Genomic DNA, 92,877 nt, shown 5'->3' on the forward strand with positions numbered 1-92,877 from the left:
GGCGTGATCGCTGTCACCCCCCAGCAGCGTGTTGTCCAAGTCGAATAAAGCCAGGCGCATTGCGGTTACTCGCTGAAAAGTCGATAAAAAAGGCGTTCAGAATACGGTCTTTTCACAAGAGTGCACATAAGGTAAAGAGCCTCGTTGCTGCTTTCCCAGGCTTTGTGGAACAATGCGGCGACATGCGTTTGCGAGGTTGTTGCCGTGATCGACCCCGATGGTTTCCGCCCTAATGTCGGGATTATTCTGACGAATGATGCCGGCCAGGTGCTATGGGCTCGCCGTATCAATCAAGATGCCTGGCAGTTTCCTCAAGGGGGTATCAACCCCGACGAAACCCCGGAAGACGCCTTGTACCGCGAGCTGAACGAAGAAGTAGGGTTGGAGCGCGAAGATGTGCAAATTCTCGCCTGCACCCGGGGCTGGTTGCGCTATCGTTTGCCGCAACGTCTGGTCAGGACCCACAGCCAACCGCTGTGCATCGGCCAGAAACAGAAATGGTTTCTCCTGCGCCTGATCTCCAACGAGCAGCGGGTGCGGATGGATTTGACCGGTAAACCGGAGTTCGATGGCTGGCGCTGGGTCAGTTATTGGTATCCGTTGGGCCAGGTGGTGACATTCAAGCGCGAGGTCTATCGACGCGCCCTCAAAGAGCTTGCCCCGCGCCTTTTAGCGCGCGACTGACGACGGAGTTCGACCCCGAGCCATGCTCAATACGCTGCGCAAGATCGTCCAGGAAGTTAACTCCGCCAAGGATCTCAAGGCGGCGTTGGGGATTATTGTATTGCGCGTCAAAGAGGCCATGGGCAGCCAGGTCTGCTCGGTCTATCTGCTGGACCCCGAGACCAACCGCTTTGTCCTGATGGCCACCGAGGGCTTGAACAAGCGCTCCATTGGCAAAGTCAGCATGGCCCCCAATGAAGGTCTGGTCGGCCTGGTCGGCACGCGCGAAGAACCGCTGAACCTGGAAAACGCCGCCGATCACCCGCGATATCGCTACTTCGCCGAAACCGGTGAAGAGCGCTACGCCTCCTTCCTGGGTGCGCCGATCATTCACCACCGCCGGGTTGTCGGCGTATTGGTGATCCAGCAAAAGGAGCGTCGCCAGTTCGACGAAGGCGAAGAGGCCTTCCTGGTGACCATGAGCGCGCAGTTGGCCGGGGTTATTGCTCACGCTGAAGCCACCGGTTCGATTCGCGGCCTGGGTCGCGAGGGCAAGGGCATCCAGGAAGCCAAGTTCATCGGCGTGCCGGGCTCGCCGGGTGCCGCGGTCGGTACGGCGGTGGTCATGTTGCCGCCGGCGGATCTGGATGTGGTGCCGGACAAGGCCGTCAAAGACATCGACGCTGAAATCAAACTGTTCAAGACCGCCCTGGAAGGCGTGCGCGCCGACATGCGCAATCTGTCGAACAAGCTGGCCACCCAGTTGCGCCCGGAAGAGCGCGCGCTGTTCGACGTGTACCAGATGATGCTCGACGACGCGTCCCTGGGGAACGAAGTCAAAACCGTGATCAAGACCGGCCAATGGGCCCAGGGCGCGCTGCGCCAGGTGGTCACCGATCACGTCAACCGTTTTGAAATGATGGACGATGCCTACCTGCGTGAGCGGGCCTCGGATGTGCGCGACCTGGGTCGCCGCCTGCTGGCCTACCTGCAGGAAGATCGCACCACCAACATGGTCTTCCCCGACAACACCATCCTGGTCAGTGAAGAGCTGACCGCCACGCAGCTCGGCGAAGTGCCGGAAGGCAAGCTGGTGGGCCTGGTGTCGGTATTGGGTTCGGGCAACTCCCACGTCGCGATCCTGGCCCGGGCCATGGGCATTCCGACCGTGATGGGCCTGGTGGACCTGCCGTATGCCAAGGTCGACGGCATTGAAATGATCGTCGATGGCCATCGCGGCGAGGTCTACACCAACCCCAGTGACGTGCTGCGCAAGCAGTTCGCCGAAGTGGTGGAAGAAGAGAAACAATTGGCGCTGGGCCTCGACTCGTTGCGCGAGCTGCCCTGCGTCACCCTCGACGGCCACCGCGTGCCGTTGCTGGTGAACACCGGCCTGCTCGCCGACGTGGCCCGCGCGCAACAACGCGGTGCCGAAGGGGTCGGGCTGTACCGCACTGAAGTGCCGTTCATGATCAACCAGCGTTTCCCGAGTGAGAAGGAGCAGTTGGCGATCTATCGCGAGCAACTGTCCGCCTTCCACCCGTTGCCGGTGACCATGCGCAGCCTGGACATCGGCGGCGACAAGTCACTGTCGTATTTCCCCATCAAGGAAGACAACCCCTTCCTCGGCTGGCGCGGCATCCGTGTCACCCTCGACCACCCTGAAATTTTCCTCGTGCAGACCCGCGCCATGCTCAAGGCCAGCGAAGGCTTGAACAACCTGCGCATCCTGTTGCCGATGATCTCCGGCACCCATGAACTGGAAGAAGCACTGCACCTGATTCACCGCGCCTGGGGTGAAGTGCGCGATGAAGGTTCCGACGTGCCGATGCCGCCGATTGGCGTGATGATTGAAATCCCGGCGGCGGTGTACCAGGCCAAGGAACTGGCGCGCCAGGTGGACTTCCTATCGGTCGGTTCCAACGACTTGACCCAATACCTGCTGGCGGTGGACCGGAACAACCCACGGGTTGCCGACCTCTACGACTACCTGCACCCGGCGGTGCTGCAAGCCTTGCAACATGTGGTGCGCGACGCCCATGCCGAAGGCAAGCCGGTGAGCATTTGCGGTGAAATGGCCGGCGATCCGGCGGCAGCAGTGCTGTTGATGGCGATGGGCTTCGACAGTTTGTCGATGAACGCCACCAACTTGCCCAAGGTGAAGTGGATGCTGCGCCAGGTGGAATTGAGCATGGCCAAGGATTTGCTGGCCGAACTGATGACCATCGACAACCCGCAAGTGATCCACAGCTCGCTGCAATTGGCCCTGAAGAAACTCGGGCTGACGCGGATGATCAACCCGGCGTCGGCGAAAACCCTCTAACACCGAAGTACAACCATCGCCGGCAAGCCGGGCTCCTACAGGGGATCGCATTCCAATGTAGGAGCCGGCTTGTCGAGTCGTGGCACCACGGCGATGGCGCCGTCAAATGCTCAGCTCTACCTCGCCCAACCGCCCACCATGGGGCCCAAAACTGCGTTCCACCATCCGCCGCGTACCGTCGGCATTCACGATCAACGCCGTACTCGCCCGCGTCCCATAACTTGGGCTGGCAATAAACACGCTCGACAACAGGCTCTCGGTCGCCAGCCCCACCCCGGTGTCCGGCAGCTCCGCAAATGGCGCGGTCTGCGGGTCACTCAAAATCCCCAGCAGCGCCTCAGGTTGCGGATCCCACAGCACCGCGCTCAACGCCGCCTTGGCCTTGAGCAACTTGGGCCACGGCGTATCCAGCCCGGCATTGGACAACCCATACACGCCCGCCTGCAATGGCGTCGGCTCGGTGTGGTTGGCGTTGTAGTGCCACAACTCATCCCGCGTGCCCACCAGCAGGTTAAACCCGGCGTATTCAATCGATCGGCCGTTAACGTCGGCTAAATACTGTTCAACCGGCAGCGAACCGTTGAGAAAGCGCGCCACCAGCTCCCCGCGGGACTTGCGTGCCGGCGGCTGGTGCGGGTTGCGGATATTGGTCAGGGCGGCAAAGCGCCCGTCGGCATTGACCCCTAGCCAGGTGCCGCCTGCTTCCTGATCGCGACCGGCGTAGACGTCGGGCGCATCCGGCCATTGGGCCAGGGGCAGGCTGGGGCGGGCGTAAAACTCATCACGGTTGGCCGCGACGATCAGCGGCTGGGCGTGGCCCGGCCGCCAGGCGAAAACGATCAGGCACATCAGGCGAGTCCCTTGGTTTTTTTGCCACTCTACCCACAGATCCGGCGGGTATCCATCGCCATTCAGTGGAGCCCGGGGGGCGCCTTCCGTTACCATGCCGCACTTATTTCTGGATGCTCCCATGGAATTTCTGCTCTATCTGCTGTTGGGCGCTTGTGCGGGCGTGCTGGCCGGGCTGTTCGGCGTGGGCGGCGGGATCATCATTGTGCCGGTGCTGGTGTTCAGCTTCACCTTGCAGGGCTTCGACCCCTCGGTACTGACGCACTTGGCGGTCGGCACCTCCCTGGCGACCATCATCTTCACCTCGATCAATGCCGTGCGTGAGCATCATCGGCGAGGGGCGGTGCGTTGGCCGATCTTCGCCTGGATGACCCTGGGCATTCTGATCGGTGCCGGTTTTGGCGCGCTGACGGCAGAGGCGATTTCCGGTCCGCACTTGCAGAAGATCATCGGCGTGTTTGCCTTGCTGGTGGCCCTGCAGATGACCCTGGACCTCAAGCCCAAGGCCAGCCGCGGCATTCCCGGCAAGGCCAGCCTGACCCTGGCTGGCAGTGTGATTGGTTGGGCTTCGGCGATTTTCGGCATTGGCGGCGGCTCGCTGACGGTGCCGTTCCTGACCTGGCGCAGCCTGCCGATGCAGCAAGCGGTGGCCACCTCGTCGGCCTGCGGCTTGCCGATCGCCGTGGCCAGCGCGGTAAGTTTCATGATTCTGGGCTGGCATGATCCGCTGCTTCCAGCCCATAGTCTGGGCTTTGTGTATTTGCCGGCGCTGCTGGGGATCGCCCTGACCAGCATGGTCTTCGCCCGTTTCGGTGCGCGCCTGGCCCACCAGTTGTCGCCGCGCTTGCTCAAACGCCTGTTCGCCGCGCTGCTGTTTTGTGTGGGGTTGAGCTTCCTGCTCTGACAGGTCGCGCAATCCTGGCTTAATCCTGGCGTGTCACGTTCGCGCCCGGAATGTCGAGTTTCACTCTAACGAGGAGTCGCAATGCTGCCTTACCCGCAGATCGATCCGGTGGCACTGGCCATCGGTCCGCTGAAAATCCACTGGTACGGTCTGATGTACCTGATCGGCATTGGCGGCGCCTGGCTGCTGGCCTCCCGCCGCCTGGCCCGCTTCGATCCGACCTGGAGCAAGGAAAAACTCTCCGACATGGTGTTCTGGATGGCCATGGGGGTGATTCTCGGCGGACGCCTGGGTTACGTGCTGTTCTACGACCTGAGCGCCTACCTGGCCAACCCGTTGCTGATTTTTGAAGTGTGGAAGGGCGGCATGTCGTTCCATGGCGGCTTTATCGGGGTGATGCTGGCGGCCTGGTGGTTCGGCAAGCGCAACAACAAGTCGTTCTTCGAACTGATGGACTTCGTCGCGCCCATGGTGCCGATCGGCCTTGGTGCCGGGCGCATCGGCAACTTCATCAACGCCGAGCTTTGGGGCAAACCCACCGACCTGCCGTGGGCCATGGTCTTCCCGCCGTTCAGCGACCCCGATCAACTGGCCCGGCACCCGTCCCAGCTGTATCAGTTCGCCCTCGAAGGGGTGGCGCTGTTCCTGATCCTCTGGCTGTTCTCGCGCAAGCCGCGGCCGCTGATGGCGGTGTCCGGCATGTTTGCGCTGTTCTACGGGATCTTCCGGTTTATCGTCGAATTCGTCCGTGTGCCGGATGCCCAGTTGGGCTACCTGGCCTGGAACTGGCTGACCATGGGCCAGGTGCTTTGCCTGCCGATGATCATCGGCGGCCTGGCCCTGATCTGGCTGGCGTATCACCGTGCTCCGGCGGCCAACAAAGGCCCCGCGCTTTAAATTCGAATACCGGGGCGCGAGCCCCGGGTTCAAGGATGCAGGTAACTCATGAAGCAATATCTCGAGCTGGTCGCCCACGTCATCAACAACGGCACCAAGCAGGCCAACCGCACCGGGGTCAACACCATCAGCTTCCCAGGGGCGATGTTGCGCTACGACCTCCAGCAAGGCTTTCCGGCCATCACCACCCGCAAGATGGCGTTCAAATCGGCCATCGGCGAGATGTGCGGGTTTCTTCGTGGCGTCAATAACGCGGCCGAGTTCCGGGCGCTGGGCTGCAAGGTCTGGGACCAGAACGCCAACGAAAACGCCCAGTGGCTGGCCAACCCGTTCCGCCAGGGCGACGACGACCTGGGCGAAATCTATGGTGTGCAATGGCGCAAATGGCCGGCGTACAAACAGATTCCCCTGAGCAACCCGGCAGCCATCGAGCAGACCCTGGGCCAGGGTTACCGGCAGATCGCCCAGGGTGAAGAGAACGGCCAGGCCTATGTGGTGCTGTACAAGGCCATCGACCAGGTGCGCCAGTGCATCGACACCATCATCAAGGACCCAGGTAGCCGGCGGATTCTGTTCCACGGCTGGAACTGCGCGCAGTTGGATGAAATGGCCTTGCCGCCGTGCCACTTGCTGTATCAGTTCCACCCCAATGTCGAGACCCGGGAAATCTCCCTGACCCTCTACATCCGCTCCAATGACCTGGGCCTGGGCACGCCGTTCAACCTCACCGAAGGCGCCGCGCTGCTGAGCCTGATCGGCCGCCTGACCGGCTACACGCCGCGCTGGTTCACCTATTTCATCGGTGATGCCCACGTCTATGAAAACCACCTGGACATGCTCAACGAGCAGCTCACCCGTGAGCCGTTCCCCATGCCCAAGCTGGTGATTTCCGAGCGTGTGCCGGAGTTTGCCAAGACCGGTGTGTACCAGCCTGAATGGCTGGAGATGGTGGAGCCGAGTGACTTCTCCCTCGAGGGCTACCAACACCACGCGCCAATGACCGCGCCGATGGCGGTTTAAGCGTTCGACCTGCTGTACCCAGGGGCCTCGCGGCTGATACCGCGCGGCCCCTTGTCGATTCAAGCCGTTGCCTTTGTCCGGGGCGCATTCCGCGCATGGCCCTGCCTGGGGGCGGCTACTCTCCTTGCAGTGGCCCTGGAAACCCGGGCTGTTGCCCTTCTGATACCGAATGCGAGCCCCTGAATGGAAGAACTCAACCGCAGCCTGTTCCTGGCGATCAATGCCAGCGCCGAGGCGTCGCTGCCTATGCGCGAGCTGGCGATCTTCTTCGCCCAATGGATGGTGTTCTGCGTGCCGCTGTTGCTGGCGGTGCTCTGGATCTTCGGCGAGCAGCGCCAACGCCGGGTCGTGCTGTTGGCGGGCGTGAGCATTGCCTTGGCCCTGGCCTGCAACCTGGTGATTCGCGAACTGTGGTTCCACCCGCGGCCCTTCATGCTGGGCCTGGGGCAGAATTTCCTTGCCCATGCACCCGGGGCGTCCTTCCCCAGTGACCATGCCAGTGGCCTGTTCGCCATGGCCTTTGCCTTGATCCTGGCGTCCCTGCGCAAGACCGGGCTGGTGATGCTCGGCCTGGCACTGCTGGTAAGTTGGGCACGGGTCTACCTGGGTGTGCATTTCCCCCTCGACATCCTCGGCGGCTGCCTGGTGGGGCTGCTCAGTGCCTGGCTGGTACGCCAGGGGCTGGCCTGGCGGCAATTGGACCTGCGGTTACTGGCGCTGCTGGAAGGGGTTTACCTGCGCTTGCTCGCCGTGGGCCGTCGCAACGCCTGATCCGGGGCGCGGGCTCAATGCCCGTGGCTGCGGCCGACATGGGAGTGCTCGGCCTCGCTGGGCGCGACCGAACCACTGACCTCCAGGCGCTGCAAAATCCCGCACTGATCCAGGTCCGGCCCTTCGCCACAGCGTTGGCGCAGGTCCAGTAGCTGTTCCTGCAAGGCCAGCAGGCCGTCGATCCGCGCCTTGACGTGGTGGATGTGCTCGTCGATCAGTGCGTTGACGCTCTGGCACTGGCCTTGGGGGCTGTCCCGCAGGTTCAGCAGGCTGCGGATCTCCTCCAGGGTCATGTCCAGGCTGCGGCAGTTGCGGATAAAGGTCAGGCGCTCGGTGTGGGCCTGGGTGTAGAGACGGTAGTTGCCTTCGCTGCGAGCCGGCTCCGGCAGTAAGCCTTCGCGTTCGTAGTAACGAATGGTTTCCACCGGGCAGTCGGTGAGTTTCGCCAGCTCGCCAATCTTCATTGCGGCAATCTCCAAAAAGGGTGCTTGACCCTAAAGTGGCTACAGGGTGTTCACTTAGCCACAGGCACCTTTTCGGACGCAAGCCCATGAGCGACTCCCTGCACAGTCACCCCAAATCCTGCTGTGATCACGATCAGCCAGCACCGGCCAAACTCCAGCCGGTCAAGGCCCACGACCATTCCGCCCACGGCGATGCCTGTTGTTCCGGCAGCGCCGCGCCAGCCTTGGTCCAATTGACCGAAGCACCGAGCGCCGATGCGCGGCTGAGCCGTTTTCGCATCGAGGCCATGGATTGCCCCACCGAGCAGACCCTGATCCAGAACAAACTGGGCAAGCTGGCCGGGGTGCAACAGCTGGAATTCAACCTGATCAACCGGGTGCTGGGCGTGACCCACAACCTGGCCTCCAGCGCGCCGATCGTCGACGCAATCAAAACCCTGGGCATGCACGCCGAGCCGTTGGAAGCCGGCGCCGAACCGGCGACCCCGGCACCGGTGAAGAAACCCTGGTGGCCCCTGGCGTTGTCCGGGGTCGCGGCCCTGGCGGCCGAAGTGATCCACTTCACCAACGCCGCGCCCGATTGGGCGGTGGCCCTGGTGGCCTTGGTGTCGATCCTCAGCGGCGGCCTGGGCACCTATAAAAAGGGCTGGATCGCCTTGAAGAACCGCAACCTGAACATCAATGCCCTGATGAGCATCGCCGTGACCGGCGCCGTGCTGATCGGCCAGTGGCCGGAAGCGGCCATGGTGATGTTCCTGTTCACCGTGGCCGAGTTGATCGAGGCCAAGTCCCTGGATCGGGCGCGCAACGCCATCAGCGGCTTGATGCAGATGACCCCGGAACAGGTCACGGTGCAGCAGGCGGATGGCAATTGGGCTGAACGTGAAGCCAACAGCGTCGAACTCGGTGCCCTGGTGCGTGCCCGCCCGGGTGAGCGCATCGGCCTGGATGGCGAGGTGGTCGCCGGCAGCTCCACCATCGATCAGGCACCTATTACTGGCGAGAGCCTGCCGGTGGAGAAGGGCGTGGGCGACAAAGTGTTCGCCGGCACCATCAACCAGGCCGGTTCCCTGGAATACCGGGTCACTGCGGCGGCCAACAACTCGACCCTGGCGCGCATCATCCACGCCGTGGAGCAGGCCCAGGGCGCACGGGCGCCGACCCAAAGGTTTGTCGATCGCTTCTCGACGATCTACACCCCGGCGGTGTTTATCTTCGCCCTGGCGGTGGCCTTGGTTCCGCCGCTGTTCATGGCCGGCGCCTGGTTCGACTGGATCTACCGTGCCCTGGTGCTGTTGGTGGTGGCGTGCCCTTGCGCGCTGGTGATTTCCACCCCGGTGACCATCGTCAGCGGCCTGGCCGCAGCGGCGCGCAAAGGCATCCTGATCAAGGGCGGTGTGTACCTGGAGGGCGGCTACAAGCTCGACTACCTGGCCCTCGACAAGACCGGCACCCTGACCCACGGCAAGCCGGTACAGACCGACTTCCTGTCCCTGGATCCGATCACTGAAAACACCGCGCCGGCGATTGCCGCAAGCCTGGCGGGGCGTTCCGATCACCCGGTGTCACTGGCCATTGCCCGCGCGGCTGTGGATAAGCAACTGACCCAGCACCCTGTGGATAACTTTGCGGCCCTGGCCGGTCGTGGCGTGCGGGGCGAGATCAACGGCCAGGTCTATCACCTGGGCAACCATCGCCTGGTGGAAGAGTTGGGCCTGTGTTCGCCGGCCCTGGAAGAGCAGCTCTTCGCCTTGGAGAAACAGGGCAAGACCGTGGTCCTGCTGCTCGACAGCTCCGGACCGCTGGCGCTGTTTGCCGTGGCAGACACGGTCAAGGCGTCCAGCCGCGAGGCGATCCAGCAGTTGCATGAGCTGGGCATCAAGACCCTGATGCTCACCGGCGACAACCCGCACACCGCCGAGGCCATCGCTGCCCAGGTGGGCATCGACCAGGCCCGGGGCGACCTGTTGCCCACCGACAAGCTGCAGGCCATCGAAGCGCTGTACGCCCAGGGCCACCGGGTGGGCATGGTCGGCGACGGCATCAACGACGCTCCGGCCCTGGCTCGGGCCGAGATCGGTTTTGCCATGGCCGCAGCGGGCACCGATACCGCCATCGAAACCGCCGATGTAGCCCTGATGGACGATGATCTGCGCAAAATCCCTGCGTTTATCCGCCTGTCACGCCAGACGTCGAGGGTGCTCAAGCAAAATATCGCCCTGGCCCTGGTGATCAAGGCGATCTTTCTTGGGGTAACCTTCGCCGGTCTCGCCACCATGTGGATGGCGGTGTTTGCCGACATGGGCGTGAGCCTGTTGGTGGTGTTCAACGGCCTGCGCCTGCTGCGCAAATAAGCCATCGTAGCTGCAAGCGGTAGACGACTGAGGGGAGAACCAGAGTGATGAACTCACACGCACCGGCTTCAGCTTGCGGCTTGTTGCTGAAAGCTTGCAGCTGCGACAAGCCGCCGTGCTGAGTGCCGAGCTGAAAGCTTTTTACATGGTCGCCCGCCTCGGCAGCATTACCCTGGCGGCGAAAAAGCTCGGCCTTAGCCAACCGACGGTCACCACCCAGATTCGCCATCTGGAAAGCCGCTATTCGGTTGAGCTGTTCTTCCGTGGCGGCCGTCGGCTTAGCCTCAGCGACGAAGGCGCGCGCCTGCTGCCGATGGTCAAGGGCCTGTTGCAGCAGGAAGCTGACATCGAGTTTTTCCTGCGTAACAGCGGGCAGGTGCAAGGCACATTGCGCATCGCCGCCACGGCGCCGTATTACATTCTCGACCTGGTGAAGGCCTTCCGTGAGCGCCTGCCCCAGGTCGAGGTGTCAGTGGAAATCGGCAATTCCCAGCAGGTGCTCGAAGCCCTGGAAGACTACCGGGTGGACGTCGCTGCCTCATCCCAGTTCCTCGAAGACTCGCGGCTGGTTCGGCGGACCTTGGGCACCGATCCCCTGGTGCTGGCGGTGCACCGCAACCACCCTTTGGCCAGCCTCAGCCACGTGCCGCTCAGCGCCCTGGCCGGGCACACCTTGCTGATGCGCGAACCGGGCTCCACCACCCGCAGCCTGACCGAAGCCTTGCTCAACAATGCCCAAGTGAACCTGGGCCCATTGCTGGAGATTGGCAGTCGGGAGTCGATCCGCGAGGCGGTGCTGCGCAATATCGGCATCAGCCTGATTGCCCGCCAGGAAGTGCCCCACGACCCGCAACTGCGGGTGCTGACCATCGAGAACGCGCCACAGATCGCCGAGTACCTGTACTGCCTCAAGGAGCGCAAGCAGGCGCGCCTGCCGGCGGCGTTCCTGGGCCTGGCCCAAGAGATGGCCGGCTGCTGAATGCCTTGTCGGCGTCGGTGCAGCGCTCGCTCAACCCAAATTCACCAATACCACTATCGGCAGCTTTTGCCTGATTGCCACGAGACCTACGCATTCGCTCCCTAGGATGGCCTGCATCTGCTTGATGAGGTCCGTCCATGAACCACTCCACTGCAACTGCCCTGAGCAACCCCGCGCGCCGATGAAAGTGCGGGGTGTCCAGAAGCGTTTTGGCGCCTTCACCGCCCTGGATAACGTGTCCCTGGACGTCGCGGCCGGCGAGCTGGTGTGCCTGCTGGGCCCGTCCGGCTGCGGCAAGACCACACTGCTGCGTTGCATCGCCGGCCTGGAGCGCCAGGATCAGGGCGAGTTGTACCTGGGGGATCGGGACGTTTCGCTGCTGGCACCGCAAGCCCGGGACTACGGGATTCTGTTCCAGTCCTACGCGCTGTTTCCCAACCTCACGGTGGAAGCCAACATCGCCTACGGCCTGGCCGGCAGCGGTCGTGAGCAAGTGCGCCAGCGCGTGGCGCAGATGCTGGAACTGGTGGGCCTGACTGGCAGCGAAAAGAAATACCCCAGCCAGCTTTCCGGCGGTCAGCAGCAGCGCGTAGCCCTGGCTCGCGCCCTGGCCCCGGCACCCTCACTGCTGTTGCTCGATGAGCCGATGTCGGCCCTGGATGCTCGGGTCCGCGAGCACCTGTGCACCGAGTTGCGCCAACTGCAACGGCGCTTGGGGATCACCACGTTGATGGTCACCCACAATCAGGACGAAGCCATGCTGATGGCCGACCGCATCGCCGTGATGAACAACGGCAAGGTCGAGCAGTACGCCACGCCCCAGGAGATCTACGACCGTCCCGCCACGCCCTTCGTCGCCGAGTTTGTCGGCCAGGGCAACTGGCTGCCTTTCAGCCGCAACAGTGACAGCCATGCCCAGGTAGGCGGGATGAATGTGCGCCTTGCCGAGAATTCGGCCAGGGCCGCTTCGGGTCGCCTGTTCTGCCGCCCGGAAGCCATCAGCGTGAACCCGCCGGTGCACGAGGAGAACCTGTTCCCGGCCAAGGTCCGCGACATCACCTTCCTCGGCAATCGCTGCCGCATGAGCTTCGAACTCGACCAATTGCCGGGGCACCCGTTGTTGGCCGAGCTGGCGCCGGAAGCCATGCCGCGCCTGGGTGGCCAGGCCATCTGGGTCGCCTTGCCGCCCCGCAGTCTCCAGGTGTTTGTCTGAGATGGCCGCTGAAATGACCCTGCCGCTGCCCGCCAAACGGGCGCGCCAGGCTTCCCGTGCCGAGTTCGGCGACCGGCTGTTCGTGGTCGGCGGCAAGTGGCTGTGGCTGTTGCTGCTGGGGATCGCCGTGCTGCTGCCGCTGCTGGCGATCTTCTGGCGTGGCTTCAGCGCCGAAGCCGGGCAGGGCGGTGGCTGGCTGGCGGCCCGTGAACTGGTGGCCAGCGCCAACTTCCACTGGTTGCTGGGCAACAGCCTGAAAGTTTCCCTGAGCGTGGCCGCCATCGTGGTGCCCCTGGCGTATCTGTTCGCCTACGCCCTGCAACGCACGCTGATTCCCGGAAAGAGCCTGTGGCGCGGCCTGTCGCTGCTGCCGCTGATGGCCCCGTCGATGCTGCCGGGCATTGCCCTGGTCTACCTGTTCGGCAACCAAGGGATGCTGCGTGGCCTGTTCACCGAGAACATCTACGGCTTCTGGGGCATCGTCCTTGGCGAAGTCATCTACACCTTTCCCCACGCCTTGATGATCCTGCTCTCGGCCCTGTCCCTGGCGGATGCGCGGCTGTTCGATGCGGCGTCGAGCATGGGCGCCAGCCCCGCCAAGGCGTTTCGCAGCATCACCTGGCCTGCCACCCGGCAAGCGGTGTTCGCCGCCTTCTGCCTGGTGTTCACCCTGACCATCACCGACTTCGGTGTGCCCGTGGTGGTGGGCGGTGATTATCAGGTCCTGGCCCTGGAAGCCTACAAGGCTGTGGTGGGCCAGCAGCAGTTCGGGCGCGGGGCCTTGATCGGCATGGTGCTGTTGCTGCCGGCGCTGTTCAGCTTCGGTGTCGATGCCTGGCTGCGCCGCCGTCACGGCGATTCCATGAGCGGCCGTGCCCAGGTATTCAAACCGGCAGCCTCGCGGCGACGCGACGCTTGCTACCTGGCCATCGTGCTGCTGATCTGCGCGGCCTTGTTGCTGGTGTTCGGCATGGCGGTGTATTCCTCCCTGGTGAAATTCTGGCCGTACAACCTGTCGCTGTCGCTGAACCACTACCAGTTCAACGACACCGCCGGTGGCGGCTGGCTGGCTTATCGCAACAGCCTGACCATGGCCTTGTGCACCGCGCTGATCGGCAGCGTGCTGATCTTCACGGGCGCCTACTTGATGGAGAAAACCTCCGGCCAGCGCGGCCTGAACCTGGCGCTGCGCATGCTCAGCTTCGTGCCCATGGCCGTGCCCGGTCTGGTGCTGGGCCTGGGCTACGTTTTCTTCTTCAACCTCAACGGCAACCCGCTGCATGTGTTCTACGGCAGCATGGCCCTGCTGGTGGTGTGCACCATCGCCCACTACCTGACCACCGCGCAGATGACCGCCACCACCGCCCTGCGCCAGCTGGATGCCGAGTTCGAGGCCGCCGCGCTGTCCCTCAAGGCGCCGCTGTATCGGCACTACCTGCGGGTCACCCTGCCGATTTGCCTGCCGGCGCTGCTGGACATTGTGCGTTACCTGTTCGTCTCGGCCATGACCACGGTGTCGGCGGCGATCTTCCTCTACAGCCCGGACACCATCCTTGCCGCCGTCGCCGTGCTGAACATGGACGACGCCGGCAACGTCGGCGGCGCCGCGGCGATGTCGACCTTGATCCTGTTCACCTCCGCCGGCGTCTCGCTGCTCCTGGCCTGGGCCTCCCGCGGGCTGCTGCGCCGCTCCCAGGCCTGGCGCCAGACCGCACCGGGCCACTGATGCCTTGCTCACTCACCCTCTGATCCGCACTCACTAAGGAACCGCACCATGTTCAAGCCCCTGGCTCTTGCCGCTGCCGTCCTCTCTGCTGTCAGCCTGAACGCCTTTGCTGCGAAAACCGAGCTGACGGTCTACACCGCCCTCGAAGCCGAACAATTGAAGTCCTACAAGCAGGCCTTCGAAAAGGCCAACCCGGACGTGGAGATCAAGTGGGTGCGTGATTCCACCGGGATCATCACCGCCAAGCTGCTGGCGGAAAAAGCCCGGCCACAGGCGGACGCGGTCTGGGGCCTGGCGGCTTCCAGCCTGGCGATCCTTGACCAGCAGGGCATGCTGCAAAGCTACGCGCCCAAGGACCTGGGCAAGATCGGCGGCAACTACCGCGATGCCGCCAACCCGCCGGCCTGGGTCGGCATGGACGTCTGGGCCGCGACCATCTGCTTCAACACCGTGGAGGCCGAAAAGCAGGGCCTGACCAAACCGGTGAGCTGGCAGGACCTGACCAAGCCCGAGTACAAGGGCAAGATCGTCATGCCTAACCCGGCGTCCTCGGGCACTGGCTTCCTTGATGTCAGCGCCTGGCTGCAGACCTTCGGCGAGAAACAGGGCTGGCAGTACATGGATGACCTGCACCAGAACATCGGCCAGTACGTCCACTCCGGTTCCAAGCCGTGCAAGCTGGCCGCCGCCGGTGAGTTCCCGATTGGTATTTCCTTTGAGTACCCGGCCGTGCAGCTCAAGCGCCAGGGTGCGCCGCTGGACATCGTCCTGCCGAAGGAAGGCCTGGGCTGGGAAATCGAAGCCACGGCGGTGATCAAGGGCACCCCCCATGAAGAGGCGGCGAAGAAGCTCGCCGACTTCTCTGCCAGCCCCGAAGCCATGGAGCTGTACAAGGAAAACTTCGCCGTGCTGGCCCAGCCCGGCATCGCCAAGCCGCAGACCGAACTGCCGGCGGACTACGAGCAGCGCCTGATCAAGAACGACTTTGCCTGGGCCTCGAAGAACCGCGACGAGATCCTCGCTGAATGGCGCAAGCGCTATGACGGCAAGTCGGAAAAGGTCGCCAAGCAGTAACCGATCAATCGCCTTCGCCGGCAAGCCGGCGAAGGCGCTTCCCCTCCAGGACACCCCTCATGACCCATCACAGCGATCTACTGATCGTCGGCGCCGGCATCCTCGGTCTGTCCCACGCCTATGCAGCCGCCAAGCGCGGTTTGCGGGTGCGGGTTTTCGAGCGCAGCGCCACGCCCCTGGGCGCCTCGGTGCGCAACTTCGGCCAGGCCCTGGTCACCGGCCAACCGCCGGGCATCATGCTGGAGCTGGCCCGCGCCAGCCGGGAGATCTGGGCCGACTGGCAACAGCTGGCGGGCCTGCCACTCAAGCGCAACGGTTCCTACCTGTTCGCCCGCAGTGAAGCCGAAGAGCATTTGCTGGAAGCCTTCTGTGCCGGACGTGCCCGCGAGCATGGCTATCGGGTTGAACTGCTTCAGGGCGCGGCCTTGAACGATCTGTATGGCGGCCAGTTCCGCCATCACCGCGCGGCACTCCACGGCTTGGACGACCAGCAGTTGTATTCCCGGGAAGCCATCCCGGCGTTGATCGACTACCTGCGGCGCGACCTGGGTGTGGCGTTTCACTTCTCGACCTTGGTGCGGGACATCGAGCCGGGGCAACTGCACAGCACCGCTGGGAGCTTCCGCGCGCCGCGCATTGTGCTGTGTTCGGGGCACGATTATCAGACCCTGCTGGCCGAGCAGATCGCCGCCTTGCAACCGCAGATCTGTCGCTTGCAGATGCTGCGCGCCCGGCCTCAGGCCAACCTGAACCTGCAACACGCGTTGCTCACCGGCTTGAGCTGCGTGCATTACGGGGCCTTTGCCGATTTGCCGGAAGCGGCGGCGGTGCAGGCGCAGATCCTCACTGAGGCGCCCCACTTGCACGAACACGGCATCCACCTGCTGATCAGCCCGACCCCTTATGGCGATTTGATCATCGGTGATTCCCACGATTACGGCAGGGATCCATCGCCGTTCAACGCCGAACAGGTGGATAACTGGTTGATCGAGCTGGCCGAACACACCCTGGGCTGCAAGGTCCAGGTGGTGGAGCGCTGGCAGGGTGTTTATGGCGCGCGCGGCCCGCGCCGTTCTCGTTCCTGGAGGCGGCGCCCGGGGTGCATGCGGCGCTGATGCACACCGGGGTGGGCATGAGCGTTGGCCCGGCGATGGCCGAGCGCAATATCGCCCGGGTGCTGGGGGAGGCGTGATGAACCGACAGCAACAGGTGATTGCCGAGGTGTTCGGCCTGTACGAGCGCTTTGGCGATTACGACTACATCGGCGAGCCGGTGTCGCAGATCGAGCACATGTCCCAGGCGGCGCAACTGGCCATCGCCGAAGGGTATGACGACGAAGTGGTGCTGGCCGCGTTCTTCCACGATATCGGGCACATCTGCCAGCAGGATGCCGAGAACATGGACGGTTTTGGCGTGGTCAGCCATGAGCGCCTGGGGGCGGATTATCTGCGCCGTGCCGGGTTCGGCGAGCGGCTGGTGCGGCTGGTGGAATACCACGTCCAGGCCAAGCGCTACCTGACCTTCAAAGACCCTGGCTACTACCAGCGCTTGAGCGAGGCCAGCCGACGGACCCTGGCGTACCAGGGCGGGGTGATGAGCGCAGCAGAGGCGGCTGCGTTCGAGCTAGATCCCTTGTGTGCGGTGAGCCTGCGCATGCGCCACTGGGACGAGCAGGCCAAGGACATGTGGGTGCCAGTGATGGACTTGCAGATCCTCAAGGACAAGGCCTTGGCTGTATTGGCTTGAGGGCCCTTACGGACCTTGTAGGAGCCGGCTTGCCGGCGAAGGCGATCTACGCCTCCACCACCAGGGTTTCAGCCAGCGCCTCGATCTGCTCCTGGCGCTCGGCCTGGCTCAGGCGCGCTTGGGGATTGAGGGATGACCACTGGGGATGGGCCCGGGCCTTGTTCAGGGCGTCGGGCAGTTTGCCCTCGCGCCAGCTTTTATCCTCGGGCGTGGCCAGTTGGATGTGTTCCATCGCCGCGTGCCCGCGCAGGTCCAGGGCCTGAACCAGTTGGCGTTGGCGCAGGGCCAAGAGGCGCAGCACGCTGTCATCCACGGTCAGCTCGCGCTGGCCCTTGAGCTTGCCCAGCAGGCGGCTGCCATAACTGCGGGCGGTTTGTAGCGCGCCGCCGGCAATGGCCCCGGCCAGGGCAGCGGCGCCCAGGGTCAGGCCGCCCACCAGCAAGTCCACGCCGGCTCCGGCTGCCGCGCCTGCGGCAATCCCACTGCCCACGCGCACCCCCAGTTGCTTGAGGGTTTCGGGGTTGAACAGGTCATCGCCCCAGCGCCCGTCCAGCAGCGGCAAGTCACGGGCTGCCGCATCCTCGGGGCGGAAGGCGTACAGCTTGAGCAGGGCCTCGACGCAGCGCTGTTCGCGTTGGCGAATGGTCTGGCGCAACTCGCTGATGGCGGCTTGTTCCAGGGCAGCATCGCTGACCACGCTGCGGCGGCAGGCGGCGCAGTCCACCAGCAGTTCGGCGATCAGCCGCGCGGCGCTGTGCCGGCGAGCCTGGCGCTGGGCTTGTTGATCGTCGATCAGCCGTTGCAGTTGCGGGCGGGCGCTTTCCAACAGCAGGGCCAGGCTTTCATACAGGCGCCGTTCACCGTCTTCCGGCGGCGCCACACTGTCGAACCGCACCAGGGCATGCAGGCCCAGGCGAGCCAGGGCTTCGCGCCAATCCGGCTCGCGGTGCTGGTCGCTGCTGACGAAGTTGAGCACCGGCAGCAAGGGTTTGCCGCAGCTGGCCAGCACTTGCAGCTCATCGCGGTACTTGGCTAGCACCGGCTCCCGGGCGTCGATCACGTAAAGGCCGGCATCGGAGGCCAGCAACTGGCGCAGGACCTTGGCTTCCTGTTCGAAGCGCTGCCGGGCTTCGCTGCCGTCGAGAAATCGCGCCAGCCGTGCCGGGCCATCCAGGCGTTCGCCGGGGCGATCCAGGCGTTCCAGGTAGTCCAGCAGGGCAATGGCGTCTTCCAGCCCGGGCGTGTCATACAGCTCCAGCAGGGCCTGGCCCTCCACCGACAAGCGCGCGCCTTCCACGTGTCGGGTGGTGCTCGGGCGATGGGAGACTTCGCCAAAGCCCACGTCCCGGGTCAGGGTGCGCAGCAGCGAGGTCTTGCCGACATTGGTGTGGCCGACCACCGCCAGTTTCAGCGGGGTGTTGCGGGCATCAGTCATGACCGGTCTCCAGCCAGTTGAGGGGGGCACAGTCGGCGAATGGCAGTTCCAGTTGTTGCAGGGCGGCGTGCCAATCCCCCAGGCGCTGGGCATCCAGGGCCTGGCCGGGGGGCGCTTGCAGCAGCCAGATACGGGTGGCGCTGGCATTGCGCGCCAGCTCCGCGATCAGCGCCAGGCTGCCGCGATCCGGCGAGCGTCGGGGGTCACAAGCGATGACCAGGCGGGCCGGAGGGAAGCGGTTCATCTGTTCCAGCAGCGTGAGCCGCGACTCGCGGCTGTCGAGGATTCCGGCGTCGCTCACGCCCGGCGGTAGGCTGGGTGGCCAGGGGTGTTGATCGTCCAGTTCGATGGCGACCAGCAAGGCCCCGGTGCTGTCCTCTCGGCCGGTGCCCGTGGCGATTTGCGGCAGCTGTTGCGGCGCGGCGTCGTTCACACCCAGGCGTTCACTGCTGGGCATCAGGCGTTCGCGCAACTGGCTGTAGCCTGGCAGCTTGAGGTCCAGTTGCAGGCGGGCCAGCCCGTGCTTCCAGCGCCAGCGGCAGAACAGCATCAGCACCAGGCGTGGCAGCACGCCGTAGATCAGCACCAGCACCACCAGCCAGATGGCCCAGGACTGGCGGATCAGCTCGGTGTTGTAGACGTCCCGGGTGCTGGCCTGGATGGTCGCCACGCTGGGGGCGCCGAGGCCTAGGCCCCGGGGCAGGGTGCTGAGGACGTTGGTAATGGCAACGAAGGCATCGGCGCCCAGCAGGGTGCTTTCCCAGACAAAGCTGTAGCGGTGGGTGGTCAGCAGCAACAGCAGCATGACCACGGCGCTGGACAGGGCCAGGCACCACAGGCCGTTGACCAGGGTGCCGAGGGCCCAGCGGTTGAGTTTGCGCCGTTGCAGCAACAGCAGCAGGGCCGGCGGCAATTGCGCGGCCTTGGCGTCGCGGGAGAACTTCTCGCTGAGCCACAGCCACAGGCGACCCAGGCTGGCGCCATGTTCACCGGCGAACAGCAGGCCCAGCAGCCAGCCCAGCAACAGGATCAGGTTGATGCCCAGCAAGCTGCCCAGGGCCCAGAACACATTCACCGGCTGCTGGGTATTGCCCAGGGCACTGAAGGCCAGGCCGGCGCCACTGAGCACGGCCAACACTGCCAAGACCAGCAAGGCCAGGCGCGCGCCTTGCAGCCAGTGCAGCAGGGCACTGTGCAGGCCGTCGCGCTGGGCCAGCCACAGGGCGCGGTGTTGGATGCGCGTGGCCAGGTCGCCGCCCTGGCTGCGGGCCAGGCGGTTGGCTTCCTGATCGTCCAGTGGCCCGGCGTGTTCTTCCCGCAGGCGCACGGTTTCGGTCAGCCACAGTCGTTGCAGGGGAGTCAGTGCAGTCACGCGTTATTCCATCGCTCAAAGGTGCGCTGAGCATAACTGCTGCAGCGGCGGTCGGGTGAAGTTGCCAGGCCCCGGCCCTCTGGTATCCTCGCCGGCATGAAAAAAACTCTCCCCCTCAGTCTGATCGCGGCCCTCGGTGAAAACCGCGTGATCGGCATCGACAACAGCATGCCCTGGCACTTGCCGGGGGATTTCAAATACTTCAAGGCCACCACCCTCGGCAAGCCGATCATCATGGGTCGCAAGACCTGGGATTCCCTCGGTCGCCCATTGCCGGGGCGCTTGAACATCGTGGTCAGTCGTCAGACCGATCTGGTGCTCGAAGGTGCCGAGGTTTTTCCGTCCTTGGAGGCCGCCGTCGAGCGCGCCGAAGCCTGGGCCCTGGAGCAGGGCGTGGAGGAACTGATGTTGATCGGCGGCGCCCAGTTATATGCCCAGGGCCTGGAGCAGGCGGATCGCCTGTACCTGACGCGGGTAGCACTGAGCCCGGAAGGGGATGCCTGGTTTCCAGCGTTCGATCTGGACCAATGGCAATTGGTGTCGGACGTACCGAATCCGTCGGAAGGGGACAAACCGGCGTACAGCTTTGAGGTGTGGGAGAGGAGCTGAAAGACACAAGCCGTAAGCCGTAAGCGGCAAGTAGAAGCTGACGGGCTCGTTCTTGCAGCTTGTGGCTTACAGCTTGCTGCTGTTTTTTTACGCCTGCTTCAACTCCGAATGCTCATCGGCGTCCAGCAGCGCTTTGTCGGTTTGCTGCATCACCTGGCTGGTGATGGCGCCGGCGGTTATCGAGCCGCTGACGTTCAGCGCGGTGCGGCCCATGTCGATCAGGGGCTCCACGGAAATCAGCAAGGCCACCAGAGACACCGGCAAGCCCATGGCCGGCAGCACGATCAGCGCGGCAAAGGTCGCGCCCCCGCCCACACCGGCCACACCGGCCGAACTCAAGGTCACAATCGCCACCAGGGTGGCAATCCACAGCGGGTCCAGGGGGTTGATGCCCACCGTGGGCGCCACCATCACCGCGAGCATCGCCGGGTACAGGCCGGCACAGCCGTTCTGGCCAATGGTCGCGCCGAACGAGGCGGCGAAGCTGGCGATGGACGATGGGATGCCCAGGCGCTGGGTCTGGGCTTCGATGCTCAGCGGGATGGTCGCGGCGCTGGAGCGGCTGGTGAAGGCGAAGGTCAGCACCGGCCAGATCTTGCGGAAAAAGCGCAGCGGGTTGATCCCCGCCAGGGCCACCAGCAGGCCGTGGACCACGAACATCAGGCCCAGGCCCAGGTACGACACCAGCACAAAACTGCCGAGCTTGATGATGTCCTGCAGGTTCGAACCGGCCACCACCTTGGTCATCAGCGCCAGCACGCCATAGGGCGTGAGCTTCATCACCAGGCGCACCAGGCGGGTGACCCAAGCTTGCAGGGTGTCGATGGCATTGAGCACTTTCTGGCCTTTGTCGGCATCGTCCTTGAGCAACTGCAAGGCGGCGACCCCGAGGAAGGCGGCGAAGATCACCACGCTGATGATCGAGGTGGGCTTGGCCCGGGCCAGGTCGGCAAAGGGGTTCTGCGGAATGAACGACAGCAGCAGCTGCGGCACGTTGAGGTCGGCGACCTTGCCCGCGTAGTCACTCTGGATCACTTGCAGGCGGGCCATTTCCTGGGTCCCCGCCACCAGCCCTTCGGCGGTCAGGCCGAACAGGTTGGTCAGGCTGATGCCCACCAGCGCCGCGATGGCGGTGGTGAACAGCAGGGTGCCGATGGTCAGGAAGCTGATTTTGCCCAGGGACGAGGCGTTGTGCAGGCGCGCCACGGCGCTGAGGATCGAGGCGAACACCAGCGGGATGACGATCATTTGCAGCAACTGAACGTAACCGTTGCCCACCAGGTCGAACCAGCCGATGGAGGCTTTGAGCACCGGGTTGCCAGCGCCGTAGATGGCGTGCAACGCCGCGCCGAAGAGCACCCCGAGCACCAGGGCCAAGAGCACTTTTTTGGCCAGGCTCCAGGAGCTGTGGCGGGTTTGTGCCAGGCCCAGCAACAGGGCGAGGAACACCAGCAGATTGAGGATCAGCGGCAGATTCATTGAGGCTCCGATAAGAGGTGTGCCCATCGCGTGTGCCCGCGAGGGCGAACCGGAAACTCTAACAGCTTGATATATAAAGAATTAATAACGAGATTGAATAGCCCCTGTCGTTTTTGGAATAAGCCGTTGACGCCCAGGCACATGCGGTTGGCGCTCAGGGGAAACAGGCGGTCGTGTGCAGACGAGGACTGTCACACGGATTTGTTAGCGTCGAACGCTTTCACTCAGGGAGAAAATATCGATGAAACGTACTCCGAAATTCCTGGCGGTTGCACTCTGCCTGGGCCTCGCCGGCCAGGCCTTTGCCACCGAGTTGAAACACTGGCCGCAGGAGCAGGCCAAGCAGTTGGACGCGATGATCGCGGCCAATGCCAACAAGGGTAACTACGCGGTGTTCGACATGGACAACACCAGTTACCGCTACGACCTCGAAGAGTCCTTGCTGCCCTTTATGGAGAACAAGGGCCTGATCACCCGGGAAACCCTCGACCCGTCCCTCAAGCTGATGCCCTTCAAGGACACCGCCGAGCACAAGGAGAGCCTGTTCAGCTACTACTACCGCCTGTGTGAAGTCGACGACATGGTCTGCTACCCCTGGGTCGCCCAGGTGTTCTCGGGCTTCACCCTCAAGGAACTCAAGGGCTATGTCGACGAGTTGATGGCGTCGGGCAAGCCGGTGTCGAGCACCTACTACGACGGCGACGTGGTCAAGACCATCGAGGTCAACCCGCCCAAGGTCTTCACCGGCCAGACCGAGCTGTACAACAAGCTGATGGAGAACGGCATCGAGGTCTATGTGATGACCGCCGCCTCCGAAGAGCTGGTGCGCATGGTCGCCTCCGATCCCAAGTACGGTTACAACGTCAAACCGCAGAACGTGATCGGCGTGACCACCCTGCTCAAGGACCGCAAGACCGGCGAGCTGACCACCGCGCGCAAGCAGATCAGCAACGGCAAGTATGACGAGAAGGCCAACCTCGGCCTGGAACTGACCCCTTACCTGTGGACCCCGGCGACCTGGATGGCCGGCAAGCACGCGGCGATCCTGACTTACATCGACGAGTGGAAAAAACCGGTGCTGGTGGGCGGCGACACCCCGACCAGCGACGGTTACATGCTGTTCCACGATGTGGACGTGGCCAAGGGCGGCATTCACCTGTGGATCAACCGCAAGGACAAGTACATGACCCAGCTCAACGGCATGATGGCCAAGCACGCCGCTGCCCAGGCCAAGGAAGGGCTGCCCGTCACCGCCGACAAGAACTGGGTCATCGTCAAACCTGAAGACATCCAGTAACCACCCCGGCCCACCCATGTAGAAGCCGGCTTGCCGGCGATAAGGCCCTCGTATTTGGCGCTGCCCTCGGGGGCGCCATCGCTGGCAAGCCAGCTCCTACAGGGGGGAGAATGTTTCAACTTGTGACAGATAAAGGCCCTCTGCCATAATCGCCGCCGCTTAACGCCGCGGCTTGTTCCTTGCGTGCTGGGCTCCCTTCCGACTGCGCGTAATGGAATACGTTGTGAGCTACCTCTCGATCGAATTCGGCCTCTGCTTCATCCTGTTCTTTGTCCTGTATTGGAGCCTGTGCTGGAGTCTGCGTTTGCAGAACCTGCTGTTGCTGGCGGCCAGTTACGGCATCCTCGCCAGTTTCAGCCTGGACTTCCTCTACATCCTGCTGGGCTACAGCGCCCTGGTGTACGGGCTTGGCCACCTGGCTCGGTGTTACCCCGGACGCACTTTCGTCAACGGCTTGATCCTGCTGCTGGTGCTCGGTTGCTTCTACCTGTTCAAGTACCAGGACTTCTTTACCAGCAGCGTGCAGGCCGGCCTGGCCCAGTTCGGGCTTGAAGTGTCACTGCCGTTGCTGGAAGTGCTGCTGCCGGTGGGACTGTCGTTCTACACCTTCCATTCGGTCAGCTACCTGGTGTCGATCAACCGGGGCGAGATGCAACCCGGCTCACCCCTGGACCTGGCCCTGTACCTGGCGTTCTTCCCCAGCCTGATCGCCGGCCCGGTGAACCGCGCCAGCCACATGCTGCCGCAGATTCGTCCGCCGCAACTGCGTGAGGTGTTGGAACCCCAACGCGCCCTGGGCTTGATCGCCCTGGCGGTGGTGAAGCTGTTTTTCCTCAGTTCCTGGCTGGCCAACGAATGGGTCGACCCGGTGTTCGACAGCCCGGTGAGCTTCAGCGCCGAACAGATCCTGCGCAGCGTCTACGGCTATTCGTTCCTGATCTACTTCAACTTCAGCGGCTACACCGACCTGGTGACTGGCATTGCCCTGTTGCTGGGCTTTCGCCTGCCGCAGAACTTCAACTACCCCTACGCCGCGCGCAACCTCAAAGAATTCTGGGGGCGCTGGCACATCAGCCTGTCGACCTTTATCCGCGACTACGTCTACATCCCCCTGGGGGGCAATCGCCGTGGCGTATGGCGTGGCAACCTGAACATGCTGCTGGCCATGCTGATTTCCGGGCTGTGGCACGGCGCCAGCGCCAACTTCATTATCTGGGGCGCGCTGCACGGTGTCGGGTTGGCGCTCTACAAACTCTGCAGTTCCTGGTTGCCGGAGCGCTCGAGTGGCCTGGTCGGCGACCTGTTGGCGCGCCTGCTGACTTTCCACTACGTGGCCTTGGCCTGGATCTTCTTCCGCTGCGCCACCTTCAGCGACGCCCTGGACATGTTCGCCGGCCTGGGCGGCCTGTCCCTGGCCGGGCTGGCCCGTGACGGTGCGGTGTTGTTGGGCTGCCTGCTGTTCGTGGCCTTCTACCCCCTTGTCGTGGCGCTGCTGCGCCGGGTGTTCGAGGCCAGTACCCGCCTGCCGTGGCTGCTGTATCCGCTGCCGGTGGGGCTGTTTATAGGTTTGGTCATTTTTGCTTCACCGTCGGGCGTGCCGGGGTTTATCTATGCCAGTTTCTAAGCGTTCTTCCTTGCTGCGCCGCCACACCGGCGCCGCCAAAGTGCTGTACGCCATCCTGGTCATCAGCCTGATGCTGTTCTGGTTCAACCAGAACTCCATTCGCCTGTACTGCCAGCAGAAGTATCACGACGGCTGTGACATCCCGGCGCTGTCGCAAAACCCCGAGTGGCGCCTGGGGGCCCAACTCAACCAGCAGTTGGAGGAGGCCCGCGTGGCCTTCTTCGGCCGTTTCGACGTGAACCTGATGGCCCAGGCGCAGGCCGCGTCCGAGGATGAACCCCTGGCGCCGTTGCCGAGCCTGGCGGTCGAGCCTGAGCCGCAGCCCGAGCCGCAGCATGAAGCTGGCCATCAAGCCGCGCATCAAGCGACACACGAGCCGACACACGAGACCGTGCCGGTCGCCCATGGGCTGCCTGCGCCGGACGTCGAAGCGCCGGCGCCGGCCACCGTTGTGGAGACCTCGCACCCGGCACCTCCGGCCCTGCCGCTGGTGGTCACCCTGGCGGAAGGTGATGAAGTGTTTTTTGTCGGCGACTCGCTGATGCAGGGCGTGGCGCCACACATGGCCAACACCCTGCGCAAACGCTACAACGTGAAAAGCACCAACCTCAGCCGGCAGAGCACCGGGCTGGCCTACCCCAACTTCTTCAACTGGCCCAAGACGGTCGAGAGCACCTTGGCGGCCAACCCGAAGATCCGCCTGATGGTGATTTTCCTGGGCCCCAACGACCCTTGGGACATGCCCGATGGCAAAGGCAAGCCGTTCTTGCGCTTCAAACACCCGGACTGGGAAGTGGCCTACCGGCAACGCATCGACTCGATCCTCGACGTTGCCCGTGACCGCGGCGTGCAGGTGATCTGGGTCGGCCCGCCGAACATGGAAAAAGCCAAGCTGTCGGCGGCTATGGCGTACTTGAATGAGCTCTATAAAAGCCAGATCGAGCTTTACCACCAGCACTTTGTCTCGGCCAACCGGATCCTGGGCTATGAAAACGACACGTTTTCCTATTACCTGACCGCCAACGGCCAGAAGAAGGTCAAGACCCGCGTTGACGACGGCATCCATTTCACCCCCACGGGGCAGAAGTTGATCGCCGAGGGGGTGCTGTCCCTGATCCAATTTCCCACCCCACAATTGACGGAGCACTGACATGGGCCGACTGCAGGGCGTCGCGCTGTTGCTGAGCATTACTTTGCTGTGCAGCTGCAGCCCGACTGCCGAAGTCCAGGCGACGCCGGCCACGCTCCAGGGCAAGGCAGGAGCGAGTGCGAAGAAACCTCAACCGGTGCTGGGCAGTGACCCCAACCTCGCGGGCCTGGCGCGCAAACTCAAGACCTCTGACCGCACGCCTATCAGCATTGTCCAGTTGGGCGATTCGCACACGGCGGCCGATCTGTTCAGCGGCGAAATGCGCCGGTTGCTGCAAGCCCAATACGGTGATGGCGGCATCGGTTTCATTGCCGCAACACCGGTGCCCGGTACGCGCTATGAGCGGGTGATCCTCAACGTTGCCAAGCGCCAATGGTCGCTGGTGTCGGCGCGCAATCAACAAAGCAACCAGTTCCCCCTGGGCGGCTACCTGTCATTGCCGATGACCCCGGGCGCCCGGGTCAACATCGCCGAACGCCAGCCCAGCACCCAGCAATATCGGATCTCCGCGCTGTACTCGGCCACCAGCAACAGCAGCCTGAATGCCCGGGACAACCGCAACAAGGCCAGCCGCATGCTCGCCGCGACCGGTGGGCAATGGCGCTTCAGCCCGCCGTTCAACAACCTGACATTGCCGGCAGACTTCAGCGTCGGCAGTGACCAGGGGCTGGCCCTGGGCGGTTGGAACATCCTCGCCCAGAAGAGCGCCGGGGTGATTTATTCGTCCCTGGGCATCAACGGCGCCCGACTGGACGTGCAAGACAAGTGGCAGCCGGGCTGGATGGACAGTCTCAAGGCACTGCGCCCGGACATGGTGGTGCTGGCCTATGGCACCAACGAGGCCTTTGATGACGACCTGGACCTGGCCCTGTACCGCAGCCAGTTGCAGGACAAGGTCAACCTGCTGCGCCAGAACCTGCCCAAGGCGGTGATTGTGCTGGTGGGCCCGCCGGACTCGATCAAGCGCCGCGGCGCCGGCAGCTGCGCCGCCGCTCAGCCCCAGCCGTTGCGCCAGGTGATTCAGATCCAGAAGGACATGGCCCAGCGCAACCGCACACTGTTCTGGGACTGGCAGGCCTTTATGGGCGGTGATTGCTCCATCCGCCAATGGCAGGCCAGCGAGCTGGCGCGCAATGACCTGGTGCACCTGAGCGCCGAGGGTTACCGCAAAAGCGCCGACGGTTTGTACCGCTACCTGCGCGGACAACTGGGCGAACGCATGCCCTAAGCCTTGTGGGCGCTGGCTTGCCAACGATTGGCGCTCGGCTTGAGGGTTTATCGCCGGCAAGCCGGCTCCTACGCAGGGGTGTGTTCAGGTGATGGTTGCTGAAAAAAAATGCCCCGCACTTGGCGGGGCATTTTCATTTCCGGGCGGGGGCGATCACAGGCCGTCGAGCATGGCCTTGTTGCGCACGGCGCCCTTGTCGGCGCTGGTGGCCAGCAGGGCGTAGGCCTTCAACGCGGTCGTCACTTTACGTGGACGCTTCTCGACCGGTTTCCAGCCTTTCTTGTCCTGCTCGATCCGGCGTGCGGCCAGCTCTTCGTCGCTGATCAACAGGTTGATCGAGCGGTTCGGAATGTCGATCAGTACCTTGTCGCCGTCCTGCACCAGGCCGATGGCACCGCCAGCAGCGGCTTCTGGAGACGCGTGGCCGATGGACAGGCCCGAGGTGCCGCCAGAGAAACGGCCGTCGGTCAGCAGGGCACAGGCTTTGCCCAGCCCCTTGGACTTCAGGTACGACGTCGGGTACAGCATTTCCTGCATGCCCGGGCCGCCTTTCGGGCCTTCGTAACGGATGATCACGATGTCGCCGGCCTTCACTTCGTCGGCGAGGATGCCGCGCACGGCGCTGTCCTGGCTTTCGAAGATCTTGGCGTTGCCTTCGAACACGTGGATCGACTCGTCGACGCCAGCGGTTTTCACCACGCAGCCGTCCAGGGCAATGTTGCCGTAGAGCACGGCCAGGCCGCCTTCTTTGGAGTAGGCGTGTTCGACGCTGCGGATGCAGCCGTTTTCACGGTCGTCGTCCAGGGTTTCCCAACGGGTCGACTGGCTGAATGCGGTCTGGGTCGGGATGCCTGCCGGGCCAGCCTTGAAGAAGTGATGCACGGCTTCGTCGGTGGTCTGGGTGATGTCCCACTTGGCGATGCCTTCGGCCATGGAGGTGCTGTGCACGGTCGGCAGGTCGGTGTGCAGCAGGCCGCCGCGGGCCAGGGAACCGAGGATGCTGAAGATGCCGCCGGCGCGGTGCACGTCTTCCATGTGGTACTTCTGGATGTTCGGCGCGACTTTGCACAGTTGCGGCACGTGGCGCGAAAGACGGTCGATGTCGCGCAGGTCGAAATCGATCTCGGCTTCCTGGGCGGCGGCCAGCAAGTGCAGGATGGTGTTGGTGGAACCGCCCATGGCGATGTCCAGGGTCATGGCGTTTTCGAACGCCTTGAAGTTGGCGATGTTGCGCGGCAACACCGACACATCGTTGTCGCCGTAGTAGCGCTTGCACAGCTCGACAATGGTGCGCCCGGCCTGCAGGAACAGCTGCTCGCGGTCGCTGTGGGTGGCCAGGGTCGAACCGTTGCCCGGCAGGGCGAGCCCCAAGGCTTCCACCAGGCAGTTCATCGAGTTGGCGGTGAACATGCCGGAGCACGAACCGCACGTCGGGCAGGCGCTGCGCTCGTACTCGGCAACCTTCTCGTCAGAAGCGCTGGAGTCGGCGGCGATCACCATGGCGTCCACCAGGTCGAGTCCGTGGGACGCGAGCTTGGTCTTGCCGGCTTCCATTGGGCCGCCAGAAACGAAGATCACCGGGATGTTCAGGCGCAGGGCGGCCATCAGCATGCCAGGGGTGATCTTGTCGCAGTTGGAGATGCAGACGATGGCGTCGGCGCAGTGGGCGTTGACCATGTACTCGACGGAGTCGGCGATGATCTCGCGGCTCGGCAGCGAATACAGCATGCCGTCGTGGCCCATGGCGATGCCGTCGTCCACGGCGATGGTGTTGAATTCCTTGGCCACGCCACCGGCCCGTTCGATTTCCCGGGCGACCAGTTGGCCCAGGTCTTTCAGGTGCACGTGGCCCGGTACGAACTGGGTGAAGGAGTTGGCAATGGCGATGATCGGCTTCTTGAAGTCGTCATCTTTCATCCCCGTGGCGCGCCACAGTGCGCGGGCGCCGGCCATGTTGCGGCCGTGGGTGGATGTTTTCGAGCGGTAATCAGGCATGGAGCACTCCGGGCGGCTAATCAGGGAACAAATGGGGAGTGAGCTTCTATTGACCTTGGGAACACTCAGAAATGGCCGTGTGTCCGAAAGCTGCCGATGACGCCGCGGGATCGCCGCGCGCCTCAGCCTGAGCTCATAAACCCGCCGGGGGATGAATGGCGATGAATCCGGCGATTCTACACCGCTGGCGTCAGGAAGGAACGTTGTGGCCGCTCTGCGGTTTGCGATCGCCTGCTGCCGGGTGGTGGGACGCTGGGTTAGACTGCGCGCCCCCCGATCACACTCCAATGGAACTGGAATGTCTGCGACGCTTCGAACCTTGAGATTTTACCTGGCCATGGGGCTGACCCAGGGCTTGCTTTTGATGGCTGTCTGGCTCTCCAACACCCTGTCCGGCGGGGTCATGGCCGCGAGCAGCGCGGGGCTGTTGATGGGTGGCTGCCTGCTGCAACTGCTGCCGGAGCGTCGCGGCCATGGGCGGACCTGGTTGGCGGCGGGGGGCTTGGCCCTGGTGGTGGCAGGCCTGGTCCTGGCGTGTCGCGGGTTGCCGTTGACCTTACCGGTGCTCAACAGCGTGGCGGCTGGCCTGGTCCTGCTGACCCTGATCAGTGCGGCCGTGTTGCCCGGGCTGGCGCACTTCTGGCGGCGTTTTTTGGGGCTCGGGCTATGGGTGGCACTGGCCTTGCCATTGCCCTGGCTCGCCCAGGCCCTGTTCAAAGCCTGGACCCGCAGCCATTACCGCGACCCGTTCAAGGGCGGTTGGGAGGGGCTGGTGTTCTTTGCCGGGCCAACCCTGGCGTTCTCCCTGGGCCTGTTCCTGATCGGCCTGTGCGGTGCTGCGGTGTTACGGCGTCACACTATGGCGGCGAGCCACTAGTGCTGCCTGTCTTCACAAAAGGATTTGCAATGCCCGTGCTGAATCGCTCCCTGTTGTTCTATATCGCCATCGCTCTGGTCCAGGGGGCGCTGCTGAGCGTCAGTCTGTCCTTGCGCCGGATCGAATTCTATACCTTCGTCGGCACGCTGGCGGTGGTGGCCGGGATCAACCTGCAACTGCTCGGCAATGACGTGCGCCAGCGTGGCACCTGGGTTCTGGTCGTTGGCTTGAGCCTGTTGCTGGCCGGGCTGTCCGGTTGGGTAATGATCCACGATGCCTACGGCTGGATGGGGAGCCTCTGGCCGTTCATGTGGCTGGTGCTGACCTACATCGGCACCGCGTTTATCCTCAGTTGGCCGACTCGCGAGGGCCATCGCCCGCGTTATCAAGATCTGTTCCGACATGCCTGGAACAATGCGTTCATCGTGCTCCTGGCGCTGCTGGTGACCCTGGCTTTCAGCCTGCTGCTGTGGTTGTGCGGGCGTCTGTTCAGCATTCTTGGCGTGCCCCAGCTGGGCGATCTGTTTACCTCGTCGTACTTCCTCTGTTTCAGCCTGCCCCTGTTTTTCTCCCTGGGCATGCGCATGGGCCGTGAAAACGAAAAGGTCATTGGCCTGCTGCGGGGCATCCTGCTGACGGTGTGCCGTTATTTGTTGCCGCTCAGCGCGCTGATCACCGTGATTTTCAGCCTGGCGTTGGTGTTCAGTGGCCTGCAGCCGATCTGGGCCACGGGCTATTCGACGCCAATCCTGCTGGTGCTGGTGGGTTCGGTGCTGCTGTTGCTCAATGGTGTGTTCCAGGACGGTCGGCAAGCCCTGCCTTATCCGCGCCCGTTGTTGCGCCTGGTTGAACTGAGCCTGCTGTGCCTGCCGTTGCTGGCGGGGTTGGCGACTTACTCCAGCTGGTTGCGCGTCGAGCAATATGGCTTGTCCCCGCAACGATTCCTGGGCGTGCTGCTGACGCTGGTGGTGGGCGCCTATGCCTTGGCGGCCGCCTGGGCGGTGGTGTTGCGCTCCCAGCCCTGGCTCAACAGCCTGCGCATCAGTAACCCGTTGTTGGCGGTGCTTTGCTGTGCCCTGTTGCTGGCGCTGAATACGCCGCTGCTCAATCCCCTGCGGCTGAGCGCCGAGGATCAAGTTGGGCGCCTGCGGTCGGGCGCCCTCAAGCCGGAAGCCTTCGATGTCCGGGCCTTGCGGTTTGACCTGGGCAAGCCCGGCGAGCAGGCGTTCGAGGCCTTGCGGGCCGATCTGGAACAGGAGCGCATCCTGGACGCCGATGGGCGTGAGGCCTTGCGCAGGCGGATCGGCGTTGAGGCCCAGAGTTATAAGGAGCAATACACCGAGGAGCAAGCACGGCGGCGGCAATTGCCCCTGGAGTGGCTGGGGCCCAAGCCGCCAGGCAGCGAGCAGTTTGTCGAACTCAGCCTGGAATCCGGTTCCCCGTGCGAGACCCATGGCTGTGCCCTGTGGGCGGTGGACCTGGACTTGGACGGGCAAGCCGAAGTGGTTGCCCTGGCCCTTGAGGTAACCGCCGACACCGAGAGTTCGTCGCGCATTTATGCCCGGCGCGAGGATGGCCTCTGGGTGGAAAACGGCGAGCTGCTTTGGGGCCAGATGCGCGGCGTCATGGACGTGAAGGTGCTGATCGAAGACATTCGCAAAGGCCGGGTCAAGGTGACCCAGCCGCGTTATCAGCAATTGCAGTCCAGCGACATGTTGCTCACGCCGTTGCTGCGCGAGTAATGGATTGAGGCCGCCACACTGGCGGTCGATGGTTTAAGCACCTGGCTCCCCTTGCGTGGGGCCGGTGCTGGTCGACCACGGGCCATTGGCCCTAGACTTCGTGCCCTCGCACGCTCCCACAAAAGGATTTGCAATGCCTGCGCCGAACCACTCGCTGTTGTTTTACCTGGTCATCGCCCTGGTCCAGGGCCTGTTGTTTGTCAGTGGCCAGATGCATGACGTGCCTGCACTGGCCTTTGCCTGCTGCACCTTGGCCGTGGTGGGCGGGGTCAACTTGCAACTGCTTGGCCGGGCCGCCTGGCAACGGGGCACCTGGTGCCTGGTCATCGCCTTGAGCCTGCTGATGGCCGGGTTCAGCCTGTCGTTGTATGCGACAGAAAACTACAGCTGGTTATGGGCTCGCTGGCACCTGGCATCGGTGGTGCTGCTGTACATCGGCACGGCCTTTATTCTCAGCTGGCCGACCCGCGAAGGCCTGTGCCCGCGTTACCAGGACCTGTTCCGGCACGCCTGGAACAACGCTTTTATCGTGTTGCTGGCCAGCCTGGTGACTTTGGCCTTCTTCCTGTTGCTGTGGTTGTGCGGCAAGTTGTTCTCGATCCTGGGCATGCCCCAACTGAGCCAACTGTTCGCCTCGCGCTACTTTCTGTCATTCAGCGTTCCGCTGTTCTTCTCCCTGGGCATGCGCATGGGCCTGGAGAACGAAAAGGTCATCGGTCTGCTGCGGGGCATCCTGTTGACGGTGTGCCGTTACCTGTTGCCGCTCAGCGCGCTGATTGCCGTGATCTTCACCCTGGCCCTGGTGTTCAGTGGCCTGCAGCCGATCTGGGACACCGGGTATTCCACGGCCATCCTGCTGTGCCTGGTGGCCGCCAACCTGTTTCTGCTCAACGGTGTGTTCCAGGACGGAGAGCAGGATGCGGGTTACGCCCGGCTGCTGAAGCTCCTGGTCAACGCCAGTCTGTTCTGCCAACCCTTGCTGGTCCTGCTGGGCGGCTATTCGACGTGGTTGCGTATTGATCAATACGGCCTGACGCCCCAGCGTTTCCTGGCCATGCTCCTGGTGACCCTGGCCCTGGTGCACAGCCTGGCGGCATTGTGGGCGGTGCTGGCCCGGCAGCCGGTCTGGCTGGGCAGCCTGCGGCGCAGCAACCCGTGGATTGCGGTGCTCAGCTTTGTGGTGCTGATCCTGGTGTTCACGCCGCTGCTGAACCCGCTGGCGTTCAGTGCTCGCAATCAGGTCGAGCGTGTGGTGAATGGCCTGACGCCGGTGGAGGAGTTCGATGTCCGGCTGCTGCGCTACCACCTGGGCCAGCCGGGCGAGGAGCAGTTCGAGGCGTTGCTCAAGCGTGTGCAGGAGGGGCAGGTGCTTGATGAGGCTGGCCGCCAGCGCCTGGCGGAACGGATGCAGGAGGCAACGACCCAGCGTTGGGCGCAGGAAGAAGAAAAGCCCAAAGTCGAATGGTTGAGCCCGGAGCCGGAGGGCAGTGGGCAGATTCTCCAGTCCCAGGGCGCCGACAATCAGTGCGGCCGGCGCGGTTGTGTGGCCTGGGCGGTGGACCTGGACAGCGACGGTCATGACGAAGTCTTGCTGATTTCCAGGAACCGGTGGGCGTCCTCTGCGGCGCTGTTTGTGCAGCAAAAGCCCGGTGTGTGGCAGGAAACGGGCAGGCTGGAAGGCCTGCAGGATACGCCGCTGCTGATCGAACAGATCCGTCGCGGCAAGGCCACCCTGGTGACGCCGCGCTACAAAGTCCCGAAAGTGGACGGGGTGGAGTTGAACCTGAGGCTCTACAACCTGCGCGACTGAGCAGGCGAGCAAAAAAATCCCGGCACATGGCCGGGATTTTTGCATCAGGGCTGCACTCAGCTGTTAGGCAGCAGGCGGCAGGTGATGCTCTTGATATAGCGGGTTTCCTGGATGGCCGGGTGCACCGGGTGATCCGGGCCTTGGCCGCCGCGTTCCAGCATCTGGATATTGCGGTCCAGGTGACGGGCGCTGGTCAGCAGGATGTTCTGCAGGTCGTCTTCCGGCAAATGCATGGAGCACGAAGCGCTGACCAGGATGCCGTCCTTGCTCAGCAGGCGCATGGCTTGCTCGTTCAGGCGGCGGTAGGCGCCTTCGCCGTTCTTCATGTCCTTCTTGCGTTTGATGAAGGCGGGCGGGTCGGCGACGATCACGTCGAAACGCTCTTCGCTGGCCTTGAGTTCTTTCAGGGCTTCGAACACGTCGCCTTCGATGCAGGTCATCTTCTCGGCCACGCCGTTCAGCGCCGCGTTGCGCTCGACGCCGTCGAGGGCGAAGGCGGATGCGTCGACGCAGAACACTTCACTGGCGCCAAACGCCGCCGCTTGCACGCCCCAGCCGCCAATGTAGCTGTACAGGTCGAGTACGCGCTTGCCTTTGGCGTAGGGCGCCAGGCGGGCGCGGTTCATGCGGTGGTCGTAGAACCAGCCGGTTTTCTGACCCTGGATCACCGGGGCTTCGAACTTCACGCCGTTTTCTTCCAGGGCAACCCACTCCGGCACCAGGCCGAATACGGTTTCCACGTAACGCTCCAGGCCTTCGGCATCACGCGCGGCGGAGTCGTTCTTGAACAGGATGCCGCTGGGCTTGAGCACCTGGACCAGGGCGGCGATCACGTCGTCCTTGTGCGCTTCCATGGTCGCGGAGGCGAGCTGCACCACCAGGATGTCGCCGAAGCGGTCCACCACCAGGCCCGGCAACAGGTCGGAATCACCGTAGACCAGGCGGTAGAACGGCTTGTCGAACAGGCGCTCACGCAGGGACAGGGCCACGTTGATGCGGTGCACCAGCAGCGATTTGTCCAGGGCCAGCTTGGCATCGCGGGACAGCAGGCGAGCGCAGATCAGGTTGTTCGGGCTCATGGCCACGATCCCCAGCGGCTTGCCGCCGGCGGCTTCCAGGACTGCCTGGTCGCCTGCCTTGAAGCCGTGGAGCGGGGTGGCGGCTACATCGATTTCGTTGCTGTAGACCCACAGGTGACCGGCGCGCAGGCGGCGATCGGCATTGGCTTTGAGGCGCAGGCTTGGCAGGGACATGACGTCGCTCCGGGAAAAAAGGGCGCGAGTATAACCCGTTAGCGATCAGGCGCGTGGGTGGCTGGACCTGTGGTGGTGGGGCGGTTGTGTAAAGTTCCTGTCCATGTGGGCCACTTTTGCGCTTTAGGGGTTAGAATCGCCGCCTATTCCAGAGTGTGTACTTATGTCCCAAGAACTCTCCGAAGAGCAGATTCAGCAAGCCCTGCAAGGTATCAGCGTGCCGCCTCAACCGCAGATCATGGTGGATTTGCAGATGGAGCAGTACATGCCCGACCCCGACCTGGAGGTGATCGCCAAGCTGATCTCCCAGGACCCTGGCCTGTCCGGCGCCTTGTTGAAGATCGTCAACTCGCCGTATTACGGCTTGAGCAACAAGATTGCCTCGATCCAGCGCGCGGTGAACTTGCTGGGCAGCCGCTCGATCATCAACCTGATCAACGCGCAGTCGATCAAGGGCGAGATGAGCGACGAGACCATCGTCACCCTCAACCGCTTCTGGGACACCGCCCAGGACGTCGCCATGACTTGCCTGACCCTGGCCAAGCGCACCGGCTCCCAGGCCATCGACGAAGCCTACGCCTTAGGGTTGTTTCACGATTGTGGCGTGCCGCTGATGCTCAAGCGCTTCCCCAACTACATGACGGTGCTGGAAGAAGCCTACGGCAGCGCCGGGCCGCAGAACCGCGTGGTGGACACCGAGAACCGGGCGTTCAACACCAACCATGCGGTGGTCGGCTATTACACCGCCAAGTCCTGGCGCCTGCCGGAGCACGTGACCAACGCCATCGCCAATCACCACAATGCCCTGGCGATCTTCAGCGACGAGTCCTCGCGCAACAGCCAACTGAAGAACCTGCTGGCGATCCTCAAGATGGCCGAGCACATCTGTGCGTCCTACCGGGTGCTGGGCAACCAGTCCGAGGACCATGAGTGGCAGGCTGTCGGGCCGCTGGTGCTGGATTATGTCGGGCTGTCGGACTACGACTTCGAGAACCTCAAGGAAACCGTGCGCGAACTGGGCGCGCACTGATTCTTTACCGCTTGCCGAGTCTCTGAGGGGCCCATGCCTGAATTACCCGAAGTCGAAACCACCCGGCGCGGTATCGCGCCGCACCTGGAGGGGCAGCGCGTCAGCCGTGTGATCGTGCGTGACCGGCGCTTGCGCTGGCCGATCCCCGAAGACCTGGATGTGCGCCTGTCCGGGCAGCGCATTGTGCTGGTGGAGCGGCGGGCCAAGTACCTGCTGATCCAGGCCGAGGTCGGCACCCTGATCAGCCACCTGGGCATGTCCGGCAACCTGCGCTTGGTGGAAGCCGGGCTGCCGGCGGCCAAGCACGAGCATGTGGACATCGAACTGGAGTCGGGCCTGGCCCTGCGCTACACCGATCCCCGACGCTTTGGCGCGATGCTCTGGAGCCTGGACCCGCTCAACCACGAGTTGCTGGTGCGCCTGGGGCCGGAGCCGTTGACCGATCTGTTTGATGGCGAGCGCCTGTATCAACTGTCCCGAGGGCGTTCCATGGCGGTCAAGCCGTTCATCATGGACAACGCAGTGGTGGTCGGGGTGGGCAATATCTACGCGACCGAGGCCCTGTTCGCCGCTGGCATCGACCCGCGTCGCGAAGCTAAGGGCATTTCCCGGGCGCGGTACTTGAAGCTGGCGATCGAGATCAAGCGCATCCTGGCGGCGGCCATCGAGCGGGGCGGCACCACCTTGCGCGACTTTATCGGTGGCGACGGCCAGCCGGGCTACTTCCAGCAGGAACTGTTCGTCTACGGGCGTGGCGGGGAGCACTGCAAGGTCTGTGGTACAGGCCTGCGGGAGATCAAGCTGGGGCAGCGGGCCAGCGTTTATTGCCCGCGTTGCCAGAGCTGAAAACGCTTCGCCGACACGTCGGCTCCTACAAAGGGTGGTGTCTGTAGGGGCCGGCTTGCCGGCGAAAATGTTCTAAAAGACGGCAAATGCCTCAAGCCTTACCGGTGATCTTCCGGTATTTGGCCATCAACTCTTCTTCGGTTTCCGGACGGGCTTCGTCCAGCGGAATGCAATCCACCGGGCATACCTGCTGGCACTGCGGTTCGTCGTAGTGGCCAACGCACTGGGTGCACAGGCTCGGGTCGATGACGTAGATTTCTTCGCCCTGGGAAATGGCGGCGTTCGGGCACTCGGGTTCGCAGACGTCGCAATTGATGCAATCGTCGGTGATGATCAGGGACATGGGGCACTCCGGCCAGGGCGGCAGGCCCGGGCATTTGAAAAACCAATGGGCGCAATTGTGCCGCATTGGCGCCCGCAGTGCACGCGGGCGCGATGGGCTGTGCCGCTTACTTCTTGAAGCGCAGGGTCAGGGCGTCCGCCACGGCAGGGTGGACGAATTTGCTGATGTCGCCGCCCAGGGCCGCAATTTCCCGGACCAGAGTCGAGGAAATGAACGAATAACGCTCCGACGGGGTGAGGAACAGGCTTTCCACGTCTGGGGCCAGTTGGCGGTTCATATTGGCCAGCTGGAATTCGTATTCGAAGTCCGACACCGCCCGCAGCCCACGCAGGAACACATTGGCGTTCTGCTCTTTGGCGAAATGCGCCAACAGGGTGGAGAAACCGACGACTTCAACGTTCGGCAGGTGTTTGGTGACCTCGCGGGCCAGCTCTACCCGCTGTTCCAGGGGGAACAAAGGGTTTTTCTTCGGGCTGGCGGCGACAGCGATAATCACGTGGTCGAACAGGCGCGCGGCGCGTTCGACCAGATCGCCATGGCCCTTGGTAATAGGGTCGAAGGTACCTGGGTACAACACTCGGTTCATCGCGTCGTCCTGGCGGGAGTCCGTTGGGGAGTCGGATGGTATCGCAGCCTTTCCGGTCGGCCAAGTCGCCTGTTACGGAAGAAAGCACTATAGACGCGACGAATAAGCGTCTTTTCAAGGATTTTTCAGGCGTTCGGCCAAGGCCGTGGCCAGTTGCGCGGTCAGCCCATAGACCGACAGCTGGGGGTTGGCGCCGATGCTGGTGGGAAACAGCGAGCCATCATGAATCGACAGGTTCTGCAGTTGGTGGTGGCGCCCCAGGCTGTCGGTGACGGCATTTTTCGGGTTTTCGCCCATGGCGCAACCGCCCATGACGTGGGCGCTGCCCAGGCGGGTGCGGTACAGCTCCAGGCTCAGGCCGTCGATCATGCTTTTGGCCTCGGCCAGGGTTTTGACGAAGTGTGCGTCGCTGTGCAGCGGCATCACTGTCTTGGCGCCGCCGGCGAACTGGATCTGCGCCATGCTGTGGAAGGCCCGGCGCAGGCCGTCCCAGGTGTAGGGCGACACCGGGTAGTCGAGCACCGGGGTGTTGTCGCTGCGCAATTCGACGCTACCGCCGATGCTGTCGGGGTGAAAGCCGTCCCGCAGCAGCGCCAGCATGGCGTGGGTGTGGGGCAGTTGTTCCATTCTCAGGGCGCTCTGGGGGCCGAAGCCGCCCAACAAGGTGCTGGCCAGGGCCGGTTGCAGGGGTGGTACTTCGAGCTTGTAGGACATTTTTCCGGTGGTGCCGTCCAGCCATTGGAAGTGGTCGGAGTAGATCGACTGCGGCGCGCCGTAGAACGGGTTGATCACCTCATCGAACTGCCCGGCGGAGAAGTTCACCAAATGCAGGAAGGTCCGCTTGCCCAGGCGCGAGTGAGGGTCGGGTGCGTCGGAGCGCAATAGCAGGGCCGGGCTGTTGATGCCGCCGCCGGACAGCACGTAGTGCCTGGCTTTGACTGTGATACGGCGCCCGGTGGGGGCCACGCAGCGTGAGTCCATGGCCATGCATTCCAGGCCGCTGACCTTGTCATCCTTGATCTGCAGGCGCTCCGCCCGCGCCAGGTACAGCAACTCGCCGCCGTGCTCCAGGGTGGCCGGGATGGTGGTCACCAGCATCGATTGCTTGGCATTGGTCGGGCAGCCCAGGCCGCAATAACCCAGGTTCCAGCAGCCGCGCACGTTGCGCGGGATCACGTGCCAGCTGTAGCCGAGCTGCTCGCAGCCTTTGCGGACCACGTCGTTGTTGGCGTTGGGAGGAATCATCCAGGGGGCGACGCCCAGGCGTTGCTCCATCTTCTCGAACCAGGGGGCCATTTCGCTGCTGCTGTGGCCTTTGACGTCGTGTTCGGCGGCCCAGTGCTCCAGGGTCGGGTCCGGGGTGCGGAAGCTCGACGTCCAGTTGATGAGTGTGGTGCCACCCACGGCGCGGCCCTGGAGGATGGTGATGGCGCCGTCCTTGCTCATGCGCCCGATGCCTTCCTGATAAAGGCTGGTGTAGGCCTGGTCTTCGAGCATCTTGAAATCGCTGCTGGTTTTCAGCGGGCCTTCCTCAATCAACAGCACCTTGTAGCCGGCGGCGCTGAGGATTTCCGCGGTGGTCCCGCCGCCGGCGCCGCTGCCGATGATGGCGACGTCGGCTTCCAGGGTCAGGTCCTGTTCGAGTTGTGAGGCGTTGTAGGTTTTCCAGCCGCGGGCCAGGCCTTCGCGGAACAGATCAGGGACGGGCATATCGGGCGCTCTCTTTTTATTGTGGTGTCGCAGCCATGGCGCGGGTCAGACCGTGGGCGGGCCTGGATAACCGCAATGGGTCCAGGATTCGGCGCGGCTGTACCAGGCCATCATCACCAGTTGCAGCAGCGAGGCGTGGCCCATGCGCAACAGGGACAAGGCGCTGTTTTCCCAGCGCTGGAGAAAGCGCCGGATGTCCTCGGCGCTGGCGTTTTCCCAACGGCCCCAGATGCCGGTCAGGGGCCCGCGCGTCACGGCCATGCCCAGTACGTCGAACAGTTGGCGGGTGAGCTTGAGCATCTCTGGCGACAGGTGATCCAGGGCGTTGTCCAGGCATTTGAGGGTGCCTTCGATGGCCGCCGGCATTGCCGTGGCCGTGACTGCACCGTCGAGCATCACCGGGACCAGCGCCCGCAGAAATGGCAGGTCGCCACTGCGCAGGTTGGCGAAGCCGCTGGCTGGGGTGCTGGCGGAACAGCCGCTGAGGCTGGCACCGAGACCAGCCGTGGCGAGGAAGGCACTGGCGCAGAGGCCGATTTTCAGCAGGCCGCGCCGTGACAGCGCGGGTGATTCAGACAGGCTTGGGGTCATTGTTGTTATTACCCGATGGTTATTACCCGGCGAGGTGCTGGTCAGCGAATGAACAGCTTCTGGATCAGTTTCTGGATGGCGTTGCCGTAAGGCGGGTAAATAAGCCGCGCCGCATTCAAGCGTTGCTTGGTCAGCACGCCCTTGGCCTTGCTGAAGGTCAAGAAGCCTTCATGGCCGTGGTAGTGGCCCATGCCGGACTGGCCAATGCCGCCGAAGGGCAGGTCGTCCTGGGCCACGTGCAGCAAGGTGTCGTTGAGACAGACGCCGCCGGAGTGGGTCTCGTTGAGCACCCGGTTCTGCTCACCCTTGTCATAGCCGAAGTAATACAGCGCCAGGGGCCTTGGGCGCTGGTTGATGTAGGCAAAGGCCTGGTCCAGGGTCTTGTAGGGCACCACGGGCAGGATCGGGCCGAAGATTTCGTCCTGCATCACCGTCATGTCGTCGCTGACATTGAGCAGCAGGCTGTGGCCCATGCGCCGCTCCTGGTTCTGCTCGAAGATCGGCATCAGCAACGCGCCCTTGCCGGTGGCGTCGCTGAGGTAGCTGTTGAGCCGGGCCAGTTGCCGGGGGTTGATGATCGCGGTGTAGTCCGGGTTGTCCTGGAGCTTGGGATAGAAGCCGCGCACGGCCTTGCGGTAGGCCTCGACGAAGGCGCCGATGCGGTCTTCCGGCACCAGCACGTAGTCGGGGGCCACGCAGGTCTGCCCGGCGTTGAGGGTCTTGCCGAAGGCGATGCGCTCGGCGGCGTCCTTGAGGGGCACGTCGCTGGAGACGATGGCCGGGGACTTGCCGCCCAGTTCCAGGGTCACCGGGGTCAGGTTCTCGGCGGCGGCGCGCATCACGTGTTTGCCGATGCTGGTGGCACCGGTGAACAGCAGGTGATCAAAGCGCAGCCTGGAAAAGGCCATGCCCACTTCCGCCTCGCCCAGCACCACGCACACCAGGTCTTCGGGAAAGATCCGCGCCAGCAGGCTCTTGAGCAACTGGCCGGTGGCCGGGGTCGACTCGCTGAGCTTGAGCATCACCCGGTTGCCGGCGGCCAGCGCGCCCACCAGCGGGCCAATGGCCAGATACAGCGGGTAGTTCCACGGCACGATGACCCCAACCACCCCCAACGGTTGGTAGATGACCTTGGCCGAGGCGGGCTGAAACGCCAGGCCGACCTTGCGCCGCGAGGCTTTCATCCAGCCCTTGAGGTGTTTGTTCGCGTAGTGGATGCCGTGCAGGCTGGGCATCAGTTCTGCAAGCAGGGTTTCATCGGCGCTGCGGTTGCTGAAGTCCTGGCTGATGGCGTCGATCAGCGCCTGGCGTTCGTTGCTGAGCAGGGTCGAGAGGCTTTTGAGCCACTGCTGGCGTTGCGCCGCGGGGGGCATGGGGTTGGCCGCATAGGCTTGGCGCTGGGCGGCAAACAGCGTGTCGAGCGCGTCCGGGTGCTGATGGGAATCCTGTAGGTAAGCGATTTCGGCAGGCATGGACGGCTCCAGTGATTTGGGGGTGGCTAGTTTTTAGAGTTTATACTCTAATTTGTCAAACTCTACTCCAGACGGTCTGCGATTTATCCGGTCGAGGATAGGTCGTAAGATGCCGACCAGCCTTTTCAGTGAGTAAAGCTCAAGCCCATGGCCCCACGGATCAAAACTCGCGAACGCATCGTCCAGAACAGCCTCGAGCTGTTCAATCAGTTGGGCGAACGCACTGTCAGCACCAACCATATTGCGGCGCATATGGCGATCTCCCCGGGCAACCTGTACTACCACTTCCCCAATAAGCAGGCGATCATCGCCGTGCTGTTCCAGGAGTACGAAACCCTGGTGGACAGCTTCCTGCGCCCGCCCCAGGAGCGTCCGGTGACTGTGGAAGACAAGCGCCATTACCTGCAGGCGCTGCTGGTCGGCATGTGGCGATACCGCTTCTTGCACCGTGACCTGGAGCACCTGCTCGACAGCGACCCCGAGCTGGCGGCGCGTTATCAACGCTTCTCCCAGCGCTGCCTGGTCCAGGGCGCGGCCATCTACGAGCGGTTCGTCGAGGCCGATATCCTGGCCATGGACAAGGTGCAGATCGAAGCCCTGACCCTCAATGCCTGGATCATCCTCACATCTTGGGTGCGCTTTCTGTGCACCACCCGGGAAAACTCCGCCCACCTCAGTGAACAAGCGATGAAGCGCGGGGTTTACCAAGTGCTGGTGCTGGAGGCCGGTTTTGTCACCGAGCAGGCCCGGGAGGCGGTCAAGCGTCTGTTTGAGGAGTTTTATGTGCCCCTGGCCCAGGCGCTGGAAGAAGTGCAGTAGGATCAATCCCTGACCCATTCACAGGAGCCCGCTATGCCCATTGCGCAACTGATCAGCCCGCTTGCCCTGGACCAGAGGAAAGAGCAGCCCGGCCTGGTGATTCTGGACTGCCGCTTTGCCCTGGAGGACCCCGACTACGGGCAGCGCAGCTATAGCGAAGGGCATATTGCCGGGGCGCATTTTGCCGATCTGGAGCGGGACCTCAGCGGGCCGGTGAGCAAGGGCCTGACCGGGCGCCACCCGTTGCCCCAGGCGGAGCCATTGCTGGCGCGCCTGCGGGCCTGGGGCATCGAGGCGAACAGCGACATTGTGCTGTATGACGACGGTCCCGGCGCCTTTGCCGCACGGGCCTGGTGGTTGCTGGCCTGGCTGGGCAAGCGCGATGGCGTGTTTATCCTCGATGGCGGCCTCAAGGCGTGGCACGGCGCCGGCTTGCCCCTGAGCCTGGATGCCCCGTCCAGTGTGCCCGGCAGCTTTGTCGGCCGGCCCGACAACCGCTTGCTGCTCAGCGCCGAACAACTGCAGCAGCGCCTGGGCCAGCCGGAGCTGACCCTGCTCGATGCCCGTGCCTTGCCGCGTTTTCGCGGTGAAGTCGAGCCGATCGACCCCGTGGCTGGGCATATTCCCGGTGCCCAATGTGCAGCCTTCAGCGACAACCTGGGCAGCGACGGGCGCTTCCTGCCGGCGGAGCAGCTCAAGCAGCGCTTCGCCGCCCAGTTGGGCAATCGTTCGGTGGACGGGCTGGTGGCCTATTGCGGCTCGGGCGTGACCGCCTGCCACAACCTGTTTGCCCTGTGCCTGGCGGGTTACCCCTTGGCGCAGCTGTACGCGGGTTCCTGGAGCGAGTGGATCACCGACCCCCAGCGAGCCATCGCCACCGGTGACTGAACCCATGATGGCGCGGCGCCAAGTGCCGCCGGCTCCTAGAGCACGGCGGCGCGATAGGCCGCTGGCGCCACGCCATACACCTGCTTGAACTGCCGGCTGAGGTGACTCTGGTCGGCGAAGCCCAATTGCGTTGCCACTTCCAGCGGCAGGCAGCCGTCGCGTAACAGTGCCCGGGCTTTGGCGATCCGTTGCTGCATCAGCCAGGTATGGGGTGGAACCCCGGTGGCGCGGCGAAACACCCGGGCGAAGTGAAAGGGCGATAGATTCACCGCTGCGCCCAGCTCTTCCAGGGACGGCGGGGCCGCCAATTGGGCGCGCAACAACTCTTTGGCCTGGACGATGGCCCGGTGTTCCTGCCCCGGTTGCCGCGGGCTGTTGACCCCGGCATGACGCTGCAACAGCTGAAGCATCATTTCCCGCCACAGGGTTTGCTGCTGCAGGGCAGTGGCCGGGCTTTCCAGCAGGTGGTGCAGGCGGCAGAACCCGCTGACCAGGTCCGGGTCGCGGTACAGGGTGGCGCCGAAGGCCGGCAGCGGGTCGCTGGGCAGTTCCAGCTCGTCGAGCAGGGTCACGATCTGCTGGTTATCCGGGTAGAACGCCCGGTACAGCCAGCCGTTCTCGGTGCCTTTGGCGCCGGTGTGCAATTCGTCTGGGTTGATCAGCACCAGAGTGCCGCTGCCGGCCAGGTGTTCCGCGCCGCGATAACGGTAGCGCTGGGCGCCGGCCATGATCATGCCGATCACGAAACCATCGTGAACGTGGGGCACGAAGCGCTGCTCGATGTAGCGCGCCGACAGCAGTTCGACTCCCGCCAGCGGTGCGCTTTGCCAGAACCGGATGGATTCGCCCTGGTTGCCGTCCATGGGTCAGTGCCGCTCCAGGCCGGCCAGCCACTCTGGAATCCGCCGCTCCAGGTAGTAACCGGGGTGTTGCAGCGAGCCCTCGACAAAGCCCACGTGCCCGCCCTTGGCCTGCAACTCGAACTCGGTGCTGGGCGACAACTCTTCTGCCAGCGGCAGGCTGTGGGGGAAGACAAAGGGATCGTCCGCGGCCTGGATGATCAGGGTTGGGCTGTGGATCTGCCCGAGGAAATAACGGCTGGACGCGCGGCGGTAATAGTCCGTGGCGTCGGCGAAACCGTGCAGCGGTGCGGTGACCCGGCCGTCGAAATCCCAGAAGGTACGCATCTTCTCCAAGGAGCCGAGTTTGGCCAGGGTGGCCAGGCCTTCATGGCGCCCGTCGTGCTGGAAGCGGCGTTGCTTGTCCCTGATATAGGCCAGCATCTGGCGCATGAAGTGCGCTTGGTAGACCTTGGAGAACCCCTGGCCGATACGGTCCGCGCACTGGTCCAGGCGAAACGGCACCGACACCGCCACTGCACCCCGCAGCGGGCTGTCGGCGGCCCGTTCCCCCAGGTACTTGAGCAGCACATTGCCGCCCAGGGAATAGCCCACGGCGTACAGCGGCGCCAGGGGCCGTTTGGCCCGCAGGTGATCGATGGCGGCGGCCAGGTCTTCGCTGGCGCCGGAGTGATAGCTGCGGGGCAACAGGTTGGGTTCGCCGGAGCAGCCGCGCCAATTCAGTGCTGCACTGGCCCAGCCTCGAGTCGCCAGGGCTTTTTGCAGGCCCGCCACATACGGCGAGTTGGACGAGCCGGTCAGGCCATGCAGCACCAGCACCAAGGGCGCGTCCGCCGTATGCGGGCCGTGCCAGTCCAGATCGAGAAAATCGCCGTCTTCGAGCCACAGGCGCTCGCGCGGGCGTTCCAGGTGGGTGGTTTTGCGCCACAACGGGCCCCACAGGGTCTGCAGGTGCGGGTTGCCGAGGCCGAAGGCGGGAGAGAAGGGGGCGGCAGGCGATAGGGGCACGGTGATTCTCAAGGGCAGCGGTGCGCAGCAGGCTGCGCACATGTTTCAGGCCGATGGGTTAACCGGCGGTGTCTGCCATACGTTGCCACAACGCGTAATACACCTGCCCGGATTTTTGCTCACGATGCAGGCGCCAGGTCCCGGGCAGGCCCAGGGTAGAGGGCGCGGTTTCGCTTTCGGTGTAGATCCAGGCGTTGTCCGCCAGCCAGCCACGCTCTTCCAGCAGGGCGCAGGCGGCAGGCAGCAGGTTCTGGTTGAACGGCGGGTCGAGGAAGGCCAGGTCGAACGGTGTTGCCGGCTGGCTTTCCAGGTAGCGCAGGGCGTCAGCGGTCTGCGCCTGGCCCACGGTGCAACGCAGGGTGCCCAGGTGCTCGCGCAGGCTGGAGATCGCAACGTTGCTGCTGTCTAGGGCCAGGCCCGAGGCGGCGCCGCGGGACAGGGCTTCAAGGAACACCGCGCCGCTGCCGGCGAACAGATCGATGATCTTGGCCCCGGCTACATAAGGCGCCAGCCAGTTGAACAGGGTTTCCCGCACCCGGTCCGGGGTGGGGCGCAGGCCCGGCAGGTCGGGGAAGCTCAGCTTACGGCTGCGCCATTCGCCGCCGATGATGCGCAGGTTGCCCACACCGTTGTGCTGGTTGTGAACGGGTTTCTTGCTGGGATGCGGTGAACGGGCCATCAATGCTCCGGAACCCCGAGCGGTTGCTCGGCGGGTTTATCAGTAGGGGCCGGCAACGGCTTTTGTGCAACGGTAGGGCCGGCCGTGACGATGACCATCTTGTCGACGCTCAGGTGTTTGTTCAGCGCGGTCGTGACCTGTTCCACCGTCAGCGCCTGGGATTGGCGCATGAAGTCTTCGAGGTAGCTCAGCGGCAGGTTGTAGAAGCCCATGGCGCCCAGTTGCCCGACGATGTCGGCGTTGCTGGCGGTGGACAGCGGGAAGCTGCCGGCCAGTTCGCGCTTGGCGTCGTCCAGTTCTTTCTGGGTCGGGCCGGTCTTGAGGTAGTCGGCGAGGACGTCCTGCACCAGTTTCAGGGTGCCTTCGCTCATCTCGGCGCGGGTTTGCAGGTTGATCATGAACGGGCCGCGGGCCTGCATCGGGGTGAAGCCCGAGTAGACGCCGTAGGTCAGGCCGCGTTTTTCCCGGACTTCGCTCATCAGGCGGGTGCCGAAGCCACCGCCGCCGAGGATCTGGTTACCCAGGGACACGGCCGCGTAGTCCGGGTCGTCACGGTCGATGCCCAGTTGCGCCAGCATCAGGCTGGTCTGGCTGGATGGGAACTCGATATGACCGATGCTCGCCTTGGGTTCGCTGGGTTGGGCGATCTTCGCCAGGGCCGGGCCCTTGGGCAGGGCAGCCGATACCTGGGCGGCGACGGCTTCGGCGTCGCTGCGGGACAGGTCGCCAACCAGGGCGATCACCACGTTGCCAGCGGCGTAGGCCTTGGCGTGGAATGCACGCAGTTGGTCGAGGCTGATGCCCGGAACACTTTTCGCGGTGCCATCGCTGGCATGGGCGTAAGGGTGATCGCCGTACAGGCGCTTCATCAACTCCAGGCTGGCCAGCTTGCCGGGGTTCTGCTTCTGGTATTCGAAACCGGCGAGCATCTGGTTCTTGATCCGCGCCAGGGAGTCGGCAGGGAAGGTCGGTTTGCCCACGACTTCGGCGAACAGCTTCAGGGCCGGCTCGCGCTTATCCACCGCGCTCAAGCTGCGCAGGGAGGCCACGGCCATGTCTTTATAGGCACCGTTGCCGAAGTCCGCGCCCAGGCCTTCAAAGCCCTGGGCGATGGCGCCGACGTCTTTGCCGGCCACACCTTCGTTGAGCATGGCGTTGGTCAGCAGGGCCAGGCCCTGGGCGTTGCCATCCTGGCTGCTGCCGGCGGAGAAGATCAGGCGCAGGTCGAACATCGGCAGTTCGCGGGCTTCGACGAACAGCACCTTGGCGCCTTCGGCGGTGTTCCAGGTCTGCACATTCAGGTTGCGATGGCTAGGTGCCTTGCCGTCCAGTTCGGCCAGGGACTGCAGCTTCTGGCTGCTCTTGGCCTGGTCCAGGGCCTGGCTGGCCTTGGACTCGCTGGAGCGCAACAGGTACAGGCCGGCGGCAATGATCAGGGCCAGCAGCGCCAGACCGAGCAGGATCGGGGATGCAGTCTTGCGCTTATTCATGAGCGGACTCCTCAGGCAATACGTGGGCCACGCTCAGGCGTTCGCGGGTGAAATAGGTCCGGGCAGCTTTCTGGATGTCTTCCGGGGTCACGCTTTGCAGTTCTGCCAGTTCGGTGTCCATCAGCTTCCAGGACAGGCCGACGGTTTCCAGTTGGCCGATGGAGCTGGCCTGGCTGGTGATGGAGTCACGCTCGAAGACCAGGCCGGCGATGACCTGGGCGCGCACGCGTTCCAGCTCCTCGGCGCTCGGCGGGGTGGTTTTCAACTGCTCCAGCATGCGCCACAGGCCGGCTTCTGCCTGGGCGATGGTTTTTTTCTTCTGGCTGTTGGGGGTGGCCGAGAGCATGAACAGGCTGTCGCCCCGGGTGTAGGCGTCATAGCGTGTGGAACCGCCGGACAGCAGCTCTTCGCCGCGCTCCAGTTGGGTCGGAATGCGCGCGCTGTAGCCGCCGTCGAGCAGAGCCGAGGCCAGGCGCAGGGCGTTGACCGAGCGCTTGTCTTCGGTGGTGGCGATGCTTGGCACGTTGAAGGCCAGCATCAGGCTCGGCAGTTGGGTTTTCACGTGCAGGGTGATCTGGCGCTCGCCGGGTTCGGCCAGTTCCATGGGGATCTTCGCAGCGGGCACATCACGCTTGGGAATCGGGCCGAAGTAACGCTGGGCCAGGGTTTTCACCTCGTCCGGGGTGACGTCGCCGACCACCACCAGGGTGGCGTTGTTCGGCACGTACCAGGACTGGTACCAGTGGCGCAGCTCCTCGACTTTCATGCGATTGAGGTCGGCCATCCAGCCGATGGTCGGCGTGTGGTAGCCGCTGGCCGGGTAAGCCATGGCCTTGAAGCGCTCGTAGGCCTTGGACATCGGCTTGTCATCGGTGCGCAGGCGACGTTCTTCCTTGATGACTTCGATTTCGCGGGCGAACTCGTCGGCCGGCAGGCGCAAGCTGGCCATGCGATCGGCTTCCAGCTCGAAGGCGACGCCCAGGCGGTCGCGGGCCAGTACTTGGTAGTAGGCGGTGAAATCGTCGCTGGTGAAGGCGTTTTCTTCGGCGCCCAGGTCCCGCAGGATCAGCGAGGCTTCGCCGGGGCCGACCTTTTCGCTGCCTTTGAACATCATGTGTTCCAGGGCATGGGACAAACCGGTCTGGCCCGGGGTTTCGTAGCTGGAGCCGACCTTGTACCAGACCTGGGAGACCACAACCGGCGCGCGATGGTCTTCGCGCACGACCACTTTGAGGCCGTTATCCAGGGTGAATTCATGGGTGGGTTGGGGGTCGGCAGCCAAAGCTGAAAGGGGCAGACAAACTGTGCTGAGCAGCAGGCCTGCAGCGCGGCGGGCTAGAGCATTCATTCGTTTTTAAACCTGTTGGGCTGCCCGCTTGGTCTTAGCGTCGGCGGGCGAGGAGGTGCTAGGATACTGATCCGTTTTGGCGGCGGCCACGCCTATCGGGCCTTTGTGCCGGGTCAGGTTGTATGGGTTTGCTGCGGAAGGTCGGTTTTTATCAGCTAAACTTCGCTTTTTCGCCGATTTTGCCGTTCCAGTCCTGAGTGAAATCGATCTTTGAAGCGCCCGTTGGCACTTCAACAAAATGTTGCGCGTGAACAAGCTGGATTAAACGCAGTCTGTTCTGCATCGAATATTTATTTACCGAGGCGCCACCTTGGCGCATCGCTACCTTGAGATAGCCGTCCTCCATGTTTGGTTCCAACGACGACAAGAAGACCCCAGCTGCGGCTGGCGAGAAGAAAGGCCTGTTCGGATGGCTGCGTAAGAAACCGCAGGAAACCGTCGTCGAACAGCCGCAAGTCCCTTCCGAGGCCGCTCCGGCGCCCGTTGCCGAACAACCCCCCATCGCCGAAACGCCGGCTCCGGTGGTCCTGCCGCTTGCGGAGCCGGTGCTGCAGCCCCGTGTCGAGGCCGAACCTGAGCCGGTCCCAACTGCCGAGTTGCCCCTGACCCCGCCGCCCGAGCACGAGCCCTGGCTGACCTTGCCGGTGGCGGAAGAGCCGGTGGCCTTGGTGGAAGACACCCAGGCCGAACACGTCGCCCCGCCTATTCCGGTGCTGGACGTTATCCCCGAGCCGGTGGCTGAGGTGGTTGTGACTACACCGGCGCCAGTGGTCGAGGCCGAGGCTCCGCTAGCCCCCGTATTCGTTGCCCCTGAGCCTGTTGCTCCTGCTCCTGCTCCTGCTCCTGCTCCTGCTCCTGCTCCTGTAGCCGAGCCGGTGGCGCTTGTGGAGCCCGAGCCTGTGGTCGAGCCTGTTCGCACCGCCGAAGAAGGCAAGGTCGGTTTCTTCGCTCGCCTCAAGCAGGGCCTGTCCAAGACCAGCGCCAGCATTGGCGAAGGCATGGCCAGCCTGTTCCTGGGCAAGAAAACCATCGACGACGAGCTGCTGGAAGACCTGGAAACCCGTCTGCTGACCGCTGACGTAGGGGTTGAAGCCACGTCGGTGATCATCCAGAACCTGACCCAGAAGGTGGCGCGCAAGCAGCTCACCGATTCCGACGCGCTGTACGCCTCGTTGCAGGCCGAACTCACCGGCATGCTCAAGCCTGTGGAGCAGCCGCTGCAGATCGTCGCCCAGAACAAGCCGTTCGTGATCCTGGTGGTGGGCGTCAACGGCGCCGGCAAGACCACCACCATCGGCAAGCTGGCGAAGAAGCTGCAACTGGAAGGCAAGAAAGTCATGCTGGCCGCGGGTGACACCTTCCGTGCGGCGGCGGTGGAGCAGCTCCAGGTCTGGGGCGAGCGCAACAAGATCCCGGTGATTGCCCAACACACCGGTGCGGACTCGGCTTCGGTGATCTTCGACGCCGTGCAGGCTGCCAAGGCCCGCGGCATCGACGTGCTGATCGCCGACACCGCCGGTCGCCTGCACACCAAAGACAATTTGATGGAAGAACTGAAGAAGGTGCGCCGGGTGATCGGCAAGCTCGACGCCGACGCGCCTCACGAGGTGCTGTTGGTGCTGGACGCCGGTACCGGTCAGAACGCCATCAACCAGGCCAAGCAGTTCAACCAGACGGTGCAGCTCACCGGTTTGGCCCTGACCAAGCTCGACGGCACCGCCAAAGGCGGGGTGATCTTCGCCCTGGCCAAGCAATTTGGCCTGCCGATCCGTTATATCGGTGTTGGCGAAGGCATCGATGATCTGCGTACCTTTGAAGCCGAACCCTTTGTCCAGGCACTGTTTGCCGAGCGGGAGCGTTCATGATTCGTTTCGAACAGGTCGGTAAACGCTATCCGAACGGTCACGTCGGCTTGCATGAGCTGAGCTTTCGAGTCCGTCGCGGCGAGTTTCTGTTTGTCACCGGGCACTCCGGTGCCGGTAAAAGTACCTTGCTGCGCCTGCTGCTAGCCATGGAGCGCCCCACCAGCGGCAAGTTGTTGCTGGCCGGGCAGGACCTGGGGCAGATCAGCAACGCGCAGATTCCTTTTCTGCGTCGGCAGATCGGCGTGGTGTTCCAGAACCACCAGCTGTTGTTCGATCGCACCGTGTTCAACAACGTCGCCTTGCCGCTGCAAATCCTCGGCCTGTCCAAGGCGGAAATCGCCAAGCGTGTGGATTCGGCCCTGGAGCGCGTGGCGCTGTCGGACAAGACCGATCTGTTCCCGGGGGACCTCTCCACCGGCCAGCAGCAGCGTGTCGGTATCGCCCGCGCCATCGTCCATCGCCCGGCCTTGCTGCTGGCGGATGAACCCACGGGTAACCTCGACCCGCGCCTGGCGGCGGAAATCATGGGGGTGTTCGAAGACATCAATCGCCTGGGCACCAGCGTATTGATCGCCAGTCACGACCTGGCGCTGATCGCGCGCATGCGCCATCGCATGCTGACCCTGCAACGCGGTCGCTTGATCGGTGATGGGGAGGCCGGCGTATGAGTGCCACTCGCACCCCTAAAGTGGCTGAGCGCGTAGCGCCCAAAGCCTCCGACCCGCAACCGTCGAAGAAAAAACACGACGAAGACGACGGCCCGGATTTCGGCACCTTGTTGCGTGCCTGGATCGAAAGCCATCGCGCCAGCTTGCTGGACAGCCTGCGGCGCCTGGGCAAGCAGCCGATCGGCAGCTTCTTTACCTGCCTGGTGATGGCCGTGGCCCTGAGTTTGCCCATGGGCCTGTCGCTGTTGCTGAACAACGTCGAGCGTCTGGGCGGTTCCTGGCAGCGGGCGGCGCAGATTTCCCTGTACCTGGAGCTGGATGCCAGCGCCACCGAGGGCGAGCAGCTCAGTCAGCAGATCAAAGGCCTGCCGGGTGTGGCGGACGCCGAGTTCATCAGCAAGGACATGGCCCTGCAGGAATTCCAGCAGCAGTCCGGCTTGGGCGAGGCCTTGCGCGAGCTGCCGCACAACCCGCTGCCGGGCGTGGTGCTGGTGACCCCGGATGAAGTCGACAAGCCAACCCTGGAAGCCTTGCGTCAGCGCCTGGCGGATATGCCCAAGGTGCAACTGGCGCAGCTGGACCTGGTCTGGGTCGAGCGGCTGGCGGCGATCCTCAAGCTGGGGGACCGCTTTGTCTTCGGCCTGACGGTGCTGTTGGTGTCTGCATTACTTTTGGTGATAGGCAATACCATTCGTCTTCATATTGAAAACCGCCGCATCGAGATAGAAGTGATTAAACTCGTCGGCGGCACAGACAGCTATGTGCGGCGTCCCTTCCTTTATATGGGGGCGTTGTACGGCTTCGGTGCCGGGCTTCTGTCCTGGGGCGTCCTGGCGTTCGGCCTCAACTGGCTGAACGATGCGGTCGTCGGGCTGGCCGGTTTGTACGGCAGTGATTTCGCCCTCGCGGGTGTGCCGGTCGCAGATGGTCTGTCGCTCTTGCTAGGCGCGGTGCTGTTGGGTTATATCGGTGCGTGGATTGCGGTGGCCCGTCACCTGAGGGAACTGGCACCGAAGTAATGTCTTTTTGCTTGTATTGACCTTTCAGCATTTATGGGAACTTGTTCTGCGGTTCCCGGTCAATTTTCGCAGTGCTGAACTGCACGAGTTATGTGAGTCGGAGGTTTTTTCGTATGACCACTTCTTTGCAACCTGCTTATGCCTTGGTTCCAGGCGCAAACCTGGAAGCCTACGTGCACACGGTGAACAGCATTCCATTGCTGACCCCTGAGCAGGAGCGTGAACTGGCCGAGAGTCTCTACTATGAGCAGGATCTTGAGGCGGCTCGGCAGATGGTGCTCGCCCACCTGCGTTTTGTTGTACATATCGCCCGTAGCTATTCCGGCTACGGTTTGGCCCAGGCTGACCTGATTCAGGAAGGCAACGTTGGCCTGATGAAAGCCGTGAAGCGCTTCAACCCGGAAATGGGTGTGCGCTTGGTGTCCTTTGCTGTGCACTGGATCAAGGCGGAAATCCACGAGTTCATCCTGCGTAACTGGCGCATCGTGAAAGTGGCGACCACCAAGGCCCAGCGCAAACTGTTCTTCAACCTGCGCAGCCAGAAGAAACGCCTGGCCTGGTTGAACAACGAAGAAGTCCACCGCGTGGCCGAAAGCCTCGGTGTTGAGCCGCGTGAAGTGCGCGAGATGGAAAGTCGCCTGACCGGCCAGGACATGGCCTTCGACCCCGCTGCGGAAGCGGACGACGACAGCGCCTTCCAATCGCCGGCTAACTACCTGGAAGACCACCGTTACGACCCGGCGCGCCAACTGGAAGATGCCGACTGGACCGACAACTCCACCAGCAACTTGCATGAAGCCCTGGAAGTGCTGGACGACCGCAGCCGCGACATCCTCTACCAGCGCTGGCTGGCGGAAGAGAAAGCCACGCTGCACGACCTGGCACAGAAGTACAACGTGTCGGCCGAGCGGATTCGCCAGCTTGAGAAAAGCGCGATGAACAAGCTGAAGCTATCGATTGCCGCGTAAGCCACAACGCGTAAAAAAACGCCCCGATCATTGATCGGGGCGTTTTTGTTTCCGGCCCACGCTGTGACCTTGTGGGAGCTGGCTTACCAGCGATAGCGCCAGCAGATTCAAGGCCAACCTCAGGGGCTTTATCGCCGGTAAGCCGGCTCCTGCGGTTAGTTGGTCCAGGGCGCTGTGCGCGAATCATTCAGCTTGCTGAGGTACTCGGCGCCGCCCAGTTGGCTCATTTGCCGCCGAATCCAGCCTGCGCGTTGCAGGACATAGGTGCTGGGATGCCCGGCGCTCCAGACCCGCGGGTTAGGCAGCACCGCCGCCAGCAAGCTGGCCTGTTGGCGTGTCAGTGAGGCCGCGCTGACGCCAAAGTGGTGCCGTGCTGCCGCTTCGGCGCCAAACACGCCTTCATCCCACTCCACACTGTTGAGGTAAACCTCAAGAATCCGCTGCTTGGGCCAGAAGATTTCGATCAGCCCGGTAAACCAGGCTTCAAGGCCCTTGCGCAGCCAACTGCGCCCCGACCACAGGAATAGGTTTTTCGACACTTGCTGGCTCAGGGTGCTGGCGCCGCGGATCGAGCCGCCGCGCTCGTTGTGGGCAAGGGCTGCCTGGATGGCGTCGATATCGAAGCCCCAGTGCTCGGGAAACTTCTGGTCCTCACCGGCGATCACCGCCACCTTGATGTTGTCGGAAATCTCATCCCAGGGTTTCCAGGTGCGTTGCAGGTCAATGGGCTCGCCATCGAACCACGACTCGACCTTGCGCTCGACCATCAGCGCCGTGCCCGGAGGCGGCACCACGCGAAACACCAGGACCAGCAAGATGCTGCCCGCTACAAACCAGAGCAGGGCTTTAGTGAGGCGACGAAAGAGTAAACGCAGCATAGAGATGGCTTGGCCGAACCCGTGGAAGCGGGCCATTATACAGACCCTGCCCGATGATTCTGACTGGAGTTCCCCATGTTGCGTGGCTTCTTGATGCTGGCCGCCTTTTTCGGCTTTACCGGTGTCGCCCTCGGCGCATTTGCCGCCCACGGCCTGAAGAGTCGGCTCAGCGCCGAGTACCTGGCGATTTTCCACACCGGCGTCACCTATCAGCTCGTGCACACCCTGGCCCTGTTCGGCGTAGCCCTGCTGGCCACCCATATCCCCGGGCGCCTGGTGACCTGGGCCGGGGTGTCGTTCGTGATCGGTATCCTGCTGTTCTCCGGCAGCCTGTACCTGCTGACCCTGACCGGCATCAGCAAGCTGGGCATCGTCACCCCGTTTGGCGGCCTGGCCTTCCTGCTTGGCTGGTTCTTCCTGGGCCTTGCCGCCTGGCGCCTACAGCTCGCCGCCTGACGCTTGTAGCTGACCTTTGGGTCACGATCGGGCTAGAATGCTGGCCCCTAAAAATGATGGCGGCCTCGAGCATGCGCATTCAGTTGAACGGTGAATCCTTTGAACTCCCTGACGGCGAGACCGTTGCGGGCCTGCTGACCCGCCTGGAACTGACCGGGCGGCGGATCGCGGTAGAGCTCAACCTGGATATCGTTCCGCGCAGCCAGCACGGCGAAACCCTCCTTAAAGAGGGTGACCAAATCGAAGTGGTCCACGCCATCGGCGGCGGCTAGCCCCTTGGGCCCAGGCCCCGCATAGCGCAAGAATTCTGCAAGAACCTCACCCCAACAGAGGATTTCCGATGAGCAATGTTCGTAGCGACAAGCCCTTCGTCCTGGCCGGTCGTACCTACCAGTCACGTTTGCTGGTAGGCACCGGCAAGTACCGCGATATGGAAGAAACCCGCCTGGCCATCGAAGCCTCGGGTGCCGAGATCGTGACCGTGGCCGTGCGCCGCACCAACATCGGTCAAAACCCGGGTGAGCCGAACCTGCTGGATATCCTGCCGCCGGATCGCTACACCATCCTGCCCAACACCGCCGGCTGCTATGACGCCGTGGAAGCTGTGCGCACCTGCCGCCTGGCCCGCGAGCTGCTGGACGGCCACAACCTGGTCAAGCTGGAAGTGCTGGCCGACCAGAAGACCCTGTTCCCCAACGTCCTGGAAACCCTCAAGGCCGCCGAAGTGCTGGTCAAGGAAGGTTTCGACGTGATGGTGTACACCAGCGATGACCCGATCATCGCTCGCCAACTGGCGGAAATGGGCTGCATCGCGGTCATGCCGCTGGCGGGCCTGATCGGCACGGGCCTGGGGATCTGCAACCCTTACAACCTGCAGATCATCCTCGAAGAAGCCAAGGTCCCGGTGCTGGTGGATGCCGGTGTCGGTACCGCCTCCGACGCCACCATCGCCATGGAACTGGGATGTGAAGCGGTGCTGATGAACTCCGCCATCGCCCACGCCCAGCAGCCGATTTTGATGGCCGAAGCCATGAAACATGCGATTGTCGCGGGCCGCCTGGCGTACCTCGCCGGCCGCATGCCGAAAAAACTCTATGCCAGCGCCTCTTCGCCGCTGGATGGTCTGATCAAGTAAGAGCCATTGATGACTGAATCAAACGACACGCCTATCCAGCCGGAAGCCGGCGACGAGCGCCAGCACCGCCGCATAAAGAGTTTTGTGATGCGTGCCGGGCGCATGACCGAAGGCCAGCAAAAAGGCCTGGAGCAGGGCGCGCCACTGTTCGTGCTGCCCCTGGCCGACGCGCCGGTGGATTTCGACCAGGTGTTCGGCCGTTCGGCCCCGCGCTCCCTGGAAATCGGCTTCGGCATGGGCCACTCGCTGCTGGAAATGGCTGCGGCGGCGCCGGAGCAGGACTTTATTGGCGTGGAAGTTCACCGCCCGGGTGTCGGCGCGCTGCTCAATGGCGTGCTGACCCAGGGCCTGAGCAACCTGCGGGTCTATGATTGCGACGCCATTGAAGTGCTCAACCGTTGCATCGCGGACAACAGCCTGGATCGCTTGATGCTGTTTTTCCCCGACCCTTGGCACAAGAGCCGTCATCACAAGCGTCGCATCGTCCAGGCTTCCTTCGCCGAGCTGGTGCGCAGCAAGCTCAAGGTCGGCGGCATTCTGCACATGGCCACCGACTGGGAGCCCTACGCCGAATACATGCTGGAAGTGATGAACGTGGCCCCGGGTTACCGTAACCTGGCCGAGGACGGCAAATGCGTGCCGCGCCCGACCGAACGCCCGATCACCAAGTTTGAGCGTCGCGGCGAACGCCTGGGCCACGGCGTGTGGGACCTGAAGTTCGAAAAGCTGGCTTAACGAGCCAGCCCCTGTAGGCGCCGGCTTGCCGGCGAAGGGGCCCGTGAGGACGCCTTCGCCAGCAAGCAAGCTGGCCCCTACAACGTGCTGATAAAGCTCACCGGCACCTGGTCGGTCAGCCACACCCCATTCTCTGCCTGATAGAACTTGAAGCCCTGGGCCTGCATGGCCTGGGCATCGATCTGCAGCAGCACCACCTTGCCGTAACGCTGGCCCACGGCCTTGGCGGTTTCGATCTCCTGGGACAGGTGCACGTGATGCCGTGAACCCGGAATCAGCCCCTGCTCATTGATCGAATCCATAAAACGGCTGGCCGTGCCGTGGTAGAGAATGGCCGGTGGCTGTTTTTCGTCCAATTGCAGCTGCACGCTGTTATTGGAGTGGCCTTGCACTGCGCGGATGCGCTGGCCGTCGGCCGAAAGAGCAAAGCGTTTCTTGTCGTTGCTCTCCACCACGTGTTCGATCAACGCCCGAGTCAGTGCTCGGCCGTCTTGCGCCGCGCCGCCGATCAGCGCGTCGATATCGCCCCAGCCCTCACTGTCCAGTTCCAGGCCAATGGCCTGGGGTTCATGGCGTAGTACGTAGCTGAGGAACTTGCTGGTGTCGTCGATGATTTTCTTGCTCATGCTCATCCTTGATAGCGGGTATCCCCGCTCACGTCCCCGCGCCGGCTTAGGAGCCGGCTTGACGGCGATCAAACCCTGACGAATCAGCGACGATCCGCCACCACGCCAATCAGCACCAACACCACCAGCAACACCGGTGCCAGGCTGTAGTTGTTGAACTGGCTCAGGCCGCGAACGATCCATGGGGTGGCATAGATCAGTGCCAAGCCGCTGCCGATCATGCACAGCAGGGCCATCAGAGGTACCCGCAGGGCGCCGGCGACGCCGCCCAGGCGTTGCTCGACCCAGCCTTTGATATCAGCGCCGAACAGCACCAGCAGGCAGCCCACCAGGGCCAGGGAAATTTCCGAAAGGTTGCTGCGGCTCCAGCGAGACACGGTGGCGAGCAGATCGAGTACCAAATCCATTCGATTTCCTTAGATCAGAAAGTGTTGCAGCAGGTCATTGAGGAAGAGTTGGCCACGGGCCGTAGCCGCCAGGCGTGACGGTTCGACCTGCAACAAGCCACTTTGTTCGGCATCGCGACGGGCTTCGCCCAGGCTGTCCAGGGACAGGCCGGTGCGCTCGGCGAAAAGGGCCGCATCGACGCCATCGGTCAGGCGCAGGGCGTTCATCAGGAACTCGAACGGCAGCTCTTCATTGGCCAGGGCTTTTTCCCCGGCTTTGAAGGTTTTGGCCGGGTTCAGGTAGTCCTTCGGCAGGCGGGTTTTCCAAGTGCGCACGATGCGCCCGTCCGGATGGCTGAGCTTGCCGTGGGCGCCGGCACCGATGCCGATGAAGTCGCCGAAGCTCCAGTAGTTGAGGTTGTGCCGTGCCGCACGCCCGGGCTGGGCATAGGCGGACACCTCATACTGGGCGTAGCCGTGCTCGGCCAACAGCGCCTGGCCGGCTTCCTGGATGTCCCACAGGGTGTCGTCTTCCGGCAGCACCGGCGGCTGGTTCCAGAACACCGTGTTGGGTTCCAGGGTCAGTTGGTACCAGGACAGATGGGTCGGGCGCATGGCGATGGCCTGGCGCAGGTCGCCGAGGGCGTCTTCCAGGGACTGGTCGGGCAGGCCGTGCATCAGGTCCAGGTTGAAGTTGTCGAAGCCGGCCTGGCGCGCCATGTCGGCAGCGCGGATCGCTTCGGCACCGTTGTGGATCCGGCCCAGGGCCTTGAGCTTCTGCTCCTGGAAGCTCTGGATGCCGATCGACAGGCGGTTGATGCCCAGGGCGCGGTAAGCGGTGAATTTTTCTTGCTCGAAGGTCCCGGGGTTGGCTTCCAGGGTGATCTCGATGTCGCTGGCAAACGCAATGCGTTGCTCCACCCCTTCCAGCAGGCGACCCAGGGCCGCCGCACTGAACAGGCTGGGCGTGCCGCCACCGAAGAAGATCGAACTCAGCTCACGGCCGTAGACCGCGTGCAGGTCCTGGTCGAGGTCGGCCAGCAGCGCGTCGATGTACGCTTCTTCCGGCAGCTCGGGGCTGGCGGTGTGGGAGTTGAAATCGCAGTAAGGGCATTTGCGTACACACCACGGAATATGGATGTACAGCGCCAGGGGCGGCAGTTGGGGCAGGGCCGCTCGAGGGGTGGGTGCGCTGCCGTGAATCAGCGGCGGCGCAGAGGCGTCTTTGGTCATTGCAGACCCAGGCGTTGACGCAGGATAGCCATGGCGCGGGCACGGTGGCTGATCTGGTTCTTGTCGCCGGGGCTCAGCTCGGCGCTGGAGCAATCACGCTCCGGAACCCAGAACAACGGGTCGTAGCCAAAGCCGTGCTCGCCGCTGGCGGCGTGGAGGATACGCCCGTGCCACAGACCTTCGCAGAGGATCGGCAGTGGGTCGTCGGCATGCCGAACCAAAGCCAGCACGCAGACGAACTGGGCGCCGCGCTCGGCATCCGGCACTTCTTTCAGGGCCTCCAGCAACTTGGCGTTGTTCGCCGCATCGCCCTGGCCATCGGCATAACGCGCGGAATAGATGCCCGGCGCGCCACCGAGGAAGTCCACCGCCAGGCCCGAATCATCCGCCAGGGCCGGCAGGCCGGAAATCCGCGAGGCGTTGCGGGCCTTGAGGATTGCGTTCTCGACGAACGACAGGCCGGTCTCTTCCGGTTCAACCTGACTGAACTCACCGATCGAGCGCAATTGCACCGAGGCGCCGAGCATGGCCTGGAGTTCTTTGAGTTTGCCGGCGTTATGGCTGGCCAGTACGAGTTGGGTGAGGTTCATCATTCGCCTGGGAAAAGCTCTTGGTTGAAACTGAAGCTGTGGGTATCGCCGCCAGTTTGTACATTGATGGTAAAGGTTCGGGTTTCCTGCTGTTCCACCGGGAACTGGGCGATGTAATAGATCGCGCCCTGCTCGGTGACCTGCTTGAAGTTCAGGGGCAGGCTCTTGCTGGTCAGGTCCTTGATGGTGCCGCTGACCTGGGCGATGGCCGGGGTGCCTGCCTTGATCACCGAGACATTGATCACGCCCTGGTTCTTGCTGCGGATCAGCTCTGCGGCCTTGGCGATGTCCGGTTGCAGGTAGGTGGAGTTGAAGGTGTTGTAGTGCACGGTGATGTCACCGAACACTTCCTTGCGCTCGCCCTTGATCACATCGGCGGCGAGCGCCGTCATGCTCAGGCAGGCTGCCAATAAAAAAGTCACCAAGCGACCCATGGTCGTTCTCCTCACGCAAAAGGGGTTATACCGCGACCTTGTGTTCTTGCAGGCCGGGGCTGCTGACCCGGTAGATGCCGATCTCACCTAACAGGTTAGGCCATAGCTTACTGGCCCACCCGTGCCGGTGTTGTTGATCGACGGCAAGTCGGTCGAGCACCCGGGCTTCGCGTCCACGGCACAGGGCTTCGAAATCCTCGAAGGTGCAGAAGTGGATGTTCGGCGTGTTGTACCAGGTGTACGGGAGGAACTCCGACACCGGCATGCGGCCCTTGCTGGCCAGGTACCAGCGGCAGCGCCAGTGACCGAAGTTGGGGAAGGTGATGATGCACTGGCGGCCGACCCGGAGCATTTCGTCGAGGATCCGGTCCGGGTAGTGCACGGCTTGCAGGGCCTGGGTCATGACCACGATGTCGAAGCTGTTGCTGGCAAAGTTGCCCAGGCCCTTGTCCAGGTCCTGCTCGATCACGTTGATGCCCTTGGCCACGCACTCGGCGATGTTGTCCGGGTCGTTTTCCAGGCCGTAGCCGGTGACTTGCTTGTGCTCCTGCAGCCAGCTCAGCAGCTCGCCGTTACCGCAGCCCAGGTCGAGGACGCGGCTGCCGGCGGGGATCCATTCCTGGATGATTTCCAGATCGGCTCTCATCGTGTCCTCACAGGGTTATGCGGTTCATGTAGTGACTAAAGGCCTGCAGGTAACGCGGGATCGGAATCAGGAAGGCATCGTGCCCCTGGGGCGCGTCGATCTCCAGGTAGCAGACATCCTTGCGCGCCGCCATCAGCGCATCCACCAGCTCCCGGGAGCGGGCCGGGGAGAAGCGCCAGTCGGTGGTGAAGGACATCACGCAGAACTTGGCGGTGGCGTCGGCGAAGGTTTTCGCCAGGTCATCGTTGCAGTTGGCCGCCGGGTCGAAGTAATCCAGGGCCTTGGTCATCAGCAGGTAGGTGTTGGCGTCGAAACGCCCGGAGAACTCTTCACCCTGATAACGCAGGTAGCTTTCCACCTGGAACTCGACACTGTGGAAGTCGTAGTTGAGCTTCTCGCTCTTCAGGCCACGGCCGAATTTTTCGCCCATGGAGTCATCGGACAGGTAGGTGATGTGCCCGACCATGCGCGCGAGCATCAGCCCGCGTTTGGGGATCACGCCTTGTTCCTGGAACGAACCGCCGTGGAACTCGGGGTCGGTCAGGATCGCCTGGCGCGCCACTTCGTTGAAGGCAATGTTCTGCGCCGAGAGCTTGGGTGCCGAGGCGATGGCCAGGCAATGGCGTACCCGGTCCGGGTAGGTGATGGTCCATTGCAGGGCCTGCATGCCGCCGAGGCTGCCGCCGATCACGGCTGCCCATTGGCCGATGCCCAGGCGATCCGCCAGGCGCGCCTGGCTGTGCACCCAGTCTTCCACGGTCAGCACCGGGAAGTCGGCGCCAAAGGGCTTGCCGGTTTCCGGGTTGAGGCTGCTGGGGCCGGTGGAGCCGTTGCAGCCGCCGAGGTTGTTCAGACTGACCACAAAGAATTTGCGGGTATCGATGGGCTTGCCAGGGCCGATGCAGCTGTCCCACCAACCGGGCTTGCGGTCGTCGACGCTGTGGTAGCCGGCGGCGTGGTGATGGCCGGAGAGGGCATGGCAAATCAGCACGGCATTGCTCGCCGTGGCGTTGAGCTGGCCGTAGGTTTCGTAGATCAGATCGTAGGCTGGCAGCGCACGGCCGCAGGCCAGGGCCAGGGGCTCGCTGAAATGGGCTATTTGCGGTGTGACCAGACCAACAGAATCGGGGGGGAAGGCAGTTGGCATCGACCCTGCTCTCATTCAAATGAGGCGTAAGTCTAAAGACCGCTGCCCCCAGCGGCAAGCAAAGCCCGGGCCGGCGTTTTATTGTCCAAAACGACGGGGATCATGGAGGAGCCGGCTTGCCGGCGAAGGGCCTTCGGATAGGGCGGCAATCTGTGCGACGCCATCGCTGGCAAGCCAGCGCCTACAGGTGCGGGGTGGCGTGGTGAGTATCAGGTGGGGCGTGTCAGGCCTGGCAGGTCCGGCAGTTTTTTCGGCGCTTGCAAGCGCACGCGCTTTTGTCGGTTCAACTCGCCACTGACCAGGCTGACATTGCTTTTGGGGATACCGAAGGCCTTGGCCAGGAACGCCATCAGGTGCGCGTTGGCCTTGCCTTCCACCGGGGGCGCGGTCAGGCGGATCTTCAGGCGTTCCCCATGCAGGCCAGCGAACTCGTCGCTGCTGGCCTTGGGTTGCAGGTGACAATCGAGCAGCAGATCGTCACCGTCCCAGCGGAAATAACTCATGGGTCGGCGTCAGATCAGCAGACGGAGGATTTCCGGCATCATGGTCATCGCCGCGAGGTTGTTGATCACCAGCATGTCCAGCAGCTTGAGCACCATGAACGCCAGGATCGGCGAGATATCCAGGCCGCCCATGCTCGGCAGGATGCGCCGGAACGGCGCCAGGGCCGGTTCGCAGATCTGGTTCACCAGTTCGGCGCCAGGGTTGTGGCTGCCGGGGGCGACCCAGGACAGGATCACGCTGATGATCAGGGCGAAGAAGAAAATCTTCAGGAACAGCGCGGTCACACCGATCAGCGACCAGACCAGCAACTGCAGCGGATTGCCGGTGGTGCCGTAGGTCAGCAGCAGGGTCAGGGCCATCAGTGCCAGTTGCACCAGGATCGCCAGCACCAGGGACGACATGTCCAGGCCGAATACACTGGGAATGATCCGACGCATTGGCTTGAGCAGCGGTTGAGTGGCGCGTACGGCGAACTGGCACAGCGGGTTGTAGAAGTTGGCGCGGACCAGTTGCAGCACAAAACGCAGCAGCACGATCAGCAGGTACAGGCTGCCCAGGGTTTGCAGCACGTACACCGCCGCAGTATTCAATCCAATCATCATCGGCTCCTTTATTGGCCCAGTTGTTCGGCCATTTCGGCCGAGCGGTGCGCGGCGGCACCCAATGCTTTTTCCACCAGGGCTTCGAAACCATTGGCCTGGAACGACTTGATCGCCGCTTCGGTGGTGCCGGCGGGCGAGGTCACGCGGCGGCGCAGTTCGGCGGCGTCCACATCACTGGATACGGCCATGTGCGCGGCGCCCAGGGCGGTTTGCAGGGTCAGTTGGGCTGCGGTTTCCCGAGGCAGGCCGAGTTTCTCGCCAGCGGCGGTCATGGCTTCGATCAGCAGGAAGAAGTACGCCGGGCCGCTGCCGGAGACGGCGGTCACCGCATCCAGTTGTTGCTCCTGCTCCAGCCACAGGGCGATGCCCACGGCAGACAGCAAGTCTTCGGCCTGTTGCCGCTGCTGGGCACTGACCTCTTCGGTGGCGTACAGGCCGCTGACGCCCTGGCGCAGCAGCGCCGGGGTGTTGGGCATGCAGCGCACAATCGGTTGGTCGCCGAGCCAGTTGCGCATGCTGGCGCAGGTGATGCCAGCGGCGATGGACACCACCAACTGGTTGCCTTGCAGGTGCGGGCGCAGGTCCTGGCACACGGCTTTCATGGCCTGGGGCTTGACCGCGAGGACAATAACGTCCACGCCGAGGATGGCCTCGGCGTTATCGGCAAACACGTCAATGCCGTGTTCGGCCTGGACCTTGGCGCGGGTTTCGGCGCCCGGGTCGCTGGCGCGGATCTGCGCCGCGTCCAGCCCTTTGGCCCGCAGGCCGCCGATCAAGCTGGCAGCCATGTTGCCAGCGCCGATAAAGGCGATACGAGTCTTGCTCATGACAGATCCTTATTAATAGAAGAGCCAGCCACGTCAGGGCTGGCCGTAGTCACGGGCGCCAAACAGCGCGGTACCGATCCGCACCCAGGTGGCGCCCTGGGCGATGGCCGCTTCGAGGTCGTGGCTCATGCCCATGGACAGTGTGTCGAGTGGCAGGTTGAGGCTGTCTTGCAGGTGCTTGTTCAAGGCACCGACGGCAGCAAAGGCGGCGTCCTGGGCGGCGCGATCTTCAGTCGGCTCGGGAATCGCCATCAGCCCGCGCAGCTTCAGGCGCGGCAAGGCGCTGATGGCGCTGGCCAGGGCAGGCAGGTCGGCCGGGGTGCAGCCGGACTTGCTGGCTTCACCACTGACGTTGACCTGAATACAGATGTTCAACGGCGGCAGCTCGGCTGGCCGTTGCTCGGACAAGCGTTGGGCAATCTTCAGGCGGTCCACGGAATGCACCCAGTCGAAATGTTCGGCAATAGAACGCGTCTTGTTCGACTGAATGGGGCCGATGAAGTGCCAGATCAAGGGCAGGTCGCTCAACTCCTGCTGTTTGCCCAGGGCTTCCTGCAGGTAGTTCTCACCGAAGTCGCGAAGGCCGGCGGCGTAAGCCTCACGCAGGGCTTGCGAGGGTTTGGTCTTGCTCACCGCCAGCAGTTGCACGCTGTCTTCAGCGCGCTGTGCGGCCAGGCTCGCGGCGCGGATGCGTGCGCCGACCAGGGCAATGTTGTCTGCTATCGTGGACATTCGATCTGCGCCAGCGGGTTTGAGGTTGGCGGCATTCTACTGGAATTGCGGAACACTATGGACATCACTGAGCTGTTGCTCCTGAGCGCTGCCTGGGGCGCCTCCGACCTGCATCTGTCCGCCGGGCTGGCACCCATGGTGCGCATCGATGGCGACATCCAGCCCCTCGACTGGCCGGTGCTGCAGCAACCCCAGGTACTGGCGCTGATTCACAGCCTGATGAGCGAGGCCCAGCGCCGGGAGTTCGAGGCCGTACAGGACCTCGACTTCGCTTATGAGTTGGCCGCCGTGGGGCGCTTTCGGGTCAATGCGTTCCAGCATCAGCGCGGCGCCGGTGCGGTGTTGCGCAGCATCCCTTCGCGGGTGCCGAACCTGGATCAACTAGGCCTGGGGCAAGTGTTTCGGCAGATTGCCGAAGTGCCTCGCGGTCTGGTGCTGGTCACCGGGCCCACTGGGTCGGGCAAATCCACCACCCTGGCGGCGATGATCGATCACCTGAACCAGACTCGGCGGCAACACATCCTCACCATCGAAGACCCCATTGAATTCATCCACCCGCCCAAGGGTTGCCTGGTCAACCAGCGCGAGGTGCACCGCGATACCCAGAGCTTTGCCAGCGCCCTGCGCTCGGCCCTGCGGGAAGACCCGGATGTGATCCTGGTGGGGGAGTTGCGGGACCTGGAAACCATCCGCCTGGCCCTGACGGCCGCCGAAACCGGGCACGTGGTATTGGCCACCCTGCACACCAGTTCGGCGGCGAAAACCATCGACCGGCTGGTGGATGTGTTCCCCGGTGATGAGCAGGCCATGGTGCGGTCGATGCTGGCGGAGTCGTTGCAGGCGGTGATTGCCCAAGTCTTGCTGAAGAAGGTCGGGGGTGGGCGCGTGGCGGCCCACGAGATCATGCTGGGCAGCCCGGCCATTCGTAACCTGATCCGTGAGGACAAGGTGGCGCAGATGTACTCGGCGATTCAAACCAGCGGCCTGCTAGGCATGCGGACCCTGGACATGAGCTTGAAAGAGCTGCTGGGCAAAGGCTTGATCAGTCGCGAGCAGGCCCGTGAACAGGCGCGGGTGCCGGAGAGTTTCTGAAGGGGGAAGAGAAGGGGCAGGCTTATCGCGGGTCGCCAGGCTCCGTGGGAGCTGGCGTACCGGCGATAGAGGCTTGAGGGGCGCCGCGTGTTAGCGCTGAACGACCCGCAGGGGTTCCTGTTCTTTCGGCAACACGCGCTTGGCCACTACGTAATGGCTCTGCCAGTAGGGCTTTTTCAGGGTATCGATGGTCACGGCCTTGCCGCGGCGCGGGGCATGGATGAAGCGGTCGTTGCCCAGGTAGATGGCCACGTGGTTGACCTTGCGGCTCTTGATGTTGAAGAACAGCAGGTCGCCCGGCTTCAGGTCCTTACGCTCGACTTTCTGCCCGTGGCCGCTGGCCATGGCGCTGGACGATCGTGGAAGGTCGATGGTGGCGACATCGTTGAAGGCGTATTTCACCAGGCCGCTGCAATCGAAGCCTTTGCTTGGGCTGCTACCGCCCCAACGGTAAGGTGTACCCAGCACGTTCACCGCACGGCTCAATACCGTGGTGCTCGGGCGGGCGCCTTTCTGCGGCAGGCTGACGGCGTCGACCTTGCTCAGGTGGGTAGGGCGTTTGACGGACTGTTTGGTGTTTTTGGCGGTGACCGGCGAAACATGGGATTTCGGGGTATAGCCATTAACATTGGGAAGTCGTTGCTCACGGTTGGTGGCGTGGGCGGCCAGTGGCATTAATAGGCAAATGGTTAGCCATGTCTTGAAAAATGGACGCATTAGGCAGGGCTCTTTTGGGTTAGCGCGCAACTTTATAACAGCTTTTCGGTCACTTCCGAGGCCGTTGGTCGATTCAACCTGGGGGTCAACTCCGGCAAAGCAGCGGCAATTTGACGCCTATCTTCGTCAGAACTCAGGCGGCATAAGGCTTTCACGGCGCAGAAGGTAACATTTTCCACGTGCCGGCCGCGCGTAAAAAAGTCACAAAGAAATTAAGAATATTTATCTATCACGCTCAAAGGGGTCGTTGATGAATAGCTATCGGCAGGACGGTTCGGGGTTCGACACGCACAGCAAAGTGATCGGTTACCTGTTGTGGATTTTCGGTTTTACCGGGGCGCACCGCTTTTATTACGGCAAGCCGGTGACCGGGACGATCTGGTTTTTTACCTTGGGGTTGTTGGGCATCGGTTGGCTGATCGACCTGTTTCTGATCCCGGCCATGGATCGCGAGGCAGACCTGCGCTTTACCGCGGGGCCGATCGAATACAGCGTTGCCTGGATACTGTTGACCTTTCTCGGGGTCTTTGGCGTGCATCGCATGTACCAGGGCAAATGGCTCAGCGGCTTGCTCTACCTGGTAACGGGTGGGTTCTTGTTTCTGGGGGTGTTGTACGACTTCTGGACCCTGAACGACCAGGTGTCCGTGGAAAACGCCAAACGCCGTTAACGGCGCAAGCCGGCCCCTTCTTGAGAGGAGCCGGCTTGCCGGCGAAAACAGACTTCGCTGTCTTCAGCCCTGGTAGCTGATATGCCCGTCCACCAGGGTGTAGCGCACCACGCCCGGCAGGCTATGGCCGATGAACGGGCAGTTCTCGCCCTTGGACAGCCAGCGCTCACCGGCCACCGTGGAGCTGGCCGGGTCAAACAGCACCAGATCTGCCGGAGCACCTACCGCCAGCTTGCCGGCTGGCAGGCGCAGCGCGTCGGCCGGGCCGGCGCTGAGGCGTGCGAGCAGGGTCGGTAAGTCCAGCAGGCCGTCTTCCACCAGCGTCAGGGCCAGGGGCAGCAGCAGTTCGACGCTGCTGATCCCCGGTTCCGTGGCGCCGAACGGTGCCAGCTTGGCGTCCCGCTCGTGGGGTTGGTGATGGCTGGAGATGGCTTGTACCACCCCGGACTTCACGGCTTCGCGCAGGCCATCGCGGTCGGCGCGCGAGCGCAGCGGCGGTTGCACGTGATACAGGCTGGAGAAGTCGATCAAGGCTTCGTCGGTGAGGATCAGCTGGTACAGCGCCACATCGGCGGTGACCGGCAGGCCGCGAGCCTGGGCCTGGGCGATCAGGGCCACGCCGCGAGCACTGGTCAACTGGCTGAAGTGGGCGCGCACGCCGCTTTGTTCCACCAGCAACAGGTCCCGGGCCAGGGCCACGGTTTCGGCGGTTTCGGGAATGCCCGGCAAGCCGAGGAAGCTGGCAGTGGGGCCTTCATGGGCCAGGCCGCCGTCGGCCAGGTCGCGGTCCTGAGAGTGGAAAATCACCGTCAGGTCGAACGTGGCGGCGTATTCCAGGGCGCGGCACAGGGTGCGGGTGTTGCGGAAACTCTCCAGGCCGTTGCCGAAGGCCACACAACCGGCGTCGCGCAAGGCAATCAGTTCTGCAAGCTGTTCGCCGTCCAGGCCTTTGCTCAGGGCACCGATCGGGAAGACTTTGCTGTTGCCGGCCTCGCGGGCGCGGTCGAGGATCAGTTCGGCCACGGCCGAGGTGTCCAGCACCGGCTTGGTGCGCGGCGGGCAGCACAGGCTGGTGACGCCACCGGCAGCGGCGGCGCGGGTTTCGCTGGCGATGCTGCCTTTGCGGCTGTAGCCCGGCTCACGCAGGGAGACGCTGAGGTCCACCAGCCCGGGGGCGGCGACCAGGCCTTTGGCATCGATGTGTTCGCTTGCACTGAAACCGGCCGGGGCCGCGCCGATGGCGACGATCTTGCCGGCTTCCAGGTGCAGGTCGGTGACTTGATCCAGGCCGCTGCTTGGATCGATGACGCGGGCGCCGAGAATGCTGAGCTTCACTGGGCGTTCTCCTGCTCGAATTGTCGCTGGGCGGTTTGCCCACTCATGGCCATGGACAGCACCGCCATCCGTACCGCAATGCCGTAGGTCACCTGGTTGAGAATCACCGAATGCGGACCGTCGGCCACCGCCGACTCGATTTCCACGCCGCGGTTGATCGGGCCCGGGTGCATGACGATGGCGTCCGGCTTGGCGCCGGCCAGGCGTGCGGTGGTCAGGCCGAACAGGCGGTAGAACTCGCCTTCACTGGGCAGCAGGCCGCCCTGCATGCGTTCGCGCTGCAGGCGCAGCATGATCACCACGTCGACGTCTTTCAGGCCTTCGGCCATGTCGGTGTAGACCTTCACGCCGTATTGCTCGATGCCGATGGGCAGCAAGGTCTTGGGGGCGATCACGCGGATGTCCGGGCAGCCCAGGGTTTTCAGGGCCAGCATGTTCGAGCGCGCCACCCGCGAGTGCAGGATGTCGCCGACGATGGCCACCGAGAGGTTCTCGAAGCTGCCTTTGTGGCGGCGGATGGTCAGCATGTCGAGCATGCCCTGGGTCGGGTGTGCGTGCCGGCCGTCGCCGCCGTTGATGATGGCCACTTGTGGGCACACGTGTTCGGCGATGAAGTGCGCGGCGCCGGAATCGCCGTGGCGCACCACAAACATGTCGGCGGCCATGGCTTCCAGGTTGCGCAGGGTGTCGAGCAGGGTTTCCCCTTTGCTCGCCGACGAGGTGGACACGTTCAGGGTGATCACGTCCGCCGACAGGCGCTGGGCGGCCAGTTCAAAGGTGGTGCGGGTGCGGGTCGAGTTCTCGAAGAACACGTTGCAGATGGTCTTGCCGCGCAGCAGCGGGACCTTCTTCACCGCCCGGCCACCGACTTCGAGGAAGGAGTCGGCGGTGTCGAGGATTTCCGTCAGCAGCTCGCGTTGCAGGCCGTCGAGGGAGAGGAAGTGGCGCAGCTGGCCCTGATCGTTGAGCTGCAGCGGGCGCTTGGCGTCTAGAGGCGTCATCGCAATGGACTCTCAAAAGGGCGAGTTAGAGGGCGAGGTCTTGAAGCTCGAGTTGAAGCGGCGCAGGACCGGACAATTTTACCCGCTCGTGGGCGGCCAGCGACAGGGTCGCCCCCACCACATTGGGGCGGATCGGCAGTTCGCCGGCGTCCAGGTCCAGCAGGCAGACCAGGGTCACGCTGGCCGGTCGGCCGTAGTCGAAGAGCTCGTTGAGGGCAGCGCGGATGGTCCGGCCGCTCATCAGCACGTCGTCGATCAGCACCAGGTGCTGGCCTTCGATCTCGAACGGCAGCTCGGACGGGCGCACTTGCGGGTGCAGGCCGTTCTGGCTGAAGTCATCGCGGTAGAAGGACACATCCAGCGTGCCCAGGGGCGCGTCGCTGCCCAAGGCGTCCAGCAAGGCCTGGGCGACCCAGACGCCACCGGTGCGAATGCCGATGAAGCGTGGCTCGCTGATATCGCGCTTGGCCAGGTGGGCATTGAGATCAGCGGCCATCTGGCTGATCAGTTCGGCGGGATTGGGCAGGCTCATGGTTGCTCCTTCGTGGGCCCGCGCCCGCTGCGTGGAGCAGGGCGCGGGGCGGGTGTGATGGCCGGGAGGCGCGAAACATCGGTGCGCCACGCCTGTTGCGGATTGGGCTGGATCAGTGTTCGAACAGCGCTGAGTTCTCGTCGAGCCAGCCTTGCAGCAACAGGGCGGCGGCGATGGCATCGACCGGGTTGTCGCGGTAACTGCCTTTCTGCCCGCCTCGGGCCAGGCGCTCGCCCTTGGCCTCGAAGGTGGTCAGGCGTTCATCGTGGGTATAGAAGGGCAGGTTGTAGCGGCCGTTCAGGCGCCGGGCGAATTTTTCCGCACGGGCGCACATGTCGCTGGGGGTGCCGTCCATGTTCAGCGGCAGGCCCACCACCACGGCGTCGGGTTTCCATTCCTTGATCAGGGCTTCGACCTGATTCCAGTCGGGAATGCCGTTCTGCGCCTTGAGGGTGCACAGCTCCCGGGCCTGGCCGGTGATGACCTGGCCGACGGCCACGCCGATCTGCTTGGTGCCGTAGTCGAAGCCGAGAATCAGTCGCAGAGCCATCAGGCGTGGCCCGCCTGAGTGGTGAGCAGGCTGAGGTTGACCCCCAGGTGCTTGGCGGCGGCTTCCAGGCGCAATTCGCTGCTGGTGTTGAACAGGATGTCGGCGTCGAACGGGCAGGTCAGCCAGGCGTTGTCCGCCAGCTCAGCCTCCAGTTGCCCAGCTTCCCAGCCGGCGTAGCCCAGGGCGATCAGGCTCTTGCTCGGGCCGACACCGTCGGCAATGGCGAACAGCACGTCCTGGGAGGTGGACAGCGACAATCCTTCAAGTTCGACTGTGGCCTGGTAGGTCGGGCCGCTGGGGTGCAGGACAAAGCCCCGGTCGGTCTGCACCGGGCCGCCGCTGAAGATCGGCACATGCTGGCACAGCAGGGGCGGCTCGATATCGGGGCGCAGTTGCTCAAGGATGTCGGCGAGGTTCAGGTCCTGCGGACGATTGATCACCAACCCCATGGCGCCACCGGCGTTGTGCTCGACCAGGTAGGTCAAGGTGTGCGCAAAGTTCGGGTCGGCCATATGGGGCATGGCGATCAGGAAGTGATGCTTGAGGTAGCTGGGGCTGACATTTTTCATGAGCGCTAGTGTGGCGTTGGCGGGCCCGGCTGACAAGCGCAACCACCTGGGTGAAGTGCCGTTGGCCAAGGAGGGCGTGATCGGGATTTGTGCCAACCTGGCGGGCTCCATCGTCGGCAGGCCGGCTCCTATATAGGTGCGATGGCGTCCTGAGGATCAGTTGCTGGACAGCTTGTCGCCCCGGGCGAAGCGCCAGGTGCGGATGATTTCCAGGCGGTCGATGTCCGACAGGTCGCCGGTAAAGGGGGCAAAGGGGGCGGCCAGGCGCACGATGCGCTGGGCGGCCTGGTCCAGCAATGGCTGGCCGGACGACTCCAGCACCAGCACTTCATACAGCGAGCCGTCGCGGTTGATCGAGACCATCAGCCGCAGGTTGCCGTAGATCTGCTTGCGCCGGGCTTCGTCCGGGTAATTGAGGTTGCCGATGCGTTCGACCTTCTTGCGCCACTCGTCTTTGTACCAGGCGCCCTTGTCGCGCATGGTCGAGGCCGCGCTCAGGCGGTGGATGCGTGGGCGCTTGGCGTACAGCTGCTGTTCCTGGGCCAGTTCGGCTTCCAGGCTGGCGATGTCGCTGGACAGCTGGGAGCTGTCGAACGTCGGAGTCGGGGGCTTGGCGGGCGCTTGGGTCTTGACCTCTTCACGCTGGGTGACGGTCTTTTTCGGCTTGGGCGCCGTCGTCGCGACCGCGGCCTTGGGTGCGGCCTCCTGGGCTTCGGGCTTCACCGGGGGCGGCGGGGTGACCTTGTTCACCTTGTTTTCCTGGAACGGCGCGACCTCGGTGGTCTTCGGAATGGCCTTTTTGTCCAGGGTGCCGCTGCCTTGCTGGTTTTCCTGGGCCAGGAAGTCAGCCTTCTTCGGCGCCACCTCGCTCTTGAAGGTGGCCAGGGTGATTTCAAGGGTTTTGCTGATCTGCTTGGGTTCGGCGAAGGAGAACCCCAGGCCGAGGATCAGCGCCAAGTGGACGAGCGCAGCGAGGAACAGGGTAAACCCCAGGCGATCGGCCGCGCGCACGCCGCTATGGGCAAGCTCGGGTGGCAGATCGGACGGGAGGCTCATCAGCGGTTCGACATCACAGGAAGCATCACAAAACCAACATCGCGGGTTTCACAGGCGGCGCATGATAACGCAATGTTGGTTTCAAGCTGTGTGCTTCAAGCAACAAGCGACAAGCTGTGCATGATCCACATCAAGCTTGTGGCTTGCGGTTAGCGGCTTGCAGCTTCTTCTCGATGGCATCCATCAGCAGCCCGCCAATGTTGGTGCCGAAGGCATTGTCGATTTCGCGGATGCAGGTCGGGCTGGTGACGTTGATTTCCGTCAGGTGCTCGCCGATCACGTCGAGGCCGACGAACAGCAGGCCCTTCTCCCGCAGCGTCGGGCCGACTTGGGCGGCGATCCAACGGTCCTTGTCGCTCAGCGGGCGGGCTTCACCACGACCGCCGGCGGCCAGGTTGCCACGGGTTTCACCGGCTGCCGGGATGCGCGCCAGGCAATAGTCCACAGGCTCGCCGTCGATCATCAGGATGCGCTTGTCGCCGTCTTTGATCGCCGGCAGGTAGGCCTGGCCCATGATCTGCTGGGTGCCCAGGGCGGTCAGGGTTTCCAGGATCACCGAGAGGTTCGGGTCGCCGGCGCGGTGACGGAAAATCGAGGTGCCGCCCATGCCGTCCAGGGGTTTGAGAATCACATCGCCATGCTCGGCGGCGAAATCACGCAGCACGTCGGCGCGGCGGCTGACCACGGTGGGCGGGGTGCACTGGGGGAACAGGGTGGCGAACAGCTTTTCATTGCAGTCGCGCAGGCTCTGGGGCTTGTTGACGACCAGTACGCCGTCACGCTCGGCCTGTTCCAGCAGGTAGGTGGAGTAGACGAATTCCATGTCGAACGGCGGATCCTTGCGCATCAGGATCACGTCCAGGTCGCTCAGGGGGCTGTCGATCTCGGCGTCCAGTTCGAACCATTTTTCCGGGTTGGCGAAGACCTGCAGCGGGCGCATCTTGCCCGGGCCACACCGGCGCCCTGGTACAGGTCACGCTGCTCCATATAGAACAGGGTCCAGCCGCGAGCCTGGGCGGCCAGCAGCATGGCCAGCGAGCTGTCCTTTTTATAGGAGATGCTGGCGATAGGGTCCATGACAATCCCGACGCGAACGCTCATGGGTTGTTTCCTCGAAAATTTAGTGGGGCGCAAGGCTTGAAAAGTGGCGTCAGAGTGGCGCCCGTGCGGTTCCCGGTCAAGGAAAAACCACCGCCTTGGTCGGCCGATAGATTGCATGGGGAGAGTGTGCTAAAAAGGCTCGCATGCCGTGCTCAGGCCTTGAACAACAAGGGTTTGGGGTCAGGCAACAAGGCACCGGCACCAATATCGATTCGCTGTGGCGATGGTAGAGCAGAATATGGAACAGCATTCCAGCGCCTTGAAGGTCATGGTGATCGATGATTCGAAGACGATTCGCCGCACCGCAGAAACCCTGTTGAAGAACGTGGGCTGTGAAGTCATCACCGCGGTGGACGGTTTCGAGGCCCTGGCGAAGATCGCCGACCACCGTCCCGGGATTATTTTCGTCGACATCATGATGCCCCGGCTCGATGGTTATCAGACCTGCGCCCTGATCAAGAACAACAGCGCGTTCAAGGCCACGCCGGTGATCATGCTGTCCTCCAAGGACGGCCTGTTCGACAAGGCCAAGGGGCGTATCGTGGGTTCTGATCAATTTTTGACCAAGCCCTTTAGCAAGGAAGAACTGCTGAGCGCGATCAAGGCCCACGTTCCGGACTTCGTCGCGCTTTCGCCACAGTAGACACGCACATCGGCGACCGGCCAGCGGGCCGCGCGCTTATTCGTATGGGGAAGACCATGGCTCGTATTCTGATCGTCGATGACTCGCCGACTGAAATGTACAAACTCACCGGCATGCTGGAAAAGCACGGCCATGAAGTGCTCAAGGCCGAGAACGGTGCCGATGGCGTGGCCCTGGCCCGCCAGGAGAAGCCCGACGCTGTCTTGATGGACATCGTCATGCCCGGCCTCAACGGTTTCCAGGCGACTCGCCAACTGACCAAGGACGCCGAAACCAGCCACATCCCGGTGATCATCATCACCACCAAGGACCAGGAAACCGACAAGGTCTGGGGCACCCGCCAGGGCGCCAAGGACTACCTGACCAAGCCGGTGGATGAAGAGACCCTGATCAAGACCCTGAACAGCGTCCTGGCCGGCTGATCGCCCACGCCATGTCCGAGTCGCAAACCGCCTTCGAGCTGCTGCTCGAGATCGATCAGCGCTGCCGCCTGCTGGCGGCCGACCTGCCGTCCCAGGAAACCCACCAGCACAGTTGGAGTGGTATCGGCTTTCGCCTGGGCGAGCACTGGTATGTGGCGCCGATGGGCGAGGTCAGCGAGGTCCTGCATGAGCCGCGCTACACCCTGTTGCCGGGGGTGAAGCCCTGGGTCAAGGGCGTGGCCAACCTGCGGGGGCGGCTGCTGCCACTGATGGACCTGTGCGGTTTCTTTGGCCATGAGCTTTCGCCCCTGCGCAAGCAGCGTCGGGTGCTGGTGGTGGAGTACAAGGAACTGTTCGCCGGCTTGATGGTGGATGAAGTGGCGGGGTTGCAGCACTTTGCCCAGGACAGCCTGGAACAGCACGACGTCGACGCTGCGCGGCGGCAGATCGCGCCTTACCTGCGGGGGCATTTCAGTCGCGATCAGGTGTGGCAGGTCTTCAGTCCCTTTGCCTTGGCCCAATCGCCGGGATTCCTGGACGTGGCGATTTGATCTTGGCGCCGATTCCTCTCGGTTGACCTCAATTGTTGTGACGCAGTGGCGGAACCAGGCGGGGGCCTGACAGATGATAAAAGCTAAAAACGGCAAGGCAGTGGAAGGGTCGCAGAGCCGCTCGCAGATCATTGTGCTGTTCATCGCCCTGATCGTGTTCATCATGCTGCTGTTCGCCAACTTCGCCTACCTCAATACCCAGTCCACCTACGACAAACAGTACATCGGTCATGCCGGCGAGTTGCGCGTGCTGTCCCAGCGCATCGCCAAGAACGCCACCGAGGCCGCCGCCGGCAAGGCTGCGGCCTTCAAGTTGCTGGGGGATGCGCGCAACGATTTCGCCCAGCGCTGGGGCTATTTGAAGAAGGGCGACCCGTCCACCGGCCTGCCCGGCGCGCCCCCCGCCGTGCGCCAGGAAATGCACGCGGTGCAGTTGGACTGGGAAAAGCTGCTGAAAAACACCGACGCCATCCTGGCCAGTGAACAGACCGTGCTGTCCCTGCATCAGGTGGCCGCGACCCTGGCCGAAACCGTGCCGCAGTTGCAGGTGGAGTACGAAAAGGTCGTGGAAATCCTGCTGCAGCGCGGCGCTCCGGCGGCCCAGGTGGCCATGGCTCAGCGCCAGTCTCTGCTGGCGGAGCGGATTCTCGGCGCGGTGAACACCGTGCTTGCCGGGGACGAAAACGCGGTCCAGGCCGCCGACACCTTTGGCCGTGACGCGGCGCGTTTCGGCCAGGTGCTGACTGGCATGCTGCAAGGCAACCCGGTCTTGAAGATCAGCCAAGTCGAAGACCGCGATGCCCGGGCGCGCCTGACCGAGATCGCCGAGCTGTTCGAGTTTGTCTCCGGCTCGGTGGATGAAATCCTTGAAACCTCCCCCGAGCTGTTCCAGGTTCGGGAGTCGGCGAGCAACATCTTCAGCCTGTCGCAAACCCTGCTCGATGAGGCATCGCACCTGGCCACCGGTTTCGAGAACCTGGCCGGCGGGCGCAGCCTGGACACCATCGGCGGCTACGTCCTGGGCTTGCTGGCCCTGGCCTCGATCATCCTCATCGGCCTGGTGATGGTGCGTGAAACCAACCGCCAGCTACGGGAAACCGCGCAAAAGAACGAGCGCAACCAGAACGCGATCATGCGCCTGCTGGATGAAATCGAAGACCTGGCTGACGGCGACCTCACGGTGACCGCCTCGGTGACCGAAGACTTCACCGGCACCATCGCCGACTCGATCAATTATTCCGTGGACCAACTGCGGGACCTAGTGGCCACCATCAACCTCACGGCCGGCCAGGTCGCCGGCGCCGTGCAGGAAACCCAGGCCACCGCCATGCAATTGGCCGAAGCCTCTGAGCATCAGGCCCAGCAGATTTCCGAAGCCTCCACCGCGATCAACGACATGGCCCAGTCCATCGACCAGGTCTCGGCCAATGCGGCCGAGTCGTCGGCGGTGGCCGAGCGCTCGGTGGAAATCGCCAACAAGGGCAACGAGGTGGTGCACAACACCATCCACGGCATGGACAACATTCGCGAGCAGATCCAGGACACCGCCAAGCGCATCAAGCGCCTGGGCGAGTCATCCCAGGAAATCGGCGATATCGTCAGCCTGATCGACGACATTGCCGACCAGACCAACATCCTCGCCCTCAACGCGGCGATCCAGGCGTCCATGGCCGGTGATGCCGGGCGCGGGTTTGCTGTGGTTGCCGATGAGGTGCAGCGCCTGGCGGAGCGTTCGTCGGCGGCTACCCGGCAGATCGAGACCCTGGTGCGGGCAATCCAGACCGACACCAACGAAGCGGTGATCTCCATGGAGCAGACCACCACCGAAGTGGTGCGCGGCGCGCGCCTGGCCCAGGATGCCGGGGTGGCCCTGGAAGAAATCGAAGGGGTGTCCAAGACCCTGGCGGCGCTGATCCAGAGCATTTCCAACGCCGCGCAGAAACAGACGTCCTCGGCGGGGCAGATTTCCCTGACCATGAACGTGATTCAGCAAATCACCTCGCAGACGTCCTCCGGCTCCACCGCGACCGCCGAAAGCATCGGCAACCTGGCGAAAATGGCCAGCCAGCTGCGGCGCTCGGTGTCCGGGTTTACCCTGCCGGCCACCCAGGAGGCGGCCCCCAGTGACAACCGCTAACGCAGGCAGCAGATGACGGGAGTGGTTATGGCTGATCGGCACGACTACGTGGCCCTGGAATGGGTCAAAGGCGAAATTGCCGAAACCCTGAAGCAGGCCCACCAGGCCCTGGAGCATCTGGCTGAAGACCCGCAGGCCGCCGATGCCATTGGCTTGTGCATCGAAGGCATCCATCAGGTTCACGGCAGCCTGCAAATGGTCGAGTTCTACGGCGCGGCGTTGCTCGCCGAGGAAATGGAACAGTTGGCCCTGGCCCTGCAACAGCAGCGGGTGGCCCAGCGTGATGAAGCCATTCGCCTGTTGCAGCAAGCCACCAGCCAATTGCCCCAGTACCTGGACCGGGTGCAGAGCGCCCGGCGTGACCTGCCCCTGGTGGTGTTGCCGCTGCTCAACGACCTGCGCAGTGCCCGGGGTGAAAGCCTGCTCTCGGAAACCAGCCTGTTCAGCCCGCAATTGCCCCATTGGCCGCCACTCAGCGACAAGGCCCTGGCCGCCCTGGAACTCCCGGAGTGGCCGACCCTGCTGCGCAAGCTGCGGCACATGCTGCAAACCGCGATGGTGGGGCTGTTGCGCGAGCAGGACGATGAAAACAGCCTGGTCTACATGGGCCGGGTGTTCGAACGCCTTGAAGCCATGTCCGCCGACGCGCCCCTGAGCCCCTTGTGGCAGATCGCTTCGGCCCTGGTGGACGGCATGCACCGCGATGCCATCGCCAACAGCCCGGCGGTGCGCAGCCTGCTCAAGGACGTGGACAAGGAACTCAAGCGCCTGCAGGAGCAGGGCATCGCCGGGCTCAACCAGCCCGCCCCCGACGAGTTGCTCAAGAGCCTGCTGTTCTATATCGCCAAGGCTCGCCAGCCCACTGCGCAGATGTTGACCATGAAAGAACGCTACGGCCTCGACGATGCCTTGCCCGACAGTGCAACGGTGGATGAAGAGCGTGCCCGCATGGCCGGGCCCGATCGGGATGCCATGCGCTCGGTGCTGGCGGCGCTGTGCGAGGGCCTGGTGCGGGTCAAGGAACGCCTGGACCTGTTTGTGCGCAGTGATCGCCAGCACGCCGCCGACCTCGATGGCCTGCTGCCGCCCCTGCGGCAAATCGCCGACACCTTGGCGGTGCTGGGTTTCGGGCAGCCGCGCAAAGTCATCATTGACCAGTTGGCGGTGGTCCAGAGCCTGGCCCAGGGCCAGCGCGAACCCAATGACGCGGTGCTGATGGACGTCGCCGGCGCCTTGCTTTATGTCGAGGCGACCCTGGCCGGCATGGTCGGCACCGTCGAGCCGGAAAGCCGCGAAGAGAGCCGCCTGCCTACTACCGACCTGACCCAGATCCACCAGTTGGTGATCAAGGAAGCGCGCATCTGCCTGCAACAGGCCAAGGACCTGATCGTCGAATACCTGGAAGCCGACCTGGAGCGCGAACACCTGCAACCCCTGCCCGAGTTGCTGACCCAGGTCCGCGGCGCGCTGGCGATGATTCCCCTGAGCCGCGCGGCCAGCCTGCTGGAAGCCTGCAACCAGTTCATCAGTGAACACCTGTTGCTGGAGTCGACGCGGCCCGATCAGCGGCAGCTCGACAGCCTGGCGGACGTGATCGTCAGCCTGGAGTACTACCTGGAACGCCTGAGCCAGGACCATGAGGCGCCGGGGGAGAAGATCCTCGATGTGGCCGAACATGGCCTGGCGGAGCTGGGTTACGTGCCCGATGCTCAAGTGCCCCTGCTGGACGATGTGCTCAGCCCCAGCGAGGCCCTGGTGATGCAAGACCTGCAGGAACTGGACGACCCAGACGTGGCCCAGTCCCTGGCCGAGGTGCTGGCCAGCCCGCTGTCGGCCCTCAACCCGCCGGCGCTGAACACCCCGGGCAGCCTGCTGCCGCCGCCTTCGGGCGAAGAACCGGTGGACGACGAACTGCGCGAGGTGTTTCTCGAAGAGACCGAGGAGGTCCTGCAGGTGCTGCGCGAGCAGTTGCCGCGCTGGGCCGCAGCCCCCGAAGACAAAGCCATCCTCAGCGAATTGCGTCGCGCCTTCCATACTCTCAAGGGCAGCGGCCGTATGGTGCGCGCCTTGGTACTCGGGGAGTTGGCCTGGGCTGTGGAAAACCTGCTCAACCGCCTGCTGGAGCGCAGCGTGGCGGCGTGCCCCGAGGTGCGTCAGTTGCTGGACGACACCGTGCAATTGCTGCCAGAACTGATCGCCGAGTTTGCCGCCCAGGCCCAGCGCCAGCGCGACGATGTGGACCAGCTGGCCGCTCGCGCCCATGCCTTGGCCAAGGCCGACACCGTGACGCTCCCGGTCACCGACTCGACGGCCCTGGACCCGCAGTTGCTGGAGATCTTCCGCAACGAGGCGGAAACCCACCTGGACAGCATCAACCGTTTTCTCGACCAGGCCGCCGAACACGTGCCGTTGCAGGCCAGCGACGAACTGCAGCGCGCCCTGCATACCCTCAAGGGCAGCGCTTCGATGGCCGGGGTCTTGCCGATGGCCGAGCTGGTCTCGCCCCTCGACCAGTTGGCCCGTGAATATCGCGCCCACCTGATCCCCCTGGACCTGGATGAAGTGGAGCTGCTGCTGGAGGCTGAAGGTCTGTTACGTAGGGGCTTGCGTCAGTTGGCGCGGGACCCGCTGGCGCCGATCGGCGGGGCCGAGTCCTTGATCCAGCGCACCCAGGCGTTGCTCGATGAACGCCTGCAAAGCCTGCTGGATGGCAGCGACAGCGGGCGCCGGGCCAAGCGTGATCCGCAGTTGATCAACAACTTCCTGGCCCAGGGCATGGACATCCTGCTGGACGCCGAAAACCTCTTGCAGCGCTGGCAGCAGCACCCTGGCGAGCGTCAGGAACTCAGTGCCTTGCTGGACGAACTGACCACCCTCGGCGAAGGCGCGCACCTGGCGGACCTGCACCCGGTGGATGAGCTGTGCGAAGCCTTGCTCGACTTGTACGGCGCGGTGGAGGAAAGCAGCCTGGCGGTCAGCGAGCGCTTCTTCCATGAAGCCCAGGCGGCCCACGAAGCCTTGATCAACATGCTCGACGAGCTGGCGGCGGGCCAGGAAGTCAGCCCACGGCCGGCGCGGATTCGTGCCCTGCACGAGCTGCTCGAAGAGGGCCTGGACCCGGCCGCCACCGGGCTGATCCGCAGTGATGGCAGCCGCACCCTGAGCATCAGCGAGCTGGGCGCGGCCACCGCCGAACTGCAGCAAGAGCCGACCCAGGAGCGGGACGAGGAAATCGTCGAGATCTTCCTCGAAGAGGCGGTGGATATCCTTGAAAGTGCCGGCCAAGCCTTGCAGCGCTGGCTCGCGGAGCCGGACAACGCGGCGCCCCTGTCGTCCCTGCAACGCGACCTGCACACCCTCAAGGGCGGTGCGCGCATGGCCGATGTCGGCCCGGTCAGCGACCTGGCCCAGGAGCTGGAAACCCTCTACGAAGGCTTGGTGGACCGGCGCTACAGCCACAGCCCGGCCCTGGCCCAACTACTGCACAGCAGCCATGCCGAGCTGGGGTTGTTGCTGGAGCAACTGCAGCGCCAGCAGCCCCTGAGCGACCCCGCCGAGTTGATCGACGCCATTCGCCGCCTGCGCCAGCAAGCAGCCAGCGCTCCGGAGTTGGTGGAGTCTTCGGCCGCTGAGTCGGACGCCGGCCACGACCCGGAGTTGCTGGAAATCTTCCTCGAAGAAGGTTTCGACATCATCGACAGTTCCGCCGCGGCCCTGGCCCGCTGGCAGGCCGACCCTCAAGGGCGCCAGGAAGTGGAAACCCTGCTGCGCGACTTGCACACCCTCAAGGGCGGGGCGCGCATGGTGGAAATCGCCCCCATCGGCGATCTGGCCCATGAGCTGGAGTTTCTCTTCGAAGACCTTTCTGCCGGGGTGTTGGTGGCCGGTCCGGCCTTGTTCGGCCTATTACAGAAAAGCCACGACCGCCTGGCGCAGATGCTCGATGCCGCCCGTCTCGGCGAGCCGATCCAGCCAGCGCAGAAACTGATCGAGGCGATTCGCGGCTTCACCCATCCCTTGGCCCCGGTCCCTGTGTTGCCGGTGCTCGTGCCGGTGGACAAGCCCGCCGCGCGTGTCGAAGCGCCCGCGCCGGAAGCGGTGGTGGCCGGGGACATGGTCAAGGTTTCCGCCGAGCTGCTGGATGACTTGGTCAACCTGGCTGGGGAAACCTCGATCTTCCGTGGTCGTATCGAGCAACAGGTCAACGATGCCCGGGTGGCCCTGAGTGAGATGGAAACCACCATCGAGCGCATGCGCGACCAACTGCGGCGCCTGGACACTGAAACCCAGGGGCGCATTCTCAGTCGCCAGCAGGTGGAGGCCGAGCGCCTGGGCTATGAAGAGTTCGACCCCCTGGAAATGGACCGTCATTCCCAGTTGCAACAGCTGTCCCGGGCGTTGTTCGAGTCCGCCTCGGACCTGCTGGACCTCAAGGAAACCCTGGACCGGCGCAACCACGACGCCGAGAACCTGTTGCAGCAACAGGGGCGGATCAACACCGAATTGCAGGAAGGCCTGATGCGCACGCGCATGGTGCCGTTCGAGCGCATGTTGCCGCGGCTCAAGCGCATCGTGCGGCAGGTCGCCGAGGAACTGGGCAAGGAAGTGGAATTCGTGGTCGGCAATGCCGAAGGCGAGATGGACCGCAACGTCCTGGAACGTATGGTCGCGCCCCTGGAACACATGCTGCGCAACGCCGTCGACCATGGCCTGGAAGCCGCTGACGTGCGACTCGCCGCCGGCAAGCCGGCCCAGGGCCGCATCACCCTGGACCTGGCCCACGAAGGCGGTGACATCGTTTTCGACATGCGCGACGACGGTGCCGGGGTGCCGTTGGAAGCGGTGCGCGCCAAGGCCATCAAGCGTGGCCTGCTGGACCCGGCGGCCGATGTCAGTGACCGCGACGTGCTGCAATTCATCATGCAGCCGGGGTTTTCCACCGCCGAGAAGATCACCCAGATTTCCGGGCGCGGGGTGGGCATGGACGTGGTCCATGAAGAAGTGCGCCAGTTGGGCGGCTCCATGAGCATCGACTCCAGCCCGGGGGAAGGCGTGCATTTCCGTATTCGCTTGCCGTTCAGTGTGTCGGTCAACCGGGCGTTGATGGTGCAGTGCGGCGACGAGCAATACGCGATCCCGCTGAACACCATCGAAGGCATTGTGCGGGTGTTGCCGGCCGAGCTGGACAACTACTACCAACAGGACCCGCCGCGCTACGAATACGCCGGGCAACGTTACGAACTCTGCTACCTCGGCGAGCTGTTGCACACCGTCGGTCGACCCAAGCTGCTGGGGCAGTTCATGCCGCTGCCGGTGCTGCTGGTGCATTACAACGAGCACCTGATCGCAGTGCAGGTGGATGCCATGGCCGGCACCCGGGAAATTGTGGTCAAGGGCCTGGGGCCGCAGTTCGCCGCGGTCCAGGGCCTGTCCGGGGCGACCATCCTTGGCGATGGCCGGGTGGTGCTGATCCTCGACCTGCTGGCGCATATCCGCATGATGCAGACTCGCGCCCTGCCCTCGCGCCCATTGGCCGGCGATGAGCCTGTGGCCGAGGTCGAGCCACAGCGGCCGCTGTTGGTGCTGGTGGTCGACGACTCGGTCACGGTGCGCAAGGTCACCAGCCGTTTGCTGGAGCGCCACGGCATGAATGTGCTGACCGCCAAGGACGGTGTGGATGCCATGTTGTTGCTGGAGGAGCACCTGCCGGACCTGATGCTGCTGGACATCGAGATGCCGCGCATGGACGGTTTCGAGGTGGCGATCCAGGTGCGCAACGACCCGCGCCTGCAGCACCTGCCGATCATCATGATCACCTCGCGCACCGGCCAGAAGCACCGCGACCGAGCCATGGCCATCGGCGTCAACGACTACCTCGGCAAGCCCTACCAAGAGTCGGTGCTGCTGGAAAGCATTGCCCAGTGGAGCAAACCCCATGCTTGACCATCGCTCCAGCAGCCTCACCGGCCTGCTGCTGCCCCTGGCCGATCGCACGCTGATCCTGCCCAACGTCGCGGTGGCCGAGTTGATCGACTATCAGGCCGGCGCCTTCGACCTGGATTCGCCGCCCTGGTACCTGGGGCGGGTGCGCTGGCGTGACCGGCAGATTCCATTGCTCAGCTTCGAGTCGGCCTGCGGTGCCAAGACGGTGATCGGCGAGCGGGCACGGATCGTCGTGCTCAATGCCCTGGGCGGCCGGGCGGACCTGAAGTTTATGGCCTTGCTGGTGCAGGGCATTCCACGATCGCACAAGCTCGACAGCCAATTGAGCTACGTCGATGTGCCCTTGTGTCGGCTGGAAAAGGCCGCAGTGCAAGTGGCCGAACAAGTGGCCAAGGTCCCGGACTTGTTGGGGCTGGAAGCCTTGTTGCTGGAGTCGGGGCTGGTGCTCTAGCCCCGCCGGCGCCTCAGGCGTTGCGCAACCTGTCGCGCACTTCCATCAATACAAAGCCCAACAGGTTGAGGCCGCGCCAGCGCTCGGGCTGGGTGGCTTTTTTATCATCGGCCGCCAGGCCAATGCCCCACACCCGGTCCACAGGGCTGGCCTCTACCAGCACCTTGTCCCCCGTGGCCAACAGGTAGTCGGCCAGGGCCGGATGCTGGCTGAACTTGGCCAGATTGCCCTGCACCACGATCTCGAAACGCGCCGCGTTCCAGCGTGCATCATCGAACCCGCGGACCTCGCGCCCCAGCTGTTTGACGTCGGCGGGTGTGACGGCCTTGAGGATGCGGGCATGGGTGGGCTGGTCGTCGAACAGCAGGGCCTTGCCGGCCATCATGAAGTGCTCGGCGCTGGGGTAATCGATACCGTCGAGGGTGAAACCGGCGGCGTACCACTGGCTGAAGCAGCTTTGGGTGACGCGACCGTCACGGGGTGCCTGGTGACCCCAGAACATCAGGTACTCGGCTTTCAAGCCTTGCTGCAGTTGTTGCAGCAACTGCTCGACCGAGCGGATAGGCGGGAAGGGGGGTTGTTTCATAAAACACTCGTCATCTCAGGGCTGGCCTTCATTGGCCGGGTCGTCCAGGGACGTGCCTGCCGTGGGTTCGCAGAGTACTCCAACATCCGTGGCGCTGGCAGCGTGTGGCGGCTGGCACGGAAAGCGTTTTTCAACCATTACCCTGAGCGTAACAATCCGCCACTGGGCTTGATTGATGCTCCGGGTTTTGCCTCCTAAGGTGGCTTCCACGACAGCGAACCCGTGGAGTGAGCATGACAACAACAATATCCCCCGACTCGCGCTGGACGCGGCGGCGCAGCGAAAAGCAGCGGCGCCTCGAGCAGGTGCGAGCCCTCGCCGACGGTGTGGTGCTGCCCACCGACAAGATCGTCGCGGCGCTGGAAGCGTTGATTCTGCCCGGCGACCGTGTGGTGCTGGAGGGTAACAACCAGAAGCAGGCGGACTTTCTTTCCCGTTCCCTGGCCAAGGCTGATCCGGCCAAGCTCCACGATCTGCACATGATCATGCCCAGCGTCGGGCGTTCCGAGCACCTGGACCTGTTTGAGCGCGGCATTGCCCGCAAGCTCGACTTCTCCTTTGCCGGCACCCAGAGCCTGCGCATCAGCCAGTTGCTGGAAGACGGCCTGCTGGAAATCGGTGCTATCCACACCTACATCGAACTCTATGCGCGGCTGGTGGTGGACCTGATCCCCAACGTGGTGCTGTCCGCCGGATTCATGGCCGACCGTGCCGGCAACATCTACACCGGCCCGAGCACCGAAGACACCCCCGCGCTGATCGAACCGGCGGCCTTCAGCGACGGCATCGTCATCGTCCAGGTCAACCAGTTGGTGGATGACGTCACGGATTTGCCCCGGGTCGACATCCCTGCGTCCTGGGTGGATTTCGTGGTGGTGGCCGACAAACCGTTCTACATCGAGCCGCTGTTCACCCGCGACCCGCGCCACATCAAGCCGGTGCACGTGCTGATGGCGATGATGGCGATTCGCGGCATCTACGAGAAACACAATGTCCAGTCGTTGAACCATGGCATCGGTTTCAACACCGCCGCCATCGAGCTGATCCTGCCGACCTACGGCGAGTCCCTGGGGCTCAAGGGCAAGATCTGCCGCAACTGGACCCTCAACCCGCACCCGACCCTGATCCCGGCCATCGAAAGCGGCTGGGTGGAGAGCGTGCACTGCTTCGGCACCGAGCTGGGCATGGAGAACTACATCGCTGCGCGCCCGGATGTGTTCTTTACCGGCCGCGACGGTTCGCTGCGTTCCAACCGGATGTTCTGCCAACTGGCCGGGCAATACGCGGTGGACCTGTTTATCGGCGCCACCTTGCAGGTCGATGGCGATGGCCATTCCTCCACCGTGACCCGTGGGCGCCTGGCCGGTTTCGGCGGTGCGCCGAACATGGGCCACGACCCCCGTGGCCGGCGCCACGGCACCCCGGCCTGGCTGGACATGCGCGTCGACCAGAGCGATGCGCCCCAGGCCATGCTCGAACGGGGCAAAAAGCTGGTGGTGCAGATGGTCGAAACCTTCCAGGAAGGCGGCAAGCCGACCTTTGTCGAAACCCTCGACGCAGTGGAAGTCGCGCGCAAGAGCGGCATGCCCCTGGCTCCGATCATGATCTACGGCGACGACGTCACCCACCTGCTGACCGAGGAAGGCATCGCCTACCTGTACAAGGCCCGCTCCCTGGAAGAACGCCAGGCGATGATCGCCGCCGTGGCCGGGGTGACCGCCATCGGCTTGCGCCACAACCCCAAAGACACCGCGCGCATGCGCCGTGAAGGGCTGATCGCCTTGCCCGAAGACCTCGGCATCCGTCGTACCGACGCCAGCCGCGAGCTGTTGGCAGCGAAAAGCGTCGCCGATCTGGTGGAGTGGTCGGGTGGCCTGTACAACCCGCCCGCCAAATTCAGGAGTTGGTAATGCACGCATTCAACCTGCACACCCAACCCCTGAGCCTGGCCGAGCGCCTGGCGGACCTGGCGGTGGACGCGCTGATCGACGAGGCGGACCTGTCGCCCAAGCCCGCTCTGGTGGACCGTCGCGGCAATGGCGCCCACAGCGACCTGCACCTGGGCTTGATGCATGCGTCGGCCTTGTCCCTGTGGCCGGCATTCAAGGAAATGGCCGAAGCCGCCATTGCGTTCGGCGAAGTCGGCCTGCCACTGCGCGAAGCCGTGGGTCGCATTGGCCGCGACGGCGAGCAAGCCATGCTCAACACCACGTCCGGGGTGAATACCCATCGCGGCGCGATCTGGGCCCTGGGCCTGTTGGTGGCCGCCGCCGCCCTGGAGCCGCAATCCACCGCGGCTGGCAGCGTGGCCTTGCGGGCCGCGCGGCTGGCACTGCTGAACGATCGATTTGCCCCCAACCCCTGAGCCACGGGGCCCAGGTGGCCCTGCGCTACGGTGCTCGTGGTGCTCGGGAAGAGGCCCAGCTGGGCTTTCCCGCCGTGCTGCAGCGCGGCTTGCCCCAGCTCAAGCAAAGCCGCCGCCAGGGACACGGCGAGCAGAACGCCCGCCTGGACGCCCTGCTGGCGATCATGACCCGGCTGGCCGACACCTGCGTGCTGTACCGCGCCGGCGAGGGCGGCCTGCTGGCCATGCAACAAGGTGCCAGCGCGGTGCTGGAAGCCGGTGGCAGCGCCAGCCTCGCCGGGCGCCGCCGTCTGCATGAGCTGGACCAACAGTTATTGAGCTTGAAGGCCTCGCCCGGTGGGGCGGCGGACTTGCTCGCGGCCTGCCTGCTGCTCGACCGGATCGAGCACGGCGACGCCACTCTCCAGGGAGCGATGTGATGGAAACCCTATCTTTTGAATTCCCCGCCGGTCAGCCAGGACGCGGTCGCGCCCTGGTCGGTTGTGTCGGTTCCGGTGACCTGGAAGTGCTGCTGGAGCCGGGCCAGCCCGGCAAGCTGACGATCCAGGTGCAAACCTCGGTCAACGGCAGTGCCTCCCGTTGGCAGCACCTGTTCGAGCGCATGTTCGATGGGCAGACGCCACCGGCGCTGTTGATTGATATCCACGATTTTGGCGCCACCCCCGGTGTGGTCCGCCTGCGCCTGGAACAAGGCTTCGAGGAGATCGGCCATGACTGACAGCGCCCGTTTGTTGCACAAGCACAGTTTTGTCGAACTCGGCGCCCGGCAGCGGGCCAAGGCCTTGCTGGACGCCGGTAGCTTTCGTGAATTGCTCGACCCTTTCCAGCGGGTCATGTCGCCGTGGCTGGAGCGCCAGGGCGTGGTGCCCCAGGCCGATGACGGGGTGGTGATCGCCAAGGGCAGCATCGGCGGATTGCCGGTGGTGATTGCTGCCATCGAAGGCGCGTTCCAGGGCGGCAGCCTGGGTGAAGTGGGCGGGGCGAAGATCGCCGGTGCCCTTGAACTGGCCGCCGAGGACAACCGCAAGGGCATTGCTACCCGCGCCGTGCTGTTGCTGGAAACCGGTGGCGTGCGCCTGCAGGAAGCCAACCTGGGCCTGGCGGCGATTGCCGATATCCATGCGGCGATTGTCGACCTGCGCCAGTACCAGCCGGTGATCGGCGTGGTGGCCGGCAGCGTTGGCTGTTTTGGCGGCATGTCGATTGCCGCCGGCCTGTGCAGTTATCTGCTGGTGACCCAGGAAGCCCGGCTGGGCCTCAACGGCCCGCAGGTGATCGAACAGGAGGCCGGCCTTGAAGAGTACGACTCCCGGGATCGGCCGTTTATCTGGAGCCTGACGGGCGGCGAACAGCGTTTTGCCAGCGGCCTGGTGGACCGCTATGTGGCCGACGATGTGGCGCAGATCCAAGCGCAGGTCAGCGAGTTGCTGGCCCTGGGCTTGCCCAGCGCACAACGCAGCCGTCAGGCCGAACTCTTCCTGCAGCGCCTGGCCCGCCTGAACACCACGCCGCAAATCGACCCGGCGACGGTGCGTGACCTGTATCAAGGAGACCGCTCATGAGTGCCTATTCCCTGCGAGGGCAGAACTGGTTTCAAGCGTTGAGCGCAGGCGCGACGCCGGTGTCCGGCTTGCCCGCTTCGTTGAACGTCGCCGATGGCCTGCTGGACGGGCAGCCGGCGCGCTTTATCGCCGTGGTGGCCGACCCGGATAACCGCTTTGTCCGTGCTCGCAACGGTGAAGTGGGCTTGCTTGAAGGTTGGGGCCTGGCCAAGGCGGTGGATGAGGCGATCGAGGCCGACCGTGAACGCCCCAATAAACGGGCCTTGATCGCCATCGTCGATGTGCCGAGCCAGGCCTATGGCCGGCGCGAGGAAGCCCTGGGTATTCACCAGGCGCTGGCGGCAGCGGCGGACAGCTACGCCCGGGCTCGCCTGGCGGGGCACCCGGTCATCGGCTTGCTGGTGGGCAAGGCCATGTCCGGTGCCTTTCTGGCCCACGGCTACCAGGCCAACCGCCTGATCGCCCTGCGCGACCCGGGGGTGATGGTGCATGCCATGGGCAAGGTATCGGCGGCGCGAGTGACCTTGCGCAGTGTCGAAGAACTGGAAGCCCTGGCCGCCAGCGTGCCGCCCATGGCCTATGACATCGACAGCTACGCCAGCCTGGGCCTGCTCTGGGAAACCCTGTCGGTCAGCCAGATCGAGCAGCCCACGGCGGATGATCTGACTCGGGTGAACCAGTGCCTGGCGTACGCGGTGGCGGACGTCCAGGCCCGCAGTGCGGACTTGAGCAGCCGCCTGGGCGCCAGCAACCGCCAGGCTTCCAGCCGGGTGCGCCAGCTGTTGCGCGAGCAGTGGTGAACGCTATGACGACCTGGCTGCCCCATGACCTGTTGTGGGGGATGACCCCGGAACAGCTGCCAGCCGAGGCCCCGGCCTGGGCCCGCGAAGTATTGGCCGCCGGGCAACCGGTGGTGGTGCGTCGGGCGTTGGCCGAGGCCGGGCAGATTGCCGTTGGCGTGCGTGGCCCATCCCGTGAACAGCGTTACGGAACCTGGATGGCTGCGGCGGCGGTGACCCGAGGTGTGCGGCCAGAGGCGCTGTGCCTGTCCCAGGGCCAGTACGACTGGCCAGCATTGCGCGCCTTGTCGCAGTTGCGGGACGCCCTGGCCGCGTGTGGCTGGGTCTGGGGCGTCAGTGGCAGTGCCGGCTTTGAACTGGCCTCGGGCATCGCAGCGTTGCACCAGGGCAGTGATCTGGACCTGATTTTGCGCACGCCGCAGGCTTTGCCACGGGAGCAGGCGCAGCCACTGCTGGCGCTTCTCGAGACGGCGCCTTGCCCGGTGGATATGCAATTGCAAACCCCCGCCGGGGCGGTGGCCCTGCGCGAATGGGCGTCCGGCAACGGGCGGGTGCTGCTTAAAAGCGCCAGCGGTGCGTACTTGGTGAATGACCCGTGGCACGTCCTGGAGCACGTGGCGTGAGCAGCGTGCTGGTGTTTCCGGGGCAGGGTGCGCAGCAGCCGGGGATGCTTCATCGCCTGCCGCACAACCCGCTGGTCCAGGCTTGCCTGCAACAGGCCAGCGAGGTGCTGGGGGAAGAGGCCCTGGCCCTGGATTCCGCCCAGGCCCTGGCGACCACTCGGGCCGTGCAGTTGTGCCTGTTGATCGCCGGGGTGGCCAGTGCCCGCACCTTGTTGCAGGCGGACGTGACGGCGGATTACGTGGCGGGCTTGTCCATCGGCGCCTACCCGGCGGCGGTGGTGGCCGGGGCCTTGAGCTTCAGTGATGCGCTGCGCCTGGTCAGCCTGCGTGGCGAGTTGATGCAGCAGGCTTATCCACAGGGTTACGGCATGACGGCTCTGATCGGCCTGGAACTGGCCACGGTGGAAGGCTTGCTGGCCCAAGTCCATAGCCCGCAACGCCCGGTTTACCTGGCCAATATCAACGCCGACAACCAGGTGGTGATTGCCGGCAGCGATGCCGCCATGGCTGCGGTGGCCGAGTTGGCCCGGGGTTGTGGCGTGGGTGTGGCCAAACGCTTGGCCGTCAGCGTGCCGTCCCATTGCCCGCTGCTGGAACAACCGGCCCAGGCTCTGGCGGCAGCGTTTGCCGACGTGGCTTTGCAGGTTCCCCGGCTGGGTTACTTGAGCGGCAGCCGAGCGCGGCCGCTGCGCACGGCGGAGCAACTGCGGGACGACCTGGCCTTCAACATGTGCCGCGTCGTGGATTGGCGCGGCACCGTGCAAAGCGCCTATGAGCGCGGTGTGCGGTTGCACATTGAACTGCCGCCCGGGGCAGTGTTGACCGGGCTGGCGCGCCGGGTGTTCGAGCAAGGCACCGTGATGGCAGTCGACGGAGCTCGCCTGGACACCTTGCAAGCGCTGCTGCGTGAGGAGGGAACCCGCGACCGATAGAGCAACGACTCAAGCTGACGAAGCACAAAAACAACAACTTCGACGATGCACTTTGAGGAAGACAACAATGATTATTTACGGTGTGGCGCTGCTGGCGATCTGTACCCTGGCAGGGGTGATCATGGGAGACATGCTGGGCGTTTTACTGGGCGTGAAGTCCAATGTGGGCGGAGTCGGCATTGCCATGATCCTGCTGATTTTCGCGCGTTTGTGGATGCACAAGCGAGGCGGCATGAGCAAGGAATGTGAGCTGGGCGTTGGCTTCTGGGGTGCCATGTACATCCCGGTAGTGGTGGCCATGGCCGCTCAGCAAAACGTCGTGACCGCGCTGCACGGCGGTCCGGTAGCTGTATTGGCAGCAGTGGGGTCGGTGGTGATCTGCGGTGGCACCATTGCCTTGATCAGCCGAACCAACAAGGGTGAACCGTTGCCCGATGAACCCGCCGAGATAGCGCCGGGTGCAGCTGCGGCAGGGGGGCGCTGATATGTGGGATCTCATTGAGAAGGGCCTGGAACACAACGGTCTGGTCACCGCCTTCGCGTTTGTCGGCGTGATCATGTGGATCTCGGTGGTGCTGTCCAAGCGCCTGACGTTTGGCCGGGTGCACGGTTCGGCGATTGCCATCGTCATCGGTCTGGTGCTGGCCTGGGTGGGTGGCACCGTGACTGGCGGGCAGAAGGGGCTTGCTGACCTGGCGCTGTTTTCCGGGATCGGCCTGATGGGCGGCGCCATGTTGCGAGACTTCGCAATTGTCGCCACTGCCTTCGAGGTGCAAGCCACCGAAGCGCGCAAGGCCGGGATGATCGGTGCCATCGCGCTGCTGCTGGGTACGGTGCTGCCATTTATTGTCGGCGCGAGCATGGCCTGGGTCTTCGGTTACCGCGACGCGGTGAGCATGACCACCATTGGTGCCGGTGCGGTGACCTACATCGTTGGCCCGGTGACGGGCGCGGCGATTGGCGCGACCTCCGATGTTATGGCGCTGTCGATTGCCACCGGCTTGATCAAGGCGATCCTGGTGATGGTCGGCACGCCGATGGCGGCGCGCTGGATGGGCCTGGACAACCCGCGTTCGGCCATGGTCTTCGGCGGCCTGGCCGGCACAGTCAGCGGTGTCACCGCAGGCTTGGCGGCAACCGACCGGCGCCTGGTGCCTTACGGTGCCCTGACCGCCACCTTCCACACCGGCCTGGGCTGCCTGCTGGGCCCATCGCTGCTGTTCTTCATCGTACGCGGCCTGGTGGGCTGACCCACGGCCCTTGTTAGGAGCCGGCTTGCCGGCGAATGGCTCTCGCGAGATAAGCCGGCAAGGCGTCAGGAGGCGCCTTGCCGGTTGGCGTACATCCGGCATTCCGCCAGGAGCGCCAACAGGTTGGGGTCCCGTTCCTTGGCCTTGAGAAACACCACGCCAATCTGCTGCTGCAGGCGATAGCGGGCCTGCAGTGGAATCAACTTCACCCGGTTCTCGTAAACCGCGGCAATCCTCCCCGGCAGCAAGGCATAACCGACCCCGGAGCTGACCATGCTCAGCAGGGTGAAGATGTCGTTGACCTGCATCGCCACCTTGGGCTCGAAGCCCGCCTGCTTGAATACGCGGATCCCATCCTGGTGGGTGGCAAACCCCTGGGTCAGCGTTATGAAGGTGGCGTCGCGCACATCGCTCAAGTCCACTTCCGCCTGTTGGGCGAAGGGCGAGTCGGCCGGTGTGGCGAGGAAGATGTCATCGGAAAACAGCGGGATCTGTTCGCAGTCCGGGTCGCTGAAACTGTCATCCAGGGACACCAGAATGGCGTCCACCTCCATGTTCTTGAGCTTGTACAGCAGGTCGATATTGGAGCCCAGGATCAGGTCGATATTCAGCTCGCTGCGCCGCAGCTTGAGGCCCATGATCAGCTGTGGGACGGTTTTCACCGTCAGTGAATAAAGGGAACCGAGCTTGAAACGCTCGGCTGAAAACCCGGCGGCTTCGCGGGTCAGGCGCACGCTTTCGACCACGTCGGCAATCAGCTTCTGCGCCCGCTCTTCCAGGACAAAGGCGCTTTCCAACGGCGTCAGGTTGCGACCTTCGTGTTTGAAAAGTGGGCAGCGCAGGGCACTTTCCAGGGAATGGATGGCCCTATGCACGCTGACATTGCTGGTCTGTAATTCCGCCGCGGCACGGGCCAGGTTGCCGGTACGCATGAACGCCAGGAATACTTCGAGCTTTTTCAGGGTCAACTCTTCGTCGATCAGCATGGTGGCCACTCTTGTTCTAAGAGTCTGATTGTGCCCGACGAGTCAGGGCTTGGCCGCAGGTTTTTTGTTCCGTGGGCGCGCTGCAACGATTGCGCTTTGGCGCTGCAGGCCCGAGCCTTGCGCCTGTAACTTTTCATGAGTGAGCGACAGATGTATTACGGGGAACGATTCAACGCCTGGACCCACTTGGTGGGGGCAATTGCGGCGTTTGTCGGGGGCGTCTGGATGCTAGTCTTGGCCAGCCTGGACGGCAGCCCCTGGAAGATCGTCAGCGTGGCGATCTATGCCTTCACCTTGCTGGTGCTGTACAGCGCGTCCACGGTCTACCACAGCGTGCGCGGGCGCAGAAAAGAGATCATGCAAAAGGTCGATCACTTTTCGATATACCTGCTGATTGCCGGCAGCTACACGCCGTTCTGCCTGGTGACCTTGCGCGGCCCCTGGGGCTGGACCCTGTTCGGGATTGTCTGGGGGTTGGCGCTGATCGGCATCCTCCAGGAGATCAAGCCGCGCTCCGAGGCTCGGATCCTTTCCATCGTGATCTACGCGGTCATGGGCTGGATCGTGCTGGTGGCAATCAAGCCGCTGCTGGCGGCACTGGGGTCGACGGGGTTTGCCTGGCTGGCCTCGGGCGGGGTGTTCTATACCGTGGGCATCATCTTCTTTGCCCTCGACAGCCGCCTGCGCCACGCCCATGGCATCTGGCACCTGTTCGTGATCGCCGGCAGCCTGCTGCACTTCGTGGCGATCCTGTTCTACGTCCTGTAGGGGCCGGTTTTGAGCCTTGCGCCGGGCTGGCGGACGCCATCGCTGGCAAGCCAGCTCCTACGGGAGGCAACGCTGTTTTTGTAGGAGCCGGCTTGCCGGCGAAGAGGCCTTGAGCGGTGCGCTGGGCTGGCGGACGCCATCGCTGGCAAGCCAGCTCCTACGGGAGGCGACGCTGTTTTTGTAGGAGCCGGCTTGCCGGCGAAGGGGCCTTGAGCCGTGCGCCGGGCGGGCGGACGCCATCGTTGGCAAGCCAGCTCCTA

89 protein-coding genes and 3 pseudogenes (1 of these 92 only partly in view) are annotated in these 92,877 nt (G+C 63.9%); 51 read left to right on the top strand and 41 right to left on the bottom strand.

The window, feature by feature from the left end; genetic code table 11:
• Window positions 1–60: the 5' portion of a histidinol-phosphatase gene (locus M1B35_RS18275; RefSeq protein ID WP_123327686.1), read on the bottom strand. It extends 597 nt beyond the left edge of the window; 60 of the gene's 657 nt are visible here — the first part of the coding sequence; the start codon lies at window positions 58–60; its stop codon lies off the left edge, out of view.
• Window positions 61–204: 144 nt separating this feature from the next.
• Here M1B35_RS18275 and M1B35_RS18280 point away from each other — a divergent pair, with 144 nt between their 5' ends.
• Together M1B35_RS18280 and ptsP are read left to right on the top strand one after the other, a co-directional pair.
• Window positions 205–684 carry an RNA pyrophosphohydrolase gene (locus tag M1B35_RS18280; protein ID WP_003176750.1) on the top strand — a complete coding sequence of 160 codons (480 nt, stop codon included), beginning with the start codon at window positions 205–207 and terminating at the stop codon, window positions 682–684.
• Window positions 685–706: 22 nt separating this feature from the next.
• Entirely contained in the window at window positions 707–2,986 is a 2,280-nt protein-coding gene (gene ptsP, locus M1B35_RS18285) for a phosphoenolpyruvate--protein phosphotransferase (RefSeq protein ID WP_123327685.1), read from the top strand.
• A 102-nt stretch (window positions 2,987–3,088) separates the two neighbouring features.
• Here the strand turns inward: ptsP and M1B35_RS18290 are convergent, their stop codons facing one another.
• On the bottom strand, window positions 3,089–3,835 hold the full coding sequence (locus tag M1B35_RS18290) for an NRDE family protein (RefSeq protein WP_268262701.1): 747 nt from the start codon (window positions 3,833–3,835) through the stop codon (window positions 3,089–3,091).
• A 121-nt stretch (window positions 3,836–3,956) separates the two neighbouring features.
• Here M1B35_RS18290 and M1B35_RS18295 point away from each other — a divergent pair, with 121 nt between their 5' ends.
• The 4 genes from M1B35_RS18295 to M1B35_RS18310 all read left to right on the top strand — a co-directional run bounded on the left by M1B35_RS18295 (window position 3,957) and on the right by M1B35_RS18310 (window position 7,427).
• The gene (locus tag M1B35_RS18295; protein ID WP_123327683.1) at window positions 3,957–4,739 is read left to right on the top strand and encodes a sulfite exporter TauE/SafE family protein; all 783 of its coding nucleotides are present in this window, start codon (window positions 3,957–3,959) and stop codon (window positions 4,737–4,739) included.
• A gap of 81 nt (window positions 4,740–4,820) precedes the next feature.
• The gene (lgt, locus tag M1B35_RS18300) at window positions 4,821–5,636 is read left to right on the top strand and encodes a prolipoprotein diacylglyceryl transferase (RefSeq protein ID WP_123327682.1); all 816 of its coding nucleotides are present in this window, start codon (window positions 4,821–4,823) and stop codon (window positions 5,634–5,636) included.
• A 48-nt stretch (window positions 5,637–5,684) separates the two neighbouring features.
• Window positions 5,685–6,656, top strand: a complete 972-nt coding sequence (locus M1B35_RS18305) for a thymidylate synthase (RefSeq protein ID WP_123327681.1) — start codon at window positions 5,685–5,687, stop codon at window positions 6,654–6,656.
• 183 nt (window positions 6,657–6,839) lie between these two features.
• Window positions 6,840–7,427, top strand: a complete 588-nt coding sequence (locus M1B35_RS18310) for an undecaprenyl-diphosphatase (protein ID WP_268262702.1) — start codon at window positions 6,840–6,842, stop codon at window positions 7,425–7,427.
• Window positions 7,428–7,441: 14 nt separating this feature from the next.
• Here the strand turns inward: M1B35_RS18310 and cadR are convergent, their stop codons facing one another.
• Window positions 7,442–7,891 carry a Cd(II)/Pb(II)-responsive transcriptional regulator gene (cadR, locus tag M1B35_RS18315; protein WP_123327679.1) on the bottom strand — a complete coding sequence of 150 codons (450 nt, stop codon included), beginning with the start codon at window positions 7,889–7,891 and terminating at the stop codon, window positions 7,442–7,444.
• An 86-nt stretch (window positions 7,892–7,977) separates the two neighbouring features.
• On the opposite strand from cadR, the gene M1B35_RS18320 reads away from it, so the two are divergent.
• From M1B35_RS18320 to M1B35_RS18350, 7 genes and pseudogenes are all read left to right on the top strand, one after another.
• Window positions 7,978–10,245, top strand: a complete 2,268-nt coding sequence (locus M1B35_RS18320) for a heavy metal translocating P-type ATPase (RefSeq protein WP_268262703.1) — start codon at window positions 7,978–7,980, stop codon at window positions 10,243–10,245.
• A 115-nt stretch (window positions 10,246–10,360) separates the two neighbouring features.
• Complete coding sequence (locus tag M1B35_RS18325; RefSeq protein ID WP_268262743.1) at window positions 10,361–11,224, top strand: LysR family transcriptional regulator; 864 nt, start codon at window positions 10,361–10,363, stop codon at window positions 11,222–11,224.
• Between the two features lie 124 nt (window positions 11,225–11,348).
• Window positions 11,349–12,437, top strand: coding sequence for a putative 2-aminoethylphosphonate ABC transporter ATP-binding protein (locus M1B35_RS18330; protein WP_425273424.1), 1,089 nt, complete (start codon window positions 11,349–11,351; stop codon window positions 12,435–12,437).
• A 1-nt stretch (window position 12,438) separates the two neighbouring features.
• Entirely contained in the window at window positions 12,439–14,163 is a 1,725-nt protein-coding gene (locus M1B35_RS18335) for a putative 2-aminoethylphosphonate ABC transporter permease subunit (RefSeq protein WP_268262705.1), read from the top strand.
• Window positions 14,164–14,211: 48 nt separating this feature from the next.
• Entirely contained in the window at window positions 14,212–15,237 is a 1,026-nt protein-coding gene (locus M1B35_RS18340) for a putative 2-aminoethylphosphonate ABC transporter substrate-binding protein (protein ID WP_123327675.1), read from the top strand.
• Between the two features lie 59 nt (window positions 15,238–15,296).
• Window positions 15,297–16,429 (top strand): annotated as a pseudogene (locus tag M1B35_RS18345) (TIGR03364 family FAD-dependent oxidoreductase).
• A complete protein-coding gene (locus tag M1B35_RS18350) occupies window positions 16,429–16,983 on the top strand; it encodes a phosphonate degradation HD-domain oxygenase (protein WP_123327673.1) in 555 nt (184 codons plus the stop codon). Before M1B35_RS18345 ends, M1B35_RS18350 begins: the two are co-directional and overlap by 1 nt.
• A gap of 46 nt (window positions 16,984–17,029) precedes the next feature.
• On the opposite strand, the gene M1B35_RS18355 is transcribed toward M1B35_RS18350, so the two are convergent.
• Window positions 17,030–18,418, bottom strand: a complete 1,389-nt coding sequence (locus tag M1B35_RS18355; RefSeq protein WP_268262706.1) for a GTPase/DUF3482 domain-containing protein — start codon at window positions 18,416–18,418, stop codon at window positions 17,030–17,032.
• Window positions 18,411–19,790: a DUF2868 domain-containing protein gene (locus M1B35_RS18360; protein WP_268262707.1), complete on the bottom strand. Its 1,380-nt coding sequence runs from the start codon at window positions 19,788–19,790 to the stop codon at window positions 18,411–18,413. Before M1B35_RS18360 ends, M1B35_RS18355 begins: the two co-directional genes overlap by 8 nt.
• Window positions 19,791–19,886: 96 nt before the next feature.
• Between M1B35_RS18360 and M1B35_RS18365 the strand changes: the two genes are divergently transcribed.
• Window positions 19,887–20,399, top strand: a complete 513-nt coding sequence (locus M1B35_RS18365) for a dihydrofolate reductase (RefSeq protein WP_268262708.1) — start codon at window positions 19,887–19,889, stop codon at window positions 20,397–20,399.
• 87 nt (window positions 20,400–20,486) lie between these two features.
• On the opposite strand, the gene M1B35_RS18370 is transcribed toward M1B35_RS18365, so the two are convergent.
• The gene (locus tag M1B35_RS18370; RefSeq protein WP_123327669.1) at window positions 20,487–21,878 is read right to left on the bottom strand and encodes an L-cystine transporter; all 1,392 of its coding nucleotides are present in this window, start codon (window positions 21,876–21,878) and stop codon (window positions 20,487–20,489) included.
• Window positions 21,879–22,119: 241 nt separating this feature from the next.
• Between M1B35_RS18370 and M1B35_RS18375 the strand changes: the two genes are divergently transcribed.
• From M1B35_RS18375 to M1B35_RS18390, 4 genes are all read left to right on the top strand, one after another.
• Window positions 22,120–23,175: an HAD family hydrolase gene (locus M1B35_RS18375; RefSeq protein ID WP_123327668.1), complete on the top strand. Its 1,056-nt coding sequence runs from the start codon at window positions 22,120–22,122 to the stop codon at window positions 23,173–23,175.
• Window positions 23,176–23,398: 223 nt separating this feature from the next.
• Window positions 23,399–24,799, top strand: coding sequence for an MBOAT family O-acyltransferase (locus M1B35_RS18380; protein ID WP_268262709.1), 1,401 nt, complete (start codon window positions 23,399–23,401; stop codon window positions 24,797–24,799).
• The gene (locus tag M1B35_RS18385; protein ID WP_268262710.1) at window positions 24,786–25,949 is read left to right on the top strand and encodes an SGNH/GDSL hydrolase family protein; all 1,164 of its coding nucleotides are present in this window, start codon (window positions 24,786–24,788) and stop codon (window positions 25,947–25,949) included. Before M1B35_RS18380 ends, M1B35_RS18385 begins: the two co-directional genes overlap by 14 nt.
• Before the next feature lies 1 nt (window position 25,950).
• Window positions 25,951–27,177, top strand: coding sequence for an SGNH/GDSL hydrolase family protein (locus tag M1B35_RS18390; protein ID WP_268262711.1), 1,227 nt, complete (start codon window positions 25,951–25,953; stop codon window positions 27,175–27,177).
• Between the two features lie 153 nt (window positions 27,178–27,330).
• Here the strand turns inward: M1B35_RS18390 and ilvD are convergent, their stop codons facing one another.
• Entirely contained in the window at window positions 27,331–29,172 is a 1,842-nt protein-coding gene (gene ilvD / locus M1B35_RS18395; protein WP_123327664.1) for a dihydroxy-acid dehydratase, read from the bottom strand.
• 298 nt (window positions 29,173–29,470) lie between these two features.
• Here ilvD and M1B35_RS18400 point away from each other — a divergent pair, with 298 nt between their 5' ends.
• The 3 genes from M1B35_RS18400 to M1B35_RS18410 all read left to right on the top strand — a co-directional run bounded on the left by M1B35_RS18400 (window position 29,471) and on the right by M1B35_RS18410 (window position 33,601).
• Window positions 29,471–30,049 carry a hypothetical protein gene (locus M1B35_RS18400; RefSeq protein ID WP_268262712.1) on the top strand — a complete coding sequence of 193 codons (579 nt, stop codon included), beginning with the start codon at window positions 29,471–29,473 and terminating at the stop codon, window positions 30,047–30,049.
• A 29-nt stretch (window positions 30,050–30,078) separates the two neighbouring features.
• Window positions 30,079–31,791 carry a DUF4153 domain-containing protein gene (locus M1B35_RS18405; RefSeq protein ID WP_268262713.1) on the top strand — a complete coding sequence of 571 codons (1,713 nt, stop codon included), beginning with the start codon at window positions 30,079–30,081 and terminating at the stop codon, window positions 31,789–31,791.
• Window positions 31,792–31,924: 133 nt separating this feature from the next.
• Entirely contained in the window at window positions 31,925–33,601 is a 1,677-nt protein-coding gene (locus tag M1B35_RS18410; RefSeq protein ID WP_268262714.1) for a DUF4153 domain-containing protein, read from the top strand.
• A 56-nt stretch (window positions 33,602–33,657) separates the two neighbouring features.
• Here M1B35_RS18410 and M1B35_RS18415 read toward each other — a convergent pair whose 3' ends face one another.
• Entirely contained in the window at window positions 33,658–34,854 is a 1,197-nt protein-coding gene (locus tag M1B35_RS18415) for a class I SAM-dependent rRNA methyltransferase (RefSeq protein WP_123327660.1), read from the bottom strand.
• A gap of 217 nt (window positions 34,855–35,071) precedes the next feature.
• Here M1B35_RS18415 and M1B35_RS18420 point away from each other — a divergent pair, with 217 nt between their 5' ends.
• Together M1B35_RS18420 and mutM are read left to right on the top strand one after the other, a co-directional pair.
• A complete protein-coding gene (locus M1B35_RS18420; protein ID WP_185039041.1) occupies window positions 35,072–35,884 on the top strand; it encodes an HDOD domain-containing protein in 813 nt (270 codons plus the stop codon).
• 33 nt (window positions 35,885–35,917) lie between these two features.
• Entirely contained in the window at window positions 35,918–36,730 is an 813-nt protein-coding gene (gene mutM / locus M1B35_RS18425; protein ID WP_268262715.1) for a bifunctional DNA-formamidopyrimidine glycosylase/DNA-(apurinic or apyrimidinic site) lyase, read from the top strand.
• A 91-nt stretch (window positions 36,731–36,821) separates the two neighbouring features.
• On the opposite strand, the gene M1B35_RS18430 is transcribed toward mutM, so the two are convergent.
• From M1B35_RS18430 to M1B35_RS18450, 5 genes are all read right to left on the bottom strand, one after another.
• Window positions 36,822–37,073 (bottom strand): YfhL family 4Fe-4S dicluster ferredoxin, encoded by a 252-nt coding sequence (locus M1B35_RS18430; protein ID WP_123327657.1) that lies wholly within the window; start codon window positions 37,071–37,073, stop codon window positions 36,822–36,824.
• Between the two features lie 106 nt (window positions 37,074–37,179).
• Window positions 37,180–37,659, bottom strand: a complete 480-nt coding sequence (gene coaD, locus M1B35_RS18435; RefSeq protein ID WP_123327656.1) for a pantetheine-phosphate adenylyltransferase — start codon at window positions 37,657–37,659, stop codon at window positions 37,180–37,182.
• Between the two features lie 114 nt (window positions 37,660–37,773).
• Window positions 37,774–39,369: a GMC family oxidoreductase gene (locus M1B35_RS18440; protein ID WP_268262716.1), complete on the bottom strand. Its 1,596-nt coding sequence runs from the start codon at window positions 39,367–39,369 to the stop codon at window positions 37,774–37,776.
• 45 nt (window positions 39,370–39,414) lie between these two features.
• Window positions 39,415–39,960 (bottom strand): twin-arginine translocation pathway signal protein, encoded by a 546-nt coding sequence (locus M1B35_RS18445; RefSeq protein ID WP_123327654.1) that lies wholly within the window; start codon window positions 39,958–39,960, stop codon window positions 39,415–39,417.
• Window positions 39,961–40,001: 41 nt separating this feature from the next.
• Entirely contained in the window at window positions 40,002–41,432 is a 1,431-nt protein-coding gene (locus M1B35_RS18450; protein WP_123327653.1) for a coniferyl aldehyde dehydrogenase, read from the bottom strand.
• Window positions 41,433–41,579: 147 nt separating this feature from the next.
• Here M1B35_RS18450 and M1B35_RS18455 point away from each other — a divergent pair, with 147 nt between their 5' ends.
• The gene (locus M1B35_RS18455) at window positions 41,580–42,251 is read left to right on the top strand and encodes a TetR/AcrR family transcriptional regulator (RefSeq protein WP_268262717.1); all 672 of its coding nucleotides are present in this window, start codon (window positions 41,580–41,582) and stop codon (window positions 42,249–42,251) included.
• 33 nt (window positions 42,252–42,284) lie between these two features.
• Window positions 42,285–43,139 carry a sulfurtransferase gene (locus M1B35_RS18460; RefSeq protein WP_268262718.1) on the top strand — a complete coding sequence of 285 codons (855 nt, stop codon included), beginning with the start codon at window positions 42,285–42,287 and terminating at the stop codon, window positions 43,137–43,139.
• Between the two features lie 35 nt (window positions 43,140–43,174).
• Here M1B35_RS18460 and M1B35_RS18465 read toward each other — a convergent pair whose 3' ends face one another.
• The 6 genes from M1B35_RS18465 to M1B35_RS18490 form a co-directional block, all read right to left on the bottom strand.
• On the bottom strand, window positions 43,175–44,002 hold the full coding sequence (locus M1B35_RS18465) for an AraC family transcriptional regulator (protein ID WP_268262719.1): 828 nt from the start codon (window positions 44,000–44,002) through the stop codon (window positions 43,175–43,177).
• Window positions 44,003–44,005: 3 nt separating this feature from the next.
• On the bottom strand, window positions 44,006–45,007 hold the full coding sequence (locus tag M1B35_RS18470) for a hydrolase (RefSeq protein WP_268262720.1): 1,002 nt from the start codon (window positions 45,005–45,007) through the stop codon (window positions 44,006–44,008).
• A gap of 58 nt (window positions 45,008–45,065) precedes the next feature.
• Window positions 45,066–45,686: a 16S rRNA (guanine(966)-N(2))-methyltransferase RsmD gene (rsmD, locus tag M1B35_RS18475; RefSeq protein WP_123327648.1), complete on the bottom strand. Its 621-nt coding sequence runs from the start codon at window positions 45,684–45,686 to the stop codon at window positions 45,066–45,068.
• Complete coding sequence (locus M1B35_RS18480; protein WP_268262721.1) at window positions 45,686–47,176, bottom strand: M16 family metallopeptidase; 1,491 nt, start codon at window positions 47,174–47,176, stop codon at window positions 45,686–45,688. The genes rsmD and M1B35_RS18480 overlap by 1 nt, the downstream gene beginning before the upstream one ends.
• Window positions 47,169–48,524: a M16 family metallopeptidase gene (locus M1B35_RS18485; protein ID WP_268262722.1), complete on the bottom strand. Its 1,356-nt coding sequence runs from the start codon at window positions 48,522–48,524 to the stop codon at window positions 47,169–47,171. Before M1B35_RS18485 ends, M1B35_RS18480 begins: the two co-directional genes overlap by 8 nt.
• A gap of 151 nt (window positions 48,525–48,675) precedes the next feature.
• Window positions 48,676–48,870 carry a hypothetical protein gene (locus M1B35_RS18490; protein ID WP_123327645.1) on the bottom strand — a complete coding sequence of 65 codons (195 nt, stop codon included), beginning with the start codon at window positions 48,868–48,870 and terminating at the stop codon, window positions 48,676–48,678.
• Here M1B35_RS18490 and ftsY point away from each other — a divergent pair.
• The 4 genes from ftsY to rpoH all read left to right on the top strand — a co-directional run bounded on the left by ftsY (window position 48,869) and on the right by rpoH (window position 53,044).
• Window positions 48,869–50,389: a signal recognition particle-docking protein FtsY gene (ftsY, locus tag M1B35_RS18495; protein WP_268262723.1), complete on the top strand. Its 1,521-nt coding sequence runs from the start codon at window positions 48,869–48,871 to the stop codon at window positions 50,387–50,389. The two genes, M1B35_RS18490 and ftsY, sit on opposite strands and share 2 nt — an antisense overlap.
• A complete protein-coding gene (ftsE, locus tag M1B35_RS18500) occupies window positions 50,386–51,057 on the top strand; it encodes a cell division ATP-binding protein FtsE (RefSeq protein ID WP_123327643.1) in 672 nt (223 codons plus the stop codon). Before ftsY ends, ftsE begins: the two co-directional genes overlap by 4 nt.
• Window positions 51,054–52,076: a permease-like cell division protein FtsX gene (gene ftsX / locus M1B35_RS18505; protein WP_123327642.1), complete on the top strand. Its 1,023-nt coding sequence runs from the start codon at window positions 51,054–51,056 to the stop codon at window positions 52,074–52,076. The genes ftsE and ftsX overlap by 4 nt, the downstream gene beginning before the upstream one ends.
• Window positions 52,077–52,189: 113 nt before the next feature.
• A complete protein-coding gene (gene rpoH / locus M1B35_RS18510; protein WP_123327641.1) occupies window positions 52,190–53,044 on the top strand; it encodes an RNA polymerase sigma factor RpoH in 855 nt (284 codons plus the stop codon).
• 155 nt (window positions 53,045–53,199) lie between these two features.
• Here rpoH and mtgA read toward each other — a convergent pair whose 3' ends face one another.
• Window positions 53,200–53,922 (bottom strand): monofunctional biosynthetic peptidoglycan transglycosylase, encoded by a 723-nt coding sequence (mtgA, locus tag M1B35_RS18515; RefSeq protein WP_123328116.1) that lies wholly within the window; start codon window positions 53,920–53,922, stop codon window positions 53,200–53,202.
• A gap of 75 nt (window positions 53,923–53,997) precedes the next feature.
• Between mtgA and M1B35_RS18520 the strand changes: the two genes are divergently transcribed.
• The 4 genes from M1B35_RS18520 to trmB all read left to right on the top strand — a co-directional run bounded on the left by M1B35_RS18520 (window position 53,998) and on the right by trmB (window position 56,248).
• Entirely contained in the window at window positions 53,998–54,378 is a 381-nt protein-coding gene (locus M1B35_RS18520; RefSeq protein ID WP_123327640.1) for a DUF423 domain-containing protein, read from the top strand.
• Window positions 54,379–54,449: 71 nt separating this feature from the next.
• Entirely contained in the window at window positions 54,450–54,650 is a 201-nt protein-coding gene (thiS, locus tag M1B35_RS18525; RefSeq protein WP_185039009.1) for a sulfur carrier protein ThiS, read from the top strand.
• 68 nt (window positions 54,651–54,718) lie between these two features.
• Complete coding sequence (locus M1B35_RS18530) at window positions 54,719–55,513, top strand: thiazole synthase (RefSeq protein WP_078473523.1); 795 nt, start codon at window positions 54,719–54,721, stop codon at window positions 55,511–55,513.
• Between the two features lie 9 nt (window positions 55,514–55,522).
• Window positions 55,523–56,248, top strand: coding sequence for a tRNA (guanosine(46)-N7)-methyltransferase TrmB (trmB, locus tag M1B35_RS18535; protein WP_123327639.1), 726 nt, complete (start codon window positions 55,523–55,525; stop codon window positions 56,246–56,248).
• Window positions 56,249–56,325: 77 nt separating this feature from the next.
• On the opposite strand, the gene M1B35_RS18540 is transcribed toward trmB, so the two are convergent.
• The 11 genes from M1B35_RS18540 to M1B35_RS18590 all read right to left on the bottom strand — a co-directional run bounded on the left by M1B35_RS18540 (window position 56,326) and on the right by M1B35_RS18590 (window position 63,975).
• Window positions 56,326–56,874, bottom strand: coding sequence for an RNA 2'-phosphotransferase (locus M1B35_RS18540; protein ID WP_268262724.1), 549 nt, complete (start codon window positions 56,872–56,874; stop codon window positions 56,326–56,328).
• Window positions 56,875–56,957: 83 nt separating this feature from the next.
• Window positions 56,958–57,281, bottom strand: coding sequence for a DUF3392 domain-containing protein (locus M1B35_RS18545; RefSeq protein ID WP_123327637.1), 324 nt, complete (start codon window positions 57,279–57,281; stop codon window positions 56,958–56,960).
• Between the two features lie 9 nt (window positions 57,282–57,290).
• A complete protein-coding gene (hemW, locus tag M1B35_RS18550) occupies window positions 57,291–58,493 on the bottom strand; it encodes a radical SAM family heme chaperone HemW (protein WP_268262725.1) in 1,203 nt (400 codons plus the stop codon).
• Entirely contained in the window at window positions 58,490–59,086 is a 597-nt protein-coding gene (gene rdgB, locus M1B35_RS18555) for an RdgB/HAM1 family non-canonical purine NTP pyrophosphatase (protein ID WP_185039006.1), read from the bottom strand. The genes hemW and rdgB overlap by 4 nt, the downstream gene beginning before the upstream one ends.
• Window positions 59,083–59,517 carry a DUF4426 domain-containing protein gene (locus M1B35_RS18560; protein WP_123327634.1) on the bottom strand — a complete coding sequence of 145 codons (435 nt, stop codon included), beginning with the start codon at window positions 59,515–59,517 and terminating at the stop codon, window positions 59,083–59,085. Before M1B35_RS18560 ends, rdgB begins: the two co-directional genes overlap by 4 nt.
• 25 nt (window positions 59,518–59,542) lie before the next feature.
• Window positions 59,543–60,163: a methionine biosynthesis protein MetW gene (metW, locus tag M1B35_RS18565; RefSeq protein WP_123327633.1), complete on the bottom strand. Its 621-nt coding sequence runs from the start codon at window positions 60,161–60,163 to the stop codon at window positions 59,543–59,545.
• A 7-nt stretch (window positions 60,164–60,170) separates the two neighbouring features.
• Entirely contained in the window at window positions 60,171–61,310 is a 1,140-nt protein-coding gene (metX, locus tag M1B35_RS18570; RefSeq protein WP_268262726.1) for a homoserine O-succinyltransferase MetX, read from the bottom strand.
• A 209-nt stretch (window positions 61,311–61,519) separates the two neighbouring features.
• The gene (locus M1B35_RS18575) at window positions 61,520–61,813 is read right to left on the bottom strand and encodes a DUF167 domain-containing protein (RefSeq protein ID WP_268262727.1); all 294 of its coding nucleotides are present in this window, start codon (window positions 61,811–61,813) and stop codon (window positions 61,520–61,522) included.
• Between the two features lie 9 nt (window positions 61,814–61,822).
• Entirely contained in the window at window positions 61,823–62,413 is a 591-nt protein-coding gene (locus tag M1B35_RS18580; protein ID WP_123327630.1) for a YggT family protein, read from the bottom strand.
• Between the two features lie 11 nt (window positions 62,414–62,424).
• A complete protein-coding gene (gene proC, locus M1B35_RS18585) occupies window positions 62,425–63,243 on the bottom strand; it encodes a pyrroline-5-carboxylate reductase (protein WP_268262728.1) in 819 nt (272 codons plus the stop codon).
• A 33-nt stretch (window positions 63,244–63,276) separates the two neighbouring features.
• On the bottom strand, window positions 63,277–63,975 hold the full coding sequence (locus M1B35_RS18590; protein ID WP_123327628.1) for a YggS family pyridoxal phosphate-dependent enzyme: 699 nt from the start codon (window positions 63,973–63,975) through the stop codon (window positions 63,277–63,279).
• A gap of 57 nt (window positions 63,976–64,032) precedes the next feature.
• Here M1B35_RS18590 and M1B35_RS18595 point away from each other — a divergent pair, with 57 nt between their 5' ends.
• Entirely contained in the window at window positions 64,033–65,067 is a 1,035-nt protein-coding gene (locus M1B35_RS18595) for a type IV pilus twitching motility protein PilT (protein WP_268262729.1), read from the top strand.
• 90 nt (window positions 65,068–65,157) lie between these two features.
• On the opposite strand, the gene M1B35_RS18600 is transcribed toward M1B35_RS18595, so the two are convergent.
• A complete protein-coding gene (locus tag M1B35_RS18600; protein ID WP_123327626.1) occupies window positions 65,158–65,784 on the bottom strand; it encodes a C40 family peptidase in 627 nt (208 codons plus the stop codon).
• 250 nt (window positions 65,785–66,034) lie between these two features.
• Between M1B35_RS18600 and M1B35_RS18605 the strand changes: the two genes are divergently transcribed.
• Window positions 66,035–66,454 carry an NINE protein gene (locus M1B35_RS18605; protein ID WP_268262730.1) on the top strand — a complete coding sequence of 140 codons (420 nt, stop codon included), beginning with the start codon at window positions 66,035–66,037 and terminating at the stop codon, window positions 66,452–66,454.
• 63 nt (window positions 66,455–66,517) lie between these two features.
• Here M1B35_RS18605 and M1B35_RS18610 read toward each other — a convergent pair whose 3' ends face one another.
• From M1B35_RS18610 to gshB, 7 genes and pseudogenes are all read right to left on the bottom strand, one after another.
• Entirely contained in the window at window positions 66,518–67,789 is a 1,272-nt protein-coding gene (locus tag M1B35_RS18610) for a dihydroorotase (protein WP_123327624.1), read from the bottom strand.
• Window positions 67,786–68,790: an aspartate carbamoyltransferase catalytic subunit gene (locus tag M1B35_RS18615; protein WP_123327623.1), complete on the bottom strand. Its 1,005-nt coding sequence runs from the start codon at window positions 68,788–68,790 to the stop codon at window positions 67,786–67,788. Before M1B35_RS18615 ends, M1B35_RS18610 begins: the two co-directional genes overlap by 4 nt.
• Window positions 68,791–68,815: 25 nt before the next feature.
• Window positions 68,816–69,322: a bifunctional pyr operon transcriptional regulator/uracil phosphoribosyltransferase PyrR gene (gene pyrR, locus M1B35_RS18620; protein WP_268262731.1), complete on the bottom strand. Its 507-nt coding sequence runs from the start codon at window positions 69,320–69,322 to the stop codon at window positions 68,816–68,818.
• A gap of 112 nt (window positions 69,323–69,434) precedes the next feature.
• On the bottom strand, window positions 69,435–69,872 hold the full coding sequence (ruvX, locus tag M1B35_RS18625; RefSeq protein WP_123327621.1) for a Holliday junction resolvase RuvX: 438 nt from the start codon (window positions 69,870–69,872) through the stop codon (window positions 69,435–69,437).
• Window positions 69,872–70,441: a YqgE/AlgH family protein gene (locus M1B35_RS18630; protein ID WP_123327620.1), complete on the bottom strand. Its 570-nt coding sequence runs from the start codon at window positions 70,439–70,441 to the stop codon at window positions 69,872–69,874. The genes ruvX and M1B35_RS18630 overlap by 1 nt, the downstream gene beginning before the upstream one ends.
• 156 nt (window positions 70,442–70,597) lie before the next feature.
• Complete coding sequence (locus M1B35_RS18635; protein ID WP_123327619.1) at window positions 70,598–71,497, bottom strand: energy transducer TonB; 900 nt, start codon at window positions 71,495–71,497, stop codon at window positions 70,598–70,600.
• Window positions 71,498–71,627: 130 nt separating this feature from the next.
• Window positions 71,628–72,715: pseudogene (gshB, locus tag M1B35_RS18640) on the bottom strand (glutathione synthase).
• A gap of 121 nt (window positions 72,716–72,836) precedes the next feature.
• Between gshB and pilG the strand changes: the two are divergent.
• From pilG to M1B35_RS18670, 6 genes are all read left to right on the top strand, one after another.
• Window positions 72,837–73,241 (top strand): twitching motility response regulator PilG, encoded by a 405-nt coding sequence (pilG, locus tag M1B35_RS18645; protein ID WP_123327617.1) that lies wholly within the window; start codon window positions 72,837–72,839, stop codon window positions 73,239–73,241.
• 56 nt (window positions 73,242–73,297) lie between these two features.
• Window positions 73,298–73,663: a twitching motility response regulator PilH gene (gene pilH, locus M1B35_RS18650; RefSeq protein WP_123327616.1), complete on the top strand. Its 366-nt coding sequence runs from the start codon at window positions 73,298–73,300 to the stop codon at window positions 73,661–73,663.
• Between the two features lie 11 nt (window positions 73,664–73,674).
• Window positions 73,675–74,214 carry a chemotaxis protein CheW gene (locus M1B35_RS18655; protein WP_268262732.1) on the top strand — a complete coding sequence of 180 codons (540 nt, stop codon included), beginning with the start codon at window positions 73,675–73,677 and terminating at the stop codon, window positions 74,212–74,214.
• Window positions 74,215–74,287: 73 nt separating this feature from the next.
• Entirely contained in the window at window positions 74,288–76,351 is a 2,064-nt protein-coding gene (locus M1B35_RS18660; RefSeq protein WP_123327614.1) for a methyl-accepting chemotaxis protein, read from the top strand.
• Window positions 76,352–76,378: 27 nt separating this feature from the next.
• Window positions 76,379–82,294: a hybrid sensor histidine kinase/response regulator gene (locus M1B35_RS18665; protein ID WP_268262733.1), complete on the top strand. Its 5,916-nt coding sequence runs from the start codon at window positions 76,379–76,381 to the stop codon at window positions 82,292–82,294.
• On the top strand, window positions 82,287–82,745 hold the full coding sequence (locus M1B35_RS18670; protein WP_123327612.1) for a chemotaxis protein CheW: 459 nt from the start codon (window positions 82,287–82,289) through the stop codon (window positions 82,743–82,745). Before M1B35_RS18665 ends, M1B35_RS18670 begins: the two co-directional genes overlap by 8 nt.
• A 13-nt stretch (window positions 82,746–82,758) precedes the next feature.
• On the opposite strand, the gene M1B35_RS18675 is transcribed toward M1B35_RS18670, so the two are convergent.
• Complete coding sequence (locus tag M1B35_RS18675; protein WP_268262734.1) at window positions 82,759–83,331, bottom strand: NADAR family protein; 573 nt, start codon at window positions 83,329–83,331, stop codon at window positions 82,759–82,761.
• Window positions 83,332–83,564: 233 nt separating this feature from the next.
• On the opposite strand from M1B35_RS18675, the gene mdcA reads away from it, so the two are divergent.
• The 9 genes and pseudogenes from mdcA to madM all read left to right on the top strand — a co-directional run bounded on the left by mdcA (window position 83,565) and on the right by madM (window position 90,863).
• Window positions 83,565–85,241, top strand: a complete 1,677-nt coding sequence (gene mdcA, locus M1B35_RS18680; protein WP_123327610.1) for a malonate decarboxylase subunit alpha — start codon at window positions 83,565–83,567, stop codon at window positions 85,239–85,241.
• Window positions 85,241–86,115: pseudogene (locus tag M1B35_RS18685) on the top strand (triphosphoribosyl-dephospho-CoA synthase). Before mdcA ends, M1B35_RS18685 begins: the two are co-directional and overlap by 1 nt.
• Window positions 86,115–86,414: a malonate decarboxylase subunit delta gene (locus tag M1B35_RS18690; RefSeq protein ID WP_047289704.1), complete on the top strand. Its 300-nt coding sequence runs from the start codon at window positions 86,115–86,117 to the stop codon at window positions 86,412–86,414. Before M1B35_RS18685 ends, M1B35_RS18690 begins: the two are co-directional and overlap by 1 nt.
• Window positions 86,407–87,258: a biotin-independent malonate decarboxylase subunit beta gene (locus M1B35_RS18695; protein WP_268262735.1), complete on the top strand. Its 852-nt coding sequence runs from the start codon at window positions 86,407–86,409 to the stop codon at window positions 87,256–87,258. The genes M1B35_RS18690 and M1B35_RS18695 overlap by 8 nt, the downstream gene beginning before the upstream one ends.
• Window positions 87,255–88,058 (top strand): biotin-independent malonate decarboxylase subunit gamma, encoded by an 804-nt coding sequence (gene mdcE / locus M1B35_RS18700; protein WP_268262736.1) that lies wholly within the window; start codon window positions 87,255–87,257, stop codon window positions 88,056–88,058. The genes M1B35_RS18695 and mdcE overlap by 4 nt, the downstream gene beginning before the upstream one ends.
• Window positions 88,055–88,681, top strand: coding sequence for a malonate decarboxylase holo-ACP synthase (locus tag M1B35_RS18705; protein WP_425273425.1), 627 nt, complete (start codon window positions 88,055–88,057; stop codon window positions 88,679–88,681). Before mdcE ends, M1B35_RS18705 begins: the two co-directional genes overlap by 4 nt.
• On the top strand, window positions 88,678–89,613 hold the full coding sequence (gene mdcH, locus M1B35_RS18710) for a malonate decarboxylase subunit epsilon (RefSeq protein ID WP_268262738.1): 936 nt from the start codon (window positions 88,678–88,680) through the stop codon (window positions 89,611–89,613). The genes M1B35_RS18705 and mdcH overlap by 4 nt, the downstream gene beginning before the upstream one ends.
• 67 nt (window positions 89,614–89,680) lie before the next feature.
• Window positions 89,681–90,097, top strand: coding sequence for a malonate transporter subunit MadL (gene madL / locus M1B35_RS18715; protein WP_123327604.1), 417 nt, complete (start codon window positions 89,681–89,683; stop codon window positions 90,095–90,097).
• 1 nt (window position 90,098) lies between these two features.
• On the top strand, window positions 90,099–90,863 hold the full coding sequence (gene madM / locus M1B35_RS18720) for a malonate transporter subunit MadM (protein WP_123327603.1): 765 nt from the start codon (window positions 90,099–90,101) through the stop codon (window positions 90,861–90,863).
• Window positions 90,864–90,928: 65 nt separating this feature from the next.
• On the opposite strand, the gene M1B35_RS18725 is transcribed toward madM, so the two are convergent.
• Complete coding sequence (locus M1B35_RS18725) at window positions 90,929–91,849, bottom strand: LysR family transcriptional regulator (RefSeq protein ID WP_123327602.1); 921 nt, start codon at window positions 91,847–91,849, stop codon at window positions 90,929–90,931.
• 150 nt (window positions 91,850–91,999) lie between these two features.
• Between M1B35_RS18725 and trhA the strand changes: the two genes are divergently transcribed.
• Entirely contained in the window at window positions 92,000–92,617 is a 618-nt protein-coding gene (trhA, locus tag M1B35_RS18730) for a PAQR family membrane homeostasis protein TrhA (protein ID WP_123327601.1), read from the top strand.
• The last annotated feature ends 260 nt before the right edge of the window (window positions 92,618–92,877 follow it).

Origin of the sequence: Pseudomonas morbosilactucae (genome assembly GCF_023241665.1) — a bacterium.
In the GTDB taxonomy this organism is placed as follows: Bacteria; Pseudomonadota; Gammaproteobacteria; order Pseudomonadales; family Pseudomonadaceae; genus Aquipseudomonas; species Aquipseudomonas morbosilactucae.

Excerpts from the sequence above, each read along its gene's own strand:
- ptsP (WP_123327685.1), top strand. The coding sequence starts at position 707 with ATGCTCAATACGCTGCGCAAGATCGTCCAGGAAGTTAACTCCGCCAAG.
- M1B35_RS18290 (WP_268262701.1), bottom strand. The coding sequence starts at position 3,835 with ATGTGCCTGATCGTTTTCGCCTGGCGGCCGGGCCACGCCCAGCCGCTG.
- M1B35_RS18295 (WP_123327683.1), top strand. The coding sequence starts at position 3,957 with ATGGAATTTCTGCTCTATCTGCTGTTGGGCGCTTGTGCGGGCGTGCTG.
- lgt (WP_123327682.1), top strand. The coding sequence starts at position 4,821 with ATGCTGCCTTACCCGCAGATCGATCCGGTGGCACTGGCCATCGGTCCG.
- M1B35_RS18305 (WP_123327681.1), top strand. The coding sequence starts at position 5,685 with ATGAAGCAATATCTCGAGCTGGTCGCCCACGTCATCAACAACGGCACC.
- M1B35_RS18310 (WP_268262702.1), top strand. The coding sequence starts at position 6,840 with ATGGAAGAACTCAACCGCAGCCTGTTCCTGGCGATCAATGCCAGCGCC.
- cadR (WP_123327679.1), bottom strand. The coding sequence starts at position 7,891 with ATGAAGATTGGCGAGCTGGCGAAACTCACCGACTGCCCGGTGGAAACC.
- M1B35_RS18320 (WP_268262703.1), top strand. The coding sequence starts at position 7,978 with ATGAGCGACTCCCTGCACAGTCACCCCAAATCCTGCTGTGATCACGAT.
- M1B35_RS18330 (WP_425273424.1), top strand. The coding sequence starts at position 11,349 with ATGAGGTCCGTCCATGAACCACTCCACTGCAACTGCCCTGAGCAACCC.
- M1B35_RS18335 (WP_268262705.1), top strand. The coding sequence starts at position 12,439 with ATGGCCGCTGAAATGACCCTGCCGCTGCCCGCCAAACGGGCGCGCCAG.
- M1B35_RS18340 (WP_123327675.1), top strand. The coding sequence starts at position 14,212 with ATGTTCAAGCCCCTGGCTCTTGCCGCTGCCGTCCTCTCTGCTGTCAGC.
- M1B35_RS18350 (WP_123327673.1), top strand. The coding sequence starts at position 16,429 with ATGAACCGACAGCAACAGGTGATTGCCGAGGTGTTCGGCCTGTACGAG.
- M1B35_RS18355 (WP_268262706.1), bottom strand. The coding sequence starts at position 18,418 with ATGACTGATGCCCGCAACACCCCGCTGAAACTGGCGGTGGTCGGCCAC.
- M1B35_RS18365 (WP_268262708.1), top strand. The coding sequence starts at position 19,887 with ATGAAAAAAACTCTCCCCCTCAGTCTGATCGCGGCCCTCGGTGAAAAC.
- M1B35_RS18370 (WP_123327669.1), bottom strand. The coding sequence starts at position 21,878 with ATGAATCTGCCGCTGATCCTCAATCTGCTGGTGTTCCTCGCCCTGTTG.
- M1B35_RS18375 (WP_123327668.1), top strand. The coding sequence starts at position 22,120 with ATGAAACGTACTCCGAAATTCCTGGCGGTTGCACTCTGCCTGGGCCTC.
- M1B35_RS18385 (WP_268262710.1), top strand. The coding sequence starts at position 24,786 with ATGCCAGTTTCTAAGCGTTCTTCCTTGCTGCGCCGCCACACCGGCGCC.
- M1B35_RS18390 (WP_268262711.1), top strand. The coding sequence starts at position 25,951 with ATGGGCCGACTGCAGGGCGTCGCGCTGTTGCTGAGCATTACTTTGCTG.
- ilvD (WP_123327664.1), bottom strand. The coding sequence starts at position 29,172 with ATGCCTGATTACCGCTCGAAAACATCCACCCACGGCCGCAACATGGCC.
- M1B35_RS18400 (WP_268262712.1), top strand. The coding sequence starts at position 29,471 with ATGTCTGCGACGCTTCGAACCTTGAGATTTTACCTGGCCATGGGGCTG.
- M1B35_RS18405 (WP_268262713.1), top strand. The coding sequence starts at position 30,079 with ATGCCCGTGCTGAATCGCTCCCTGTTGTTCTATATCGCCATCGCTCTG.
- M1B35_RS18410 (WP_268262714.1), top strand. The coding sequence starts at position 31,925 with ATGCCTGCGCCGAACCACTCGCTGTTGTTTTACCTGGTCATCGCCCTG.
- M1B35_RS18415 (WP_123327660.1), bottom strand. The coding sequence starts at position 34,854 with ATGTCCCTGCCAAGCCTGCGCCTCAAAGCCAATGCCGATCGCCGCCTG.
- mutM (WP_268262715.1), top strand. The coding sequence starts at position 35,918 with ATGCCTGAATTACCCGAAGTCGAAACCACCCGGCGCGGTATCGCGCCG.
- M1B35_RS18430 (WP_123327657.1), bottom strand. The coding sequence starts at position 37,073 with ATGTCCCTGATCATCACCGACGATTGCATCAATTGCGACGTCTGCGAA.
- coaD (WP_123327656.1), bottom strand. The coding sequence starts at position 37,659 with ATGAACCGAGTGTTGTACCCAGGTACCTTCGACCCTATTACCAAGGGC.
- M1B35_RS18440 (WP_268262716.1), bottom strand. The coding sequence starts at position 39,369 with ATGCCCGTCCCTGATCTGTTCCGCGAAGGCCTGGCCCGCGGCTGGAAA.
- M1B35_RS18445 (WP_123327654.1), bottom strand. The coding sequence starts at position 39,960 with ATGACCCCAAGCCTGTCTGAATCACCCGCGCTGTCACGGCGCGGCCTG.
- M1B35_RS18450 (WP_123327653.1), bottom strand. The coding sequence starts at position 41,432 with ATGCCTGCCGAAATCGCTTACCTACAGGATTCCCATCAGCACCCGGAC.
- M1B35_RS18455 (WP_268262717.1), top strand. The coding sequence starts at position 41,580 with ATGGCCCCACGGATCAAAACTCGCGAACGCATCGTCCAGAACAGCCTC.
- M1B35_RS18460 (WP_268262718.1), top strand. The coding sequence starts at position 42,285 with ATGCCCATTGCGCAACTGATCAGCCCGCTTGCCCTGGACCAGAGGAAA.
- M1B35_RS18465 (WP_268262719.1), bottom strand. The coding sequence starts at position 44,002 with ATGGACGGCAACCAGGGCGAATCCATCCGGTTCTGGCAAAGCGCACCG.
- rsmD (WP_123327648.1), bottom strand. The coding sequence starts at position 45,686 with ATGGCCCGTTCACCGCATCCCAGCAAGAAACCCGTTCACAACCAGCAC.
- M1B35_RS18480 (WP_268262721.1), bottom strand. The coding sequence starts at position 47,176 with ATGAATAAGCGCAAGACTGCATCCCCGATCCTGCTCGGTCTGGCGCTG.
- M1B35_RS18485 (WP_268262722.1), bottom strand. The coding sequence starts at position 48,524 with ATGAATGCTCTAGCCCGCCGCGCTGCAGGCCTGCTGCTCAGCACAGTT.
- ftsY (WP_268262723.1), top strand. The coding sequence starts at position 48,869 with ATGTTTGGTTCCAACGACGACAAGAAGACCCCAGCTGCGGCTGGCGAG.
- M1B35_RS18490 (WP_123327645.1), bottom strand. The coding sequence starts at position 48,870 with ATGGAGGACGGCTATCTCAAGGTAGCGATGCGCCAAGGTGGCGCCTCG.
- ftsE (WP_123327643.1), top strand. The coding sequence starts at position 50,386 with ATGATTCGTTTCGAACAGGTCGGTAAACGCTATCCGAACGGTCACGTC.
- ftsX (WP_123327642.1), top strand. The coding sequence starts at position 51,054 with ATGAGTGCCACTCGCACCCCTAAAGTGGCTGAGCGCGTAGCGCCCAAA.
- rpoH (WP_123327641.1), top strand. The coding sequence starts at position 52,190 with ATGACCACTTCTTTGCAACCTGCTTATGCCTTGGTTCCAGGCGCAAAC.
- mtgA (WP_123328116.1), bottom strand. The coding sequence starts at position 53,922 with ATGCTGCGTTTACTCTTTCGTCGCCTCACTAAAGCCCTGCTCTGGTTT.
- M1B35_RS18520 (WP_123327640.1), top strand. The coding sequence starts at position 53,998 with ATGTTGCGTGGCTTCTTGATGCTGGCCGCCTTTTTCGGCTTTACCGGT.
- thiS (WP_185039009.1), top strand. The coding sequence starts at position 54,450 with ATGCGCATTCAGTTGAACGGTGAATCCTTTGAACTCCCTGACGGCGAG.
- M1B35_RS18530 (WP_078473523.1), top strand. The coding sequence starts at position 54,719 with ATGAGCAATGTTCGTAGCGACAAGCCCTTCGTCCTGGCCGGTCGTACC.
- trmB (WP_123327639.1), top strand. The coding sequence starts at position 55,523 with ATGACTGAATCAAACGACACGCCTATCCAGCCGGAAGCCGGCGACGAG.
- M1B35_RS18540 (WP_268262724.1), bottom strand. The coding sequence starts at position 56,874 with ATGAGCAAGAAAATCATCGACGACACCAGCAAGTTCCTCAGCTACGTA.
- M1B35_RS18545 (WP_123327637.1), bottom strand. The coding sequence starts at position 57,281 with ATGGATTTGGTACTCGATCTGCTCGCCACCGTGTCTCGCTGGAGCCGC.
- hemW (WP_268262725.1), bottom strand. The coding sequence starts at position 58,493 with ATGACCAAAGACGCCTCTGCGCCGCCGCTGATTCACGGCAGCGCACCC.
- rdgB (WP_185039006.1), bottom strand. The coding sequence starts at position 59,086 with ATGATGAACCTCACCCAACTCGTACTGGCCAGCCATAACGCCGGCAAA.
- M1B35_RS18560 (WP_123327634.1), bottom strand. The coding sequence starts at position 59,517 with ATGGGTCGCTTGGTGACTTTTTTATTGGCAGCCTGCCTGAGCATGACG.
- metW (WP_123327633.1), bottom strand. The coding sequence starts at position 60,163 with ATGAGAGCCGATCTGGAAATCATCCAGGAATGGATCCCCGCCGGCAGC.
- metX (WP_268262726.1), bottom strand. The coding sequence starts at position 61,310 with ATGCCAACTGCCTTCCCCCCCGATTCTGTTGGTCTGGTCACACCGCAA.
- M1B35_RS18575 (WP_268262727.1), bottom strand. The coding sequence starts at position 61,813 with ATGAGTTATTTCCGCTGGGACGGTGACGATCTGCTGCTCGATTGTCAC.
- M1B35_RS18580 (WP_123327630.1), bottom strand. The coding sequence starts at position 62,413 with ATGATTGGATTGAATACTGCGGCGGTGTACGTGCTGCAAACCCTGGGC.
- proC (WP_268262728.1), bottom strand. The coding sequence starts at position 63,243 with ATGAGCAAGACTCGTATCGCCTTTATCGGCGCTGGCAACATGGCTGCC.
- M1B35_RS18590 (WP_123327628.1), bottom strand. The coding sequence starts at position 63,975 with ATGTCCACGATAGCAGACAACATTGCCCTGGTCGGCGCACGCATCCGC.
- M1B35_RS18595 (WP_268262729.1), top strand. The coding sequence starts at position 64,033 with ATGGACATCACTGAGCTGTTGCTCCTGAGCGCTGCCTGGGGCGCCTCC.
- M1B35_RS18600 (WP_123327626.1), bottom strand. The coding sequence starts at position 65,784 with ATGCGTCCATTTTTCAAGACATGGCTAACCATTTGCCTATTAATGCCA.
- M1B35_RS18605 (WP_268262730.1), top strand. The coding sequence starts at position 66,035 with ATGAATAGCTATCGGCAGGACGGTTCGGGGTTCGACACGCACAGCAAA.
- M1B35_RS18615 (WP_123327623.1), bottom strand. The coding sequence starts at position 68,790 with ATGACGCCTCTAGACGCCAAGCGCCCGCTGCAGCTCAACGATCAGGGC.
- pyrR (WP_268262731.1), bottom strand. The coding sequence starts at position 69,322 with ATGAGCCTGCCCAATCCCGCCGAACTGATCAGCCAGATGGCCGCTGAT.
- ruvX (WP_123327621.1), bottom strand. The coding sequence starts at position 69,872 with ATGGCTCTGCGACTGATTCTCGGCTTCGACTACGGCACCAAGCAGATC.
- M1B35_RS18630 (WP_123327620.1), bottom strand. The coding sequence starts at position 70,441 with ATGAAAAATGTCAGCCCCAGCTACCTCAAGCATCACTTCCTGATCGCC.
- M1B35_RS18635 (WP_123327619.1), bottom strand. The coding sequence starts at position 71,497 with ATGAGCCTCCCGTCCGATCTGCCACCCGAGCTTGCCCATAGCGGCGTG.
- pilG (WP_123327617.1), top strand. The coding sequence starts at position 72,837 with ATGGAACAGCATTCCAGCGCCTTGAAGGTCATGGTGATCGATGATTCG.
- pilH (WP_123327616.1), top strand. The coding sequence starts at position 73,298 with ATGGCTCGTATTCTGATCGTCGATGACTCGCCGACTGAAATGTACAAA.
- M1B35_RS18655 (WP_268262732.1), top strand. The coding sequence starts at position 73,675 with ATGTCCGAGTCGCAAACCGCCTTCGAGCTGCTGCTCGAGATCGATCAG.
- M1B35_RS18660 (WP_123327614.1), top strand. The coding sequence starts at position 74,288 with ATGATAAAAGCTAAAAACGGCAAGGCAGTGGAAGGGTCGCAGAGCCGC.
- M1B35_RS18665 (WP_268262733.1), top strand. The coding sequence starts at position 76,379 with ATGGCTGATCGGCACGACTACGTGGCCCTGGAATGGGTCAAAGGCGAA.
- M1B35_RS18670 (WP_123327612.1), top strand. The coding sequence starts at position 82,287 with ATGCTTGACCATCGCTCCAGCAGCCTCACCGGCCTGCTGCTGCCCCTG.
- M1B35_RS18675 (WP_268262734.1), bottom strand. The coding sequence starts at position 83,331 with ATGAAACAACCCCCCTTCCCGCCTATCCGCTCGGTCGAGCAGTTGCTG.
- mdcA (WP_123327610.1), top strand. The coding sequence starts at position 83,565 with ATGACAACAACAATATCCCCCGACTCGCGCTGGACGCGGCGGCGCAGC.
- M1B35_RS18690 (WP_047289704.1), top strand. The coding sequence starts at position 86,115 with ATGGAAACCCTATCTTTTGAATTCCCCGCCGGTCAGCCAGGACGCGGT.
- M1B35_RS18695 (WP_268262735.1), top strand. The coding sequence starts at position 86,407 with ATGACTGACAGCGCCCGTTTGTTGCACAAGCACAGTTTTGTCGAACTC.
- mdcE (WP_268262736.1), top strand. The coding sequence starts at position 87,255 with ATGAGTGCCTATTCCCTGCGAGGGCAGAACTGGTTTCAAGCGTTGAGC.
- madL (WP_123327604.1), top strand. The coding sequence starts at position 89,681 with ATGATTATTTACGGTGTGGCGCTGCTGGCGATCTGTACCCTGGCAGGG.
- madM (WP_123327603.1), top strand. The coding sequence starts at position 90,099 with ATGTGGGATCTCATTGAGAAGGGCCTGGAACACAACGGTCTGGTCACC.
- M1B35_RS18725 (WP_123327602.1), bottom strand. The coding sequence starts at position 91,849 with ATGCTGATCGACGAAGAGTTGACCCTGAAAAAGCTCGAAGTATTCCTG.
- trhA (WP_123327601.1), top strand. The coding sequence starts at position 92,000 with ATGTATTACGGGGAACGATTCAACGCCTGGACCCACTTGGTGGGGGCA.